Origin of the sequence: Priestia koreensis (genome assembly GCF_001274935.1) — a bacterium.
Lineage (GTDB): Bacteria > Bacillota > Bacilli > Bacillales > Bacillaceae_H > Bacillus_AG > Bacillus_AG koreensis.
In genome coordinates this window covers 115,344-230,686 of sequence record NZ_LILC01000011.1, presented here as the reverse complement: position 1 = coordinate 230,686, position 115,343 = coordinate 115,344, and the positions used below count along the sequence as shown (strand labels likewise).

Sequence of the window (115,343 nt, the reverse complement as noted above, 5' to 3'; positions counted from 1 at the left end):
CCTCGTACTCCTTCAGCATGAAGTATTGAACATTTGCCTTAACTAAAACCAGATCATCTTCCAGCGCTAGTACAGGGCTATCTAAGTCCTGCTCAAACTTATCTTGAATGGATTTTCTTGCACGATCGAGAGACTTTGCTTCAATTAAATGACCAATCTCTCCGTTAATCATTTTAAATGTTACTTCGTATTTCTTTTTCATATGTACGCTCCCTCTATATGTCATGAGTGTCTATTATAGTATGAATGGAATAATTTTCATAATGATAACCTCTTATAGGAATGATAGGGATATACTTTGCTGGGTATCCTATCAAGATTTCACAAAAAATCTTTTACGTTGCGAAGCGTTGTCAAATGTGGGAGCATTCCCTAAAAAGTCCAACGCTCTATCTAGTTTTACGCTATTAAACGCAAAAAAAGCGCTGATGTGATGCGGAATAAACCGTATACTATCAACGCTTTGTATATGTAAGTAAAGTGGCGTCCCAGGAGAGATTCGAACTCCCGACCGACGGCTTAGAAGGCCGTTGCTCTATCCTGCTGAGCTACTGGGACAAATGATTAATTATCTTAACGACAAGGTTTATTATATAGTTCATCATTAGATAAGTCAACATCTTTTTGAGAAGAACTGAAAAAATCAGTTCTCTTTTTATGTAAGGGTAAATTCATTGCGTAGTGATGGCACTTCCGCCCCATCAACTGTGTAGAAATGGACGGTTGCAGTTTGATCATCAAAATCTATTATAGCATACGTACGCTCTTTTCGCATTCGTGGAAGGAATATACTTCCAGGGTTGATGTAGATAATGCCATCAATCATTTCTGAGCCTGCAATGTGCGAGTGACCAAAGCAAGCAATGTGTGCGCCCACTTCTTGTGCTTTGTACGTTAAGTTCATTAACGACATTTTGACGTTGTACAAGTGACCGTGTGTAATGTAAAAAGAGCGATTACCAACAAGCTCGATCCGTTCTTTTACGTATGAGCTGTCATAATCACAGTTTCCACGAACGGTCCAGAAATCCTGCATTTCATCCATATCCGCTGGTAGTTCAGAATCACCACAATGAATCATTCCATCCACTTGGTTCTCATGACGTGTTTTAATTTCGAGTAATTCAGATGTTAGGCCGTGGCTGTCGCTTACAATCAACACTTTCATCTTTGTATCCCCCTTTTGATGTTGGTTAAAACAGCTGCTTCATAACGGGCACTAATTCTTTTAGGGCATTGGCACGATGGCTAATTTTATTTTTTGTCTCTTTGTCTAGTTGAGCCATTGTTTTTTCAAGCTGTGGTACGAAGAAAATTGGATCGTATCCAAAGCCGTTTTCACCATGCTTCTCCGTCGTAATCATTCCTTCACACGTACCTTCTACAACGATTGTTTCCTTGTCTGGGATCGCAACTGCAAGCGCACAGTGGAAACGAGCCGTACGTTTTTCTTTTGGTACGTCCTCTAGGTTAGTGAGTAATTTTTGGATATTTGCTTCGTCATTTTTTTCCATTCCCGCATAGCGAGCTGAATAAACACCTGGTTCTCCTCCTAATGCATCGACAAAAAGCCCAGAATCGTCTGCTACTACGATTTTCCCAAACAGATGAGAAATAGCTTCCGCTTTAATCGTAGCGTTCTGTTCAAACGTTACGCCTGTTTCCTCGACGTCTTCGATCGAAGGGTAATCAAGTAGCGAAGTAACCGTAAATCCTAGCTCACCGAATAAGTCTTCAAATTCTTTTACTTTTCCCGCGTTTTTCGTCGCAATGAGTAGCTCTTTCATCGTGTATCCTCTTTTCTTTGTAAAAATTTATAAAAAGGAGAGATTCTCATCTCTCCTTTATTATTACTTAATTGCGTCGGCAATGTCACCTAATGCGTCTTTTTGAATGCCAACCAAATCTTGAATGCCTTTTTCAGCTAGGTCGAGCATATCATTCAATTGTTGTCTTGAGAATGTTGCTTCTTCTCCTGTTCCTTGCACTTCTACTAATTGACCTTTACCGGTCATGATCACGTTCATATCCACTTCTGCAGATGAATCTTCTACGTAATTTAAATCAAGAATTTGACCATATTCAGCACTTACTCCAACAGAAGTTGCGGCTAAGAAATCTGTAATTGGCAGCGCTTCTAGTTTCTTTTGCTCCACAAGTTTTTGAAACGCTAAAACAAGTGCCACAAACGCACCTGTAATGGAAGCTGTACGCGTACCACCATCCGCTTGAATGACGTCACAGTCAATCCAAATTGTTTTTTCGCCTACTTTTTCTAAGTCCACTACCGCACGAAGCGCTCGACCAATCAAACGCTGAATTTCCATCGTGCGACCTGTTACTTTCCCTTTTGAGGATTCACGAATGTTGCGCTGTTCCGTTGCTCTTGGAAGCATCGAGTATTCTGCTGTAATCCAGCCCTTCCCTTGCCCTCTCATGAACGGTGGAACGCGATCATCAATGCTTGCCGCACAAATAACCTTTGTATCTCCTACCGTAATTAAAACAGAGCCTTCTGGGTGCTTTAGATAGTTTGTCTCAATGGTGATGGGTCTTAACTCATCCTGCTTTCTATTATCAACGCGCATGCGCTCGTCCTCCCTTTTCTAAACCTATGTATTTCATGTAAAAATAAGAAAGAGGTCGCTTAAAAGCTGACCTCTTCGCTTTACGTCTTTATATAGTATATCAAAAATCGCGCTTTAAAAACTACCTGTATTGACCTTTTCTGGTCTTGTCACAGGCTTCGTTAATTCTTTGCCCTTTTCATCTAGGATGTTTGCCTTGCCATTCACCATTACTTGAACACTTTTAACATCCGGCTGCTCAGTTAGAGACAGGACAAGTGCATCTAGTACGTGCTGCGAAATTTTTGTTCCTTTCATGTTACCTAAAATAGACTTATTAAAATCGAGCGTGAGCTTTCCATTCTCCATCGTTGGAACTTTTAACAGCTTCGCATCTGAATTAAAGTCACTCAACAAACCAGATGTCATAGAAGGGCCTTTAATCAGTTCATCAACGACGGCCGTGAATTTATTTTCATCCCCATTTGGAATACGCTTTGTGACAGGTACGTAGTAGAGCTTTTTCCCTTCACCCGCTAAATAGTACACGGTGACTGCATGCGTATTTGTCAGGTCGGCAATATCGGAGTTATCCAAATTAATACCGTCTGCTCGGCTAACGCCTTCTCCAATCGGCGTATGATTAACCGGCATTACCTTCTGATCATAGCCGTTAATACGTATCTTCACATTTTTAATGCCTTCAAACTGTGTGAGGGTATACGTAATGGCTTCCAAAATTTTTCGTTCATCTTCTTTTTTATAGTTTTTGAACTCCGGAGAGAAGTCCGCAATGAGCGTATCTTTCCCTTCCGGCTTCACTCCTAATACTTCTGTATCAGCAGGAAGGACGGCTTGGAAACCGTTTGGAAGCTTATCTGTCACAGGTCCGTCTTTCACTAAGTATTTGAGCGATTGTGCAGCTACAGATTGTGTTTTAGGCAGCTCAAATGTTTTAGGTACAACATACCCATTTTTATCAAGCAAGTATAATTCCTGTTTAATTGTTTCCTTTGATGCTTTTTCGTCTTTCTTTGTTTCTTTCGCTGCATCTGTTTTTAAGGACTGCTCTTTTTCTACATATGAGACTTTTTTCGGCGGATCAATTTGTTCAACGGCTTTATCTCCCCCAAACAATCCGCAACCTGATAATAAAACCGTCGAAACTACCACGGTTGAGACTACTGCTGTTTTTGCCTTTTTGGACATTCTTTTCCCTCCTAAGACAGTTTGTACTAATATGTATACGAGTTGTTTTGAGATTTAGACCGCTGATATTTGTTTTTTTTACCTTCTCCTTCTATTTTTAAAAGGAGCAAAAAAAAAGGGCATAAAAAAAGACTCACAACATCACTCGTTGCAAATCTTTTTTGAAACTCTACAATTCGATATGTTTTACATTTGTCATCGGATGTTCAAACCAGCTAGAAGAAATAGCCTGAAATAGCTCCGTAGATCCCGTCGTTAAAAATAAATGCACCGGCTCTTCTTCGTTTTGATTCAACAAATCACTGTAGGACAGAATCGCACTTATTTCACTTGCCGTCTCTTCCCCAGAACTAATCAGTCTCACCTGACTCCCCAACGCTTCTTGAATGGCTCTTTTTAAAACCGGATAGTGCGTGCATCCCAAAATTAACGTGTCAATATCGGTATGCGTTAATGGTGCTAGGGTTTCTTCGACAATTCGCTGTGCTTCATCGCTTGCAAAATTGCCGCTTTCAACAAGCGGTACGAAAAGCGGACAAGCGAGGCTGTCCACTTCCACCCTGCTATTGAGTTCTTTTAGTGCAAGGGGATAGGCCTGGCTTTTAATCGTTCCATTCGTACCAATAACACCTATTTTATGATTATTCGTTACCTTTAGAGCTGCACGTGCTCCTGGCTGAATTACCCCAAGAACAGGGATATCAAGCTTCTCTTGAATTTCCTCTAAAACAACTGCTGTTGCCGTATTGCAGGCAATGACCAGCATTTTTATGTTTTGCTTCAGTAAATAATGAGTCATTTCCCATGTGAATTGCCTTACTTCCTCACTATGGCGTGGTCCATAAGGACAGCGCGCCGTATCGCCCATGTAAATGATTCTTTCTTTTGGCAGCTGCCGCATAATTTCCTTTGCTACCGTTAATCCACCTACTCCTGAATCAATTACACCTATTGGTCTACTCAAACAATCGCCTCATTCTTCTTTCATTTCTATATAAAGCTTTTCTAAGCCATTTTGAAGATCTGCAACTGCATCAGGAGTCATTTGATCTAAAATACCTTTTAGATAATCCTGACGCTTTTGAACCACTTCTTCAATAATTCGTGTTCCCTCTTCTAGAAGGTGAATACGAACTACTCGTCGATCACTTGCATCTTTTACCCTCATTACAAGATGGTTACGCTCCATTCGATCAACGAGATCTGTTGTCGTACTACACGCAGAGAACATTTTATTTGAAAGGTCACCTATTGTCATATCACCATACTCTAAAAGCCACTGTAATGCTACAAATTGCGGAGGAGTAATCGTATAGTCATTTAAAATTTCTCTCCCCTTTTGCTTTACAATTGTAGAGATATAGCGAAGTGATTTTTCCATCTGAGCTATCGACTGTTCGTTCAACACGTTATTCAATGATATCATGACTCCCTCTCCCATTAAAATTCACTAGCATTACTTATATTTTGGCTCTTTTATACGTAAATTTCAAGAGCGAAATTCTCATATATATCCATTTACTTTATCGTGATATGACTTTAGGCTTGAATTGCGGTTCGATCTACATGCCCACAAAAAAAAGGCGTGAATTTCTTCACACCTCTCGTACTTATTTATTCTGCTTTTTATGAAGTGTCATAAGTGCTTTGCGATACGCTTCATCAGTTGTAATATCTTCTTCTAACGTATCGTTTGGCTCTTCTTCTGCTTCTGTTTCTGTTAATTCTTTGTCCTGCCATTTTTGTAGGGCCTGACGATACATATCGTCACCCATTTTAAAATCAGGCTCAGACTTTTTCAGCTTACTTGCTTTAATTTCTGTTGTTTCAACTGGCGCTTCTTCTGCTTTTAATGGAGTAGGAGCTGATTTTTCCACGCGAGGTGACGGCTCTGTCTTAGGTTGTTCCACCTTAGACTCCTCGATTTTGGGTTCTTCTACCTTCGGCTCTTCAACCTTAGGTTCTGGCTTCACCTCTACAGGTGTTTCTGTAGAAGCAGCTGATGCTTCCTCCACATGCTTTTCTTCAGAAGAAGCTTGCTTGTTAGCAGCTATAGATCGAATGTTCATCGAGATTAGAATCGCAATAACAATTATAGCAACTACCACACTTACGATAATAGCCATTATATGTTCATCTCCCTATTATGCTTTTCGTAATCCTGTTGTTTCTTTCGCAATACCCGCTACACGTGCACCTAACGCACGACCAAGCTGTAAACCATCTTGAGAGATAGGGTCTTTGCTGTCAACGTCACATGTTACGCCTACACCGTAGTATGAACCGTATAAAGCATTTTCAGGGATATTTCCTGGTAATCCAGCGATAATCATTCCTTGATGAAGCATTGGTGTAATAAGGTTAAGCATTGCTGCTTCAACTCCACCATGAACGGTTGCTGTTGTACAGAATACAGCCCCAATTTTGTTAATAAGCTTTCCGTTTGCCCACAGGTAACCAAGCTTATCGATCCATGTTTTTAAATCTGCACTGATGGTACCGAAATGTCCTGGACCACCCCAGATGATCGCATCCATATTTGCTAAGTCACGAACGTCTGCATCATGTACATGATCAATAAATACTTCTGCACCTTCTACACGTCCAGCACCTTCAGCAATTGCTTCTGCAAGTGCTTTTGTATGTCCACCTTCACTATCATACACAACATAAATTCTCATATTTCTACCTCCTAGTAATAACGTTTCCACCTAAAAAGAAAGTAATGTATACCACCGACCTAGAAAGAAAAGTGAAACAATGAAACCTGGATACGCGCACGTTCCAGGTTTCATCACCTCTTATCTTTTATTAAGATGACTTTGCTTCTTTTGGTGATGGTAACATTGGAAGCTCTTCACGTTTTTGTTTCGCTTTGTCTTTTCGAACGTCACGTAAGAATAAGCTTAAGAACGTACCAACGACACATAAAATAGAAGACCAGAAAAAGGCATCATTGATTCCCATAACGTTCGCATCAATTTGCATTTTACCACCTAATAGTTGCATCGCATAGGTTTTTGCTTGTTCCACCGGAATATGCATGGACTGTGCAACAGATTGAACATAAGATTGGAACGAGTGCATGAACTGCGGATTTGCCGTATTCATTTCGTTTGACATGTTCACTGAATGGAAAACCGTACGATTTGTATAAACCGTTGTAACTAAGCTGATCCCTAGTGATCCCATTACTTGGCGAAGCGTATTCGTCATCGCTGTACCATGACTTGTTAGATGCTTCGGTAATTGGTTCATACCTGCTGTCATAACTGGCATCATAAGTAATGACATACCAAATGAACGAGCAATGTAAACACCTAAAATCCAAGAATAAGATGTATCGATTGTTAAACGTGTGAATTCAAATGTTGTGATCGTCGTAATGATCATCCCAACAATCGCCAACGGTCTTGGTCCTACTTTATCGAATAAAACCCCTGAGATTGGTGACATCGCCAGCATAATCAGTGCACCTGGTAATAGTAATAAGCCAGATTGAAGCGGCGTGAACCCTCGAAGATTTTGTAAGAAAATCGGAAGCAAGAACATCCCTGTAAACATCGCAACTGTAATAACAGCATTGATGACATTTGCTAATGAAAAAATACCGTGATTAAACACTCTAAAGTCTAATAGTGGTCGTTCAGAGCGTAATTGTTGCAGAATAAATGCAACGATCCCAATAAGTCCAATAATAATTGTTAGTAGAACGACTGGGTCTCCCCAACCATCGCTACCTGCTTGGCTCACACCATATAATAAAGATGCTACACCAACAATTGATAATAACGAACCAATTACATCAAGTCGAACTTGTTTTGGAGGGAACACATTTTTTAGCTTAAACGCTGCAATAGCGAAAATAATTACTCCGAATGGAACAAGCGCGTAGAACATAAGGCGCCAGTCGTAATTTTGGATAACCCAACCAGATAAAGTTGGACCAACCGCCGGAGCGAACATCATTGCTAAACCAAAGATCCCCATCCCTCTCCCACGCATTTCTGGAGGGAAGATCGAAAAGATGATTGTCATAACTAGTGGTTGTAGTACTCCTCCACCAATTGCTTGGATAATACGTCCAACCAGCATAATTGAAAAGTTAGGCGCGATTCCACATACAAGTGTTCCAATTGTAAAACAGAACATTGCGATTAAGAATAGAATACGTGTACCAAACCGCTCAATTAAAAAGGCTGAAAGTGGAATTAACACACCGTTTACTAGCATGTATCCAGTAGATAACCACTGAATGGTTGTAGCAGATACCCCAAACTCATTCATTAAATGCGGCATTGCCACATTCAAAAGCGTTTGATTTAGAATCGCTAGGAACAACCCTAGCATCAAAATAACCAAAAGTGGTATGTGACGGCGAATTCCATTATCCTGTGTTTCAGCAGCTTGAGAAGTCATCCAAACAACCTCCTTTCTTTTTGTTACCTGTGTTACGAACCATTATTTTGTTGAAATTTTTACTTCAGCGTTCATTCCTGGTAATACTTTATCAGAAGGTGCTTTAATTGAAATTTTAACTGGTACTTTTTGTGTTACTTTTGTGTAGTTACCGCTTGTATTTTGTTGCGGCATTACTGAGAAAGTAGATGTTGTTGCATAACCGATTTCTTCTACTTCACCTTCAAATGTTGTACCTGAGTCTCCATCAACTGTTACGTCTACAGAGTCACCTTTTTCAATATCTTTTAATTTGTCTTCTTTAATGTTAGCTGTAATATACAGATTATTCATGTCTGCAGTTTGTGCAAGAACTTGACCGGCTTGAACCATTTGGTTATCAGAAGCCTCTTTTTTGATTACTTTACCTTCCATGCTAGAAGATAATCCAACTGTTTGTTTACCATCAGATACTTTACCTACTTGAGCATCTTTTGTTACGTCGTCCCCTTCTTCAACTGTCCATCCAGATAATTTACCAGATGTCGGAGCTACGATTTGACCCATAGTTGCTGCTACTTTTGCTTCGTCTGTTTTTACGTAGTTGGCACTTTGATAGTAGTAATAAGAACCTCCTGCGATTAATGCAAGAACTACGATCATACCAATAATATTTGTAAGAATTAAGCGTCCTTTGCTCATTGTCAATCTCCTTTCGTTCACCATGCTAATAATTAATAATGATAAAAATAAAAGCTAACATATAATTTATTTAGTTAAACAAAATAAATTTAAACCAAAAAAAAAGGCACTACAATACTTTAGTGAAATTACTTCACGAATTCAAGTAGTTTTTTCTGGATGTAATTCCTCCATTGTCCCATCTAACTTCTTCATGAAATCCATGAACGTAACAACACCAGACTCCATATCCTCTAGGTTGTACTGTGAAGCGGTTTGGATATAGACATCCATTACTTGAGTGAAAACTTCTTTTCCTTTTTCTGTTAACTCAATCACAACTGCTCGTCGGTCTTCTTTATCATACCCTCGCTGCAAAAGTTCATTTCGGACAAGATGATCCACCATTCTTGTTAACGAACTTGGTAGCACGTCGACCTTATGAGCTAATTGGCTAACACGAATTGCCCCGTACTTGTGAACCTTAAAAATAATGCGAAATTGTAGCGACGTGATTTCGTAAGGGGTCAATACTTTATCTAAAATTAATTCCTGTTTCTTATGAATTAATCGAAGCCCTTCATTTATACGTTCTAACATATCAATATCACATTCCATTTTGCCCACGAATCTCTTTCACTCCTTTCGAAGAAATTCATCTTTAAATATTAATATTTAAGTAATATAAATATTAATTTACAAAAATAAAAATGTCAACTACTAAAACTTAAATTTTTAATCACTAAAACATTAAACAATTTATTATTACGTATATGCAACCTTTTTGCCTTTGTTTCATCATTTTTTTCTTCCTCGTAATTAAGAGGAAAGTGTGCACTCGTAACGCTTTCCTTGCTCCTCTTCTGTTCTCTCTCTATCAATCTGTAATAAAAAGGAAGAAGTTTGACAATTTAATTTAAATTGTTTAACATTTAAGTTAACAAACAATTGAAAAAGGGGATCAGCATGGTAGAAGAAAAAATAGAACTTGCACAAAGTGTCCAAATGTCACTTATTGCCATTAACAAAAAACTCCGACCAATCGTTGATAAAAATTTACAACCATATAAAATTACAGGCCCACAGTTTCACGTTATGCATATGATTGCAAAAGAGGGATTAACAAGAGTTACACAGCTAGCAGACCTAATGAATGTGAAACCGAGCGCAATTACTGTCTTAATGGATCGCTTAATTGATCGCGACTTAGTTGAACGCGTTCATTCCGAACGAGATCGTCGTGTCGTTATGGTGAGTCTCAGTGAACAAGGAAAAGCGCTTCTTGAAGAAATGACTGAATCACACCGCAAACTGATGAATCACTACTTTACACAATTCTCTATAGAAGAACTGAATACATTCTATCGATTATTTGAGAAGCTAGATGACGTAATCTCAAATACAGAGATTGACTAACATAGAATTTTTAATCCATTTTTTTGAAAACGATTGCGTAGAAAAAAAGACGTTCCCCACACGGAACGTCTTTTTTTACATTAGCGATGGGCAGGAAAATGCGGAAGTACTTCTTCACCTAATTCATTAATAACTTCTTCTGCTGGTCGCTGACTATCGAATAGCGCGAAAAACAAATGATTGACACCAATTTCTTTATAAATACTTAAAAGCTCAATTAACACATTTCGTCCAGCACGGAAGCCTAGGCGGATAGGCGTAATGGATTCATTCGGATCTTCTGACAGATCTAAGTGCATTGGCTGCGTGAATGGCTTAAATTGCCCAGGATGATACTGCTCGACTAGCTCTCGCCACTGTCTAATGGACTCTGCCTGTAAATGCGGCGCACGAGGATAGTACATCCAACCGTCTCCATGCTCTGCAAACCAGTCCATCGGTTGTTGGCTATAACCTGTAATCATCGTTGGAATTTGGGTTGTCGGCTTTGGTACTAAATTGGCACCTTGTATTTGTCCAACACCGGCAGCAATTTGAGGATATTCTTCATAGAGCGCTTGCTGTAGGTATTGAAACGACTCGACAAATCTTGCCCCACGATCAGCGTGTGACACGCCTAGTCCTCTAAAATCAGCGCGGCGATCACCTGATGAAACCCCCATAATAAGACGCTCTGGAAACAATTGATCAATCGTTGCGATCTCTTTTGCAATTCGTAAAGGATGACGTAGTGGTAGCACTACCGCTGAAGTTCCAAGCGCGATCTCTTTTGTTTGGCTTGCTAAATAGGTAAGGTAAATCATCATATCATAGATTTGACCTACCGCCGGATCACCAAACATCGGATCTTCTAGTAATACATCGCGGAACCATAACCCTGTAAACCCATATTTCTCTGCTAATTGAGACAGCTCCACTTGCTTTTCCATCGTCGGAGTAGAAAACTGATAATTTTCTAACGGTATATGAAGCCCTAGTGTGAGCTCTTCCTCTTTGTACATACGACTATAAGCATGATGATTAGAAAATGTGTTCATATGTCTTCCTCCTTCTCTTTGGCAGCACGCTGTAGCAAAGCTGCTGTTGAAGGTCATTATGAAGCATATAAGTTAACGTGAGAAGTACGCACTTTTAAGTTCGGTAGGTACTTTTAAGTGCCATTATTTTGCCTTCATAAAATCATAAGTAGTCCAGCATCGATTCATCTCAATGCCTTTTTCTTCTGCGTACTCGTCTCCCCACTCACACATCGCAAATAGCGTAGCCTGAAGCTTTTTCCTTTGAGAAGTAGTCGAATACTCCACTTTTGGAGGTACTTGCTGATAAACCGTTCGTTCAATTAATCCATGATGCTCAAGCTCACGTAGTTGTTGAGTGAGCATTTTTTGTGTAATTCCTGGTAATGAACGTCTCAATTCGTTAAAACGTTTCACCCCTTCATTCAAGTTCCATAAAATAAGAACCTTCCACTTTCCTCCTATAACATCTATTACTAAATCAATCGCGCATTGATATTCTTTTTCAAGATCCTTCACGACTTTCACCTCTTTGTAGTTTCTAAATGGATACTACCTTACGAAATAGTGCCTACTTGTTTTTTGGAACAATGGTATCTATTATAAACCATATCGAAAATACAGCTCAAATTTAAAGGGAGATGACATCAAAATGAAAGCATTACTTTTACATGATAAAGGACAATGGGCGAATATGACGCTAGAAGAAATCGAGACGCCTACTCCAAAAAGCGGAGAAATTTTAGTCGAGGTCCATGCTGTTGGACTAAATCCTGTTGATTACAAAACAGCAACAGGCGGAAATCCAGCTTGGACATACCCACACATTTTGGCAGTAGACGTTGCAGGAACGGTCGCAGCTCTTGGTGAGGGTGTAACACAATGGAACATCGGAGATCGCGTTGTTTACCACGGCGATTTTACTAAAAATGGTGGATATGCTGAATTTGCGATCACGACTGCTCACAGCGTATCACGAATTCCTGAAAGCATTTCTTACGAGGAAGCAGTATCTCTTCCATGCGCAGGATATACAGCGTATCAAGCTTTGTTCCGCAAGCTTCCTCTTAACAACGTTAAAACGATTATGATTCACGGAGGCGCTGGTGGTGTAGGTGGATTTGGTGTTCAACTAGCTAAGCTTGCAGGCCTAGAGGTGTTCTCAACGGCTTCCTCTCACAACCATGAATACGTAAAATCTCTCGGTGCTGATCACGTTTTTGACTACCGAGAAGAAGATGTAACAGCAAAAGTAATGGAGCTTACAAATGGCCGCGGTGTTGATGCGGTAGTTGATGCAGTAAGTCGTCAAAACGCAACAGATTCACTGGATATGCTTGCTTATATGGGACACATGGTCTACATCGCTGGAGCACCTGATTTCACGAAGATTAAAGGCTTCACGAAAGTCGTTTCTTATCACGAAGTTGCCTTAAATGCAGCACATCAGTCCGATGATCAATTAGCACAAGAAGATCTAGCTAAAATGGGCGACGATATGCTGTCTCTATTAGAGCAAAAGAAAATTAAATCGTTACTTGAAGAAGTTATCACGCTTGAAGAAGTCCCAGCAGCACTCGTACGCTTATCAGAGCGTCACGTCCGCGGGAAAATTGTAGCAAAAGTAAAATAAGCTTTGAAAGAAGGCCCCGCTTAGCGGAGATCATTGAAAAAGTCCTTAAAGGATGGCGTTCATAACGGAGTCGGTTGATTTCCACTCCAGGTCGCTCCGCTTTCCGCGGGGCGTGCGGTGAGCCTCCTCGCTCCTCTGCGGGGTCTCACCTGTCACGCTAATCCCGCAGGAGTCTCGCACCTTCCGTTCCAAACAACCTAGAGCGACTATATCAGATGTAATGGCCAAATTCCCATTTTGAAAGGAATTTGGCCGTTTTTTTGCTTTGTAATGAAGAAAAAGCTGGATAAATCCCTAAAAAGGAATTCATCCAGCTTTTTTGTCTTAGGTTCTACTGATCATCTAAAAAATCCGAAGTTTTTCAGTGACCGTGCTGAACGCCTTCTTTTTTTAAAAGCCAAAAGACGTGGTTCCCCCATCAACGAGCAAGTTTTGACCGGTTACATAACTAGATCCCTTTGCTGCGAAAAAAACAACGGGCGTAACAACTTCGTCAATTGTTCCGATACGACGCATTGGATTACGATTTTCAATCGGACGTCGAAACTGATCATCCTCGAGCGCTTTTGCGTTTAGAGACGTTTTTACAAATCCGGGGCTCACAGCATTAACCGTTATATTATAAGGAGCCAGCTCACTTGCTGTTTGCTTCGTAAAGTGAACGACCGCTGCTTTACTAGGTCCATATGCAGTTGAAAAAGAGAGCGTAATTTCACTAGACATAGACGCAATGTTGATAATTCGACCGTAACGTGCTTCCTTCATTTTACGTGCTACTACTTTGGTCGTTAGAAAAACAGACGTGACGTTCGTTTTCATAATATCCTCCCATTCTTCCTGTTCCAAATGGTCTAATGTTTTTCGAACGGTTGCTCCTGCATTATTCACTAAAACATCTATTTTTCCAAATCTCTTCATCACCTCTTCTGCCATCGTTTCGATTTGCTGTTCATCTGTTACATCACAAACAAGACCGAGCGTCTCATTAGCCGTTTCACTTTGAATATCATTAGCTGCTTGTTGAATAGTTGAAGCAGTTCTTCCAAGCAACACAACCTTTGCTCCTAGAGTGGAAAAAGATCGTGCGAGCGTAAACCCTATGCCCCTACTTGCTCCTGTAATTACTACAACTTGATCTTGAAAATCAAATAACTTCATCTCCTGCTCTCCTCCTCTGTTCCTACCGCATTCCGTCAGTTCATGATTATGATTTTTACTTTCCCCATTTCCACTGGTTTTAAGAAAAAAATTTTAGGGTAGCTTGTATCTTACAACATAAGATTGGACGAACTGTGCTCCTGGTTCAGAAATAGCACGGGCTAATAGTCTAAAAAGGGGGAAAAGAGATGGCTGTACATACTCAAAAACAAAAGGTAGGGTGGAAGACTACTCTTGCTTACGGGTCCGGTGACATTTTTGGTGGTGGCTCCATTGCCATTATCGGTCTCTGGCTCATGTTTTTCTACACAAAATTCGGCGGCTTAACCGCTACACAAGCAGGTTCTATCCTAGCAATTTCTCGTTTTATTGACGCCTTTTTTGATCCTTTAATGGGGTATGTCACCGATAACTTTCATCGAAGCAAATTCGGTAAACGATTTGGGCGAAGAGGATTTTTCTTCTTGCTTGGAATTCCGTTTTCGTTAACCTACTCATTGCTTTGGATCAGTGATTTAGGTTACTGGTATTACCTTTTGACGTATATTCTTTTTGGACTAGTTTTTTCGCTAATTACCGTTCCATATGAAACACTTTCAGCAGAAATGACGCGAGATTTTAACGTTCGCTCACGTCTCACAACTGTACGCCTTATTTTCTCTCAGGGCTCTACATTCGTGGCAGCATGGCTTCCTGGTGTATTAATTGGCATCTACGGAGAAAAATCCCCATTTTCTTTCTTCCTAATGGGTGCAGTCTTCTCCATCATTTTTGCCATCATCATGGTTGGCTTGTATCGTTTCACATTTGAAGAACCCGTGGAAGAAAAGGTGAAAGCACCGCTTCACTTTAAGGAAGATATGAAAAAACTTTTTAAAGGCTTGCTCTCAACCTTTAAAATTAGAACATTCAGATTACATACATTGATGTATGCGGGTGCTTATGCAGCACAGGACATCTTTGGCGCTACATTTGCTTACTACGTTGCCTTTGCTTTAGGAGAAAATACGGTTCTTGCTTCCAAACTATTAAGCACGATGGGCATTATCCAAATGATCTTTATTCCCATTTTTGCTTGGGCTTGCGTGAAGCTTGGCAACGGCTCGGCTTATCAAATTGCTTTAGGTACCGTCTTCGTATCCATACTTGCCTATATAAGCGTGTATTATTTTGCTTCTGCGCACGTTGTGGCCATGCTTTATGTGATCGCGATTTTCATGGGAATTGGCAGAAGCGGAACATATTTCGTTCCGTGGAATATTTATAGCTTTATCCCTGATGTTGATCAAATGTTGACACGCGAACGTCGCGAAGGAATTTTTGCTGGAACGATGACATTTATTCGAAAGCTTGTTCAGTCCATCGCTCTGTTCTTAGTCGGTATTGTTCTTGATGGCTTTGGTTTTGCATCTGGGAATGAAGCTCAACCAGCTCAAGCAATTACAGGGATTATGGTTGTATTCGGAATCGGTACTCTCCTGTTCGTAGTATTCGGCTTCATCGTTTCGCTCCGTTTTAAATTGAACAAACATAGACATGAAGTACTGATTACAGAAATTCAACGTCTTGAGAGCGGTGGCTCCATGCAGGACGTCGATGACCAGACAAGAAAAGTAGTAGAAGAACTGACTGGATGGGAATACGAACGCACGTGGGGAAACAATAATATAGGTGATACCCCTCCCCCAAAACAACCAAAGACAACGTTCGTTAACATCTAGCTGAAAAGGATGAATCGCGAAAAGTGATTCATCCTTTTTAAAGTTGTATAAGTTCAACTTTATTTCGCTTTTCTAATACTATTGAATTCATTCTACTAATATAGCTTTTTCTAATATTATTGCTCTAGACCCACATGATTCTGTAATGGTACGATAGAAAAGCTGATTTTTTAGATATCGTATGAGGTGAAGAAATGACTAAAAGCAGAGAGTCCATCGCGAAAAAAGTAGCTTGGATTAGCGTATGGAGTAACATTGTTTTAACAGTAGGAAAAATAATTATTGGCTACTCGAGTAACAGTGATGCCGTATTTGCTGATGGTATTCATTCAGCAGCAGATGTCTTCGCATCAATTATTGTACTTATTGTTATTCGATTAGCTAATAAACCAGCGGATGATGACCATCCTTACGGCCACGGAAAAGCAGAAGTCATCGTATCAGGGATCGTAGGTATTATTCTTTTTCTCGTTGCCATATACATTGTCTTCGAAGGTGTATCAGGATTTTTCCATCCTATTGAATCACCGACACTTATGGCCATGTGGGTAGCATTGTTCTCATATGTAGCCAAAATTCTTCTATACCAGTATTCATTAAAAACGGCGAAAGCCCAACAAAGTAAAGCTATCGAAGCCATTGCGTTTGATCATAAAGCAGATATTATTGCTTCTATTGCCGCAGCAATGGGTGTTATTGTGTCAATCGTTGGCAAACAGGAGAAAATCCATTTCCTTCTATATGGAGATAAAGTAGCCAGTATTTTCGTTGCCTTTTTGATTTTCCGTATTTCTTGGCAAATGATGAACGAGGCATTTCAGATTTTAATGGAGCGAAACGTGGCGCCAGATCTTTTAGAGGAATTCACTTCGACTATTGAATCATTTCCTGAAGTAAAACGCATTGATCTTATTCGCGCACGTGAGCACGGACACTACATATTAGTAGATGTTCGCATCTCAATTGACCACTTCAAAACGATTAAACAGGGACATGACTTAGGACGAGAAATTAAAAAGGTACTGATGGACAAAAATGATCATATTCAGGAAGTACTTATTCACCTAAATCCCTATTTTCCCGAATAAAAAAAGCGACAGGAGCTAATTCCTGTCGCTTTTCGTTTATTTCTGGTCTGTTTCACTCGTTGTTTTCTCTTTTTCATTTTCTTTATCTGAGGTTGTTGTATCCTCATCGTGATTGTAGTTATATTTCGAGCGATCTACAGGCTTAAATCCTTTTGGTTCGTAGAAACGTAATAAATCTCCGTATACTACTTTGTCTGAAAGATTAAGTCGTTTTTGAGCGATTTCTGAGTAACGTTTTGTCTCGTCGTTCGCTTCAATACGCTCACCTGTTTGCATATTGTAATACTTATCGTTAATAGAAGCAGTCGTCGGACTTACGTAGTCTCCGTTACGGAACGGCACGACCGGCGAATGTTCTTTTGACATTAAGTCTGTACCAAATTGAATGTAATCTTCTGTATCAATTCCTAGTAAGTGTAGGAGTGTTGGAAGAACGTCAATTTCACCACCATACTGATGTTGAATACCACCATTCATACCCGGTACACGAATATAAAGAGGTACTTTTTGCAAGTTCGCATTATCCAGTGGCGTAATTTCTTTACCTAAAATTTGAGACATTGCTTTGTTATGGTTCTCTGAAATACCATAGTGATCACCATATAAAACAATGACAGAGTTGTCATATAGACCAGATTTCTTCAGATAATCAAAGAATCCTTTTACTGACTCATCAAGATAACGCGCTGTTTGGAAGTAACGGTCAACTGATCCATCCCCTGTTGTTGCTGGTCCAATGGTAGCTTCGCTATCTTCAATTGGATAAGGGAAATGGTTAGAAAGCGTAATGAACTTCGTATAGAACGGTTGCTTTAATGACTCTAGCATCGGAATAGACTCTTTAAAGAATGGTTTATCTTTTAGTCCGTAGTTCACAACGTCTTTTGAATTCATGTCATAGTAGCTAGCATCAAAGAAGTGATCAAAACCGATAGATTTGTAGATTTCATCACGATTCCAGAATGTTTTATAGTTACCGTGGAAGACTGCTGATGTATACCCGCGCTGACCTAGAATAGCTGGTGCAGCTTGAAGAGTATTCTGTCCCTTCGTAGAGAAAACAGATCCCTGTGGCAATCCAAACATGGAGTTTTCTAACATAAATTCTGCGTCAGACGTTTTACCCTGACCTGTTTGGTGATAGAAGTTATCAAAGTATAACGTGTTTTGGTCTCTTGTTAATGAGTTTAAAAATGGTGTAACTTCTTGTCCGTTTAACTTGTAGTTAATTAAGAAGTTTTGGAAAGACTCAAGATGAACATAAATCACGTTCATTCCTTTTGCTTTTCCGAAATATGCTTTGTTTGGCTCTGCATAAGTAGCTTTTGTAAAATTACTTACCTCTGTTACGTCATTACTGTCTGCTAGTGCACGCTGTGCTGATGACTTTGTGCTCTGAATTGCATCGTAAATCGTGTAGTTATAAGCACCTAAATACTTCACAATGTAGTTACGGTCAAACGTTCTTGTTAATAATTGTGGACGATCTGATTCAGCTAACGCAAGGTTTGTGCTGAAAAACAAAATCCCTAGCAAGAATACGCCCGTAATTTTTCTACCACTCAAGCGAACAGGCTGTGGTTTCGCAACCTTGAACACAACAAGTGCAAGTAGAATGAAAGTATCTAAGAAATAAAGAGGGTCATATCCAGATAAAAGCTCTAGAATACTACCACCTAAATCCCCAAAGTTCTTTGTCTGTGTAAGCGTTGGAATCGTAATAAAATCGTTAAAGAAACGATAGTACACGACATTCGCATAAAGTAGGATCGACATAAGGAGATTTAAAATAATCATCCAGATGTAAGAACGTCTTCCTTTCGCAAATAACGCAAACCCAAAGAAGAGAATTGCTGAACTAATAGGGTTCATAAAAAGTAAAAACTTTTGCATGTCGTTATCGATACCTAAGTTAAACTCCGCACGATAAGCAGCGTAAGTTTTTAGCCAAAATAGTACGACAGCTAAAAAGAAGAAACCAAGATGCTTATTTAATACATGTTGGTCTCTCGATAGCAGGTTTTTCATTTTCACACCTCTTACTAATTATTAAATTTTCAACGTGGCTTGTAGGATTAAAATTGCCTTATCAATCCTTCTAAGCGGCGACAATCTGTTCTTCACTTAACACACTCTACTTCTATTAAGACGAATAGAACGACTAAAAAGTTTCAAAATGTTAGCACATTAGAGGCAAGACGGTAACAGAAGGTTCATAACGTCCCAAATAAACATTGTACACAGAAACGTGTAAAAAACAAATAAAAATCTTATGAATCTATATTTCTACGGACAACTCTCATTAAATAGTAGCAGATTTTCGTCAAAAAAGCGAAGGTTCTTCCTCGATAAAATTCCTACAAAATTTTACTTTTTTCTATCTCTTCCCTTTTTTACAAACAAATAAGCCTCCAACTATATGGAAGGCTTATTTGTATAAAAAATTGTCCTTAACAATTATTTGTTAGATGCTAAATTCATGCTTCTTTTCTTTGGAGAATTTTGATAAAAATAGGATAACGTAATAACGAGATAGATACACATTGTAATAATTGTTTGGATGATTGACGTTGTAAACAAAATTCCGAAGAAAATAGCAATGATACAAATTAGAGCAAACCAAGTTGTATACGGGAACCATTTTACATGGTATTTTTGCAAATCAACTTCACCCTTACTTCGGGAACGAAGGTGAGCCAGTGTGATGAAGAACCAAATAAATAAAACTGTATAGCTTAATGAGCCCATTAAGTAATTAAAAGTTTGGTCCCCCGCTACAAATGAAATCAAAACGCCTAAATATAAAGCGGCCGTGCACGTAATGACCGCAACAAACGGTACTCGTTTCTTAGAAAGCTTTGAAAATATTTTAGGTACTTTTCCATCTTCAGACTGTGTAAATAATACACGTGAAGATGCATATAACCCTGAATTCATAGACGAGAAAATCGCTAACAAAATGATGGCATTCATAATATCACTTGCGTACGGAATACCAATGCTATCAAATACGATGACAAAAGGACTCTGTGACGACTCGTTTACTTTGTCCCAAGGCATTAAGCTGACGATAATAAGGAACGGAAGAACATAAAACCCAACGATACGTACAAACGTATTTCGAATTGCTTTTGGAATCACTTTTTCCGGATTCTGAGCTTCCGCAAGCGTTACTCCGATCATTTCGGTTCCACCATACGAATATACAACTACAAGCATCGCTGCAATCAATCCTTTTGTGCCATTTGGGAAAAATCCGTCGTGAGCCGTTAAGTTAGCAAATCCTGTTGGTTCATGACCTTGAAACGGAACAAATAGCAGCAGTACACCGAAAATAATGAACAACACAATGACTGCTATCTTAACCGATGCCATCCAGTACTCCGCCTCAGCAAACAGCTTTACAGAAAAAACATTTAAAAGAGTGATAAGGATCGCAATTAATAAAACCAGTAGCCAAGTCGGCACGGAAGGGAACCAGTATTGAATGAACATTGCAGCGACAATTCCTTCTGCTGCAATATTTAGTACCCACATTTTCCAGTAAATCCAATCCAAGAAGTGCGCTGAAAAATCTCCTAAAATAGGTTGTACCAAATCACGAAATGTTCGAGCATTCGGGTTTTTCACAGCCATTTCTGCGAGTCCCTGCATAATAAATAAAAGAATAATTCCACCAATTAAATACGCCACGATAACAGCGGGACCTGCAATGTCAATCGCTGCGCTACTTCCTTTAAACAGCCCTGCTCCAATTGCCCCTCCAAGAGCTAGCATCATGATGTGCCTTGCTTGCAATGTTCGTTTTAGCTGTTGATTACCTTTTTCCATAAGCTTCTCCTTTCACTCTTCACTTTTATAGGGTGTCATATGTTACGTAGATCAATTCGAGATCAATAAAAAAAGGCCAATCGTCTCTTTAATGAAAGAGACGATTGGCCTTCAACCGCGGTACCACTCTTTTTGATCTAATGATGATTAGATCCAGCTTGTATGGCCTGTTAACGAAGGCAAACCGTCAAAACTTAAAAGGATAACATTCCGTTCTGCTTTTCCACTTACAAGCGAGTTCAAAGATTTCTTTGACTGCGTTTCACCACCCCGCAGCTCTCTGGTAACAAAGAAAAAACTTTTACTACTCTTGATCGTCGTGTTTGTTTATATGTTGTAAAACTATTTTATTAATAAGTATTTTCAAAATATATATATTTTTTCCGAACTTGTCAACCACTTTTTTAGAATAGTTAAAATTGGCAGGTAACAAAGAAAGCGATTGCATAAAAACGAAAGCGCGTTCATTCTATTTTATTGATTACATCTAGCAATCATCTCCCTTTCCTTACTAATGCATTCCTTCTTTTTATTCCTGCCTAAAACCGAAAAAAGATGTTGAGAAATAGTTTCACAACTTAAGTTGGATGTGAAACTTTCTGAATATATTGTATATTTAACATCAATGACGATTTTTTACAGAGAGGAGATTGAGTATATGAAAAAAGATGAAAATAAGCTACAGACAAGGCATATTTCAATGATTTCAATTGGTGGAATTATTGGCGCTGGTCTATTTGTTGGAAGTGGTAGCGTCATTAACGCAACGGGACCAGGTGCTATTCTTTCTTATGGAATTGCTGGTTTTCTCGTTGTCCTTCTTATGAGAATGCTCGGAGAAATGGCGGTTACAAATCCGGACAGCGGTTCGTTCTCTACCTATGCGAAAGAAGCAATTGGACCTTGGGCAGGGTATACGGTTGGATGGCTTTACTGGTTTTTTTGGGTTATTGTCGTTGCCATTGAAGCTACGGCTGGTGCAGCAATCGTCCATGAATGGGTCCCCGAGCTTCCTATTTGGCTACTGAGTCTTATTTTAACGTTTTTATTAACCCTTTCAAATTTAGTTTCCGTCAAGTCATTTGGTGAATTTGAGTACTGGTTTTCGATGATTAAAATTTTAGCGATCATTGCTTTTATGGGCATTGGGATTGCCATTATTTGTGGGATTTTCCCTAACGTGCCTTCACCAGGAACGTCGAATTTATTTGGGCATGGTGGCTTTACTCCAAACGGTGGTACGTCCGTCTTTATTGGTGTGATAACCGTGGTGTTTTCATACTTCGGAACCGAAATTGCAGCCATTGCAGCCGGCGAAGCCAAATCTCCTCAGAAGTCCCTCTCCATTGCGATTAACAGCGTGATTTGGCGGATTTTACTATTCTATATTGGATCGATTACCGTGCTCGTCACCCTTCTTCCATGGAATCAAGGAAGTTTGCTAAAAAGCCCTTACGTAACGATGCTAAAAATGGCGAACATTCCTGGTGCAGCAGAAATTATGAATGTTGTCATCTTAGTTGCTGTCCTATCCTGTCTAAACTCAGCTCTTTACACCAATTCAAGAATGATTCATTCATTAGCTAAAAAAGGACAAGCTCCTCGTGCTTTCGCAAAAGTAAATAGCCGTGGTGTTCCTATTAGAGCCGTTTGGATTAGCACGATTGCTTCTTACATATGTGCTATTTTTAGCTTCGTGTCACCTGACAAATTGTTTTTATTCTTAATTAATTCTTCCGGTGCAATTGGTTTAATTGTTTATTTAAGCATCGCCATTTCTCACCTACGACTGCGTAAAAACACACCAAAGAAAAACTTGCCAGCCATGAAAATGTGGCTCTTCCCTTACTTAAACTATTTTACGATTGCTGCTATTGCCATCATCTTGATCTCAATGGCTTTCATTGAATCGTTACGTTCTCAAATCTTCTTAACGCTCCTCGTAACAGGACTTGTTATTTTTTCATACTTTTTTGTACGTAGAACGCCTATCAGTACCCAGCACGTTCCCCCATCAACGGTAGGCGAGAAAATAACAGACTAATTGTTTAGGGCAGCTGATGAGCTGCCCTATTAACATGTTTCCACTAGTAAAAACCATTTAGAACAATGCATTCACGTGTTTTCATTCCTCATTGACAACTTTTTTCAATGCCGTTATTATTTTCACTATACCAACCAGACGGTTTAGTTTAGGAGTGAAGCAAGTGTCAAAACGAAATGAGATCTTAAAAGCAGCTTCAGCGGTCATCGCGTCTCAAGGACTATCGAACCTAACGCTTGATGCAGTAGCAAAAGAAGCGGGCGTAAGTAAAGGTGGTCTTCTTTATCATTTTCCAAGCAAGGATGCGCTCATTGAAGGAATGAGTCGTTTTGCTATTGACGAATTTAATCAGGAAGTAGAAAAGGAGCAAGAGCAAACAAAGTCGTTCATTCAAGCGTATGCTCAAGCAACCCTTAACGACCTAGAGCATCCCCAATCGTTAAATTTGGATACGAGCCTGCTAGCTGCCATTGGAAACAATCATGACTTGCTGCATCCGTGGCAGGAGCAATATGAAAAGTGGGATAAGCAAATCCGAAACGGTGGCGAAAACGTGAATTTATCGCTTATTATTCGCTTTGTTTGCGATGGCTTATGGTTTAGCAAAATGTTCGGCCTTCAGCCTATAGAAAAGGAACGCCAAGATCGTATGATGAAATACTTATTTACTTTGCTAGAAAAGGAGTCGAACGTATGATTAGCTATTTTACGCTAGCGCTTGCGATTGTAGCAGAAGTGTTCGGGTCTTCTATGTTAAAAGCATCAAACGGTTTTTCTCGCGTTCTTCCAATCGTAGGCATTGCAGTGGGCTATGCGATTGCTTTTTATTCTCTTTCAATTGCCCTGAAAGGACTGCCACTCGGGATGGTGTATGCCACATGGTCTGGAGTAGGTACGATTTTGACCGTGTTGACGGGGATTTTATTTTTCCAAGAAACGATCAATCGAAAAGGTGCACTTGGCATTTTTATTTTATTAGTTGGTATTACCTTATTAAATTTCACAAAATAAAGGAGCTCACACTATGAAAGGTGCTTTTTATCTTGCACTTGCCATTGTTGCGGAAACATTTGGTTCAACAATGCTAAAGTATTCAAACGGCTTCACCATTCTTTTCCCTTCTATAGGGGTTGCGATCGGATATCTCATCTCATTTATTTCGCTCAGTCTTGCGCTAAAAAGTATTCCTCTTTCGTCTGCCTATGCCACTTGGTCAGGTGTGGGAACAGCGCTTACGGCTATTCTAGGTGTGATTCTGTTTAATGAACATATGAGTCTAATGAAAGTGCTGGCTCTTATGCTTGTGATCGTCGGCATTGTCATTCTGAATACATCGCAGTCAACGGAAAAACAAACATCCATTTAAAACGAAAAAAAACATAGGCATCGCCTATGTTTTTTTAATCGTCGCTATTTAACACACCTAAAATACGAAGCACGTATAAGAATAGGTTAATAAAGTCTAAATATAAGTTAAGTGCTAAAAGTGGAACCGCCTCTTCAGAAATTCCATGTTGTTTCATTTGATTAAAGTCGTATAAGATATATAAACTAAACACTACCGCACCAATCATTGAAAAGATTAGTACACCCGTGCTTGTCATCGGGCTGAACATCGCAATAATACTTCCAACAATTAATGCGAGCACCGCTACTAATAAGAACGAGCCGAGGAATGATAAATCCTTTTTCGTTTTCGTTCCGATAAAACCAAAAACGATAAACGTTCCTGCTGAAATACCAAACGCCGTTAAAACGATGTTAGCACCTGTTTGTGACAAATAATAGCTAATCGTCGGATAAAGCGTAATTCCTGAAATAAACGTAAATACGTAAACAAACGCATAACCAACCATTTTCTTTTTGCGTAGCCAAAAGGCAGCGATTAACATTCCAATTTCTACAACGGCTAACGGTAACATAAGCGCTGGTGGAACGTATTGTCCTACATATAGACCAACTGTTGCAATTAAAAGTGAGATGATAAACGTTACCAACACTTTTTGAAACAGTGAACGACTTTGTACGTGTAAAGCTTCCATAAACATCCTCCTTTTATCAAGTACATCCATGCATAAAAGGTTATCGAAACCTTCTAATCTCTATTATATACATTTATCCCTTAGTTTTACAGAAAGATCATTTCTTCTTAAAAAATCCATTCAATAGCTGTAAGTGCAAGTCCAATCATAAACCCACAAACTGCTCCATTTACACGAATCCACTGAATGTCCTTCCCAATCTTGTTCTCGACCATGTTAATAAGCGTTTCATTATCAAGCTTATCCAAATTTTCTTGGACAAGGGAACCAATTTTTTCATGATTTTCTTCAATGAGGTTCGTAATCTGCTGATGAACCCAGTGCTCCATTTTATTCAGACGTTCTTCGTCCTGCTTAAGCTTTTGTAGCATATTCGCAAGGAATGGAAGAACATACGTGTCTGTATAGGCAGGGTCATGAATGAAACGCAATGCTTTTTCTTTGCCATGATTCAGCATGTCTGTAAGTGCTTGGGTCATATTCATATCCATAACGAATTGGTCCTTCAAAGCGTTTACTTCTGAGATCATAGCATCGTTTGTTTTGGCTTTTTCTAGCTCTTCGCAAACTCGGGTTAAAATAGCGTGACGATTCGGATTATCTTCTTCCTTCATGCTACCAAGAATACTAAGTAATAAGCTTTGTAGAATGCCGCCGAGCTTCTCCTCGTTCAAGAAACTTTGAAAAGATTTTAACGCAAACTGTAAAATACCATCAAGCTTAATATTATCAAGCGCCTCTAACGCAATTCTTCCTAAGCGTAGGCTTGTTTCTTCTTTTCTTCCCCATTCTTCCACACGATCAAGTATATAATCGAGCGCTTTTTGATCATATTCCTTGCGAATGACCTGTTCAATAAGACCTTCAATCACACGCTTCATATCAAACGAGTGAAGCGCTTTTCTCAGTTCTTTTTCAACAAGAGGAACGAGCTTTTCTACCTCAATCTTTTGCACGAACTGCTCACTCACAGAAACAATTCCTTTCCGCAACGACTCGGACGTAATTTGTTTTTCTGCAACGGAGATAAATCGATCAGTAAAACGGATCTTTTGAATTTTATCTTGAATGCTTTCTTTTGATAGCCATTCGTCTTTCACAACGCTCACAATCGCATTGGTCATTTTCTTACGGTTTTTAGGTAGAAGTGCGGTATGTGGAATAGGCAGGCCTAACGGATGACGAAACAAGGCTGTTACCGCAAACCAATCGGCCAAACCACCGACAAGACCTGCTTCAAATCCACCTTGAAGAAGTTGTCCCCACCATGCCCCTTGTAGAGGCATCGTCGCCACAAATCCTGCTCCCATAATGCCTAACGAGATACTAGCAAGATGCTTTGATTCATATTTTTTCTCTGATTTCATTTTGTTCATCCTTTTATTAGGTTAATACGGACCTATTTAAATTTTACCTAAAAAGAGACAACCTCTCAACTTTCGTTGTCTCTTCCATTCTTCTAAAGGGATAGTAGCGGGTGCGGATTATGAACGATAAATTCCCCGTCCACTACATCTACTTTAATATCTTTCATATAACGCCAATCAGCTTGGTTCACTAAAACTGTAATACCACTTATCTCTTCTGTTACATCTCCATCTTGAGGAGAAAGAGCGAGACTAAATGAATACTGATATTGGTTGCAGCATTCGCTCTTAATACGAATACGCAAAAAACCTTCTTCTCCTAGCTCTTGGTGAAGCGCCTGAACATAGTTGGCTGCTCGTTCTGTAACTTTCATCATCTGTCATCTCCCTTACCGTTAAGTATATACAATCACTACCCGATAGAAAAGTATTGTCAATTCAACATTGCTTAGAACTTGTCTCATTTTTTGATTTTTTAGAGAATAACCTATTTACAAATTATGCATATTATAATATAGTGAACTTACTTAATGCTTTTAAAGGAGGAATGTATGATGAAAAACATGTTAACGAATATCTCAACTAATTTCATATCACAGCCCTCTATGGAGAAAAGCATATAAGATCCTTTTAATGACTTGTAATGTTGATGATCCGTAGGCTGTGAGCATAAGCCAACGGTTTTTAATTTATATAGGGGATATTTCCCTATACATGGAGACCGGTGAACCGGTCTCTTTTTTTATCATCTACATTCAATCATTGGAGGAATTAATTTGAATTTAACACAATTAGGCTGGAACGAATCATTTAATCAGGACTTTTTATCGTATCAGAAAGAGGGTTACACAGTAGGTCGTGTAGCGCTTGAACATAAACGAATATACCGCGTGCTTACTGAGCACGGTGAGCTCTTATCTGAAATTACGGGAAAAATGCGTCACGATGCGATCGAACGTGAAGACTTCCCAGCAGTTGGTGACTGGGTTGTGATCAGCCCTCGAGTTACTGAACAAAAAGCATCCATTCACGCGGTTCTACCACGAAAAAGCAAGTTCTCTCGTAAAAGAGCTGGTAACACAACAGAAGAACAAATTGTCGCAGCCAACGTCGATACGATCTTCATCGTAAACGCATTAAACACGGATTTTAATTTACGACGAATTGAGCGGTATTTACTGTTGGCCTGGGAAAGCGGCGCAAACCCTGTCATTATTTTAAGCAAAGCCGATCTTTGCGGTGATGTTATGAGCAAAATTGAAGAAGTCGAAAGTATTGCGATGGGTGTACCCATTCACGCTATTAGCGCTGAATCTGGAACAGGGTTAGACGAACTTGCCACCTACCTTCAAGAAGGTAACACCGTCGCTTTATTAGGCTCATCAGGTGTCGGAAAATCCACTTTAACGAATGCACTTTACGGTGAATACAAACAGGAAGTGAACACGATTCGTGAAGATGATGACAAAGGTCGCCATACGACCACTCATCGAGAATTAGTGCTCTTACCAAGCGGAGGCCTTCTCATTGATACACCAGGAATGAGAGAGCTACAGCTATGGGAAGCAGATGAAGGACTCAGCCATAGTTTTTCAGATATTGAAGAGCTGACGACACAATGTCGTTTTCGGGATTGCAAGCATAAAGGAGAGCCAGGATGTGCCATCAAGCAGCACTTGGACGATGGCTCACTGGACGCTAGTCGTTATCAGAGCTATATGAAGCTTCAAAAAGAACTGGCATTTCTCGCTCGAAAAGAAAATCAGCGTGCTGCTCTTGCTGAAAAAGCGAAATGGAAGAAGCTTGCCGGTGACAGAACAAAATTTAATCGAAAATAAGAAGACCCCCGTGTATTCCCTACACGGGGGCTTTTTTTATATCGTAAGCGGAACCTTCACAATGACCTTAAATAAATCGCCGTCAATTTCAATGTTCATTTCACCACCGTGAAGATCAACAATAGATTGGGCAATCGCTAGACCTAGCCCTGAACCTTCGGTGTTACGCGATGCATCAGCTCGCTTAAAGCGTTCAACGAGCTCTGCGGCATCTTCATTTAATTCATATTTTGCCACATTTTTCACAACAAACTCTGCTACGTCTCCTACCTTTTTCAGTGATACATAGACTCTTGTTCCTTCAAGCGCATACTTACTCGCATTAACAATTAAGTTATCGAGAACCCGCCACCACTTTTGTCCATCAACATACGCAAGTAACGGTTCAGTCGGAGTCGTCACTTTTAGTGACAAGCTTGCCTTCTCCATTTGCTCCTGATGCTCTGCAAGGGCCTGCTGAAGCAATTTTGTTAAATCAATTCGCTGCTTTTGTAATTCCAAATTGCCACTTGCCATTTTAGATACTTCAAATAAATCTTCGATGAGCGTTTTTAAGCGCTGTGATTTTCTGTCCAGAACTTCTACGTAATGATGACGATCTTCTTCCGTAAGATCTGGATTTTTCAATAAATCTGTATACGTAATAATCGACGTCAAAGGTGTGCGCAGATCGTGACTCACATTTGTAATCAGTTCGGTTTTTAAGCGTTCGCTCTTTGCTTGTTCCTTCTTTGATACGTGAATGCCCTCTTTCATCTGATTTAACATTGTTGCCTGCTTCGCAAAAATAGAATTCCCCTTCACTTCTACAGGATCATTTAACGTGCCCGTTGCAATTTGACTTGTTGCAACTATGAGCTTATTTAAATAACGAATGCGGTAAAAAATGATAAATAGTGCAGGGAGACCGATCATGAATACACATATGATGTAGACTAAAGCCATCTCTGGTATCGTGAATACTAGCGATGTTCCGACACCCCACATAAATAGAACAAACAGTATGATCGCCACTTGAAAAGCAATTGGTGAATCTGAAAAAGCTTCACGCAACATTTGAAACGGTTTAACAATTAACAACCTCCATGCGCTCATAAAGGCGCTTGTGTCCCATTCTTCTCTCAGATTCTTTCCTTCTTTTAGTTCCTCTATTAGCCACACCGTTTGCAAGATTCCTAAGTAGATCAGTAACGTCCCTAGTGGTAATAGAAACAGAAGTTCTATAAAAATATTGAAGTTCGTACTCATGCTCACAACTGTGCTACTTGTACCTACCGATACTAGTAGCACTAAAAATATGGTAAAAATCCACAGAGCGAGCTTTATATCAATAGACAACCTACGATATGCCTGATGTAGTATATGATTTTGAAACCACTCTTTGCGAAATTTATAGACAAACAGTAAACATACTAAACTAAGAATTCCGCATGCGATGATCACGTAGAAAGACGTTCGCTGACGTTGAAAATCCTGATAGTTTTGCCATTCAGAAAGCTTCTTTTCTGGAACAATAATGGTTCCTTTGTAAAAAACAGCTGGGTCTATATTCATTTGCTTGAAGCCTTTATCCCATTCGTCACCCATACTACTATTTAAAAGCTGTGTAGTAAGATAGCCTTTATCTTTACTGTACGCTTTCTTATAGGCTGCTTGGTCGTTGATGTTTCCGTACTGAACCGTTTTTCCCGTTTTAATATTGGTCAATTCATAAGAATAAGGATACTCATCATGAAGTCGATTTAGTCGCTGATTTAGATTGCTTATATAGATATCAATTTTCTTTTCTTTTTCCGCGCGGATTTGTGACGCCACGTATTTGTCGTCCATTAAGTCATTTCGAATATCGCCTATTTTGCGTTCCCGCTCACTCATAAGCGCCTGCTTCGTAATCTCGTCTTTGTTTTGAATCGCTCGTTCAATTTCACGATTATACTGTTTCTGAGTTGATTGAATTTCTGCCATAACATCGTGCTGCTCTCGATATTCTTTAATATCTTGAGGCTCAATAACAATGTCTCGTTTTAATTCATCCGCACTCCAATTTGCTAGTTCTACCGGTCCTATTTCACGCGTAAATTCTTCGTAATCAAAATCAAATTGATCACTTTTAAAATAAGACTGTGCATATTCGCTTGGTGAACCATGTAAAACTGAAAAAGATGCAATGATAATACTATTCAAAAGCAAGCACCAGATAAGAGCCCCCCACACCTTATTCTTCATTTTTGATATCCTCCCTAAGTCCATATTTCTATTTTTCCATCTTATATCCGATGCCCCATACCACTTTAATATAGCGCGGCTTTTTTGGGTCCACCTCAATTTTCTCCCGAATTTTCCGAATATGAACAGCTACAATATTATCAGCGTTATACGCCTGCTCTTTCCACACTCGTTCATAAATTTCATCAATGGAAAACACTCTTCCAGGATTGAGCATAAATAGCTCCGTAATCTTGTATTCAATCGGAGTGAAACGAATTGATATACCATCTAGCGCTATTTCCTTTGCTAGTTGATTTAGCGTTAGCCCGTCAATTCGAATTTCTTGCTCATGCTCGTTATATGTACCTAGCTGAATATATCTTCTTAGCTGGGATTTAACCCTTGCCATGAGCTCCATCGGATGAAAAGGCTTTGTCACATAATCATCGGCACCGACGGAAAGACCATGAATTTTATCTGACTCTTCTCCCTTGGCACTAAGCATAATAATGGGCACGTTCCCTTTGGATCGTATTTTAAAGGTTGCGGTAATGCCGTCCATCTTCGGCATCATAATATCCAAAACCATCAGATGAACCTCATGCTGATCGAGCAGTTCAATTGCCTCTAAACCATTGGATGCCTTTAACACATGATAACCTTCGTTTTTTAAGTAAATTTCTATTCCATCCGCTATATCTTGATCATCGTCTGCTACGAGAATAGTAAAGGTCGTCATATCATCACCTCATCTCTTAATAATTGTATTGTATCCATCATTTCTGAATATTTTGGGAGGACAAAAATGAAGAATTTCTTAAGAAATAGTACGTTTTTAGCTTACTAGATGACGATAACAATGCGAAAACGACCACTTTTAAAGCGGTCGTCTTTTATATGTATCGTGTGCATGACCCGTTTAGTTATCGCTCTGTCATGTGGGCAACGGTACCTTTTGCAAAAGGTACCCGTTAAAATAAACGTTCCCAATCTACCAAATTATAACACATGAAAACGAGAGACATCAGGTGAAAATAAAAACCAGTCATCCGAAGAATGACTGGCCTTCATTTTATAATTGAAGCTCTCCCATACGTAGAAGCTCCACAACTGCTTGAGAACGTCCCTTAACGCCAAGCTTTTGCATTGCGTTTGAGATATGATTTCGAACTGTTTTTTCGCTGATAAACAGGTCACTAGCAATTTCCTTCGTTGTTTTATCTTGAACTAGCAGCTCAAATACTTCGCGCTCTCTTTTTGTAAGTAACGGCTTTGGTTGAAAATCTTTCTCCTTCAATGTAACCCTCCTTGCCTGATTCAGAGTTGAACTATTGGATGGGTGTTAATTTAGTCAAGATATAGTATGTAAGAAGGAGTAAAGCGGTTCCTAGAATAATAAAAATCATGCCACTTTCATGACATGATTTTTCCTACTTTCCTAATAATGATTTTTCACCCATAAACAATGTCTTCATTTCCTCTGTCCACGCCACGCCTTTTCCGGTATGACGTGATATTTGGACAACCGTTCCTCTTCCCGTAAAGCCCATACGGCCGTGTTCATCGATTGCCATATAGTGAATATCAACAGAGGAGTTACCGATCGTTTCAGCCTTTACGTATACTTTCAGTTTTTCATCAAAGAAGATTTGCTTCAAGTAGTCGCACTGCAGATCTGCCACAACCGGAATCGTGTCGTGAAGCGGATTCGTCCAGTCACTCATAAACCCTAAATGCTTAAAGTATTCGATGCGCGCTTCCTCAAAATATGCAAATGGTACCGTATTATTTAAGTGGCCAAACATGTCTGTTTCTGAAAAGCGTACCTTCACTTCATGAAAGAAAGTAAAGCCTTTCTTCCACTGTTCTAGATCTGTAATGTATTTTTCTTTTCTCAATACGGTCACTCCTTAAAAATGAATGATTGTTCACTCATTATATTTTAATAGAAAAGCGAAATGCTTTTCCTTTATAGATGGAAGGATGCTCTCTCACAAGAGCATCCTCCTTTCCAAAAAAGAAAATATCTCGCTGTGCTTGGTCCAGTGATACTGAATTAAATTTGGTCACTACCGAAGAAGTTACGGAATGACTGAATGGCTGTATCACGGTTTAATGCTGCAATAGATGTTGTTAATGGAATTCCTTTCGGACATGCTTGCACACAGTTTTGTGAGTTACCACAGTTTGCAAGGCCACCATCATCCATAATAGAGTTTAGGCGCTCATGTTTGTTTAGGGCACCTGTTGGATGCGCGTTGAACAAACGAACTTGTGATAGTGGTGCAGGTCCGATGAAGTTTGATTTACTGTTTACGTTCGGGCATGACTCTAGGCAAACACCGCATGTCATACATTTAGAAAGCTCATATGCCCATTGGCGTTTTTTCTCTGGCATACGTGGTCCAGGGCCTAGATCGTACGTACCGTCAATTGGAATCCATGCTTTTACCTTTTTCAAGGAATCAAACATTCTGCTACGATCTACCTGTAGGTCACGAACGACAGGAAATGTTTTCATTGGCTCTAGACGAATCGGCTGCTCTAGCTGATCGACAAGTGCTGTACAAGACTGACGAGGTCGACCGTTGATAACCATCGAACAAGCACCGCATACTTCCTCTAAGCAGTTCATGTCCCACGTAATAGGCGTCGTGTCTTTACCATCGGCATCAACTGGGTTACGACGAATTTCCATCAGCGCTGAAATAACGTTCATATTCGGACGATACGGAATTTCGAACTTCTCTTCATAAGGAGCAGAAGTTGGAGAATCCTGACGTAAAATCGAAAACTTCACTGTTTTTTGAGCAGTTGCTGTTGTACTCATGGATTAACGAACCCCCTCTTTTTGTCCTTTTGACTCACTTTTTTTTCATCTTTTTTCTTCGTGTAATCACGCTTACGTGGTTTAATCAAGGAAACATCTACTTCTTCATAATGGAAAGCTGGTGCCGTTTTATGACCAGTAAATGTTGCCATTGTTGTTTTTAAGAATTCCTCATCGTTACGATCTGGGAATTCAGGCTTGTAGTGAGCACCGCGGCTTTCATTACGGTTATAAGCTCCAAGCGTCATTACGCGAGCAAGCTGTAGCATGTTTTGAAGCTGTCTTGTAAACGATGCCCCTTGGTTGCTCCATTTTGCCGTATCGTTAATGTTAATACGATCATAGCGCTCGATAAGCTCTTGGATCTTTTCATCTGTTTTTAACAGCTTGTCATTGTAACGAACAACCGTTACGTTATCTGTCATCCACTCGCCAAGCTCTTTATGAAGAACATATGCATTTTCGTTTCCGTTCATAGACATAATGTTGTTCCATTTTTCAAGCTCTTTCTTTTCATGCTGTTCAAATAGGCTACTTGATAACGCATCAGTGCTTGTTTCAAGACCACTAATATATTTTACAGCGTTCGGACCTGCAACCATTCCTCCGTAAATAGCAGAAAGAAGAGAGTTTGCTCCTAAGCGGTTCGCACCGTGCTGAGAATAATCACACTCACCTGCTGCGAATAGTCCTGGGATATTTGTCATTTGATCATAATCAACCCATAATCCACCCATTGAATAGTGAACCGCAGGGAAGATTTTCATTGGTACTTTACGCGGATCATCACCCATGAATTTTTCATAGATTTCAATAATCCCGCCTAGTTTAATATCAAGCTCTTTCGGATCTTTATGAGAAAGATCAAGATATACCATGTTCTCACCGTTAATACCAAGCTTCTGCGCCACACACACGTCAAAGATTTCACGAGTCGCGATGTCACGAGGTACAAGGTTTCCGTAAGCTGGGTATTTTTCTTCTAAGAAGTACCATGGTTTACCGTCTTTGTATGTCCAAATACGTCCACCTTCTCCGCGAGCTGACTCACTCATTAAACGAAGCTTGTCATCTCCTGGAATTGCAGTTGGGTGAATTTGAATGAACTCACCGTTTGCATAATGAACGCCTTGCTGATAAACGATTGCTGCCGCTGAACCTGTGTTAATTACTGAGTTCGTTGATTTTCCGAAGACAATCCCTGGTCCACCTGTTGCCATAATTACAGCATCTGCTGGGAATGATTTCACGTCCATTGTTTTTAAATCTTGTGCGACGATCCCACGACAAACGCGTTCGTCATCAAGAATTGCACCAAGGAACTCCCAGCCTTCGTATTTTGTTACTAATCCGTCTACTTCAAAGCGACGAACCTGCTCATCAAGCGCATATAATAACTGCTGACCAGTCGTTGCACCAGCAAATGCTGTACGGTGATGCTGTGTTCCACCGAAACGACGGAAATCTAGCAGACCTTCTGGCGTACGGTTGAACATAACGCCCATACGGTCTAGTAAGTGAATGATTCCTGGTGCTGCTTCACACATTGCTTTTACAGGAGGTTGGTTTGCTAAGAAATCTCCTCCGTATACCGTGTCATCAAAATGTTCCCAAGGTGAATCGCCTTCACCTTTTGTATTAACCGCTCCGTTAATACCCCCTTGCGCACATACAGAATGTGAGCGTTTTACTGGTACGACTGAAAATAAGTCCACTTGTTGACCAGCTTCTGCTATTTTAATCGTTGCCATTAGACCTGCTAATCCGCCACCGACTACAATAATTTTCCCTTTACCCATGGTAAATCTACTCCTTTACCTGCTAGTTAAAATCACGTGAATGCTAAAATCGCTTGAATTCCTACTACTGCTAACGCTACAAAGATAACCATTGTTACATAAGTAGAGATGCGCTGTGCACGTGGAGTAATTGTAAGACCCCATGTTACACCGAATGACCATAATCCGTTAGCAAAGTGGAATACTGTTGATAAAATTCCGACGATATAAAATGCAACCATTGCTGGATTACTGAAAATGTCAGCCATCATATCAAAGTTAACCTCTGAACCTAACGCTGCTTGCACGCGTGTTTGCCATACGTGCCATGTGACGAAAATTAACGTGATTACACCTGTGATTCGTTGTAGCATAAACATCCAGTTACGGAAGTGACTAAACTTTCCTACATTACTTTTTGCTGTAAAGGCAATGTACAATCCATAAATTGCGTGAAAGTATAAAGGCAAAAAGATAATAACAGTTTCTAAAACATATCGGAATGGTAAATGCTCCATGAATTCTGCTGCTTTGTTAAACGACTCAGCGCCGCCTGTTGCGAAATGGTTTACCACTAAATGTTGTAATAGAAAAAGACCAACCGGAAGAACTCCTAAAAGTGAATGTAATCTGCGTAACTGAAATTCCTTGCTTGTTGCCATAAGTTCAAGCCCCCTTTAGAAAATAGACATAGTTGCAAAGGCACAAAGGCAAAGTAAACGTTTCCCCATCCTTCCTTCTCCTTATGTAAAATACTGTGTTTGTAAACCCTTGCATTTTTTATGAAATTGAAATTAATCTGACAAATTAATTTTACTCCTATAGAAAAAGACCGTCAAGGATTGGAAGGTTAATTGTTATATAAAATATGAATTCTATTACACTAAAAATTTAAATCATTTTCCAAAATCATTATTCTAGCAATACTAATATGTGAATAATTGTGCTAATCTATAATTACGAAAATTTTTTAAGATTTTCCAACCACATAAAAAAAACCTCGTATTAAAACTACTTACAGAAACCTATGGCGAAAGACAATTGTAAATGAAACCAAACGTTAATGTGTCAAATGACGAATCATTGAACTTGCGCTATCACAGCATACCGTTTACGGATTATGATGCTTAGGAAAGAAGGGACAAAACATGAGCAACGTACATACTGAAGAAGAACAGACTATTACTCAACAAAAAGAGCACACCGACACACCACCCATCTCAGATAGTATGAGTGTGCCATACTTTGGTTATCAGCTTATCCGCGATGTACTATTACCTGATCTATTAGGGAAAGATACGGAGCAAATTTTATACTGGGCAGGAAAAAATATTGCTCGTAAGCACCCTATAGAAACACCTGAAGAAATCGTGATGTTTTTTATTCGCACCGGTTGGGGGGCTCTTTCTCTTTTAAAACAAGATAAAAATGAGATGGAGCTTGAAATTTCAGGACCAATGGTCGAAAAACGCTTAAAAGAAAATAAAGGCTGTTCCTTCCATTTAGAAGCAGGCTTCATTGCTCAACAAATTCAGCAGCAAAATCAATGTGTGGCAGAAGCCTATTTGACATTGAAAGAGCGCGCTCATAAAGTAATGATTACAGTAAAATGGGATAAAAAAGATAAGTTATAAAAAAGGAAGTCGCTATGACTTCCTTTTTTCTTCTATTATACTTCCACCGTTTCCTCTACTGATAATTCAAACGCTTCGTGAAGTGCTTCGATCGCTTTAATCATGTCGCCATAGGCTACTACAGTTGACACTTTGATTTCAGATGTACTAACCATTTTTACTTCAATGCTCTGGTTTGCTAATACCTCAAACATCTCTGCTGCAACTCCAGGGTTTGAGAACATTCCAGAACCAACGATTGAAACTTTTGCAAGGTCGTTTTCATGTTCAACGTCCTCATAGCCGATACGATCGGCATAGCGTTCTAATACCTCTAGCGTTTGTTTCACGTCTTCTGTTTTAACTGAGAATGATAGTGCATTTTGCCCAGCAGATGTTATGCTTTGAATAATAATATCAACATTGATGTGATAGTTTGCAAGTGTTGTAAAAATTGTCGAAAGTGTCGTTAAACTATTTTTAACTCCCGCTACCGTAATGCGAGAAATATTGTCTTCAAATGCAATCCCTCTAACAACTAAGTTTTGTTCCATTGATGCTTCCTCCTCAACAATCGTTCCGTTTTCTAATTCTAAGCTTGAACGAACCTCTAATGGCAAATGATAGTTCTTCGCAAATTCTACCGCTCGGGGATGAAGAACCCCAGCTCCAAGATTAGCGAGTTCCAGCATTTCATCATACGAAATAGATTTCAGCTTACGTGCTGCTTTTACATAACGAGGGTCTGTTGTATATACGCCCGTTACGTCTGTGTAAATGTCGCATTTTTGTGCTCCTAAAGCCGCCGCTAGCGCAACAGCCGTTGTGTCCGATCCTCCACGCCCAAGCGTCGTGATGTTTCCTTCCGGTGAAAGCCCTTGAAAGCCTGCCACAACGACAATGTTTCCTTTTTCAAGTTGACTGTGGATATTGGCCGTTTTAATATCTGTGATTCGTGCATTGCCGTGCACGCTTTCTGTTTCAATTCCTGCCTGCCAACCTGTATAGGAAACCGCATCATACCCTTTTTGCTGCAGAGCCATTGTAAGCAGGGAAATCGTAATTTGCTCCCCCGTTGTCAGCAACATATCCATTTCTCGTTTGCTAGGCTTTTCGTTTAGTTCCGTCGCTAAACGTACTAATTCATCGGTGGTTTTCCCCATTGCTGAAACGACCACAACGACCTGATTTCCGTTTTCTACTTCCTGCGTCACTCGATTTGCAACATTCTGAATCCGATCGACTGAACCTACTGATGTTCCACCAAATTTTTGAACGATAATTGCCATTTTCTTTCATCCTCTTCATCTAGATTTACTCTTTCATTCCCTAGCAGTTGCGTGAAGAAAAGCTGTATCTGGAGCTAAAAAACAACAAAAAAAGCAATGAGACTATCTCTCATTGCTTGCTGTGCATCATATAGTAAACATTCGTCATATATGCTCGCTTGCGTGAGATAGCTCTCCAAGACTGCTAAGAATCTTGACAGTCCTACGTTTATTCAACGCAAAACCAGCGAAAATTGATATGAGTTCCTTTTCACTTCGGCGGCCTTTCCTTTCAATCACCTTCCTCGGAGCTCATACTCCTCTAGTGACCTACTGATAAAATCCGCACCTCTATCATCACTTCAACGGATTGAAGTGTTGTATGAAATTAGTTATAAGGCTAACAGAAAAATGAAAAACTTGCAAGATTAATCTTTTAATTTTTCAAAAAGAAGCTCGGCCACATTTCGTGGAAGCTGTGCTTCTTGAAGCTCTTCTATAGTCGCTTCTTTCATTTTTTTTACTGAACCAAAATGCTTTAATAAGGCTTTTTTTCGTTTCTCTCCAACACCAGGAATGTCATCCAAAATAGACTGAAAGGAGCTTTTGGAGCGAACTTGTCGGTGAAACGTAATCGCAAATCGATGAACTTCATCTTGAATACGTTGAAGTAGGTAAAACTCTTGACTATTCCTTTCTAAAGCAATCATCTCAACGGGATCTCCGATAATTAAGTTAGCGGTTCTGTGCTTATCATCTTTTACGAGACCCGCCGTAGGAATAGATAAACCTAGCTCATTTTCTAACACATCTTGAACAACTGCGAGCTGTCCTTTCCCTCCATCAACAATAATTAAATCAGGCAAAGGTAGCCCTTCTCTTAGTACTCTAGAGTAGCGCCTTCTCGCGACCTCTCTCATTGAGCCATAATCATCGGGACCTTCCACCGTTTTAATTTTGTACTTTCTGTATTCCTTCTTTTCTGGCTTTCCATCCACAAACACGATCATTGCTGAGACCGGATCTGTTCCTTGAATATTTGAATTATCGAAGGCTTCAATTCGGTATGGTGCTGCAATATTTAGTTTCTCACCTAATCGATCGACCGCCTTAACCGTACGCTCTTCATCTCGTTCAATCAAAAAGAATTTCTCAGTAAGCGCAATCTTCGCATTTTTACATGCTAGATCGACTAATTGCTTTTTCTTCCCTTTTTGTGGCTGATCTACCTCCACCTCTAACAAACGATGAACAAGCTCCGCATCTATCTGGTTCGGAACATACACTTCTTTAGGCTTAAAGTGATTTGGTTGTTCATAAAATTGGCCAATGAATGTCAAAAAGTCCTCTTCTGGTTCATTATAAAAAGGAAACATGGAAACCTCTCGTTCGATCAACTTCCCTTGTCTAACAAAAAACACCTGGACACACATCCACCCTTTATCATAGGAATAGCCAAATACATCACGATCAACAAAATCATTAAACGTTACTTTCTGTTTTTCAATGGTTGCCTCAATATGTGCAATTTGATCTCGATACTCTTTCGCACGTTCGAAATCTAGCTCTTCGGATGCTTTGAGCATTTTTTCCGTCAGCTCTTCTTTTACCGTTTGATGACCACCATTTAAGAAGCGGGCAATGTCATCGATCATTTGCTTGTTTTGTCCCGCTGTTACCTCAAACTGACAAGGTCCTAAACATTGACCAATATGATAATACAGACACACACGATCCGGCATCGTCGAACATTTACGAAGTGGAAAAATGCGATCTAATAATTTCTTTGTTTCATTTGCCGCTTGGGCATTTGGATAGGGACCAAAGTACTTGGCTTTATCTTTTTTTACCTTCCGCGTAATAAATAAGCGAGGATGGCGCTCGTTTGTGATTTTAATAAATGGATATCCCTTATCATCTTTTAGACGCACGTTGTATTTCGGATCATGCTTTTTAATTAAATTCATTTCCAAAATGAGCGCTTCGAGATCGGAAGAGGTAACGATATATTCAAAATCAACAATTTCACTTACGAGACGCTGGGTTTTTCCATCATGCGACCCGATAAAGTAAGAGCGAACTCGATTTTTCAACACCTTCGCCTTGCCCACATAAATGATCGTTCCATTTCGGTCTTTCATCAAATAGCAGCCCGGCTGATCAGGTAAAATGGCTAACTTCTCCTTCAGCTGATTCGACATTTCCATCACCTCTCTCTGAATATCATGAACTATAATGAATGTTTTTAACAAAACCGTATATATGTTCTATAGACTTTCATCATAGCATAACTACGCGTAAAAAATGAACATTCCGCTTGTTTTGTTGCACACAAAAAAAGACATCCTCCTAAGAGAATGTCTTTTGACATTTGCTTATTAAACGTGTTTAGAAATAACTTCTACAAGCGCTTCTTTTGGTTGGAAACCAACTACTTTGTCTACTACTTCTCCATCTTTGAAAAGAAGTAAAGTTGGGATGCTCATTACGCCGAATTTGCTTGCAGTTTCTTGGTTTTCGTCTACGTCGATTTTCGCGATTTTTACTTTGTCGCTCATTTCTCCGTCGATTTCTTCAAGAACTGGAGCGATCATTTTACAAGGTCCGCACCATGGTGCCCAGAAGTCTACTAGTACTAAGCCGTTTTCAGTTTCTGTATTAAAAGTTTGGTCAGTTGCGTGTACAATTGCCATATGAATTCCTCCTATAAACAGTCATTTATCAAATTATATTCACAGTATAGCATCTTGCTATAGGTAATGCTATTTATTTGATTCGCTTGTAATGTGTGCTGAGAACGCTTATTTTATGCAGAAAAGCGGGCAAATGTTACCTGCCCGCTTTTCCATATAAATCAAGAATGAACGTTCAATTTTTTAAATTCTTCTGTTAGCATTGGAATGACTTCGAATAGATCTCCAACGATCCCATAGTCAGCTACTTTAAAGATGTTTGCTTCTGGGTCTTTGTTGATTGCAACGATTACTTTTGAGTTGGACATACCAGCTAAATGCTGAATAGCTCCTGAAATACCGCAAGCGATGTAAAGGTCTGGTGTTACCACTTTTCCTGTTTGCCCAATTTGTAGTGAGTAGTCACAGTAGTCTGCGTCACATGCACCACGTGATGCTCCAACCGCACCACCAAGTACGTCTGCTAGTTCTTGTAGAGGCTTAAAGCCATCTTCACTCTTCACTCCACGTCCACCGGCAATAATGACTTTTGCTTCTGATAAGTCAACGCCTTGTGTAGCTTTGCGAACAACGTCTTTGACGATCGTACGAAGATCTTTAATTTCGACGCTCACGCTTGTTACATCACCTGAGCGAGACTCGTCTTTTGCAAGTGGTGCAATGTTATTTGGACGAATCGTAGCAAAGATGACGCCGTCTGTTACGATTTTCTTTTCAAACGCTTTACCAGAATAGATTGGGCGAGTGAAAACTAAGTTTCCGCCTGCTTCTTCAAGAGAAGTTGCATCTGAAATTAACCCACTGCCTAAGCGCGCCGCTAATTTTGGTGATAGGTCTTTTCCAAGCGCCGTATGACCAAATACAATTCCTTCTGGTTTTTCTTGCTCAATAACTGCTAATAGCGCCTGTGAATAACCATCTGGTGTGTAAGCTGCTAATTTTGCATCTTCTACCGTTACGACACGATCTGCACCGTAGTGAATAAGCTCTTGCCCAAAGCTTTGAACAGCTTCTCCTGCTAATACCGCTACAACTTCTCCGCCTTCTGCTACTGTTTTACCAGCTGCAATCGCTTCAAATGATACGTTACGTAATGCTCCATCACGAACTTCCCCTAGTACTAATACTTTTCTTGCCATTTTTCATACCCCCGTGTTTAGCGTATTAAGTAAGACTGATTAAATCACTTTTGCTTCTGTATGCAGTAAGTTCACTAACTCTTTTACTTGATCCCCTAGATCTCCTGATAAAACTTTTCCTGCTTCTTTTTTAGCTGGTAAAAAGATTTCAAGCGTCTTTGTTTTTGCTTCTACGTCATCTTCTTCTAAATCAAGATCATCAAGCTCTAGCTCTTCAAGAGGCTTTTTCTTCGCCTTCATAATTCCCGGTAAAGATGGGTAGCGCGGCTCGTTTAACCCTTGTTGTGCTGTAATTAAAAGAGGTAGCGTTGTTTCGATTGTCTCAGAATCACCTTCAACGTCACGTACAACCTTTACATCTTTGCCGTTAATTTCAAGACCTGTGATTGTTGTTACATAAGGAATTTCTAACAGCTCAGCAACGCGTGGACCTACTTGGCCTGATCCTCCGTCGATCGCTACATTCCCTGTTAAGATTAGGTCTAGATTTTTGTCTTTTAAAAATTCTGCGATAATTTTAGCGGAAGTGAATTGATCTCCATCTTCAAGATCATCCTCAGTGTTGATCAAAACGGCTTTGTCACAGCCCATTGCAAGCGCTGTGCGAAGTTCTTTTTCAGACTCTTCGCCGCCGACTGTTACAACCGTAATTTCTCCACCTTCAGCATCGCGGACTTGAATTGCCTCTTCAATTGCATACTCATCGTATGGATTGATGATAAATTCAGCACCGTCTTCAGCAATTCTTCCGTTGCTTAACGCAATTTTTTCTTCTGTATCAAATGTTCTTTTTAATAATACGAAAATATTCATGTATACCCCTCCGTTATTAAATATCACCCATCAAAAATGCTGGTTATTCCCCTGTAAACTTCGGTGCTCGTTTTTCAACGAACGCAGCAATACCTTCTTTTGCATCTTGTGATCCAAACACCTGTCCAAATAGCTCCGCTTCTTTTTCTACCCCTTCGTAATAAGAAGCTGGTTTGCTATGTTGAAGCAATTGTAGCGCATATTTCACAGAGATTGGACTTTTCAGCGCTATTTTCGCAGCCAATTTTGTAGCTTCGTCCATTAAAGATTCGTCTGGATATGCGTAATTCGCAAGTCCAAGCTGTGCAGCCTCTACCCCTGAAATTGGCTCACTTGTCAGCATCATTTGTGCTGCTCTCCCTGTGCCAACGTATCGAGGTAGACGCTGTGTACCCGCGAATCCAGGAATAATTCCTAGCTGTAACTCTGGCAAACCGAGCTTCGCCTTTTCACTTACAAGGCGAATGTGACAACTCATTGCAAGTTCCAATCCTCCACCAAGAGCAGCACCATGAATAGCTGCTATAACAGGTTTCGGATACGTTTCAATGTACTCCATTAATTCTTGGCCAAATTTCGCTAACTGTGCATAATCATCTGCGCTTTCAAGCGTAGTAAATTCTTTAATATCTGCACCAGCACAGAAAAATCTTCCTTCTCCGTGTAGGAGAACAACTCGTGTATTAGAATCGTTTTCCGCCTCACGAAGCACGGATGAAAGCTCTTTCAAAACTGCTTGTGACAAAGCATTAGCAGGCTGATGATTAATCGTAATGACTTTGACAAAATCATTTGTAGCTACCTTTAAAAATTCCACTTTATGCACCTCTTTTCTTGCTATTGTAAGGCACGGCGTCTATGATGAAACGCCGAAGCCTTTAATTAATAAATCGTGTACCCCTGGCACTAGCGCCATTAGATCATACTTGTGCTCATTCATGACCCATGTGGTGACAGTTTCGTCGATCGTGCCGAAGATCATTTGTCTCGCTAGGCGACGATCAAAATTATCTCGAAACTCTCCGCCAGCAATGCCTGTCTCTAAGATTGAATCAAGAACTCTTAAATAACCTTTTAACACATCATTAATTTTTAAGCGTAGTTCTTTATTAGATTGACGAAGCTCTAACTGAGTGACAGCTGCTAAGTGGTGATCATCTGATAATAGCTTAAAATGCTTTTCAATCACCATATATAACTTGTCTACAGCTTTTTCCTTTTCTGTGATGTCTTCCTCAATCTTTTCAATAAACTGTCCCATTTTTTCTTGAAATAATGAGATCAGAATATCTTCCTTGTTCTTAAAATAAAGATAAATGGTTCCGTCTGCGACCCCCGCTTGCTTCGCAATCTTGGAAACCTGCGCATTATGATAGCCGTTCTCTGCAATGATGATTACAGCTGCATCAATAATTTGCTTAAACTTCGGTTTATTTCTTTTCAATGCAAACTCTCCTTCAAATATGAATGATCATTCATTCATATTTTCATAATAAAGAATAAAGCCTTTTCTGTCAACATATAAAACGCATACTTTGACAAAAAAGAGCTAGCATTGAAACCGTTAGTTAATTTTTCTCTCTTGCTGCTTTTGTCGTTCTTCATCGACTAACGAACGTCTCAAAATTTTTCCTACTGCTGTTTTTGGAAGCTCTTCTCTGAATTCGTATATTCTTGGCACTTTATACGCGGCTAAATATTGACGAGAGTATTTGTTTAGCTCATCTTCTGTACATACTTCACCGTCTTTTAGTACTACATAAGCTTTCACTGTTTCTCCGCGGTATGGGTCTGGTACCCCTGCGACAACAGCTTCTTTAATTTTCGGATGTTCATACAATATTTCTTCTACTTCACGTGGATAAATATTGTATCCTCCAGCAATAATCATATCTTTCTTGCGATCAACGATATAAAAATAGCCTCGTTCATCCATATACCCTACATCGCCGGTTAACAACCACCCATCACGGAGGACCGCTTCCGTTTCTGCAGGCTGATTCCAATAGCCTTTCATGATCTGAGGACCTTTTACAGCCAGTTCGCCAATTTCTTTTACGCCCGCTTCTTCCCCAGTTTCCATAGAAAAAATTTTAGCATCCGTGTCAGGCCATGGCAAGCCAATACTACCGCTTACTCGCTCTTCCCACACAAAATTCGCATGTGTCACAGGCGATGATTCCGTTAATCCATATCCTTCTACTAGTTTCCCACCCGTCACTTTTTCGAACTGTTCCTGAACCTCTACAGGTAACGGTGCTGAACCACTTATACAAGCATCAATGGATGATAAATCATATTTTTGCAAATCGAGATGATTTAACAGTGCAATGTAGATTGTTGGTGCACCAGGAAATAACGTAGGACGCTGCTTATGAATCGTTTTTAAAACCGATTTTGCATCAAAGCGCGGCATTAAGATCATTTCATATCCTTGGAGAATAGCTAAAATTAATACGGTGGTTAGCCCATACACATGAAAAAACGGCAAAATTCCTAATACCTTCTCTTCCCCATTTTTGCAACGATAGAGCCAGTGTGAGCACATCGTAGCATTAGAGACGAGATTCTTATGTGTTAGCATGACCCCTTTTGGAAAGCCCGTTGTTCCTCCCGTGTATTGAATAATTGCTAAGTCGTTTTCTGCATCAATCTCATACTTCGTAAACGTTTCATTTGTTCTTTTCATAATTTCCGAGAATAAGTGTGTCGTACCACTATGCTCTAGAGAAACTTGAACACTGCTTTGCTTTTTTTGTACGTACGGATACAATACTTTTTTTACAAGCGGCAAGTAATCTTGAATTCTCGTCATGATCACATGCTCAATTTTTGTTAACGCTTTCACTTTTGAGATGCGTGGATATAACATGTCAATCGAAATGATAAACGTAGCGCCTGAGTCATTCATCTGATATTCCAGTTCTCTCTCCATGTACAATGGATTTGTTTGAACTGCTACCCCTCCAGCTAACATGACTCCGTAAAATGAAATGACGGCCTGTGGACAGTTAGGAAGCATGATGGCTACCCGATCTCCTCTTTTTAACCCTATCTCCTGCAAATAGCTTGCGAGTTTGAAAGCCTGCTCTGAAACGTCTTGAAAGGTTATACTCTTTCCAAGAAAGTGAACGGCCTTTTTATCTCGATATAGTTTTGCAGCGTTTAAAAAGCTATCCACGAGATTCGTTCCGCTGTACGTAATTGCGGCTGGAATTTCCGGTGGATATCGATCAAGCCAAGGCTTCACCGCTCTTTCTTCCATCTGCTCATCCCCTTATAACGAAATTTTGGAAAATTCCACATATTTATTATAGTACAATGAAAGGATGTCCTGCAATCTATATAAATTCTCTTTGTTGATAAAGGCCTAGATACCGTCCTCAAACATGTACTCATTCCGAACAAAATAAAAACGAACAGGAAATTCCTGTCCGTTAAAAAAATGCTAAATAAATAACCCCTATTGTTACAAAAAGACCGCATAAAACGAGTAAAACCTTTGCTAATTTCTCCATTTACTTGTCTCCTTATCCGATTCCCTCGCCAATAACAAATGACATTCCAATTGAGATCACCATTGAAATTAATCCAACGGCGCGATTATCGTTGGCAATTTCATCATCGATTCGAAATTTAGGTGTAAGAAATTCAAAGATAAAATAGCTAAGTAAGAGGAGGACAAATCCATATAACCCCCAAGCAAGCATCGATAACAAACTCGTATGATGGGAAATAGAATAGCGGAAAATATTCGCTAAGCCGAAGATTTTCCCTCCGGTAGCCATTGCTACTGCTACATTCCCTTTTTGTATCTCATCCCAGTTGCGATATTTTGTCACCAGCTCAAAAATAGCAAGGAAGACAATCATACTTAGAACGACGACGCTGTAATTGCCCGCAGATTGCACGTACGTATTTTCCCAAAAGTTTTTCATTGAAGCCCCCACTCCCACTACTTAAATTCTACGACGGTTACTCCTGAACCTCCCTCAGAGGCTTCTCCAAATCGCGCTTTCTTCACTGAACGATGATTTTTGAGGTATTCTTGTACACCCTGTCGCAGTGCTCCCGTTCCTTTACCATGAATAATGGATACGCGCGGGTAACCTGCTAGAAGCGCATCATCGATATATTTTTCGACGCGCATCAGAGCATTTTCAAATCGCTCACCGCGTAAATCCAATTCAAGACTAACGTGATAATCTTTTCCTTTTACAGTCGCTAGTGGCTTTGTTTCAACGGGTGCTGGTGAGCTCACGTATTCAAGGTTGCTCTCTTTTACTTTCATTTTCATGATACCCATTTGAACTTGCCATTCTGAATTACTCACTTTTTCAATAAGCGTCCCTTTTTGTCCAAAGCTTACTACTCGTACTTCATCCCCTGGATTCAACGTATTCTGTTTTTTCACAGGTGCTTTTTTCTTCGCAGACTTCTTCAGTGTTGGCACAGCATCATCTAGACGTTTTCGCGCATCAATAAGCTCGTGTTCTTTAATGGATGCTTGCTGATCTCTGCTCATTTGACGAAGCTGCTTAATAATCTCTTCAGCTTCTTCGCGTGCTTTTTCCACCGTTTGAGCTGCTTTTTGTTCGGCTTTTTCATACAGACGGTCACGCTGTTCATTAAACTGAATAATTTGCTGTTGCAACTCTCGATGAAGCTTTTCAGCTTCCTCACGATAATCTTTTGCATCTTCGCGCTCTTGCTCTGCTTGACGCGTGCTATCTTCTAACGACGCAATCATATTTTCGACTTTGTTTGTTTCAGCCCCAATATAACCTTTTGCGCGATCAATGACTTCAGACTGTAGTCCAAGACGCTTCGAAATTTCAAAGGCGTTGCTTCGTCCCGGAACTCCTATTAATAATTTATATGTCGGACTTAACGTTTCAATATTAAATTCAACGCTCGCGTTCACTACACCTTTTCGATTGTATCCGTAAGCTTTTAGCTCTGGATAATGCGTGGTAGCTACGACGCGGGCTCCTCGTTGATACACTTCATCTAAAATTGAGATGGCAAGAGCTGCTCCTTCTTGAGGATCAGTCCCAGCACCAAGCTCATCGAATAGTGCCAAGCTTTTATCATCAACATTTTTCAAGATATCAACGATGTTTACCATATGAGAAGAGAACGTACTTAAGCTTTGCTCAATTGACTGCTCATCACCAATGTCAGCAAAAATGTTTTGGAATACAGTCATCTCTGAGCCGTCTAAAGCAGGGATTTGTAAACCTGACTGTGCCATTAACGTGAATAACCCAATCGTTTTTAGCGTGACGGTTTTCCCCCCCGTATTTGGTCCGGTGATCACAATTGTTGTGTAGTCTTTTCCAAGTTCAATATCGTTTGCTACAACGTTATCTGCTGCGATAAGCGGATGCTTTGCTTTGGCAATTTTAATGTAGCCCTCATCATTCATTTTTGGTTTCGATGCTTTAATTTTATGACTGTAAGCTGCTTTGGCAAACATAAAATCAAGCTCAGCCATTACGTTCACATTTAAACGTAACTCACCCGCTGCTTCTGCTACTTCTCTTGTTAGTTCAATTAAAATACGCTCGATTTCCTGTTTCTCTTGAACGCGCGCTTCTTGAAGTTCATTGTTCAACGTCACAACAGACTGAGGCTCAATAAATAGCGTCGCTCCAGAAGATGATTGGTCATGAACGATCCCGCCGTAGTTCCCTCTGTACTCCTGCTTAACGGGAATAACAAAGCGATCATTACGAATCGTCACGATCGCATCTGACAGCATTTTCTGTGCAGATGACGAGCGGGTCAAGCTATCAAGCTTTTCGCGAATACGTGATTCTGTTGTGCGCAATCGCTGGCGAATGCCACGAAGCTTATCGCTCGCTCCGTCTAATACCGTTCCATTATCATCGATGCTATGCTTAATCGTTTGTTCTAGGTGTGGAAGTGGTGTTAACTGCTCAATTAAAGTCTCTAAAATGGGAAGCTCCATTTCTTCTGCAGAGACAAATTCCTCGATGAACTTCTTCATTTGTCTAGAAGCGTAAATCGTACTTGAAATATCAAGTAGTTCATTCGGACTTAACGTACCACCAATCTCCGCGCGCTTTACGCTAGGTCGTACATCTACAAGTCCACCTAATGGAACATTTCCGCGCAAGCGTAGAACGGTAACTCCTTCGTCTGTTGCTTCTTGAAACGTTACGACTTCTTCAAAGTTTGTGGATGGAATTAAATTCGCCACTTTTTCTCGTCCTAATGAAGAAGCTACATGGTTTGCAAGCTGCTCTTTCACTTTATCAAATTCAAGCACTCTAAAAATACGTGGTTGCACAATACTGTCCTCCTGTAAGCTCTATTCGCGATCATTTCGCTGTAAAAACGCCAGCAATTCTTCTAGGCTGTACGTATTAATAACGTTCTCTGGTCGTACCCAACCTTTTATTGCGCTCGATACACCGACTTTCATATCTTCTAGCATCTCTAGGTTATGGGCATCCGTATTAATCACAAGCTTCACACCTTTTTCCTGCGCTTTTCGCAAGTGCTCAGCTGCTAAATCTAACCGATTGGGATTCGCATTTAATTCTAGCGCCGTGTTTGTTTCCTTCGCTAAATCAATTAACAAATTAACATCCACATCATACCCATCGCGTCGTCCAATTAAGCGACCTGTTGGATGTGCGATAAAATCAACATGTGCACTTTCAAGTGCTGTTTTTAGACGCTCCATAATGGTTTCTCTAGGCTGTGAAAAACTCGAATGAATGGACGCAATGACTAAATCCATTTCCTGCAACATTTCATCATCATAGTCCAACGTTCCATCTGGTAAAATATCCATTTCTACACCAGCTAGAATTGTAAAATCATCGTATTTTTCATTCAATCGATTGATTTCTTCCCTCTGTGAGCGGAGCCTTTCAGGTGTAAGTCCATTTGCTACTTTTAAATACTGAGAATGATCGGTAATGGCCATGTAGCGATATCCTTTACTACGACAAGCCTCAGCCATCTCCTCAATCGAATATCCACCGTCACTCCACGTTGAGTGCATATGGAGGTCTCCCTTTATATCTTCAAGCGTAATAAAACGCTGTGGCTTCATAAATGCCTCTACCTCAGATCCGTCCTCGCGAATTTCAGGTGGAATAAACGCTAGACCAAAGTGAGCATAAAAATCTTCTTCCGATTGGAACGTTAGTACCTCACCTGTTTCAGCAACCTCGACTCCATACTCACTGATTTTTTCGCCACGCTCTTTCGCTAATTGACGCATGCGAACGTTATGATCTTTAGATCCTGTGAAATGATGTAGGGTTGTAGCAAACTCTTCATCTTTTACAAGTCGAAAATCAACGGAAATATCATATTCATACTCTAAAACAACGGAAACCTTCGTATCCCCATTCGAAATGATGCTCTTCACAAGGGGAAGTGAGGTTAACTGCTCGCGCACACTTTCTGGATTCTTAGTCGCAATAATAAAGTCTAAGTCCTTAATCGTTTCACGCATTCTTCGTACGCTTCCTGCCTGTGAATAACGATCCACGTCGCGCATTGATAGGAGATGCTGCTCAATTTCTTTTGCAATTGGGAGCATAAGGGTTAATGGGAGACGATCAGGTCGCTTTCCAAATTCTTCGATCGCCTCTAGGATTTTTTCTTCCGTCTTCTTTCCAAACCCACTAAGCTCTTGTACTTTATGTTGCTCACAAGCTTCCTTCAACGAATCAATATCTTCTACCTGAAGCTGCTGATAAAGCTTGGCGATCTTTTTCCCACCAAGTCCTGGTAGCTTCAGCAATGGAATTAAACCTGCTGGAACTTCTTCTTGAAGCTCTTCTAAAACCGTCGATTTACCCGTCTCTAAAAATTCGTTGATTACCGCTGCTGTCCCTTTCCCTACACCAGAAAGAGCCGTCACATCTTCAATATCTGAGAGACTTCGTTCGTCGTTTTCAAGTGCAGCTGCTGCTTTTCGAAAAGCTGATATTTTGAAAGGGTTGTCCCCTTTTAACTCCATATAAATCGCAATCGTTTCTAATAACTTAATTACTTCTTTTTTATTCATACTAAAACCACCCTTTCTATCGTCCATTTTCTATACTAAAAATGATACAAATTTTTAGGCTATATGTACATTTCTTTCACTAGTGCGCGTAATCAAAATGACTAAAAAATGGTGAACGAAAAGAGGGCGTAACCCAAACGATAGCGTTCAACCATTTGAGTTACCCCCTTTCTCCATCTTTATAGCTGGCCATATTGAGCTAATAAATCATGAATTGTTGCAGATAAAAAAGGCGTATGCTGAATCATTGCTGTTGCGATACCTGACTGCTGAATCGGCTGTTGAATATTTAATACCGGTAACACCGCGCCGATATAGAGTAAAATAAACAACACAACGTAAATCTCCACAAAACCTAATATACCTCCGCCCCACTTATTCAATTGTTTTAAAATAGGTAGTTGCGCAATCGAGTTTAACGTAAACCCAACAATCCGCAATAAAATTTGTGTGCCAAAAAACAGAATAGCAAAGGCAATAATCCGGTAAAATGCACTCTCTACTTGGTCCGTGCCAAGAATGAGCGAAGCAATACCTTGTTGATCTTGCCAATTTGGTAGAGGAATAATAATCTTTAATCGAGGCGCTAAATCATCACTTAGCAAGTAAGCCACGACAAACGAAACAGCGAAGCTAATTAAATGAACCAACTGCAAAATGAGTCCGCGCTTAATTCCGATTAAGAAACCTAGTACCAATAAGATGATTAATACGATGTCTAGCATTTATTGTCCTTCCTTCATCCTACGAATTTCGTTTTCGAGTCTTTCTATATCTTCTTTAAGCTTTATATGTTCATGAATCACATTAACAGCCGTTAATACAGCTAATTTATTTATATCTAATGACGGATTTTTTGACGCAATCTCCCTCATTTTATCATCAACAATAGATGCAACGAGTCTTATGTGGCTTGTGCTTTCAGAGCCAACAATCCGATATTGTTGCCCATAAATATTGACTTCCGTTTTATTTTTATCTCGTTCTAACACCAGAAAGTCCTCCGTTCCACAAAAATCCTAATCCTTATCATAACACGAATTACAATAGAATGGAAAGATATCCTTATTTCCGTTATGATAATAGCACAAGATGAGTATATACGCGCAACTTTATTGGCACATCACACACAAATTTTGTGTGGAAGGACTACAAATCCTAGCCAAACATGACTTATATTAGCAAGCCAATTCGATTGCTTTTCTACTAGATCGATACTAAATAAAGGAGAGATTTTCATGGCCAATGCCGTTTTAAAAGTTCAAGCACCACAATTACGCAAAATACAGTCTCATTATGCCCCTTTCATCACAGATAAAACACCACCAGGAGGCGTTTTTACCGCTAAGCTTCCAAACTGTACGATCACGGCCTACAAATCTGGGAAAGTTTTATTTCAAGGAAACGGTGCCGAACAAGAAGCACAAAGATGGGGAACGACAGAGCCTTCAGCACCTGCTAAAGGTCCGAGCGCTTCTTCACTTCCTGCCGATTTTCATCTTAAATCCGTGATTGGATCAGATGAAGTTGGAACAGGTGACTTTTTTGGCCCCATTACCGTTGTTGCAGCCTACGTGTCAAAAGAGCAAATTCCTCTTTTAAAAGAATTAGGTGTGAGAGATTCGAAAGATTTAAAAGATCCTAAGATTATTGAAATTGCTAGACAGCTCCTTCATGTTGTTCCTTATAGCCTGATCATCCTGCATAATCCGAAATATAATGATTTACAAAGAAGCGGCATGTCACAAGGAAAAATGAAGGCAATTCTACATAACAAAGCCATTCAAAACGTATTAAATAAAATCGCCCCTGAAGAGCCTGAAGCGATTTTAATTGATCAATTTGTTGAGGGACCGACATATTACAAGCACGTAGCTCAGCAAAAAGAAGTAGTGAAAAAGAACGTCTTTTTTAGTACAAAGGGCGAATCCATTCATTTGTCTGTTGCAGCTGCATCCATTATTGCGCGCTATGCTTTTTTACGCGAAATGGATAAGCTCGGAAAAAAAGCCGGTGTCGAACTTCCAAAAGGAGCAGGAAAACACGTCGATATTGCCGCAGCAAAAATCATTCAATCACAAGGTACGGATGTTTTAAAAGACCTAACGAAGCATCACTTTGCGAATACGGAAAAAGCGATTCGTTTGGCACATAAATAAAAAGAGTTCTAGGCTGCGTGCCTAGAACTCTTTTTGAATTAAGAACGAAGAGTTGCATCAAACTGCGCTTCTACCGCCTCAAGTACTTTTGTATGAGCTTTTGTTACTTCTTCATCTGTTAACGTATGCTCTGGGTTGTAATAACGTAGTGAGAACGCAACAGATTTCTTGCCTTCCTCCATACGCTCACCTTCGTATAAGTCAAATACGTTCACTTCTTTTAGAAGCGTTCCGCCCACTTCTTTAATAACGCGTTGAATTTGACCTGCTTGAACCGTGCTATCTACAACGAGCGCGATGTCACGTGTCATAGATGGGAAACGTGGAATAAGTTCGTATTGAACAGGCGCTACATCGACTGTTAGTGCGCGACGTAAATCTAATTCGAATACGTACGTTTCTTTTAACCCAAGCGCTTTAAGAGTGGCTGGGTGTAATTGCCCTACAAATCCAAGCGCTTCTCCGTCAAGCGTGATCGTTGCTGTACGTCCTGGGTGCATGCCTTCTTTCGCACCAGGTTCGTATGCAATACGTTCTTCTAATCCTAGCGCTGTGAATAAACCTTCTAAAATTCCTTTCACAACGTAGAAGTCTACGACCTTTTTCTCTCCCTGCCATTGGTGAATGTGCCACATTCCTGTTACAGCACCAGCTAAACGCTCCTTCTCTTCTGGAAGTTCTCCTTCACCTTTTGATAAGAACACAGAACCTGTTTCATAAATCGCAACAGAATCCATTTGACGGGCGTTGTTATGCTTCACGACTTCTAATAGCTGTGGAGTTAAGCTTTGACGAAGGACACTTCGATCTTCACTCATCGGCATTGCTAGTCGGATCGTTTCTGTTGTTTCTAAAGCAAACTGAGTTGCTTTTTCTTCCGTTGTTAATGAATACGTTGTTGCTTGGTAAAGTCCAGACCCTTCAAGGTAGCGGCGTACTTGACGACGTTTTGCTTGATATTCTGTTAATTTACCTGGGATCGCTTCTCCAACTGGCAATGTTGTTGGAATGTTATCATAGCCGAATAAACGAGCTACTTCTTCAATTAAATCCTCTTCAATGGTAATATCACCGCGACGTGTCGGAACGGTTACAACAAATGTTCCGTTGTCTTCCTTCGCTTCAAATTGAAGACGTTCAAAAATACTTTTCACTTCATTTGCTTCTAGTGATGTTCCTAATACGCTGTTGATGCGCTCAACAGAAACAGACACAACCGCAGGCTCAGCGTTCATCGTATCTACCTCAACTGTACCAGCCACAACTTCACCTGTTGCATAAAGAGCCATTAGTTGTGCAGCGCGGTCTGCAGCCATACGTGTACGGTTTGGATCAATGCCTTTTTCAAAGCGTGCACTCGCTTCACTGCGAAGTCCATGATCTTTTGATGCTAGACGAACCGTTAAACCGTTGAAGTACGCTGATTCAATTAACACGTTTACCGTATCATGTTGAACTTCAGAGTTTTCTCCGCCCATAACACCAGCAAGTGCAACAGGCTCTGTGCCGTTTGTGATAACAAGCTGATCGTGTGTTAACGTGCGCTCTGTACCGTCTAACGTAACAAGTTTTTCGTCATTGTGTGCACGGCGCACGACAATTTCTTTTGATCCTAAACGATCATAGTCAAATGCGTGAAGAGGCTGACCATACTCAAGCAAAATGTAGTTTGTAATATCAACCACATTGTTATGAGGACGGATACCAGCTGCCATTAGACGTGATTGCATCCAAAGTGGAGATGGACCAATTTTCACATTTTTAACAACACGTGCCACGTATAATGGATTGTCTGCTGCTGCGTCTACTTTTACGCTAATGTAGTCGCTTGCTTGTTCACTTGCTTCTGATACGTTTACTTCGGGATAGCATACGTCACGGCTTAGAATCGCAGCTACTTCATGAGCAACTCCAAGCATGCTTAGGCAATCAGAACGGTTTGGCGTTAAGCCAAGCTCTAGCACTTCATCGTTTAAGCCTAATAGATCTAGCGCATCTGCTCCTACTTCTGCATCATTCGGGAACACGAAAATTCCTTCTTGATATTCTTTTGCCACTAGCTTACCTTCAATTCCTAACTCTTGAAGAGAACAAATCATGCCGTTTGATTCTTCACCACGAAGCTTGGCACGCTTGATTTTAAAGTTACCAGGTAGTACTGCCCCAACAGTTGCTACCGCAACCTTTTGGCCTTTGTCAACGTTTGGTGCACCACAGATAATTTGAACAGGCTCCTCAGCGCCAACGTCCACTAAGCATTTATTGAGCTTATCAGCGTTTGGATGCTGTTCGCGCTCAAGTACGTGACCAACAACTACACCTTTAATGCCTTCGTTGCGTACGTCAACACCTTCTACTTCAATCCCACTACGGGTAATTTTTTCAGCTAGCTCTTTAGCTGATACTCCTGATAAATCTACATAGTCTTGTAACCAGCGATATGATACAAACATTCGAATACCCTCCCTTTATGCTCGTTTGAATTGTTTTAAGAAACGTAAATCATCTGTATAGAAATGACGAATATCGTCTACACCGTACTTCAGCATCGCAATACGCTCAGGTCCCATACCGAAAGCAAACCCTTGATATTTCTTTGAATCGTACCCGGCCATTTCAAGTACGTTTGGATGAACCATTCCCGCACCTAAAATTTCGATCCAGCCTGTTTTTTTACATACGTTACATCCGTTTCCTCCACATTTGAAGCATGATACGTCTACTTCAACGGAAGGCTCTGTGAATGGGAAGAAACTTGGACGAAGGCGAATTTCGCGCTCTTCACCAAACATTTTCTTCGCAAATGCTTCAAGCGTTCCTTTTAAATCACTCATGCTAATATTTTCATCAATAACAAGCCCCTCAATTTGAGTGAACTGATGTGAATGCGTCGCATCATCGTCATCGCGGCGATAAACCTTACCTGGACAAATAATACGGATCGGTCCTTTTTCCGCGTTTTTTTCCATCGTACGCGCTTGTACAGGAGATGTATGTGTACGCATTAAAATTTCATCTGTAATATAAAACGAATCCTGCATGTCTCGCGCTGGGTGACCTTTTGGCAAGTTCAGTGCTTCAAAGTTGTAGTAGTCTTGCTCTACTTCTGGACCTTCTACAATGCTGTAGCCCATCCCTAAAAATAGATCTTCCACTTCTTCAACGACCGCTGTTAACGGATGATGATTTCCTGTTTGCACTGGACGACCAGGAAGCGTTACGTCGATTGATTCTGATGATAATTTACGCTCAACTTCCGCTTGCTCTAAAGCAGTCTGCTTTTCTTCAATTTTTGTTGCAATTGCCTCGCGCACTTCATTCGCAAGGGCACCAATCACCGGGCGCTCTTCAGCAGAAAGTTTCCCCATCCCACGCAGAACTTCTGTAATCGGTCCTTTTTTACCTAAATACGCTACGCGAATATCATTTAACGCTTTTAAATCAGCTGCTTCTTCTACTTTTGCAATAGCTTCCGCCTGCAGTTCCTGTAAACGTTCTTTCACTGTTTGTTCCTCCTTTATTTTAGACAAAATAAAAAACTCGCCCCTAAAAAAGGGACGAGTATTAGTCGCGTTACCACCCTAGTTAGCAATGCACATACTGATTGCATTACTCTCTTCGTTACGATTAACGGCTTTGCCGGAACACCTTTACAATTCATTGGTCCAAGTGTCAACTCAGGAGGTGAATTCACTCGCTTCTTCTATAAAGGTACTTTCAGTCACGGCACCTTCTCCCTAAATAGCGAATTGCTAGCTACTAGTCTCCATCAACGTTTTTTCAATATGTAACTATTGTCTTATTATATTGAAAACGGCGGTCCGTTGCAACTACCTTCCGCCTAAATAATACACGAGAATTCCTGCTGCAACCGCTACGTTTAGCGATTCACTTTTTCCATAGATCGGAATATACAAATTTGCATCCGTTTGCTGAAGAAATTCTTCTCTTACTCCGTTCCCCTCATTTCCAACCATTAGAGCGAAGGAGGAAGCGGTTTGCACTTCCTGATAAGGCTTGCCGTTTTGTAAAGACGTTCCGTAAATGGCTACGTTTTGTTCTTTTAACTGAGCAATCACTTCCCCTAGATTTCCTTTTAAAATAGGGAAGTGAAAAATAGCACCCTGTGTGGAACGAATCACCTTACTATTATAAACGTCTACGCTCCCTTCACCGATCACGACGAGCTCGATACCTGCCGCCTCTGCTGTTCGAATGATGGTTCCAAGATTCCCTGGGTCCTGAATCGCGTCTAATAATAACACCTTTTGTACGCTCGGAAGCTCTGTCATCACACTTTGATAACAAATCGCTGCCGCACCTTGCGGGGTTTCGGTATCTGAGATAGCTTTCATTACGTCTGGCTTCACCCAAACGATAGAGACATCATCAACATTCCACGCGGATGGAATTTCGACTTCATCTGAAATGATCACTTCTTTAATATTCTCTTTATGCTTAAGCGCCTCTTCTACAAGGTGAAAGCCTTCAACGATAAATAAACCGGTTTTGTCGCGCTCTTTTTTTGTATGAAGCTTTTTCCAACCTTTTACTTGAGGATTTTTCACTGAATCGATTCGTTTCAACGTACCTTCTCCTTTTAATTCATAACTTTTTTCAACTATTCTACTACTAATTGTACATAGAAATCGGAAAGAAGACAAAAACTATTCATGAAAAGATTACATATGTTGAGGTGATAAGGATGGATTTAAATTTACGAAATGCAATTTTATCAAACGTTAGCGGTAATTCTCCAGAGGAACTAGAAGCAACTATTATGGATGCGATCCAAAGCGGTGAAGAAAAAATGCTTCCTGGACTTGGCGTATTATTCGAAGTTCTATGGAAAAACTCCGATCAGTCAAACAAGCACGACATGCTTACAACAATCGAAAAAGGTCTTCAATAAAAAAATCCCTCACCTCATCAGGTGGGGGATTTTTTTATTAGTTAAACGTTAAATTTTGAACTGTCTCTGCATCTAAACGTTTAATCACTTCGGTAATCAATTTCACCGCGTTCTCGTAATCATCACGGTGTAGCATCGCTGCGTGTGAATGGATATAACGAGTCGCAATCGTGATTGATAAAGCCGGAACACCGTTTGCTGACAGGTGAATAGAACCAGAATCCGTTCCACCACCAGCAATCGCATCAAATTGATACGGAATGTTTAGTTCATCCGCCGTATTTGTGACCAAATCGCGAAGCCCCTTGTGGGATACCATGGACGCATCGTATAAAATGATTTGCGGACCGTCTCCCATTTTGCTTGCTGCTTCCTTGCTTGAAATACCTGGTGTATCACCAGCAATCCCTACATCAACACCGAATGCGATGTCAGGTTGAATAAGGTTAGCGGATGTTTTCGCACCGCGCAATCCAACTTCTTCTTGAACCGTTCCAACACCGTATACAACGTTCGGATGTGCTTCGTCTTTTAAATTTTTCAACACGTCAATGGCAATTGCACAGCCAATGCGGTTGTCCCATGCTTTAGCTAACAGCATTTTTTCGTTGTTCATTACGGTAAATTCGAAATAAGGCACTACTTGGTCCCCAGGACGCACGCCAAATTCCATTGCTTCTTCACGGCTAGAAGCTCCGATATCAATGAACATATCTTTAATATCGACAGGCTTTTTGCGTGCTTCCGGTGGTAGAATATGAGGTGGTTTTGAACCAATGATCCCTGTTACATCGCCTTTAGCCGTAACAATGGTTACGCGCTGTGCTAGCATTACTTGTGACCACCAGCCACCAACGGTTTGAAAACGTAGGAATCCTTTATCGTCGATTTGCGTAATCATGAAGCCAACTTCATCCAAATGACCAGCCACCATAATTTTAGGACCGTTTTCTTGTCCCACTTTTTTCGCGATTAAGCTACCTAATCCATCTGTCGTAATCTCATCGGCAAATGGCTCTATGTATCGTTTCATGACTTCACGTGGCTCACGTTCGTTCCCTGGAATCCCTTTAGCGTCTGTTAAATCTTTTAGCATCGTTAATGTTGCATCTAGTTTACTCATCTTCATCCTCCTTTTTATGCCAATAATTTCATTATACAGAATAATTGATTAAATCCAAACTATATTTCGTTTTCTTAATATCCTTCTTTTTGGCGCTGATAGTTTACTTCGTTTTTTGACATATACGCGTCCTCTACATCTTCGTTCGTGAACCCAAGCATTTCACCAAGCGCTAAGTAATCACCGAACACTTCAACATAGCTTTGTCGATTCGGCTCCGTGCGCAGACCGAGAACCCCGTCGTATACTTTTAAGAATTGCTCTGTAACATCTTCTCCTCGTTCACTGCTTGTAATAACATCCATATCATGAAGACTAAATTCAATTCCAAGTGATAGTAAGAAGTGAATACCATCCACATATTCTTCTAAAATGGTTTCTTTTGGCGAAGCACCTTTTACACTCCAAAATTTAAAGCAGCGTGTTTCATTGGCAAATTCACCTAGCTCAACAAGCAAGGCCAATACTTTACGCTGAATTAAGTTTTCTTCTTTTAGTTGATGCGTTGTTTCTATATGCATATCTAATTCTTTTTGCATCGCAAATAAACGTACTAATTTCATGTGTTCTACACTCCTTTTCTTTCTGAACAAAAAAAGTATAACAAATATCGACTTCTATGAAACCTTTTATGATTTAAACCGTAAATTACACAAGAATGTTTTATAGGAGGGGCGAAAATGTTTGTCGTTCTCTTTCGTTTACTAATTATCGGTGCTTTCTTTTATCTTTTGTACAAGGGCGTATATTATTTATTCAGCCCGAAAAGAAAATTAGATACGGCACACGAAAAGAAAGAATTTTACATGCTTGATGAAAAAGGCAACGCACGTAAAAATTTTCTCCTAACGTATCAAGGTCGACTATTTGAGGGGGAAAAATACGTAGGCACTACTTCTGAGTCATTTGAAGTGATTTCCATTCACATTTCAATCCAAACATCACACCAGCTAGAGGGTCTTTCTCGAATGGACTTTACGCGAATTGAACAAGAAGTTCAGTATATCTATCCCTATGCCAAGATTCAATGGAAGAGCCCTGTAAAAGAATTTATTGCGAGCAGGGTGTAAAAGAAAACGAAAAAGCACTCAACGTGTTGTGAATGCTTTTTCGTTTTCTATATGTCACTTATTGTGTCCGACTCATCCACTCTACGAGAAGGATCAGATCAACTACAGCTAATAGAGGTAATCCCATCTTAAACTGCACGTGCTTCGTTTTATGGCGACAAACGAACATCCCAATCGTTGTCCCGAAAGCTCCGAAAATAATGCTTACGATCCAAATCGTTTTCTCTGAAATCCGCCATTCATGGCGAACCGCTCTTCGTTTATCCGTCCACATTACAAAAAAACCAACTAGATTAATGACAAGCAGATAGATCCACAAGAGTTCCACGTTTTTTCACCTCATAAAATAAAAGAGCTCCTTCATATGAAGGAGCTCTGACGTATTATTTGTCTAGGTTCTTTTTAGCAGCAGATGCTAATTCTGCGAATGCTTTTTCGTCAGCGATTGCTAAGTCAGCAAGCATTTTACGGTTAACTTCAATTCCTGCTAATTTTAAACCGTGCATTAAACGGCTATAAGAAAGACCATTCATGCGAGCAGCCGCATTGATACGTGTGATCCATAATTTACGGAAATCACGTTTCTTTTGACGACGGTCACGGTAAGCATACATTAATGATTTCATTACTTGTTGGTTAGCTACTTTATATAAAGTATGTTTGGAACCGTAATAACCTTTAGCTAATTTTAAAACTTTTTTACGACGCTTACGCGTCACTGTACCGCCTTTTACACGTGGCATAGTTGTTTCCCTCCTGTATTGTATCTATAATAATCCGAACTTATTTTAAGTTTGTTAATAGGTGACGAATGCGTTTGAAGTCACCAGTGCTCACTACAGAAGCTTTGCGTAATTTACGCTTTTGTTTTGTAGATTTGTTAGCGAATAAATGGCTTGTGTAAGCGTGAGAACGTTTAAGTTTTCCACTTCCAGTTCTTTTGAAACGCTTAGCAGCGCCACGGTGAGTTTTCATTTTTGGCATGGGGAGTTCCTCCTCGTATGATTATTTTTCGTTTTTAGGTGCTAAAACTAAGAACATGCTACGTCCTTCCATTTTAGGAGCTGATTCAATTGTTCCTACTTCTGTGCAAGCAGCTGAGAAACGATCAAGAACTCGTTGACCAATCTCTTTATGAGTAATTGCACGACCTTTGAATCGGATCGATGCTTTTACTTTGTCTCCTTTTTCAAGGAACTTAATTGCATTGCGTAGTTTTGTGTTGAAATCATGCTCATCAATTGTCGGACTTAAACGTACTTCTTTTAAGTTAATGACCTTTTGATTTTTACGAGCTTCTCTGTCTTTACGTTGTTGCTCATAACGGAATTTACCGTAGTCCATAATACGACACACAGGTGGTTTCGCGTTAGCTGCAACCATTACAAGATCAAGATTTACTCGAGAAGCGATTTCTAATGCTTCTTGTTTAGATTTAATGCCCAACTGTTCGCCGTTCTGATCGATCAGACGAACTTCACGAGCACGAATACCTTCGTTAACCATCATGTCCTTGCTAATAAGTAGCCACCTCCAAGGTTTTATAAAGGAATATATGATTCGCATCTGGTACGTCGAGGATTTTTTAATCGTTTCATAAAAAAAGATGCGAGTATGTACCACACACCCACATCTTGAAAGTTCAAGTATAAAAAACGATCTCAAAACCTGCTAACTGCTTAGCGCGTCCATCAGGTGAGAAGCGGGTGCTCCTTCTTTTGCATCAACATATATTCAGTTTCCATTAGAGATTATATCAAGTAACATAACATTTGTCAATAATCATGCCGAAATAACAGCAACGAAATAAATTGTAGCAGAATTACGAAAAGTTGACAATACCTTTTCGCATTTTATTTTTTTATAAAAAAAATAAAACGACCTTCTCCCCCTACAAAAAACAGCGCGGCAACGTCACGCGCAAGCTCCCTACTCATCCAAACAAAACCTTCCTCACTATACCTACTCAAAAAAAACTACTCCAAAAAACAGCACGGCAACGCCACGTGCAATATCCTTACCGATCCAAAAAAGACCTTCCTCACTATACCTACTCAAAAAAAGCTACTCCAAAAACAGCACGGCAACGCACGTGCAAAATCCTACTCTTCCAAACAACCTCCGCACCACAGAACTCCCCTCACAAAGGTCTATCTTTTACATAAGGGGATGAGGGCAGCCCGCAAGGGAGGCGCTCATCCCCTTATGCTTAACGAAAAAGACCCTAACAGCTCTACCGTTAGGGTCTTTTTCGTTAAGTGGATACTAAATTATCGTTTAGCCTCTGACTTTAATAGTTGAACAAACTCTTCAAATGACACTGTCTCTGACTTTTGCTCACCATACTTACGAACGTTAACTGCGTTCTCAGCTACCTCATTATCTCCTACTACAAGCATATAAGGCGTTTTTTGCATTTGAGCCTCACGGATTTTATACCCGATTTTCTCTTCGCGCTCATCCATCTCAACGCGGAATCCTTCTAATTGGAGCTGCTCTTGAATTTTCTTCGCATAATCCAAGTGTACCCCCGGTGATACTGGAATCACTTTCGCTTGAACTGGTGCTAACCATGTAGGGAATGCACCTTTGTACTCTTCAATTAAGAAGGCAATAAAGCGTTCCATTGTGGACACAACGCCGCGGTGAATAACAACCGGACGATGCGGCTTACCATCTTCTCCAACATACGTTAAGTCGAAGCGTTCTGGTAATAAGAAGTCAAGTTGAACTGTTGATAACGTTTCATCTTTTCCAAGCGCTGTACGAACCTGTACGTCTAGCTTCGGACCGTAGAATGCTGCTTCGCCTTCTGCTTCGAAGTACTCAATGCCTAGCTCGTCCATTGCGTCTTTTAACATACTTTGTGCTTTTTCCCACATTGCATCGTCATCAAAATATTTCTCTTTATCTGCTGGATCACGGTAAGACAGACGGAATGAATAATCGTCTAATCCGAAATCTTTATATACATCTAAAATTAGACGTACTGTACGAATGAACTCATCTTTGATTTGATCAGGACGAACAAAGATGTGTGCATCATTTAGCGTCATCCCACGAACACGCTGTAGGCCTGAAAGTGCTCCTGACATTTCGTAACGGTGCATTGTTCCAAGCTCAGCAATACGGATTGGTAATTCACGATAGCTGTGAATATCATTTTTGTATACCATCATATGGTGAGGACAGTTCATTGGACGAAGAACAAGCTGCTCGTTGTCCATTTCCATTGCTGGGAACATGTCATCTTGGTAGTGATCCCAGTGACCAGATGTTTTATAAAGCTCTACGCTACCCAATACTGGTGTATAAACGTGCTGATAGCCTAGACGCTCTTCTTTGTCCACGATATAACGTTCAACAACGCGACGAATTGTAGCACCTTTTGGTAACCATAAAGGTAGACCTTGTCCCACTTTTTGAGAGTTTGTGAAAAGTTTTAGCTCTTTTCCTAGTTTACGGTGATCGCGCTCTTTTGCTTCTTCAAGAAGACGTAAATGTTCGTTTAAGTCTTCTTTTGTGAAAAATGCAGTTCCGTAAATACGTTGTAACATTTGGTTGTTACTATCTCCGCGCCAGTACGCACCTGCAACGCTTAATAGCTTAAATTCTTTGATTTTGCCTGTAGACGGGACATGCACACCACGGCAAAGGTCAAAAAACTCACCTTGTTCATAAATCGAAACTGCTTCTCCTGCTGGAATGGCATCGATTAATTCTAGTTTTAAGTCATCGCCGATTTCCTTAAACAAGCGAATCGCTTCTTCTCGTGGCACTTCTTTACGCACGATATCAAGGTTTTCGTTGATGATTTTTTTCATTTCTTTCTCAATCGCAGGTAAATCTTCTGGCGTAATCGCTTCTTCCATATCGATATCATAGTAGAAACCATTCTCGATAACAGGACCTACTCCTAATTTTACGTCTTTGTATAAACGTTTGATTGCTTGAGCCATTAAATGCGCTGTACTATGACGCATTACCTCTAATGATTCAGACGTACCCTGTGTCACAATCTCAATTGCTCCATCTTCTTGGATAGGTGTACGAAGATCAATTAATTCACCGTTTAGCTTCCCAGCAATCGATTTTTTCTTTAATCCTGGGCTAATTGAAAAGGCAATATCTTCTGTTGTAGTGCCTTTTGGAAATTCCTTTACTGCACCATCTGGAAATGTCATTTTTACTACTTCTGACATGTTTATTCACTCCTTTTATAAAATAAAAAAACTCGTCCCCAAAAAAGGGACGAGTTATAATCGCGGTACCACCCTTGTTTCTATTCAAAGCAAATAAGCTTGAATAGCTCAAGTATTTTTAACGGAAACATCCGTCAACAATTACTAAAGTCGAGACTCGTTCACTGCTGAAGTTTAGAGGTGGTAAATATAACTCTCGTGTTAGGAAGTTTGCAGCCATGACTTCCCTCTCTTCAAAACCGTAAAATTATATTCTTGTCCTCGTCTTAACCTATCTCTTATGAGAAATATAAGTAAAATTACTCCATTATTATATGCCGTTTATCATTAGAAATCAACCTCTTCCTGCGCATAATTTGTACACACAGAGAAAAAGTCAGCGAGCGAATAAAGAACGACTCGTTCTTGAAAAATGGTCCTTAACAGTTGAATAGATCCTTCAGTTGGATCATTTGTATACACATAAACAGCAGATGGCGCCATTCCAACAAGAGGAGCCACAACACGTTGATCTATGTATAAAGTCTTTGGAGTAGTCGATGCATGTGCTGAAAAAAACTCTCGCTGCGTGTCGTTTAGTTCTAACAAACTGTGATCATAGAGTTTAAACCGATCGCTTCCTTCATGAACAACATAGACACAGCTCATATAATGCGTCTGCTGACGAATCGTGTGACGGAGCTGTTCAATATACACCTGATATTCCTGTTCTAGCTTGTATTCATCAATACCTACTCCAACATAATATTGCAGACGTTGACAGTATTCCCGGAGACGGAACTGAATAAACGACTCAAATGTAAAATCTCTCTCTTCTGTCAATAATTCCTCTAAAGCCTCTTCTACTAAGCGTTCACGACTCTTAGAAAATTGCTTTTGTGGTATATCTGTACGCTCACCTTCTAGAATAGATTGAACCATATGAAGAATCTGGATCTGCTCCTCATGATCTTCGTAAAAAAACTTACTTTGAATAATCGAGAGTAAAAATTCTTGCTCTTTAAAGGAGATCAAATAACGAATGAAGACCGGTATAACAACTTCACGAAAAAGAGCAGCTTTTGTTTGTTTTGCATCTATAGTTAATAGTTGATGATCAACTAATCGGAAGCAATTTTCATGTACCGAAAGGGTTTCTTGCTGTAAACGCAGCAACTCATAAATCTGTATAGCATCACTTTGATTTTGAAAATACATCTTAATCAACCCTACCCCCCCTTTTTTGATGGACACGCTCAAGTTATATATATGGGGGAATACGCAAAAAAATGAGCAAGTCATGATGATAAAATCACATAACTTGCTCATTTTTTAATAACGACGGTTTTTACCCGTTACTTCTGTTGGTGTCGTAAGCGCCCGAATACGCTCCATAATCCTTGCCGCCTTCAACGCTTCTTGCTCACCACGCTGTGTATACGTGAAATGATGCTCAAGTTGTTTCCAATCTAGATTGGAAGCAAAAAAGGTTGGTAAGTTTTCAAGCATACGAAATTGTAGAATCGTTCCTAGAATATCGTCTCTCATCCAGCTTGTTACGGATTCAGCTCCCAAGTCATCAAGCATGAGAACAGGTGCTTTTTTAACAAACTCTACTTTTTCATTCACAGACTGATCTTGAAACGAACCTTTTAACTCACGTAAAAACTCTGGTACGTACACGATTAGTGAACGTACCTGCTTGTCAGCAAGCTCGTTCGCAATTGCGCCAAGTAAGTATGTTTTCCCAACACCGAAAGGACCATGAATATACAATCCTTTCACTTGTTTTCCCGGCTCATATTCACGAAGAAACTGATGCGCTAGTTTAATCGCTTCAATACGGCCATGCTCCACTTCAATCTCCGCCATAGACGCGCGCAAAATATCCTTTGGCACGTACAGACTTTGAATAAAGGCCTGCTGCTCTTGCATCTGATCTTCACGTACTTTTTTAGGGCAGCGTTCGTACTGTAAGTCAATGGTTTTTCCTTGAATAATGAGCTGTGGATGATACCCTGCAATCATATTAATGCATTGACCAAGTGAGGGACACTGCTCACATTGTTTGCTTTGAGTAGTATACTCATATAATTTTATTAAGCTTCGATCAATCATTTCAGTTGTTACTCGATCTTCATTTTCACGTAGAAATGCTTGAACCCTTGCATCAGCCATCACTTTTTTCTTCATTTCTTGAAATCGCTTTTGAAAGTCCCCTTTATTGGCAAACTCTCGAAGCGAGTCATTTAACGGACGCATCTTCCTCACCTCTTTTCAACCTATGATTTATCTCTTCGGTACTGCTTTAATTCTTCTTCTAACTTGCGTTTTTCCTCTTCAAAGCTTGAGGAAGCCGTGGTTTCATCATTATTTTGCTGTGGCTGCTCTTCTTTTTGTTCGTTTAACCATTTTGGTACCATTTCTTTTCGAACCACTCGTCGTGATGAGGTAGACTTTGCTTGCTTCGCTTCCGGCCAATTTTGATATTGTTTGTGCTCTTGCTTTGCAAGCTCCATCGCTTCACGCACCGTTTTTAAGTTTTTTCTCGCCCAATGACTTGCGATTTTTTCCATATAGGCTTTGGATAATTTCATATCTGTTCGAAGCATGACGTAATAAATTAAAACGTTCACTACACCCGCAGGCAACTTTTGTTTGAACATAACGTCTTCAATCATCTGAAGCTCTGTTTTTGCCGGCTCTGCTCCCCCTGAAAAGTCGACCAACAGCTGTCTTGGAGAGGTAGTTTCGAGCTGTTTTATGAGCTGTTCTTCCTGTGTCGCTGGCTCTTTCTCTTCCATTGTGCGCAGTGCCGGTGGCTGAATCGTGTCTCCTAGACTCGGTAGCGTATCTCCATTTGAGAATTGATAATAGTCCCGCGCCGATTTCCGAAGCTGTTCAATCTCTACTTGATCATTTTCATTCAAGGCTCCAATCACAATGTTTTTCATTTGAAGAGCATCAATTCCGTACAGAAAAGCAAGTTTCTTAATCGCTTCTTTTACTTTCGTTGTGATTGCTCGCTTTGGAATCATCGTATCTGTTAACCCCGCATAAAACAGATCGAAGTTAAATACGTCATCTTGAACGGCCGGAGCCTTTGAGGTCGTGTGGTCGACATATTCTAAGCCCTCATCAGCCAACAGGTCCTGATTGGTTTGATCAAAATTAGGCGATAGCTCATGCTCATGAAGAGACTGAAACACTTCATTAAACGAGCGAGTCACATCGCTAAATTCACCTTGAGGACGCACTCCGTCAGAGAAAGATCGCTTTATTTTATGAAACAAATTTTTCCCTACGCGATTATATAAATAGACGTTTAATACCCCATCGTTAAAAAAACGGTAAGGTGAAAGTGGGGGCTGTAGCTCATAAATGAAGATTCTACTCTCATTTTCTTCTTTTACGTACGTCCGCAGTAGCCCAATTCCTTCTAACTTCAAACGCTCTTGATGGATCTGTCTTAAATTTAATTGCATCAGCACCATTAGATGATGATGCGTTGACTCTTGTCCCCATAATCGGTCTTTCTCAAGCTCACTCCACAAAGTCATGTATAAGCTAAAGCAAAGTGAACCGATCAACGGCTGATAAAGCGTTGTTAAGACGTTACGATCATATTCATGAATGATGCCACTTGCCCTTACTACGTAACGGTCAACTGGTATCATTTCTTTCCAATGTTGTTGATTCATGACTTACTTCCCTACCTTATAAGGTACTACCTCCGTTAAGAGATAAAAAAAGAGCCGAAGACTTAGTTCTGAGCTCTTTTACATACGTTCTTTTTTGATTAATTCTCTCAGTTCATCAATAAATACATTAATGTCTTTAAACTGGCGATAAACGGAGGCGAATCTTACATATGATACTTCATCGATTTTCGCTAGGCGTTCCATCACCATTTCGCCTACTGTATCTGATTGAATTTCAGATACCCCTTGGCTGCGAAGTTCTTTATCAATATCAATGACCGTGTCTTCCAATTGCTTTAACGGAACAGGTCTCTTTTCACACGCCTTGATGAGGCCGCGTAAGATTTTTTCTTTGCTAAATTCTTCTCTCGCTCCATCCTTTTTAACAACAATTAAAGGAATTTCCTCTACTCGCTCAAACGTTGTAAAACGGTATTGGCACTCCTCACATTCTCGTCTTCTGCGAATGGAACGTCCTTCTTCAATTGGTCTAGAGTCTAAGACTCTAGTTCCATTATGATAACATGACGGACATTTCATGGTCTCAGCTCCATTATGGCAACATTTTTGTATAATTTTATATTCCTTTTTTTACATTAACACACATTGTTTGCATGAAAACTTTTGCATATCTATCATCTTATAAAAGATGCTCTTCTAACACAAGTAAAGGAGCGTAAAATTTTTAATTACGGGCTCCCACTCTTGTAGCTCCTGCACGGACAAATACTAACTTCTTGTTCAGTTGTTCATACATGCTTTTAATCATGGCCTTACTGTACCCAAAATCCATTGGCAAAATTTTCGTATCCGTTGTGACAGAAAAATCAATTGCTGTCTCAAATGGACGTAATGAAATAATGGTAATCACCATAAATGCTTTGCGACCTTTTTTAATATTCACACTAATTTCGCCGCGATCTTCGTATGCCGCTACAATTTCGAAGCCTTCTAATTTCTCCATTAACTCTTTGACTGCTTTAAACCCATTTGGGGCAGTTGTCTTATAGTAATGACTTCTCAAACTCTCATCTGGATGATGATCCCCTGTTTCACATTGAGTTGAGAAAACGCTTTTAATATTATCTAGAACCCCCATGCTGACCGCTCCTTCTTTTACCCTTTCTTCTATCATAACAAAAAAGAGGTGTATAATATACACCTCTTGCTCATTCATTTACAATTGTTCATTATAGTGCTTTTACTTGTGCTGGCTTCACTTGTACAGGGCCCATACCACGTGGTAATTCAACTGTTTCACGTGTTTCAGCTCCTAAGCTTTCAGCAATGTGATTAGCCGCAACATTTGGATCTAAATGCCCGCATGTGTATACATCAATACTTGCATATCCATGTTCAGGGAAGCTATGAATAGTTAAGTGAGATTCAGAAATAATAACGACTCCACTTACACCCTGTGGTGCAAATTTATGAAATGCTACCTCACGAACTTCTGCTCCTGATTTTAAAGCAGCATCTACAAATGTTTTTTCAATGAATTCAATATCGTTTAGCTTGTCAAAGTCGCAACCCCATAATTCTGAGATTACATGACGTCCCATAGTTTCCATTTAAATGTTTCCCCCTTTAAGAAATTGTAATGGATTAGATGAAATCCTTTCCCATATGGAATGACATCTACCACGGGGGAAAGTTAGTCCAAAGAGGTCCTAACCCTTTAAGTAGCACATTACCGTAGGTATATAAGAAGTTCACGAAACATAGTATACTTTGTTTAAAATCATTTTGCAACACATGTTTTTTTATTTTTTGGTACAAACGCCCATTTGAAAAGGATGTTTGTTTCTTCTTTTTTAATCGTTACCTACGGAACATTATTCATGTATTATTATGTGTCTATAATTTTTTTACCCTACCTCTCCACCGGAAAACGTCAAAAATAAAACAGGTTGATTGGTAAGGCTTACAAAAACCTACCAATCAACCTGTAATTTAGTTTCATTTTATCCCACTTTTACTTCTGAGGGTTTCATCATTTGAAGTGCCGTATATTTCACTAAATCAACCACTCGTTTTGAGTATCCCCACTCGTTGTCGTACCAAGCGAGTACTTTTAACTTTCTTGATCCTATCATCATAGTCGATAATCCATCAATAATAGCTGAATTTGAATTCGTATTAAAATCGATGGAAACTAATGGCTCAGTTGTATAATCTAAAATTCCTTTTAAAGGGCCATTTGCTGCCCGATTAAAGGCATTGTTTACTTCTTCTACCGTCACATCTGTTTGTAAATCGACAACTAAATCAACTAGTGACACGTTTGGCGTTGGTACGCGAAGCGCCAGACCGTGTAATTTCCCTTTGAGATGCGGTAAAACCAAGCTTAAAGCCTTCGCAGCACCAGTGGTTGTTGGGATAATCGATTCTCCACAAGCACGGGCACGACGCAGGTCTTTATGTGGGTTGTCTAAATTCTTCTGATCATTTGTAAAGGAGTGGATCGTTGTCATTAATCCATTTTCAATTCCAAAATGCTCATCTAATACTTTTACAACAGGTGCTAAGCAATTAGTCGTACAAGAAGCATTTGAAATAACGTGATGCTGATCTACATCCAACGTGTCTTCGTTTACGCCCATCACAATCGTTGCATCTGCTTCTTTTCCAGGAGCAGTCAGAATAACTTTTTTAGCTCCTGCATGTAAATGAAGGGACGCTTTTTCTTTTGAATTAAATTTCCCTGTTGCTTCGATCACGATATCTACGTTCAAATCATTCCATGGTAATAATTCAGGCTCCCGGCAGCTTAACAATTGAATAACTTTCCCGTCTACTAAAAGGGCATCATCATTCGCTCTTACATCTCCGTCAAATTTACCATGAATCGAATCATATTTTATTAAATGAGCAAGTGTTTCAGCTGGATAACTAGCGTTGATTGCCACTAGCTCAATATTGTCTTCTTTAATAAGATTTCTAAACACCATACGACCTATTCTCCCAAAACCACTAATTGCGACTCGCATCTTCATGATGTTCACCACTCCCCTTAATGTTATACTTTTTAACATATACCCTGTTATTAGTATAACACATTTGGAGTTTTTTGCACTAATTAAAATACACCATTTTACCTTCAAAATTTCATTTTGATAAAAGCGCCTAGTCACCATTAAGACAACAAAAAAAGAAGGAGTGCGTTCTCCTTCTTTTTACGTTTATTTATCTAAAAATGCTAATACGCTAAGCAACTGTTGCTTCGTTTCTTCAACACTTCCATTGTTATTAATTACCGCATCCGCAAGCGATACTTTTTCAATCAGCTTCATTTGGGAAGCAATCCGATTCATTGCTTCTTGTTCCGATAAATCATTTCGCTTCATTAGTCGGTCGAGTTGAACAGATTCATCGACATAGACTAGGAGCACTTTATCTACTAAATGAGTCAAGTTGCTTTCAAATAACAGCGGAATATCTAAGACAACGAGCGGCTCATTCGCTTCGATGAGCTTTTCTTTTTGCGACAGCATGGATTGGCGAACCGCCGGATGAACGATACCGTTTAGAATCGTTCTTTTTTGTTCATCAGCAAAGATAATGGAGCCTAGCTTGACGCGATTAAGCGTTTTATCAACAGCGAGAATTTCTTCGCCAAACGCTTCAACAATTTGCTCGTAAGCTTTTTCTCCTGGCTCTACGACTTCTCTAGCGATGACGTCTGCGTCGATTACAGGTATGTTCATTTCTTTTAACATATTAGATACAGTGCTTTTTCCACTAGCAATTCCGCCAGTTAAACCGATAACAAGAGCCATATTTCTTCTCCTTTTTGAATGAAAGTGGGATTATATTTTTAACTAGTTCGGTCTTTCGTTTCAGATTGCTTCGCTTTCCACGGAGCGGGCGCTGAGCCTCCTCGTCGCTTCGCTTCCTGCGGGGTCTCATCTGTCCCGCTAATCCTGTAGGAGTCGGCGCATCTTCCTCTTCAGACCTCTTTTCATCGAATGGGGACGTTTCAAAGAATTCTACCTTCATGTAATGGGTTGGAATCTTCTTCTTCGACTTCAAACTGGATTATATTTTTAACTAGTTCGGCCTTTCGTTTCAGATTGCTTCCTTTCCACGGGGCGGGCGCTGAGCCTCCTCGTCGCTTCGCTTCCTGCGGGGTCTCATCTGTCCCGCTAATCCCGTAGGAGTCGGCGCATCTTCCTCTTCAGACCTCTTTTCATCGAATGGGGACGTTTTGGAGACTTCTTCCTTCATTGCGATGGATTTTCTACACGTACATGTACGAACTTATAGACGTAAAATCCCAAGGATAATGAGTAGCACCCCGGGGAGGAATGAGAAGGATTTCATCCATTTTAAGTGTGAGAAGGCTTTACCAAAATAAATACCTAGACCTAAAAAACAGAAGCTCATGAGTCCAACAATAATGGATAAGTACAGTGGGGAGTACCCGAGTAAGGCAGCACCTATTCCTGCTCCAAAGGCATCTAAGGAAAGGGCCACACCTAGCATGATCGCTTCAATTCCGTTAATGGAACCAGATTGATCAAAGTCGGCGACGGTCGGTTTTTTTAAGATGTTGATGACCACACCGAGTGTTTTAATTTCAAGTTTTAATAGAACCTTTTCTTCTTTTTTATTTTCCACCTGAGAATCAGAGGGATGGAAAAATTGATACAAAACCCATGCCCCGAGAATTAATAAAATGAATCCTCCGAGTTTTTCCGTAAATGCGGGTGATACAAATGTAGCTAACAGGTTTCCTAATAGCATTGAAACAACTAATGAGAGCGCCGAGCAGCAGGAGATAATGATAATTGATTTTAATGGAATTCGTAATTTTCTTAAGCCATACGTCAATCCAACGCTAAAATTATCAAGGCTGACGGCAAAAGCTAATAAAAGTAGTGAGAATAAAACGGTCATGATAAAGCTCCTTCCATATCGTATCAGAGATAGTATATGAAAGAAGCCTATCCTTTGTTATAGTTGCCTATGAAAGTTGCTGACATTTCGGACAAATGTGAGTTCCGCGTCCTGCTACAACCGTCTTTTCAATAGCGGTTCCGCAATTACGGCACGCTTCACCTTTTTTCCCATACACATACAGCTGAAGCTGAAACTGTCCTACCTTCCCTTGCGTGTTCACATACGAACGAACGGTACTTCCGCCTAATTCAATTGCTTCGGCAAGTGTTTTGATGATTTCTTCATGAAGCTTTGTTATTTCGTCATCCGTTAACTGATTGGAAATTTTCTCTGGATGAATAGACGCTCGGAACAATGCTTCATCTACATAGATGTTTCCTAATCCAACCACAATAGTCTGATCAAGCAGTGCGGCTTTTACTTTACGATTGGTTTTCATAAGGCGTTCTTTTAGGAGTGTTGCAGTAAATGCTTCGTCAAATGGCTCAGGTCCAAGAGTTGCAAGAGGCGCTTCTGTTTCTTCCTGTCCTTTTGTAAATAAATGCATCGTACCAAATTTCCGAACATCACGGTAGCGCAACTCAGTACCATCCGTGAATTCAAACATAACGTGGGTATGCTTATCATAAGGCTCTTCTTTCTTTGCTAACGCATATCGACCTTCCATACGCAGGTGAGAAACAATTACGTAATGGTCCAGAAAGATTTTTAAAAACTTTCCTCTTCTCCCTACGTCTTGGATCGTTTCACCGATCAATGCATCCGCAAACTGCTCGATTTCGGCAGGTTTTTTTATAATGTTTGGCCATAAAACCGTTACTGTTTTGATCGTTTTCCCTTTAACTAATTCAATTAACGTGCGTCTTACCGTTTCAACCTCTGGTAATTCAGGCATTTTAATCCCTTCCTTTTCTAAGCTGTCAGTAAAGCAACAACCTAAAAAAAGATTGCTGCTCCCATTTGTTTAGTATCATTACTTCGCATCAAACCATGTTGGTCCGTATGCATAGTCTACTTTTAGTGGTACATCTAGCTGTAGTGCGTTCTCCATTACGTCTGGAACGATTTCTTGTAGCTTTTCAATCTCTTCTTGTGGTGCTTCAAAAATCAATTCATCGTGTACTTGAAGCAACAGACGTGCTTTCATTCCTTCTTTTTCTAAGCGCTCGCTCATTGCGATCATCGCTTTTTTAATAATATCTGCAGCTGTTCCTTGAATCGGTGTATTCATCGCTGTACGTTCAGCAAAGCTTCGCAAGTTGAAATTACGGCTTGTGATCTCTGGGAGGTAACGACGTCGATTTAATAACGTCGTCACATAGCCCTTACTTTTGGCATCGTGAACGATATCCTCCATGTACTCTTTAACGCCTGTGAAACTCTCTAAGTAGCGATCAATGAATTTGCCCGCTTCTTTTCTTGTAATGCCTAAGTTTTGAGAAAGACCATAATCACTAATTCCATACACAATTCCAAAGTTCACGGCTTTTGCTTGTCTTCTCATATTCGACGTTACGTCTTCCTTTTCAACGTGGAAAACATCCATTGCAGTTTTCGTATGAATATCTAAGTCATGTTGAAATGCATCAATTAATTCTTTATCTTGCGCAATGTGAGCGAGAACACGTAGCTCAATTTGCGAATAGTCTGCTGCGAACATGATCCAATCTGGTTCAGACGGAACAAACGCTTGTCTGATTTTTCGTCCTTCTTCTAATCGAATCGGGATGTTTTGAAGATTTGGATCTGTTGAGCTTAAGCGCCCTGTTTGTGTCAGCGTTTGGTTGAATCTTGTATGAACTTTGTCCGTTTCTTCGTAAATAACTTTCTTTAGGCCTTCAATGTACGTAGATTGAAGCTTTCCTAGCTGACGGTAATCCAAGATATATGGAATAATTTCGTGAGCACCCTGCAGCTGCTCAAGTACATCAGCTGACGTTGAGTAACCTGTCTTCGTCTTTTTTACAACCGGTAGCTGTAGCTGTTCAAATAAGACCACACCAAGTTGCTTCGGTGAATTAATGTTAAACTCTGTTCCAGCTAGCTCGTAAATGCGCTGTTCAATTTCTTCTAATCGCTTTTTAATGTCTACGCCCATGTCATTGAGCTTATTGCGATCAACTCTGACACCTTGAGCCTCCATATCAGCTAATACAAGCGAAAGTGGCAGTTCCAATTCCATGAGTAAGTCGAGCTGCTCGTTTTCTTTTAATCCTTCATAAAAAGCATCCTTGAGATGATAAACGGCTACAGCCTTTCGCACAATGTGCTCTGCAAGATCCCCTTCTTCTGGTACTTTGCGTTTCGCGCCTTTTCCATATACGGCTTCATCGGTTTGAACTTGGGAATATCCTTTTGTTCTTGCAACGGTTGATAGATCTTCGTTCGAATCTGCTGGGTTCAGTAAGTAGGACGCCATTAGAATATCAAAATTGATGCCTTTTATATCAATATTTTTCCATTTTAATGCTACGACTGAACGCTTGGCATCAAACACAACTTTCTCTGCTTGTTGATCTTCTAACCACTGAACGAATACGTCCGATTGTAGACCGACAGATGCTGGAATAAAATATTCGCCGCTTTCATTGGCAAGACCAAAGCCAATAATGTCTGAGTGATGGTAGTTTTCATCAAACAATTCCACAATAAGAGCTGAAGGTGAAACGAGCATGTCCTCTGTGACTTCTTCTACAGTGGTAACATCAAGATTCTCCAGCTCTTCGCTTACTGTTTCTCCCTCATAGCCCAGTTTTTCAAGCAGCGTATTAAAGCCAAGCTCTTTAAATAACGCTGTCAAACGATCAACATCGTATCCTTCATAAGCAAGATCTGTTACCGCCATTTCCATTGGCACTTCGCGGAAAATAGTCGCAAGCTCCTTACTCATTAATGCTTGATCTTTAAATTCTTCGAGCTTTTCTTTTAATTTTTTTCCGCTCACTTGGTCAATAGCCGTTAATAATTTTTCAACCGTTTCGTGCTCTTTTAACAGCTTCAGAGCTGTTTTCTCCCCGACGCCTGGAACACCAGGAATATTATCAGAGCTATCGCCCATTAATCCCTTCATGTCAATAATTTGATCAGGTGTAATTCCGTACTTTTCATCAATTGCAGCTGGATCGTATGAATCGACCTCTGTAATTCCTTTTCGAGTAATATCAACCGTCACACGGTCAGAAACAAGCTGCAGTAAATCTTTATCACCCGAGATAACTTTTACCTCAAAGCCGTCCTTTTCTGCTTGAAGTGACAGCGTACCGATAATATCATCGGCTTCGTAGTTTTCGATCTCATAGCGCTTCACTTGGTAAGCATCTAGAAGCTCACGAATAAACGGAAATTGCTCTGAAAGCTCAGGTGGCGTTTTTTGTCTTCCGCCCTTGTATTCTGTAAAGGTTTTATGACGGAACGTTGTTTTTCCAGCATCAAAAGCAACTAGCATATGAGTAGGCTTTTCCTCCTCAATAATTCGCATAAGCATCATTGTGAAGCCATAAACCGCATTTGTATGTATTCCCTTGTCGTTATTAAGCAAAGGCAATGCGAAGAATGCACGATAGGCAATACTATTCCCATCAATTAAAATTAGTTTTTTTGACATAGAAGGTCCTCCACTTAGTTTCATTTGTTCAAGTAATCGTCTATTTTCTATTTTAACAGAATCGGGAAGAGAAAGAAAAAAGGAGCCTCCAATGGATATTGGAAGCTCTCATTTATTTATATTAGTTGCGAAAAATTAGTTTTTATTCACTATATCCCATTAATATACGTGCGTATGGGGAATCCGATGGCAATACAATTACGCTTTTATCGTTAATCGTTTTTGTATACGATTGAAGCGTACGGTATAGATCATAAAACTTTACGTCTTTTGCATAAGACTGATTATAAATTTGAGCGGCTTTTTGTTCTCCGTTACCCCTAATTCCTTCTGCTTGTGCCTGAGCTTTCGCTAGCATTTCTTTTACTTCTTTATCTGTTTCCGCGGTAATTCGATTTTTACTTGCGTCTCCCATTGATAAATATTCCTGCGCTTTCGTTTCGCGCTCAGAAATCATGCGGCGATACACAGACTTTTCATTCTCCTGTGGAAGATCCGTACGTTTAATACGTACGTCTGTTACCGTGACTCCATAATCATCATCCGCTAATAGGTTATTTACTTGTTCTGTAATTTGATCGTTCAGACTTCCTCGGCTCGATTTTTCATCGTCAATGATTTCATCGTATTCAAGCTTACCCAATTCAGAGCGGACGACTGAGAAAATAAATTCACCCATTTTTGTTTCCGCGTTAACAACAGATCGTGCATTAGAAATCAATTTTTTCGGATTATCCACTCGCCAAATAGCGTAATTGTCTACAAGCATCCGTTTCTTATCCTTTGTATTAATCTCTGCTTCCTTAATGTCATAGGTCATTTGATATTTCGGAATAGACGTGATGGACTGAACAAATGGAATTTTAACATGCAATCCTGGTTTTGAAACAATTTTTACTACTTCCCCAAACTGACGCACAACCTTGTATTCATTCTCTTTCACGATAAAGATATTACTCAGTAAAAAGAGAAGAAAGGCAATGACAATGACAAAGATAACACCCTTTTTTATGAGCTGTGGAGTAAGCTTATTGCCGCGTCTGCTTTCCACATCAATTACGTTTGAATTACTCATTGCCATCACTTCCTTCCGCTTTGCTTTCATCGGCTTGATTTTGGTCTATTTTCGGTGTTGCATCACTTTTTGCTGCTTTATCAATCGGCGCAATCGGTAGATACTTCATCGTATTTCCATCATCTTTCATAATATAAATATCTGCGTTCGGAAATACTTTTTCGATTGTTTCCAGAATGAGACGTTTTTTCGTAATGTCAGGTGATTTTTTATATTCCTCGTAAATCGAGTTGAATACGGCAACATCTCCTTTTGCCGTTTCAATACGTGATACTTCATCACCTTTTGCAGCAGAAATTAAGGCATCACGTTCTCCCTCTGCTTCTTTTGTACGCTTGTTGCGATATTTATTCGCTTCATTAATTTTGGTATTCATCGTTTCTCTTGCATCTGTTACGTTTGTAAAGGCTTTTCGCACTTCTTTATTTGGCAATTCTACATCCTGTAGCTTGACGTTCACCACTGAAATGCCGACATTATATTTCTTCATTAACTCTGTTAAAAGTCCACGTACATCTGTCTCAATTTTTGCTTTTCCTGAAGTTAACGCATCGTCAATCTTTGAACTCCCTACAATACTTCGAAGTGAAGCACTTGTTGCATTGTATAAAATCTGCTTTGGATCTTCTGAATTATATAAGTATTTTTCAGGCTCGGTAATTTTCCATTGAACAACCAAGTCCGCTAATACGATGTTTTCGTCTCCTGTTACCATCTTTGTATCTTTTGGATATTCCTCTACCTGTCCGTCCCCTTCTTTGTAACCGAACTGCAAGCTGAAGGTTTCCTTGGATAGCTTTTGTACTTGTTGAATTGGCCACGGCATTTTAAAGTGTAGTCCTGGATCTACGACTCCCTCATCAACAGAACCGAACGTCGCAATTACCGCTTGCTCTGATTCGTCCACCGTATACCATGAAGAGAATCCGATAATACCTAAAATCACTAGGGCAACTCCGCCCCATATAAATTTAGTTATGGTTTTTATCTGTAACATAGGCCCCCACCTTTCGTTTTTGCTTCTACTTGTTTTACGGATCAAAGTCAAAAAGGTTTCATTTTTATTACATATAAGTATGTTAAAACCTTCAATAACATTATTTGTATGAACGGATTTACAAAAAAGAAGCTCACTACAGTGATGGCCCGCCGGGTACCTTAATATAAAAAAAAGACGAAAACAGATGAACTGTTTTCGTCTATCCAAATTGGCTCCTTGGATGAAGGGGTTTCCACTTAAAAGTGTATCAATCTTTTATTAACGAAGCTTAAACAAATTGTAAAATTCATGTAAACAATTTCTCAAGCGGATTGAAATGACTTCGGTAACGTCACGGTAAAGGTTGTACCCTTTTCAATTTCACTCTCTACGTCAATTGTTCCGTGATGAGCCTCTACAAGGTGCTTTACAATCGCTAGTCCTAGACCAGTTCCACCTGAGTTGCGACTTCTTGCCTTGTCTACACGGTAAAACCGCTCAAAAATCCGTGGAATTTCCTCTTCTTCAATGCCTATTCCTGTGTCCTTTATCTGCACTTGAACATGATGGCGCTTTTCTTTAATAGAAATATCTACCTTTCCATCTGTCAACGTGTAGTTAATGGCATTGCTAATTAAATTAATAAAAATTTGTTTTAATCGCGCACTGTCTCCATCCAGAATTCCCTCTGAAGACGTTTTATGTAAGTGCAGGGCAATACCTTTCTCTTGTGCTCGCGGTGATAAAATCATCACCATCTCTTCTAGCATCTGTTTAATGTTAACCGGCGTTGTGTGAATAACATATCCATGTTGCTCCACTTTGGAAAGATCCAATAAATCTTGAATCAAGTTTTGCATGCGCTGACTTTCTTTTAAAATAATGCCTAGGAATTGTTCAGTCAGCTGAGGATCTTCCATCGCTCCATCTAATAACGTTTCACTGAAACCTGTAATAGACGTAATGGGCGTTTTTAATTCATGTGATACATTGGCCACAAAGTCTTTGCGCATCTGCTCAAGTTTTTTTAATTCCGTAATGTCATGGAAGACGAGCACAATTCCTTTCCATTCATCGTTAAAGCCAATAATCGGTGCACCGTACACGTCAAAGTGCTTTCGTTCGATTTTAATTGGAAGCAGTAGCTGCTTTCGAACTTTAATTTCCGTCATAAATATTTCTTCAACAAGAGAAACAAGCTCTCGGTGCTGAAAACAATTGTAATAGAGCTGATGTAAATACTCTGATGGGTCAATTTGAAACTGTTCCTTAAATGCACGGTTAATAAGATTAATATAGCCGCGACTATCAATTAAGATCATGCCACTTCCCATATTTTCAATGAGCGTGCGTAAGCGGTCTTGTTGCATTTCTTGGTTGCTGACCATATCTTGAAGGTTGCGTGCGAGCATATTGATCGCTTGGCTCAGCATTCCCGTCTCATCAATATTATCTTCATATGTACGAGCCTTGTAATTGCCCTTAGCTAGTTCCATCGCCACATTCGTAGCAGACTCAATTGGCTTCGTATATTGTGACATGATTCGTACACCGAGAAGTAAAATGACGATCATCGCCACACCAAGACTACCGACGAGCAGTCCCCAAATTTGTTGATTTACCTCGTTAAGAGAATCAACGGACGTACTAAGCACCACAAAACCAACAAGCTTATCTTTTATGATTAAAGGCGCACCATAATAATAGAGATTATATTCTTCGTTCATCTTATGAAACGGCTTCTTTTTCGTCAGCTGTTCTTTTAGCACTTTTTTCAATACTTTGCTATCCTCAAGCGTTGAAGAATCTTCTATTCGATTCGAATCCACCAGTACCGATCCATCTGTACTAACAATCGTCGTTCGTGCACTAAGCGTAGAACTAACGCTTTCCATCTTCTCCTGTAGGTAAGGGTTTGTGATCCCTTCCTCCTGAACGAAGATTTCCACAAGGTGAGCTTCTTTTTCCATTCGCTCATGAAATGTTTGCAAATAAAAGCTTTTGAATAGTTGACCAAGTAACAAGCCCAGGCCAATTAAAACAATGATGATTAAAATTAATAGTGCAAACAACAGTCGCGAACGGAATTTATTCATCCGACTTAGGCTCTTCCAGCTTGTAACCCATTCCTCGGATTGTTTTTATATAAACTGGCTTTCTCGTATTATGTTCGATTTTTTCACGGAGATGGCTAATATGAACATCGACTATGCGCGTATCCCCAGCAAAGTCATAGTTCCATACTGCGCTCAACAGCTGATCCCGAGTAAGAACACGTCCTTTGTTTTTGGTTAAATACAGCAACAGCTCAAATTCCTTTGGCGTCAGCTCTAGCTGTTCACCTTCGAAGTAAGCTTCATAATGCTCTGGAAGGACCTTTAATCCGCCAATCACAATTTTGTCTCCTTCATTCATGTCTGAAGAATCATTTGCGCTATACTGTGTGCGACGTAAGATGGCTTTCACACGTGCGACTACTTCTCGTGGGCTAAATGGCTTTGTCATATAGTCATCCGCTCCAAGCTCAAGTCCTAACACCTTATCAAATTCATCATCTTTTGCTGTTAGCATTAAGATTGGCACCATCACCTTTTGCTGACGAAGCTTTTTGCATACTTCAATACCGTCCATTTTAGGCAGCATTAAATCAAGAACGATTAAATCTGGATTTTCATCTAAAGCTTTCTGATATCCTTCTTCACCATCCATTGCCGTCACTACATCAAAACCCGATTGTTGTAAATTGTATTGCAGCAATGTTGAGATTGATTGTTCATCGTCTACTACTAATAGCTTCTTGCTCATATATTCCTCCAAAGACCTCTGTATTAGAACCCCTGTTAATCATCCAAAAATATATCTATTTTTTTATTTTTTATACTTTTATCTTTATCATACAATGATTTTTAGAAGTTCACAAAGAGAAATATATGAAGAAGGTCCTTTTAACTAAAAATTTTCGAGCGTTTGCTCATCAATATCGTGAATCGAATACGGTGGACAAACGATAAATTCCGCATCGATGACAAGATCTTTTTCTTCGTTTACTGCCTTAGCAAATACGGTGATGGTGTGATTTGTGTGGTCAACATCCTTTATTTCAAACAAGTATTCAATAAGCTCATAGTGATACACTTGTTTATGAAACGTAACGGTATGATGTAAAATATGGGACCCTGGTCCAGGGATATATTTTGATATAGCCGACATCATCGTTCCAGTAAGCATAATGGCTGGCACGACCGGCTTTTTTAACGGTGTCTGAGAAGCATAATCATGCTGGATATAAAGAGGATTCGCGTCATTTGTCAATCCTAGATATAGCAATAACTCTCGATCTTCAATACGCTCTGTTAAGGATAGCTTTTCGCCCTTGGATAATTCTCCAATCGTTCTTCCAAGCTTTCGTTTTTTGCCTAGTATCATAAAAAAACCCCTTTCTAATTGAAAACGTTTACAACATTATACCGAATTATCTTCTTAATAAAAAGGATGAAAAAAAGGAATTTAGGGCGTCCCCCAAATTCCTTTTTGATTACACGAGTACGTTCATCACGTTCTTGACAGAATCGGCCGATTTGTCTAACTCGCTCTTTTCTTCATTTGTTAGTTGGAGCTCTATCACTTTCTCAATCCCATTTTTACCCAAAATCGTTGGAACGCCTAGGTAAATTCCTTCATAGCCATATTCACCTTCTAAATAAGCGATGGAAGGAAGAATGCGGCGCTGATCTTTTAAGATGGCAGCCGTCATTTCTACTAAGGAAGCAGCCGGTGCATAATATGCGCTTCCGTTGCCTAGAAGGTTCACGATTTCACCGCCACCTTTTCGAGTTCGCTCCACAATTTCTTGTAAGCGCTCCTTCGAAATAAGCGTTTCTAATGGAATTCCACCTGCATAGGAATAGCGAACGAGCGGTACCATGTCATCACCGTGCCCACCTAAAACGAATCCTGTTACATCCTTTATCGAAACGTTCAGCTCTTGCGCTACAAACGTACGGAAACGAGCGGAATCCAGTACACCAGACTGACCAATGACCCGACTTTTCGGTAAACCTGACTCTTTGAACACGGTGTACGTCATCGCATCAACTGGATTTGTTAACACAATGATCGTACAGTCAGGAGAATGTTTCACAATTTCTCTCGTAACAGATTTCATGATTTTTTGGTTGGTTGTGACTAGGTCATCACGGCTCATGCCAGGCTTGCGTGCAATACCTGCTGTAATAACAACGATGTCTGATCCACTAGTATCTGCATAGTCAGAAGTACCGGTGATGTTAGAATCAAATCCTTCTACAGGGCTCGCTTCAAGCATATCCAGTGCCTTCCCCTGTGTAGGACTTTCCAGTTGCGGAATGTCAACTAACACAACGTCAGCTAATTCCTTTTGCGCGATGAGAAATGCTGTTGTTGCACCGGTAAATCCTGCGCCAATTACCGAGACTTTTTTACGTGTCATGACCACGACCTCCTCTATTCGCTAAGCTACTTACTATTAAACTCTTACTGTATCTTCCATGTTAGTGATTAATGCATCACCAAATTCAGAACATTTCACTTCAGTTGCGCCGTCCATTAGACGAGCGAAATCATATGTTACAACTTTAGAAGCAATTGTTTTTTCGATTGAATCCATTACCAATTTCGCTGCTTCATTCCAACCTAAGTGCTCAAGCATTAATACACCTGATAATAAAACAGAAGATGGATTTACTTTGTCTAATCCAGCATATTTCGGTGCAGTACCATGTGTAGCTTCGAAAATAGCATGTCCTGTTTCGTAGTTAATGTTCGCTCCTGGTGCGATACCGATTCCACCAACTTGTGCTGCTAACGCATCAGAGATGTAGTCACCGTTTAAGTTCATTGTTGCCACTACATCAAACTCACGTGGACGCGTTAAGATTTGTTGTAAGAAGATATCAGCAATAGAATCTTTGATGATGATTTTGCCTGCTGCTTCAGCATCAGCTTGCGCTTTGTTCGCTGCATCTTTACCTTCTGTCTCAACTAGGCGGTCATATTGAGCCCATGTGAATACTTTGTCGCCGAATTCCTCTTCAGCAAGCTCATAACCCCAGTTTTTGAAGGCACCTTCAGTAAATTTCATAATGTTACCTTTATGTACAAGCGTAACAGATTTGCGGCCTTCTTTAATAGCATAGTTAATTGCTGCACGTACTAAACGTTTTGTTCCTTCAGCAGAAACTGGTTTGATTCCAAGACCAGAAGTTTCTGGGAAGCGGATTTTGTTCACGCCTAGTTCTGTTTGTAAGAAGTTAAGAAGTTTTTTCACATCTTCAGAACCTTTTGCATATTCAATACCAGCATAGATATCCTCTGTATTTTCACGGAAGATAACCATATCTGTATCTTCAGGACGTTTTACTGGTGAAGGTACTCCTTCAAAGTAACGAACTGGACGTAAGCAAACGAATAGATCTAACTCTTGACGTAGTGCAACGTTTAGAGAACGAATTCCTCCGCCAACTGGAGTTGTTAAAGGTCCTTTAATCGCAATAAAATACTCACGAATTAAATCTAACGTTTCAGCAGGTAACCACTCTCCTGTTTCGTTGAATGCTTTTTCACCTGCTAATACTTCTTTCCAAACGATTTTCTTTTCGCCTTTGTATGCTTTTTCAACCGCTGCTTCAATTACGCGAGAAGCAGATGCCCAGATATCCGGTCCAATTCCGTCCCCTTCAATGAATGGAATAACTGGATTGTTTGGTACGTTTAATACGCCGTTGCTAACCGTGATTTTTTGTCCTTGTGTCAAGATAATGACCTCCTTAGTAGCTTATCAATCTTTTTTATACAGTTTAATAGATGTACTTACTTGTCCACATTTTCCGGTAAAAAGAGCTTAATTTAAAAAGGAACATAAATTCCTTCGTTAAACAAAGCTCCTACAAAATGATGAGGGATTCTTCACTCTCTTTGTCCGTCCTCTTGTGGCCATGTGCTCTGTTTTAGTCACGTTGACTAATTGGAATATACGTTTGTTTATCGGAACCGATGTAATCAGCGCGAGGGCGGATTAAGCGGTTGTTTGAATACTGCTCAAGAATATGAGCGATCCAACCTGATACACGACTCACTGCAAAAATTGGTGTAAATAAATCATGATCAATGCCTAAGCTATGATAGACAGAAGCGGAATAGAAATCCACGTTTGGTGGAAGATCTTTTTCTTTTGTAAACACTTCTTCAATCTTAATAGACATGTCATACCATTTTGTTTCACCTGTTAAGTTTGTAAGCTTCTCAGACATCTTACGCAAATGCTTCGCACGAGGATCTCCTTGGCGATATACGCGATGACCGAATCCCATAATCTTTTCTTTGTTTGCAAGCTTTTCACGCACATATGCTTCTGCATTTTCAGGAGTTTCTACTTCAGTTAGCATTTTCATTACCGCTTCGTTTGCACCACCGTGTAACGGACCTTTTAATGCCCCGATTGCTGCAGTTACGCCTGAATAAATATCAGAAAGCGTTGCCACACACACACGTGCGGTAAATGTAGATGCGTTTAGTTCATGATCTGCATGCAATACTAGCGCCTTATTGAACGCTTCTACTGCCACTGTACTTGGCTCTTCACCTGTTAGCATATATAAGAAATTCGCTGCTAAGCCGAAATCCTTACGTGGTTCTACAGGTTCTAACCCTTTGCGGATACGTGAAAAAGCTGTAACAACAGCAGGTAACTGCGCCTGTAAGCGAATTGCTTTTCGGTTATTTGCTTCTTCGTCCATCACATCTGCTTCTTCGTCGTACATTCCTAACAACGAAACCGCTGTTCGTAGCGCTGCCATTGGATGAACTTTGTCAATTGGATACGTTTTGAAATGATCTAGTACACCTTGTGGTAAACTAGCATTCTCTGACAATAGCTTTGTAAACTCATCTAACTCGGTTTGGTTTGGAAGCTTACCATACCAAAGCAAGTAGATTACTTCTTCAAAAGAAGCGTACTCTGCCAAATCATCAATGTTGTAACCACGATACGTAAGCGTATCATCAATAATAGAACTGACAGAAGATGTAGTTGCTACAACCCCTTCTAGACCTCTTGTAACTGTCATAAACTTCTCTCCTCCTTGAAAAAAAATCCCCTTAAACCATCTCTCTTAAAACTTTTGAAACATACAGAACATCATTATTGAGCGCATGCTCATTCAACAAGTAAAGTTATGGTTAAGCACATCCATTATCCTGACTCTTTGACCGGTTATTGCCAATTAATAGAAAAGAAAATGCTTACATTTATATTTTCTACGAATGGCACATAAAACTCCAGAATAGATGTGCCATTGAATTATACTAAAAGCGCGACAAAAACCGTCAAGTGTATGTAACTGGATGATGCTTTAACCCTATTATAAACAATTATCAGACTTTTGTGAATGAAAACGCTCAATAATTTTTAAAATTATTATTATTATAAAAAAACTTTTAGTGAAATACTTCGACTACTTTCATGACTAAATATGCAATTCCTGCACCGATTAACGGACCTACTGCCACCCCTCTGAATAGGGACACCGCCAAAATAGTCCCAAATACTAGTGCTGTCGTGATGTGAGGATCTGTAGCTAAAAGCTTTAAACCATACTTTGCAATAATAGCGACCGCAATTCCTGCAGCCAAGGCAATCCATGCGTAGGAAGATTTCAACGCCTCTCCCAATTGCTTAAAGCCAATGTCCCCTGTCGCAATTGGAACAAGTACTGCAATGGTAATAACCGTTACGCCTAAATTGATCCCTTTCGATTGCAAATAGGGGAAAACCTTCGTATCTAAATGAACTAACTTAATAACTAATAAGAATCCTACTGCGAGTAAGAGAGATTGATTTTTGGCAACCAATCCAATGACAAACAAAATGACTAAAAATAACACAGACTGTGAAAACATGATGTCTCCTCCTTTTAAATGATATGTTTCACAATAAAAATGATTGCTAAAAAGCTTTTTTAATGCTTTTCCCATTTCGAGTTCACAAGCGCTTAGGGCTTTTCCAAGTTATCTATTATACAGCAACCATTACAGCCAACCAAATCCTACTTAGCTCAAGTGATCAGCAGATTGTTGCTAATATAAAGGAGGGAATATGTTCTAAATGACAAAGTCTGACCCCTTTCTCCCTATATGTTGAGAACTCGTCATCGTTCGGCGAATAGGTCCCATAGAATAACAGGAATTGTCGAACGTAAGCACTGTTAAAAATTGAATAAGCCCTGTAAACTATAAGAAAAGGTTTTGCAAACTATCTAAAACAATGGTTCCTTACCATTTTCTGCTCCTAGACATGTGCACATATTTTCCCTAATAGGAGGCCTGTTACGTGTATAAGCAATATGCAGACAGAGTACTGCGCTCGTTACTTGTGTTAGCTATTATTATATTCGGGTTTTTTGCATGTTATTATGTATCTACCCTTGCGTACCCGTTCATTATCGCCCTCATCATTGCCCTTTTGATCAATCCTCTTGTGAATATACTTCAACACAAATTACACCTACCGCGTTCATTCGCTGTCATTGGGGCGCTGTTATTAATCTTTGGGACCTTTATTGGACTTATTACACTGCTCGTAGCCGAAATTCTATCTGGTACTGAATACTTAGCCATCGCTTTGCCCCCAACTATTGATAAGCTCATCACGTTTGTCGAAAACTTTCTAACTAGCCAAATCATTCCGCTATATAATCATTTAAACTCACTGTTCAACAACTTAAATTCTGGTCAACAAGAAACCATTATTATCAACATTAAAAACATCGGCTCACAGATCGGTTCTACGCTCGTTGGGTTCATTACGTCCTTTCTTCAATCTATCCCAAACCTGATTGCATGGCTTCCAAATGCAGCAACTGTTATTATTTTTTCGTTACTTGCAACTTTTTTTATAAGCAACGATTGGAACCGCCTCCGCTATCTGAGTGGAAAATTAATCCCAACGAAAGCACAAGCGAGCGGAAGAACGGTGTTTTACGACCTCAGACGAGCTTTGTTCGGCTTTTTGAAAGCACAGCTAACACTTATATCCATCACCACAATCATCGTGCTGATCGGCCTATTAATTCTTAAAGTTGAATACGCCATCACGATTTCATTAATTATTGGACTAGTTGATTTGCTTCCTTATCTAGGAACAGGGTTTGTTTTTGTGCCTTGGATTATCTACATGTTCGCTACTCATCAAACATCCTTCGGCATTGGCCTTTTAGTCTTATACGCTGTTGTCATCGTACAGCGACAATTAATGGAACCAAAAATCCTATCTTCAAGCATTGGCCTCGATCCTCTGGCAACGCTCGTGTCTCTTTTTGTAGGATTCAAATTGTTTGGATTTCTCGGTTTAATTATTGGTCCTGTTATTTTAGTTGTAATTAAAACGCTATACACGGCGAACGTTTTTCATGACATCTGGAGCTTTATCAAAGGAAAGCCAAAATCTATACAATAAAAACCATCGCTCGTTAAAAAATTCTCTTTTTAACAAGCGATGGTTTTTTGTTATCTTCGAATGATCGTAAAACGGTTGTTCATAAACATATGCTGTAGCCATCTCACAAGGAACGGCTTTATTAATCTGCGTGTAACAGGGAGCAATAAAAACAAGCCGATAATGTCGGTTAAAAAGCCTGGTGCTAATAAAAGCGTCGCTCCGATCAGAACACATACTCCGTCCATAATAGAATCTCCAGGAACTTGTCCATATGCTAACTGCTGTTTGGCTTTTTGTAATATGGCAAGACCTTGCTTCTTCGCCAAATATGCACCTGTTCCTGCTGTAAATAACATAATAAGAAGCGTTGGAAATAGTCCAATCGTTTTCCCTGCATAAATGAGAAGTGTTATTTCTGTTGCAGGAATAATAATGAGAAATGGAAGTAGATATTTCATACGAATTCCTCCCACAGGGTATAAGTCGGTAAACAAGCTCTTTCATGGTTTACTGCTATTATACCGTTATTTTTTAATTTCATGACTCCTTTTACAAGAGTGTACTATAGGAAGATAAAAAAAGCGACAAGGAGAACCCCTGTCGCTTTTGTCTATTCGTAATGATTAGATGCTTGCATGACCGTTGTAGATAACACCGCGGTTAGCATCTACTGTAATTTCTTGTCCGTCTTTGAATGTTGTTGTTGCATGATCAACACCTACGATAACAGGAACACCAACACTTAAGCCTACTACAGCAGCATGGCTAGTTAAGCCACCTTCTTCTGTAATAACAGCACTAGCTTTTTCAATAGAAGGCATCATGTCGCGATCTGTTCCGATCGTTACAAGGATATCACCTTTTTCCATTTTAGCTTCTGCTTCTTGAGCGTTTTTTGCTACTACTACTTTGCCAGTAGCTGTGCGACGACCAATTCCTTGGCCTTTCGCTAATACGTCACCAACAACGTGTACTTTCATTAAGTTTGTCGCACCAGATTCACCGATTGGAACACCGGCAGTGATCACAACTAGGTCACCATGTGCAACAAGACCCGTTTTCACACCAGCTTCTACAGAATGATCAAGCATTTCATCGATTGAGTTTACATGCTCACCGATTACAGTATTCACACCCCAAACTAGTGCCAAGCTACGTGCTACACGCTCGTTAGCTGCAACAGCGATGATTGGAGATTGTGGACGATATTTTGAGATCATTTTTGCCGTATAGCCGCTTTCAGTTGGAGCTAAGATTGCACTTACACCTAAGTTCATAGCCGTATGAGCAACTGATTGTCCAATTGCATCTGTAATAGCAGATCCAATTTCCTTGCTGCGTTGATCTAAAATATCACGGTAGTTTAATGCTTGCTCAGCGCGAGAAGCGATTGAGTTCATTGTTTGAACAGCTTCTACAGGGTAAGAACCTGCTGCTGTTTCACCAGATAACATGATTGCATCTGTACCATCAAAAATTGCGTTCGCTACGTCACTTGCTTCTGCGCGAGTTGGACGTGGGTTGCGTTGCATAGAATCTAACATTTGAGTAGCAGTGATAACTGGTTTACCAAGTTCGTTACATTTTTTAATTAGTTCCTTTTGTACTAGAGGTACTTCTTCAGCAGGAATTTCTACCCCTAAGTCTCCACGTGCAACCATTAATCCGTCGACAACTTCTAAGATTCCGTCGATGTTGTCTACGCCTTCTTGGTTTTCAATTTTAGCGATGATTTGAATGTGAGTTGCATTATGCTTTTCTAGTAATGCACGGATTTCTAACACGTCAGATGGACGACGTACGAAAGATGCTGCGATGTAGTCGATGTCTTGTTGGATACCGAATACGATGTCGTTTGCATCTTTTTCAGTAATCCCTGGAAGGTTTACACTTACACCAGGTACGTTTACACCTTTTTTGTTTTTCAGTGTACCTGTGTTTAATATGCTTGTTTCGATTTCATTTTTGGCTTCGTCGATTCCTACTACTTCTAGACCAATTAAGCCGTCATCTAAAAGGATTTTTGAACCAACGTGTACGTCTTTGATTAATCCTGGATAAGAAATAGAGAACTTTTCAGTTGTTCCAATTACTTCTTCCATTGCAACCGTAATGTTTGAGCCTTTTACTAACTCAATTGCTCCGTTTTCCATTGTATGTGTACGGATCTCAGGTCCTTTAGTATCTAATAAAATACCGATTGTTTTACCTGTTTTTTGTGCTGCTTCACGGATGTTTACGATACGCGCACCGTGTTCTTCAAAGTCCCCGTGAGAAAAGTTAAGACGACATACGTTAAGGCCTGCGTCTACCAATTCTACTAACTTGTCCACACTTTCACTAGCTGGTCCAATAGTACCTACGATTTTTGTTTTGCGCATTGATTTATCCTCCTTAATTCTTTGGTGCATCTATTTTATCATTGAATTGATAATTCCATTATTTACGAAGCCAACCGTAATATACAACGTTGACTGAAATAACGATTAACGTGATTGGGTATGTACAAGCAAAAATGAATGAATATGTTTCCCAATCAAATTTTACTCTACTTGCTACCCTACTTGCAAATTCATGTTATTACGATACGTTTTTGCCTTATATAAAATAACATGAAGAATGAGTAATGACAATAGACGAGCATCGTCCGAAAAAAATGAAAACGCACCCTCTTTTTTTACATCGAGGGTACGTTTTCCTATTTAACGCTGATGGTATCGTTTTCAGCTGAAAATTGTCCGATTTTTTTGTATTTCAGGTAGCGTTGTGAAACAAGCTCTTCTTGAGATAAATCTTGAAGTTCACTTAAGGATTTTTTTAACACTTCATCCATATTTTCACATTGTTCCTCTAGATTGCGATGAGCGCCGCCCTTTACTTCAGAGATAATGTCGTCGACAATACCCAGTTCTTTTAGATCAGGGGCTGTAATCTTCATGGATTCTGCTGCTTTTTTAGCCAAAGAAGCATCCTTCCATAGAAGAGCCGCTGCGCCCTCTGGTGAAATAACGGAGTATGTGGAGTTTTCAAGCATATGAATATGATTCCCCACACCAAGTGCTAAGGCACCGCCACTTCCACCTTCACCAATCACGACACAAATGACGGGTACAGTTAAGCCAGCCATCTCAAAAATATTTTTTGCGATGGCTTCACTTTGCCCTCTCTCTTCCGCTGCTTTTCCAGGATAAGCTCCTTTTGTATCAATAAAGCAAATGATTGGACGATTAAACTTTTCTGCCTGTTTCATCAAACGTAACGCCTTACGGTATCCTTCTGGATGAGGCATACCGAAGTTACGACGAATATTCTCTTTTGTATCTTTACCACGCTGATGTCCAATAACAGTTACAGGAACACCATGAAACTTAGCAATGCCACCGATAATTGCCGCATCGTCACCATAGTAACGATCCCCGTGACATTCAAAGAAGCCCGTAAACAGCTTTGAAATATAATCCGATGTAGTGGGACGTTCTGGATGGCGAGCGATTTGGACACGATTCCAAGGAGTCAGATGATCATAAATATCCGTTTCCACCTTGCTAAGGCGATTTTCTAATTTATCAATCTCAGATGTTAAATCAACATCTGTGCTTTTCGAAAAATCTTTCAGTTCTTGGATTTTATTTCGAAGCTCTACTATTGGACGCTCAAATTCTAATTCTCCTACCACTCAGAGTCACCGCCTTCCATATGAATATCTAGAATATTGGTTAGTGTTTCTTTTAATTGATGACGATGGACAACCGCATCAAGCTGCCCGTGTTTTAAGAGGAATTCCGACGTTTGGAAATCTTCCGGTAAGTCTTCACGGATCGTTTGCTCAATAATACGTCTACCAGCGAATCCAATCAGCGCGCCTGGCTCAGCGAAGTTGTAGTCACCTAGTGAAGCAAAACTTGCCGATACTCCGCCAGTTGTTGGGTGTGTCATCATTGAGATAATAAGCCCACCCTTATTGCTTAGCATTTTAAGAGCTGCGCTCGTTTTAGCCATCTGCATAAGACTCAATACGCCTTCTTGCATACGAGCTCCACCAGATGCTGTAAAGATAATGAACGGCAGATTTTGCTCAGCGGCTTTTTCAATTGCTCTTGTAATCTTTTCTCCTACAACTGATCCCATGCTTCCCATTCTAAAACGGGCATCCATAACAGCTAGTACTACGCGGAAACCATTAATTTCACCTTCACCTGTTACAACAGCTTCGTTAATATCCGTCTTCTCACGGTCTTTTTCAAGCTTTTCCAGGTAATCAGGAAACTCAAGTGGATTTTGTGACACCATTTCTTTGTCGTACTCCACAAATGTGCCCTCATCTACTAAGCTTTCAATTCTCTCAAAGGAGCTCATCGGATGATGATGCCCACAGTTCAAGCACACCTTTAAGTTTTTATTCAACTCTTTTGCGTACATAATTTTTTTACATTTTTTACATTTCACCATAATGCCTTCTGGTACATCTTGTCTTAGGTTCTCAGATGAAACAGATGCATATTTTTTCTTTTTGACAAATAAATCCTTTAGCGCCAAAGTACACCCTCCTTTATCCTCTTCTAAAATTAATCGTAACGATTAGAAGAATGAAGCTCTTGAGTCTGTATCTGTATACATAAACCGTTGCTGGGTTTTCTCTTACTTTACAAAAAGACAGCAATAATTGTTGTAGAATGATGACATGTCCTATTCGACAATTTCTACATTTATCAGATCATTATAGACATTTTTGTGTATTTGTAAGACATCATCTTCACTAGAAGTAGCCAAAGCTCGAAGAATTCCTTGGATATTCAACTGATTTCCCTCGGAAGATGCTGGCTCATTAAACGCTCGGAAGTAGCCTTCAACGACTCTCCAAATTCGATACAATAGTCGATTCTCGACACGTTGAAATATCCTATCAAAAGCCTCGCTATATTGCAATCCTTCTGCTTGCATTTTTTGTGCAAATGTTTGAATGTCGGAAGCAGTAAAACGATCAAAAAACGTTTTCAATCCAATTTCTTCAATCCAGTATTTCGTTTCAATTAAATCTTGTTTGGCCTTACTATCTTGCAGAAGAAACGTTGCTAAAATATCGATAAACTGATGCTCACCAATCTCTTTAATAAACGTTCCTTCTCCTCTTCGCGTTTCAATAATTCCAATTAATTCAAGAGCTCGTAACGCTTCCCGTACAGAAGAACGTCCAACGCTCATTTTTTCAGACAGTTCGCGCTCAGAAGGAATTTTATCTCCTGTTTGAAGCTTATCTCGTTCGATCATGTGGCGGATCTCCGTTAAAATCTCCATGTACACTTTCGATTTTTCCGTCGTCACTATTAATATCCACTCACTTTACTCAATAATCGCTAATCGTCGAGTTTTCTCCGCCACTTCTGCTGGATCTACTTTAATTCTTGCCACACCCGTTTCCATTGCTGCCTTCGCTACAGCTGCTGCAACAGCAGGTGCTACACGTGCATCAAACGGAGCCGGAATAACGTAGTCAGCCGTCAATTCTGATTCACCAATTAGATCAGCAATTGCCTCTACAGCCGCCATTTTCATTTTTTCGTTAATGTGCGTCGCACGAACATCTAATGCACCGCGGAAGATACCAGGAAACGCTAGTACGTTGTTTACTTGGTTAGGGAAGTCAGATCGCCCTGTTCCAATGACCATTGCTCCCGCTTCTTTCGCTTCTTCTGGCATAATTTCTGGTACGGGATTTGCCATCGCGAAGATAATTGGATCTTTCTTCATTGATTGAACCATTTCAGACGTTAAAGCACCCTCTACTGAAACACCGATAAAAACATCTGCGTCTTTAATAACGTCAGATAAGGAACCTTCCGTTTTCTCATGATTCGTATATTTTGCAACTTCTTCTTTTACACTATTCATACCGTGTGTACGACCTTCAAAGATAGCACCTTTTGAATCACACATCACGATATTTCGCACGCCGTACGTGTATAGCAATTTAATGATCGCAATACCCGCTGCACCTGCACCGTTAGCCACTACTTTAATATCAGACATTTTTTTGTTTACAAGTTTTAATGCATTTAAAAGACCTGCTACGGTTACAATCGCTGTGCCGTGCTGATCGTCATGGAAAATAGGAATGTTCGTTTCCTTCTTCAGACGCTCTTCAATAACAAAGCAGTTAGGCGCCGCAATGTCTTCTAAGTTCACCCCACCGAAAGTAGGCTCAAGCAGTTTCACCGTCTCTACTATTTTATCGATGTCAGTTGTGTTAAGACAAATTGGAAATGCATCCACACCTGCAAAGCTCTTAAATAGCACTGCTTTTCCTTCCATTACCGGAAGAGCAGCTTCAGGGCCAATATTTCCAAGTCCTAATACAGCTGTTCCATCAGAAACAACGGCAACCATGTTGCCTTTCATCGTGTATTCATACACTTTATTTTTATCCTCATAAATATCTTTACAAGGCTCTGCTACTCCTGGAGAATAAGCGAGGCTCAAGTCTTCAGCATTTCGGACTGGAATCTTCGACTTTGACTCTAATTTTCCTTGGTTGATGCGATGCATATGTAGTGCTTCTTCGCGTAATGACACGCTCGATCACTCCTTACTATATTGGAAAAATACTTTTTTATATTTACTCTATAGTGGTCTGACCACTTTTGACTATTCTACCATATAACAACCTTCGGAAGATGTAAACTATAATTTTTTTATCGCAACGTGATCGCTTCCAAGTTGATTTTTAAGAAGCGTCATTAGCTCGTCATTCACCTCGACCCGATAGTCTCGTGGAAGTTGAACAAGTTTTTTTTCACTTTCGTAATACACCATGACAGGCGTAGAACCTTGTGATGCTACAAGGTGATGTTGAACATCACGCAAAATTCCCTGCTTCTTTTGCTCATCTGTTATTTTCAAATACAAAAGATCTGTCGGTGATAAGGATTCAGCCGCCTCGAGATGCTGAATGACGAGCTGTCGCTTATCATCTCGTTCCTCAATCTTGCCCGCTACGAGTAGCACGCGTCCTTTTTGAATAAGCTCCGCGTATTTTCGGTAAACGCGTGGAAAGACAACGCCTTCTAATTCACCTGTTTCGTCGGTCAGCGTAAGAAAAGCCATCTCTTCACCTTTTTTCGTGCGAATGACTCGGTCATTTGTCAGCATGACTCCTGCGCTTAACGTCGTACCTGAAGGTGCTAGTAGTAATTCATAAATGGGCGTTGTTTCTTGATCTTGGAACACCTCTTTATACAAGGAGACAGGATGACTTGATAAATAAAATCCTAACGTTTCTTTTTCCTGCTCAAGCTTCTGCTGCTGTGTCATCGGTTCTACCGAGACATACTTTGGCTTTAAGTTCAACTCTTCATCAAAGAACAGATCATCACTCACTAATCCCGCATGTTCAATCGCTACATCAATTGAGGCAAGAAGAGTGGCACGCTCTTCGCCAAATTCGTCAAAGCAGCCCGCTAAAATGAGTGATTCAATGACACGTCTGTTAACAATTTTTAGCGATACTCTCATGCAAAAATCGAATAAATCCTGAAACGGTCGTTTTCTTCGCTCTTGAAAAATCTCTTTTAATACCGTTCCCCCGACATGCTTAATAGCGGCTAAACTGTAGCGCAATGATTGGTTTTCAGCATAAAAGTTAAAACGACTTTGATTAATAGAAGGTGGCAAAATCCGAATGTCCCGCTGCTTCGCTTCGTATATATACTGAGATAATTTATCCTCATTCCCAATGGCACTCGTTAAAAGAGCCGAGAAAAAATGCTGAGGGTAGTTCGCTTTTAAATAGGCAAGCTGATAGGCAATCATACTATAGGCCACAGCATGACTTCGGTTGAACCCGTAATCAGCAAAACGAACAATTAAATCATATATATCATTCGCCGTTTGCTCGCTATAACCTTTCTGAAGAGATCCCTCAACAAAATGTGCACGTTGTTCTTGCAAGGTCTGGCGATTTTTTTTACTAACGGCGCGGCGTAACAGATCGGCTTCCCCTAATGTAAAACCTGCCATAAGAGAGGCAATTTGCATAATTTGCTCCTGATACACAATGACTCCATACGTTTTATCAAGTATTCTTTTTAAGTCAGGGTGTGGATATTCCACCGCCTCATTCGAATGCTTTCGCTGTATATAAACTGGAATGTTTTCCATCGGACCCGGACGGTAAAGCGCATTGACCGCCACGATATCTTCTAGACTTGTCGGCTTCAGACGTTTTAGCACGTTACGCATTCCTTCTGATTCGAGCTGAAAAACACCTGTCGTATCGCCTTTTGAAAGGAGACGATATGTTTCAGCATCATCGAGTGCAATATCATCAAGAATGAGATCGTGCCCCGTTTCGTGTTTGACTCCTTTTAAAATATCTTGAATAATCGTAAGGTTCCGCAGACCTAAAAAGTCCATCTTCAGTAGACCGATTGACTCTAGACTTCCCATCGCAAACTGTGTCAAATAAACATCATCGTGCCCATCTTCTACAGGTGTATGATCTGTTAGGGGACGATCGCTTATAATAACTCCCGCCGCATGTGTAGACGTGTGGCGAGGCAGCCCCTCAATGCTTAACGCCGTCTCATACCATTTTTTCCTTGCTTCGGACTGTGCTAAAAACTGTTGAAGCCTGGGAACATCACGGTAAGCGGATTTCAAGGTCGTTCCTACTCGGTTCGGAATAAGCTTTGATAGCTGATTTACTTCTGCTGCCTCTATCCCCAGCGCTTTTCCCACGTCCCGTACTGCGGCCTTTGCTGCTAACGTACCAAACGTAATAATTTGAGCCACGTGATGTTTCCCATATTTCCCTGCCACATATTGAATCATTTCGTCTCGTCGATTGTCAGGAAAATCAATGTCGATATCCGGCATCGTGACACGCTCTGGATTTAAAAATCGTTCAAATAGAAGCTCATGCTCGATCGGATCTACGTTCGTAATATTTAACACATACGCAACTAACGAACCTGCTGCAGATCCACGTCCAGGCCCTGTAATAATTTGCTGACGATGTGCGTAATCCATAAAATCCCACACAATGAGGAAGTAATCGCTAAAACGCATGTTGGTAATAACCGAAAGTTCATACGATAATCGCTCAGAATACGCCTGCGTTACGTTCGCTACTTTCGCTTCAAGCCCTTTTTGACAAAGCATCTCTAAGTAGTCATCTGCACGTTCCCCGTTAGGCGTTGAATATCTAGGTAACAGCATTCGTCCTAAATCCAACGTCACGTTACACTCATTCATAATCCGCACTGTATTATTTATCGCCTCTGGAAGGTCATGAAACAAATCCGCCATTTCCACAGGGCTTTTTAGAAAATGTTCCGTTGTTTCCAGTCGTTTTCGTTCTGGATCATCAATCGTTTTTCCTTCTCCAATTGCTGTTAAACAATCGTAGGCCATATGATCTTCCTGCTCTAAGTAACGAACGTCGTTTGTGGCGACAAGCGGGACATCGTGTTCACTTGCAAAGGAAAGAAGGCGATCATTCAGATCATCCTCTGCACCTCCGTGCCGCTGAACGGAAAGATAAAAATTCTCACGACCAAACGTCTCTATAAAATAAAGCAGCGCCTTTTCGGCTTTCTCTTTTTCTCCACTAAACAAAGACTGCTCAATTTCTCCTCTTTTTCCTGGGGTGATGGCAATTAATCCACTTCGGTAATTGACGAGCCAGCTCTTTTTAACTCCACTAAACTCTGTTGTTTTCGCAGCACTGCTAAGTTTTAATAAATTTCGGTACCCCTGCTCATTTTTAGCAAGAAGCACTAATGGATGTGCCTCTCCTGTAGGATTTTGATCATCCTCTAAAACGGAGGCTGTTAATCCTATAACTGGTTTTAAACCACGCTCTCGACATTTTTGATAAAACGTTATTGCCCCGTACATTACATTTTCGTCTGTAAGGGCTACTGCCTTAAATCCGTTCTTATCCGCTTGATCAACAAGCCTTTCAATTGTCACCGCGCTATTCAATAGACTAAAGGCACTTTGTACCTGAAGATGAACAAACGTCATGTTCATTCCCACCCTTACCACATAAATTTTCTTATTTTCATTATAAATTTTGTGGGACAAACAGACAAATTACATATCTCTTTTAGTTTGTCCATATATATGTAAAGAGACTAGCACATCAATCACCTTCTGCTTATAAAGTAAATCTAGTATGTTAAAAAGAAGGAGTGAACACACGAAGTGAAAGATGACTTTATGTCCTTATTTATTTTAAGTTATTTTATTGCATTAGGCGTTATTATAGGGGGCTCGTTCGTTGGAGCATTTGGAGCTTTTTTAATTAAAAAACCTCCCCTTTATTACATGTACACACTCTCTAGCAATCTACGAATTTGGGCACTCGTTGCTGCTATTGGAGGAACATTTGATACCTTCTACAGTTTTGAACGAGGAATTTTTGAAGGTGCCACAAAAGATGTCGTGAAACAAATTTTATTTATTCTTTCCGCTATGGGAGGCGCCCAGACTGGTGCCCTTATTATTAAATGGTTTACACAGGAGTACATCCATTCATGAGAATGCCAGATGCCAACCAATATAAATCTCCTGGGTGGCAGCGTTTTTTTGCCGGTTTATTTATAGGTGCTCTTATTAGTTGGGGTGTTTTTCTCATGATTTACGGAATTCTCCAAGATCAACAAATTAAAACGATTGTTAAACAAAAAAATCAGATTGAAAATCTTAGTCAAGAAATTGCTCTATGGAAGAACAACATCGAGGAGCTCAATAAAGAAAAAGAACATGATTTAATGGTGCAAGCAATTAAAGTGAAAATTATTAACGGAGAACGTTACAAGCTAGACTCCTACTCTTCTTATTTGATTCAAGAAGGTGTAAAAGAAGAAATTGAACATCTCGTTTCAAAGGATATCTATGATGTATACAAAACGAAAGATTTATTAAAAAAAGCGATTGAAAACAAAAACTATGAAATTAATAAAATGAAGTACACAGTAGAGGTGCATCAGGTTCTGTTTTATACAACGCTTTCCATTGAGCTTAAAATCAAAAGCGCTAAAAATGATATGTAAAAAAGAGCCATTTACACGAATGGCTCTTTTTTACGTTTGTTGCGTTTCCATGCTCTATTCCGCGCACAAAGCTTCCAAATCTTTTAGCATCGGGGTAACCTCATCCCATGAATAGATCGAGGCACCAGCTGCAAGTGGGTGCCCTCCCCCTTTGTATTTGCGTGCAATCTGATTAATAACTGGCCCTTTTGAACGTAGGCGCACACGAATTAAGTTCTCTTCTTCAACGAAGAATACCCACGCTTTCATTCCCTCAATGTTTCCAAGAATACTGACGAGCTGTGATGCTTCACCAGCCGTTACTTCGTAGCGTTTCAGCATATCTTGAGTCACAATCATATGTCCTACTCCTGATGGCTCTAGCACAAAGTGTTGCAAGATGTGCCCCTGTAAATGTGCAAGATTACGCTTTGTTCGGTACAGCTGATCATATAAGTCTTGAATTTTAAAATCATACTCCATTAATTCGCTTGCATATCGCATTGTTTTAGGCTTCGTGCTTGGAAATAAAAAGCGTCCTGTGTCCCCTACCATTCCAGCAAAGATTAGCTGTGCACCTCGATCACTCAAAGTAAGCTGATCTTTATTCTCTAAATAAAATTCGTAGATCATTTCACTCGTTGAGCTAGCCGATGTATCAACTTTCAGCTTATCACCATACGGATCTTCGTTCGGATGATGGTCAATTTTAATTAAATACTTTCCGTTCTTATATCGCTGGTCACAAACGCGCTCTTGATTAGCTGTGTCGCATACAATAACAAGAGCCTCGTCGTATACGTCATCTGGGATTTCATCCATTCGATATAAAAAATGTAACGTAGGTTCTTCTTTTCCTACGGTATAAATATTTTTTTGTGGGAAAGAAGCTTTTAGAATTTCAGCTAATCCACACTGTGAACCGTAAGCGTCCGGATCTGGTCGCACGTGGCGATGAATAATAATCGTATCAAATTCTTTCATAATCGATAATAGTTGATCGTTCATATGTATCTCCCTTAATGTTGAGCTTTTTTCAAACAAGCAATGGCACCAGCCAAATACAAAGCGGCAAGTTTTTCTTTATTTAATCATAAAAAAACCATTTTGTTAAAGAGAAGTTTCTTAAAGTATAGAAGATTCTAGTAATTTTCGCTACAATAAAAGAAAACGCTATTGCTAAAAAATGGAGGAGTGCCATGTTAGTATTTGCGGTCTTAATTATTGCCTCTCTTGGTGTTTATTTGTTTTACAAAGCAAAGTATTTTCAATGTAAAAAACCGATGGAAAAACAGTGGCTGTCAGCCAAATCCAGCATTGCATTAGGTTTCTTTGTTTTTATGTTTGGCGTTAACCAACTTATTACCGCTAGCATGCCTCTTACAATCGGCGTAGGAATTCTCTTTCTCCTTGTCGGCGGTGGAAGCATGTGGGCAGGCATCCGTGCTTATAAATACTATTTGCCACTTGCTCTAAAAGAAGCGGGAAAATGAGAACCACAACCATTTTGCAAGAAAAAAACATAGGAAAAAGCGACCTTAATCAACTAGAGAGGTCGCTTGTTTCTTATGTGCGGTCTAAAAGTTGTGCCATCATCAGCGCCTTTCCGACAAGCACACCCTCATTAAAGACTTCTACATCGATTTTACCTGATTTTCGTCCGAGTTCGAGGAGCTTCGGATGAACTTCAAGCGTACTATCAATTTGCACCGGCTTAATAAAGTAGATCGTCACATTTTCAATGACTAAATCTCCCTTTTTATAAAAACGCAGAACGCGATTTGCTGCTTCCGTTACAACAGTGGTAAAAACCCCATACGAGATCGTCCCCATATAATTCGTCATTTGTGGGGTAACTTCACATTGATAATACGCCTCTCCTTTTGCTTCGGTAATATCAACGAACTGATTGGTCACAATATCATCAATCGTTTCCCCGACCTGCGGCTGACGCTGAATCATTTGCAGTGCCTTTAGTACGTCCTGTCTGCTAATGATCCCCTCTAGTCGGTGGTTGTCATCTACTACAGGTAGTACCTCAATTCCTTCCCATACCATCATATGAGCAGAGGAAGCAACCGACGTCTTTCGGTGAACAACAAGTGGATTTTTTGTCATTACTTTTTCGATTGCGAGTGCAGGGTCAAATCCCATTACGTCTTTTGAAGTTACCATTCCATGTACTTTTAAGTTCTGATCCACAACTGGGAAACGACTGTGCTTTGTTTCCTCATTGCAGTCGTACCATTTACTAATGGTATCTTGCGTATTCAAAAAAACGGTGTCCGATACCGGTGTTAAAATATCTTCAACGAGTACAATCTCCTTCTTAATCAGCTGATCATAAATCGCACGGTTGATCATAGTAGCAACCGTGAACGTATCGTAGGTTGTCGAGATGATTGGAAGCTTATGCTCATCTGCTAATCTCTTCACACGTTCATCTGTATCAAATCCACCTGTAATTAGAACCGCAGCTCCCGTTTCCAATGCAAGCTCATGTGCCTGCGTCCGGTTACCAACAATCAGTAGATTCCCTGCTTCCGTATAGCGCATCATGGCTTCTAGCTTCATTGCCCCAATGACAAATTTATTCAGCGTTTTATGCAAGCCTTCACGTCCACCTAGCACTTGTCCATCCACAATATTGACAACTTCTGCATAAGTTAGCTTTTCAATATTTTCTTTTTTCTTGCGCTCAATTCGTATCGTCCCTACTCGTTCGATCGTTGAGACATATCCTTTGTTCTCCGCATCCTTAATGGCGCGATAAGCCGTACCTTCACTTACTCCAAGCACTTTTGCTACTTGACGAACAGAAATTTTTTCCCCAATCGGTAGCGAGTCAATGTGTTGCAGTATTTGTTCATGCTTTGTAGCCAAAATAGTTCACCCTTTTATTTTCACTTTTGTAGATGTCTTTTCTCTTACGTCCTTCTTTCTCTACTATTACCTATTATAAGGGTGAGAGTAAACCTTTTCAATTTCTGCTGTCCGTACTTTATTGTCCTCGCTGTCTGATTACTCGCTTACCTGTACGTTTCGCTTTCGTTCTAGCAATCTGTGGACGACGGTACAGTAGGGAGGAGACGTTCCCTCCAATCACCAAAAGTGCAAGCAGCATCCATGATAATCCGAAGACTCCTTGTACACTTTCCGTGTTTAGTTGAATTCTCGGTACTGCGTAGTACAGCATAACCCCGCATAAAAGTAGTGACACTTGTTCTTTTTGCTTCACGCCAACTCCTGCCCTTCTCGTAAATTCACCTCTTCTAAAAGCCAATGTTCACAAAGAGATGCTTACTACTATTTATATTCAGCTCTCATACAAAAAAGACACGAGAAGATTCTCCCGTGCCTTTTTACATATGGTATTATAATTCGATTTCTTCTCCTGGAGTAAGAACCCGTCCTTCTGCACTTTTTAAACGTGAGACAAAATCATGTGGATCTTGTTCAATTACTGGGAACGTGTTGTAATGAACAGGAACGACCATTTTCGCTCCGATCCATTCCGCCGCCACAAGTGCGTCGTCTGGTCCCATCGTGAAGTTATCTCCGATTGGTAGAAAAGCTAAATCGATGTTTTCAAATTCCTTTAGTAGCTTCATATCTGAGTAAAGAGACGTATCTGCCGCATGATAAATCGTTTTACCTTCGATTTTTAGTAGAATTCCAGCTGGCATACCCATGTAAATAAGCTGCTGTGACTCTTCATCCGTATAGCTAGAGCTATGGAATGCCTGCGTCAGCTTCACGGTACCAAAATCAAATTTGAATGAACCACCGATATTAAGAGGATGAGTATTTAATCCTTTCCAGCCAAAGTATGTCGCGATTTCAGCTGTTCCAATTACCGTTGCATTACTGCGTTTTGCAATTTCCACCGTGTCACCTACATGATCATTATGACCGTGAGATAAAATGATGTAATCAGCCTCTACCTCGTCAGCCTTTAAATCAGTTGTAGAATTACCGTTAATAAAAGGATCAATTAGAATCGTTTTCCCACCTGTTTGAATTTTGACAACGGAATGACCATGAAACGAAATTTTCATATGTAACGCTCCTTTTTTTAAAAACTTTCATTTTAGGCATATGTACTAAACTACCCATTACGCCTCTTATGTAATCATACAAAAAAGAGGTTAAAATCTCTATTTTTAACCTCTTAGTGATTTCATTAATTCCTGCGCGTAAAAGCTATTGTATCTATGCCTGCTTTAAAAGAGTATGTGCATCTGAATAAACAAGACCGTGCGCATCTGCCACCGCCGCATACGTCACAAATCCCTGAAGCGTGTTAATGCCTTTTAGCAGGGCTTCGTTTTGGACACACGCTTTAACATAACCTTTGTTGGCAATATCAACCGCATACGGAACCGTCACATTCGTCAGCGCCATCGTTGAAGTGCGCGGGACAGCTCCAGGCATATTTGCTACGGCATAATGAAGCACATCATGCTTTGTGTACGTAGGGTTGTCGTGAGTAGTCATACGGTCAGTCGTCTCAAAAATACCACCTTGGTCGATCGCAATATCCACGACAACAGAGCCTGGTTTCATGCTTTTGATCATTTCTTCTGTGACGAGCTTTGGTGCTTTTGCACCTGGAATGAGTACTGCGCCAATGACAAGATCAGATTCTTGAACAGCTTCGGCAATATTCATTGGATTCGACATCAATGTTTTGATCTCTTTTCCAAAAATATCTTCTAATTGACGAAGACGTTCCACATTTAAATCAATAATTGTCACGTCTGCCCCAAGGCCAATCGCAATCTTCGCCGCGTTTGTTCCGGCTACCCCGCCACCAATAATCGTTACCTTTCCTCGCTGTACACCAGAAACTCCGCTTAGCAAAATTCCTTTTCCACCTTTGGGCTTTTCTAAAAACTGTGCGCCAATTTGTGATGACATTCTTCCTGCCACCTCGCTCATCGGTGTTAGGAGTGGCAGTGAGCGGTTAGGAAGCTGAACCGTTTCATAAGCAATGCCTACAACCTTCGCATCCGTGAGCGCTTTTGTAAGAGAAGCTTCCGCTGCTAAATGTAGATATGTAAATAAAATTAACCCTTCTCGGAAATAACCGTATTCTTCAGGAAGCGGCTCTTTTACCTTCATGACCATTTCCTGTCCCCAAGCCTCTTCTGCTCGCTCTACAATCTGAGCCCCTGCCTGTACATATTGGTCATCTAAAAAACCCGATCCAATCCCCGCTCCTTTTTCAACAAATACCTCGTGTCCCTGATTTATAAAGTGAAAAACCCCTGCGGGCGTAATGGCTACACGATTTTCATTGTTTTTGATTTCTTTTGGGACCCCGATCTTCATCAAAATTCCTCCTAAGAAAATGACTTGTATTCGTTCACTTTTATGGAAAGGAAGTGCCTTATACAATAAGTTATTCCCTTTTTGTTCTTATATAACGCTCGCATAAGCTTTTGATGGATAAATTTTCTAAAGGGATTTAACTCAAAACAAAAAGGGCTTTCACAAAAGCCCTCGGTTGCTTCGTTACATTACATTTCTTCTTGCGTATCTTTTGTGCTTTGTGTCGTTTGAGATGGATGTTCTCCACCTACAACACCGCTTGAATAGGCATCCATAATTTGCTGTGACGTTTCTTGGTCACCTTGTTCGTTGTATTCAAATTGATTTTGTGGACGTTTCTTTTCGCTCATGTTCCTCGCTCCTTTATCAAATAATCTTTTGTATGTTCTGCTATTTGTGGATTTTTATACAAAAAAAAGAGAAAGAACGAGCATCGCTCATTCTTTCTCTTTTAAACGAATATAGGTTGCTGAACACAGTCCTTTGCTTTTTGAATCGCTTTTTTGACCTGTTTGAAACCAGTGCCACCTGCGCTATCACGACGACTAACAGCATTGTATGGATCTAATACCTCGTAAATATCTTGTTGGAATAATGAAGACATTTCTTGATATTCTTCAAGAGATAGATCCATTAAATAAATTCCTTTTTGAATACACGTAAGAACCAGCTTCCCTACTACTTCATGAGCCTGTCTAAACGGCATACCTTTTGCTGCTAAATAATCCGCAAGTTCCGTTGCATTGGAGAAGTCTTGCTTTGTTGCTTGAGACATACGTTGTTCCTTAACTGTCATCGTCTCAATCATACCTGCGAAGATAGTGAGGCTGCCTTCTACGGTTGTAACCGTATCAAACATTCCCTCCTTATCTTCTTGCAGGTCTTTGTTATATGCAAGAGGTGTGCCTTTTAATACGGTAAGCAAACCAAACAATTCACCGTACACGCGACCCGTTTTTCCACGAATTAATTCAGCCATATCAGGATTTTTCTTTTGCGGCATGATGCTACTTCCCGTAGCATACGTATCATCCATTTCAATAAACTGAAACTCTTGGCTCGACCAAATAATAAGCTCCTCACAAAAACGTGACAGGTGCATCATTAGCATCGAGCTATTACTTAAAAACTCTAAAATAAAATCACGGTCGCTGACAGCATCCATACTATTTTCGTAAATTCCGGAGAACCCTAACAGTTCAGCCGTGTATTCACGATCGATTGGAAATGTCGTACCTGCTAGTGCACCCGCTCCTAAAGGAGAGAGGTCAATACGCTTTAGTGATTCTTCAAATCGTTCTACGTCACGTTGAAGCATCCAAAAATACGCCAACAAATGATGTGCAAACGAAACAGGTTGGGCACGCTGTAAATGTGTGTATCCTGGGAACACGGTTTCCACGTGCTTTTCCGCTTTGACAATTAGCACATTTTGCAGCTCTTTAATAAGACCTGTAATCGTCTGAACATGCTTCTTCAAATAAAGATGCATGTCTGTCGCCACTTGGTCATTACGGCTACGTCCTGTATGAAGCTTACCGCCTACTGGCCCAATTTCATCAATTAGTAACTTTTCAATGTTAAGATGAATATCTTCATATTGAGCAGAAAACGAAAGTTCTTTTTTCTTCGCTTTATCTAATAAGGTTGTGAGACCTGCTTGAATTTCTCCAGCCTCTTCTTGTGAAAGAATGTTACATTTAGCAAGCATTTTCACGTGAGCTAGGCTTCCCTCAATATCTTCTTCTACTAGCTGTTTATCGAATTCAATGGATGCACCAAATTCGTCGATCCATTGTTCAGGGCGTTTCGTGAAACGCCCTCCCCATAATTTGCTCATAGTGTCACCTTCTCGTTATCCTTCACCGCTTCTGTCTTGTTTACCATGCTGTGAACTTTTGTTGGAAGCCCCCAAAGAGAGATAAAACCAACAGCTGCATTATGATCAAATTCATCATCTTTCGTATACGTCGCAAGTTTTTCATTGTATAACGAGTTTGCTGATTGACGACCTTCTACAATCGCGTGCCCTTTAAATAATTTCACGCGTACAACGCCATTCACATATTGTTGCGTTTCTTCTAAAAATGCAAGTAGTGCTTTTGTTAATGGGGAAAACCATAGACCTTCATAGATAATTTCTGTTAGTTTTTTCTCGATAACCGGTTTGAAATGCGCTACTTCTTTTACAAGCGTTAAGTCTTCTAGTTCCTTGTGAGCTTTAATAAGTGTCATTGCTCCTGGGCATTCGTACACCTCACGTGACTTAATCCCAACTAAACGATTTTCAACGTGATCAATTCTTCCAACGCCGTGTTTCCCAGCCAGTTCGTTTAACGCTAAAATAAGTTGATCCAGAGAATAAAGCTCACCGTTTAACGCAACCGGAATTCCTTTTTCGAATGTGATTTCGACCGTATCAGCCACATCTGGCGCTTTCTCTAATGAAGCTGTTAAATCATAAGCTTCTTCAGGTGGTGCTGCCCATGGATCTTCTAATACCCCACACTCATTGCTTCTTCCCCATAAATTTTGGTCAATTGAGAATGGGCTATCTAAGTTGATTGGAATCGGAATGTTATGCTCTTTTGCATATTCAATTTCCTCTTCACGGGACCATTTCCAGTCACGAACGGGTGCCACTACTTCAAGATCTGGATTTAACGCTTTAATTGATACCTCGAAGCGAACCTGATCGTTCCCTTTCCCTGTGCAGCCGTGCGCCACAGCTACCGCTCCTTCTTTTTCAGCTACTTCTACGAGCTTTTTGGCGATCAGCGGACGTGAAAGTGCAGAAACAAGTGGATATTTCCCTTCATACAACGTGTGTGCTTGAAGAGCTGCTAATGCATAAACATTCGCAAATTCTTCTTTTGCATCAATCACATAAGACTCAATCGCTCCAACTTGCAAAGCCTTTTGTTTTACAAAGTTTAAGTCTTTCCCTTCACCGACATCTAAACAACAAGCAATTACGTCATAACCTTTTTCCTGTAACCACTTCACCGCCACCGATGTATCTAATCCTCCTGAATATGCAAGCACAATCTTAGATTTACTCATTATGCTGTTCCTCCTCTATCTATATAAAAATCTATTTTTATTCATTTAAGTTAATAATAATGTAACAGTAATAACATCTTTTTTCAATACTTATTCATAAAAAAGTATAAATATTTATTTTTTCATACATGTGGATGTTTGAAGCACAGAACCATTTGAACAAAAAAACAATGTAAAGGAGAACTATTTCTACTTCTTCCTCACATACTGCAACATTCGTCTACCTTTTCAACCGCACATCGGACTGGAATGGAAGATGACCGACTCCTACGGGACTAGTGAGTCAGATGAGATCCCGCAGGAACGAAGTGACGAGGAAGCTCAGCGCTCACCCCGTGGAAAGCGAAGCAATCTGAAACGAAGGACCGACCTGCTTTTTCGCATATCTACACATCAGACCGGTATGAGAAGACCAACAACTAGAAGGAGCTTACTCCCATTTGGAACAATAATCCTTATAATAAAACACCTATATAAAAGGCACGATCCTCTTTCACTTTCCTCATTTAACAACAATAGGTCCGAAGTGAAAGATCCGAAGACTCCTACGGGATGAGCGAGTCAGGTGAGATCCCGCAGGAATGGAATGACGAGGAAGCTCAACGCTCGCCCCGTGGAAAGCGAAGCAATCTGAAACGAAGGACCGACCTGCTTTTTCACATACCTGGACCGGAATGGAAGACCAAGCAATTAGAAAGAGCTTACTCCCATTGGAAACAATAGTTCTTATAATAAAACACCCATATAAAAGAAACGATCCTCTTTGACTTTCCTCATTTAACGACACTAGGTCCGAAGTGAAAGATCCGAAGACTCCTACGGGATTAGCGAGTCAGGTGAGATCCCGCAGGAATGGAATGACGAGGAAGCTCAACGCTCGCCCCGTGGAAAGCGAAGCAATCTGAAACGAAGGACCGGACTACTTTTCACATTTCTACACATCAGACCGGAATGAAAGGACGAACAATCAGAAAGAGCTTACTCCCATCGGAAACAATAATCCTTATAATGACACACCAAATAAGAAGAGTAATTCTGTCTTACTTTCCCCATTTAACAACACTAGGTCCGAAGTGAAAGATCCGAAGACTCCTACGGGATTAGCGAGACAGATGAGATCCCGCAGGAATGGAATGACGAGGAAGCTCAACGCTCGCCCCGTGGAAAGCGAAGCAATCTGAAACGAAGGACCGATCTACTTTTCACATAAAAATAGAACTATACTTCCAATTGCGATACACTAAAAGAAAAAATGCAAAAGGATGTGGGAGGATGGGCGATTATTTTACCTATGACAAACGCTTAGGCATTAAAAAACCTGTTTTAACAGTAGAATGGGAGACAATCGACCTTCATACTCAGCAGCAAATCTTGACAGAATGGGAACAAATCCGTGGTCATATTCCGGATCGCATCAAAGAAGTCGAACAGCTCATTAATCAAAAACAAGCACAGCTAGATAACGAAGAAAATTTCGTTCGTTCATGTGAGCTGAATAGCGAAATCGCCGGCCTTGCTTCTATTATCAACGACCTTTGGATTTGGTATCGTACTAACCAAAACATGACCTCATCTAAAAAACATGCATAAAAAAAGCAAAAGTGACGAATCACTTTTGCTTTTGACCATTTTATCGTTGTTTTCGTATTTCTCCTACTACATGTCTAGCCTGAGGTAAAATCAGCTTGTTCATTCCAAGCGTAACCGCTCCTGTTGAACCTGGCAATGAGAACAGCGCCTTCTCACCAATCACACCCGCTACTGCACGACTCATCATCGCAGCTGCACCAATGTCCTCTGTATAACTTAACATACGGAACAATTCCCCAAATCCAACAATCTCCTTTTGAAGAAGGGGCGTGACGCTCTCAATCGTAACGTCTCGAAGTGAAATGCCTGTTCCACCATTTGTAATAATAATATCTACATCTGATCGCAGTGTTGCAGACAGTACCGCCTGCTGAATGTGCTGTTGATCATCAGCCACAATCTCGTATCCTTGAATATGATGACCGGCCTCTTCTAGGAGCGAGATAATTCTCTTACCACTTTTGTCTGTTTCCTCTGTCCTTGTATCACTAATCGTCACAACCCAGCACTGTAATTGCTGTGGGGCCGTTTTGGCATGCTCTTGACTGTTATTCACTGTATGTTTCGTCCTTTCCTTCTAAAAAGCGATATTGATAAAAACGCTTTGCATAATCCGTTGCTTGCTTTGTGAATTGGTAATTCACACCAGCTCCGATAGCCATGCTGATCAGTGGAAGTTTTTGCAAAGATTGACGTTTCGTTAATAAGATTAAGCACGCTTTCCCAATTTGCAGACCAGCCTTTTCAATCCATGTCTTATCAATTACCTGCTCATCACCTTCGTAAAAGAACGGCAGGTCTGTTTCTCTTAATTCTTCTACTAGCATATCCCACCCGCTTCGTTGCCAGCGTTTTGGCAAACTAGCGGCATGGAACACTTTTAGAGAGAGCATTAATTCAAAAGGACTATTCATTTTATAACCGTAAGACATTCCAATGACATGAATAGCATGTAGATTTGTGGCAAGCATGGCGACCAGATCTGTTCCTAACAATACAGGCTTACCCGTTCCGGCTAAAGTACCTTGAATCAGTGATACGAGCCGCTGCTTGCTTACCTGTTGCTCACATATAAAAGATAGCTGATCAATAGACAACGATTGAAGATCTTCTATCTTTTCGATGTCGCTGTTAAATACACGGGCCGTCTCTAAAATGCGCTCTTTTGCATTCGTTTGTAGCTGGGTGCCTTGAATGACCGTCGTCAACTGATAAAGCCATCCATCCATACGCTGTAGATATGTTTGAGCTGTCTCATCAGGAATTTTAGCCAGCATTTTATCTATCCACTCTTCGTATCCTTTTTCCCATTTTGATACTTCGTACCGACTTAACTGCTCCTGCCATTGCATAATGTCCAGCTTTAGTTGTTCTTCACGATTATGTACACTCATTTCTCCACCCCTTCAAATGCTTATTTACTCACATTATAACAAATAACGGACCCAACCATGAAAAGAGTGATAAAATGGCTGTCATAAAAAAAGAACCTAGTCATGTGACTAGGTTCCCCATCTATTTATACTTAGTTGCTTAAACGAACAACGTCGCGTGCAATCATAACTTCTTCGTTTGTTGGGATAACCATAACTTTAACAGGTGAATGAGGATAGCTTAAGAAAGCTTCTTCTCCCATTGTGTTGTTAAGAGATGGATCACAGTATACACCCATGAATTCTAATCCACGAAGGATACGTTCACGCATAACTGCACTATTTTCACCGATACCAGCTGTGAAGATGATCGCATCAACACCACTCATACGAGCTGCATAAGAACCGATGTATTTATGGATACGTCCAGAGAATACTTCTAATGCAACGCGAGCACGGTCATTACCTTCATCTGCTTGCTGAATAAGGTCGCGCAAATCACTTGAAAGACCAGAAATACCTAGAAGACCACTTTCTTTGTTCAATACTTGCAGTACTTCATTTGCGTCTTTTCCTGTTTTTTCCATAATGTAAGGAATTAAAGCAGGGTCAATGTTTCCTGAACGAGTTCCCATTGCAACACCAGCTAATGGTGTGAAGCCCATGGATGTATCAATTGATTTACCGCCTTCAATTGCTGCGATACTTGCACCGTTACCTAAGTGACAAGAAATTAAACGTAATTGCTCAACCGGACGACCTAAAAGCTCTGCTGCACGCTCTGATACATATTTATGAGATGTACCGTGGAAGCCGTATTTACGCATACCGTATTTTTCATAGTACTCATATGGTAGGCTGTATAAGAATGATTGCTCAGGCATCGTTTGATGGAATGCTGTATCAAACACTGCTACTGCTGGGATGCTTGGTAAAATTTCTTGGAATGCTTTGATTCCCACTACGTTCGCAGGGTTGTGAAGTGGTGCTAGATCAGATAGTGCCTCGATCTCTGCTAGCGTTTCATCTGTAACAAGCACAGAATCGTTGAACTTCTCTCCACCGTGAACAACACGATGACCTACACCTGTAATTTCATCATAAGATTTGATAATACCTTCAGAAAGTAGTTTATCTACTAACATTTTTACCGCTACTGCATGATCTGGAATATCTGTAATTTCAGTTTTCTTCTCACCGTTTACGGAAATTGTAAAAATAGAATCCTTTAAACCGATACGCTCAACAAGACCTTTTGTTAGAACATTTTCACTTGGCATTTCAAACAATTGAAATTTAAGTGAAGAACTTCCAGCATTGATGGCCATGATTTTTGACATCTTATGAAACAGCTCCTTTTTTTCGTACGAAAAACTGATTGAATATATTTTTTCACTCTACAATATTCTATGCATTTCGACACATATTCTATCCTCATTCATTTAATCATTCGTACTGTCATATTGCAAGAGCTTCAACGAATTGTAAGCGTTCACGATGAAAATTCATTATTTTCTGAAAGGTTGTTAGCGTTTATTAACGGCAAACCACTGATCAATTTCACCCATCATTTTGCCCATCGCTTCTTTGTTGGTGAACTTCGGAAGATCGACAAGTAGTGCTTGCTTAGGAGCTTCAACATCTGCTCCTTTCTTTTGTAAAATAAAGATGCTTTTAGCGTGACTTTCTTGTTTAAAAATAGAAAGTGGCAATTGAATAAGTCCTTGAATAACCGTTGCTTCTTTCAGAAACTCGTGTAATTTTGGAGCTTCCTCGCTTTCAAATAAGTTATTCGGAACAAGCGCCATCACGTAGCCGCCTTCTTTTACATAGTTTAAGCTTTGCTCAATCAGAAGATGATGTGCGTATGAATGTCCTTCATCTGCTTTCAAGCGATACTCTTTTGCTCCCTCATCATTTGGATAGTATCCAACAGGGAGATCAGCAACAACAAGATCTACAGGATCAATAAACAACGGCTGCAGGCTATCTTGATTGAAGAACTGAATCGGGTGTTTTTGCAGGTTCGCACTGACATAAGCAAGCTTGATTAACAGCTCGTCCACGTCCACACCGTACGCTTGCTCGACTTTATTTTGTCCATTTAGCACCGTTGTTAGAAGGTTCCCGGTTCCGATCACTGGATCTAATACCGTATAAGTGGAGTGATTGTGCATAAACTTACCGACTAAGTAGCTCATGAACATCCCAACTGTATCAGGTGTCATTTGATGATTCGGCTGAATCGCTTCTTTCATCCCTTTTAAAATGGCAAGCTGATATCCTTTACGAATCAATTCAGACTCTGTACGATCTAGGCTAATTTTGTCATATTCTTTTTTAAGTCGTCTTACCGTTACTTCATCTAATTCATCTTGTAGCACATCACCATGAAATAAATTTTCACCTGTTTCTGCGACCGCTTCAAGGTACGAACAATCCAATTCTTTTCTTAAAATGAGCGCTGTTTGATCGATGACTTGAAAGAGAGTCTCGACCTTTGAAAAATCATTCATTTACGTTCCTCCTACTTTTATCTATTTATGCTCGCTCTACCGCGAACTTTATGGTTTATCAGTTAAGTTGTTATCATTTAGTAGTCACTCGTACTCAAGCATATTGTACTTTATCCGAGCACTACATTCTATCACAAAGAAAAGCGTTGCACAAAAAAAGGAGCCTCAAACGTTGTTCAGACCGTTTGAGGCTCCTCGTCAGCAAAAAATGACGCTTATTTTGCAGCTTTTACTGCTTCAATTGCCGCATCATAGTTAGGGTGATTTGTTACTTCATCTAAATACTCTACGTATGTTACTTTGTCGTTTGAATCCACTACGAATACAGAACGAGCTAACAAACGAAGTTCTTGAATAGCTACTCCGTAAGCTTCACCAAATGATAAATCGCGGTGATCAGATACGGTTTGAACGTTCTCAATGCCGTTCGCACCACACCAGCGTTTTTGAGCAAACGGTAAGTCTACGCTCACTGTTAGCACCTTTACGTTATCAAGTTTTGCCGCTTCCTCGTTAAAACGACGAGTTTGTGCATCACAAACCCCTGTGTCAATAGAAGGAACAACGCTGATTAAACGAACAGAACCTTTTGTATCGTCAAGAGTTACCTCAGATAAATCGTTTGCTAATACCGTAAAGTTAGGAGCCGTATCTCCTACTTTTACTTGATTGCCTAATAGTGTTACTGGATTTCCTTTAAATGTAACTGCCATCATTATTTCCTCCCTTAATCGAATATGTACAGTGTAATCTTAATCTATCTTTCAACACCAATGCAATCATTTACCTTCCTAAAGGTCGAATATTTTCTCTTTTTTCCTCCGCACACAAAAAAGCACCAAAAAGGTGCTTTTATAGGTCGTAGCGATGATTTGGATCTACGTGATCACTGTGTGGTTCTGTATGAACGTGATCATTGTGCTTTTTGTCTCGTTTAAATACTTGCTGAATTTTTTCTAATGTTTGAGGAGCCGTATCCAGAATTTTCTCCAAGAGATGTGTACCTTCATTAAGATGAAGCATCTTAATACCAGATGAATTGACGATTAAAAATGCGATTGGCGTGATAGATACTCCACCACCGCTTCCTCCACCGAATGGTAACAGACTTTTATGCTGTTCTCCTTGATGGTTGTGGGATGAACTAGAATCAGATTTGTTCGTTGATCCGTCTGAGAAAAACTCACTTCCACCAGCAGCAAATCCAAAACCAACTTTTGATACGGTTAAGATGACGCTCCCATCAGGTGTTTCAACTGGGTCACCGATAATCGTATTTACGTCAATCATATCTTTTAAGTTTTCCATTGCGGTGGACATAAGTCCTTTAATTGGATGTTCCATTCTATGTACCTCCTAAGATTCAACAGATGACTGTTGTTTGTCCTTGTTGAAAAGCTGAGCGAATAATTCCTTTCGCCCTCCATAAGCACTGCGCCAATACTTGAATACTAGTAAACCTGCTACTATAGCATGCCCGATCCGAAACTTAAATATGCAAGATAAATGCGTTTGCGAACGAAGACGCTGAAAATCTGGTTGAATCGCAATAAAGGGCTGCCCTACTAATCGGAAATATTGGCTCATAAGTGAGATGATACCGCTTTTTGCCGTCCACACGGCTCCGACTAACATGCCTGTATAAGCGGCATCTCCAGCACCGATTGCTGACCGCCAACTAATATCAGTAAGCGTAACTCTCTTCAAAAGCCTTCGAATGATTTTGTGAAATCCAATAATATGACGGAACAGCTCTCGCGTATTGTGAACCGTTTCCTGAATATCATGTATTGAAAACTTTTTCGTTTTGTCGTTTTTTAAATTGCCGTCCGCTGTATCTGTTCCTTTTTTCTCTTCTACTACCAAAGTAGGTGAATCGTCATCCACTTGAATAAGTGGAATTTCGTATTTATATCGTATCAATCCAAACCACGCTGAAAACTTCAGCGTAATACGGTCATCGTCACCTATGTGTTTAATTACAAGAACAATGGTTAGCTTTGTCCAAAATAGAAGGAAAAGAAGCACAACTAGAATTAATAAAACCGACCATATCCATATCAAAACGTTCACCTCTTCTCAACTTTCTATTATTTCCTTAAGAGAAAAAAATAAACAAAAAAAGAAGGAAAAGAATGTTTGTCTTTTCCTTCCCTTCGCTTATGAACGATGAATGACCGTTGTGCCCGCAAAATAATCATGTAGTCCTTGTTTTTGTGGTAAAAACGCAACAAGCAAGTACCCAATTAGCAATATGGTTTTCGCGACATATCGGCCAATCACTTCTCGAAATATAATCGTAGACCATCGCAAGCGATCATCTTTGAGATCAATGACCTGTAGTCCAAAGATCATTTTCCCAAGCGTCTGCCCGAACCACCTCGTCATGAATACAAAATATCCATAAAATACAAGTGCCGATACAAATCCATACAGCGTTAGTAACCCATCATTAGTAGATAAACCCAAGAGATGAAATAGGGGCTTAACGATAATTCTCTCTAAGCTACCAATGACAATTAAATCAACAAGATACGCCCAAAACCTCATCCAAAATCCCGCATATCTGATCATAACCCGCTCCTTTGATACAGTCATGTCAGGTGCTGTGTGAATAGGTTCATTAGTAGAATAATTGTCTGTATAATCCATTTACTCACTCCTATTCTGCATACAGATACATTAAGCGCGGAGAACTTGGATTGCTAAGCAGCTTCAGCATTCCTGTTAGCTCTTGCGTGTTTCCTAGCACTTTTTGTGCGCTCATGGATAAGAAAGAAGATAGACCTAACGAAGAGGACTCATATGAAACAACTTCTGCTCCTTTTAGATGCTCATCTTTTTTCATC

The 115,343-nt window shown here is 40.1% G+C and carries 115 protein-coding genes, 1 tRNA gene, 1 riboswitch and 4 other annotated features (2 of these 121 cut by a window edge); of the genes, 18 read left to right on the top strand and 98 right to left on the bottom strand.

Annotation, left to right across the window (positions count from 1 at the left end; translation table 11 throughout):
• The 13 genes from AMD01_RS08390 to AMD01_RS08330 all read right to left on the bottom strand — a co-directional run.
• Positions 1–202 carry the 5' portion of a hypothetical protein gene (locus AMD01_RS08390; protein ID WP_053400938.1) on the bottom strand. Its footprint begins 20 nt before the window's first position, so only the first 202 of its 222 coding nucleotides appear in the window; it begins with the start codon at positions 200–202; its stop codon lies beyond the left edge, outside the window.
• 279 nt (positions 203–481) lie between these two features.
• A tRNA-Arg gene (locus AMD01_RS08385) sits at positions 482–558 on the bottom strand.
• Between the two features lie 97 nt (positions 559–655).
• On the bottom strand, positions 656–1,168 hold the full coding sequence (locus AMD01_RS08380) for a metallophosphoesterase family protein (protein ID WP_053400937.1): 513 nt from the start codon (positions 1,166–1,168) through the stop codon (positions 656–658).
• A gap of 25 nt (positions 1,169–1,193) precedes the next feature.
• The gene (locus tag AMD01_RS08375; protein ID WP_053400936.1) at positions 1,194–1,787 is read right to left on the bottom strand and encodes an XTP/dITP diphosphatase; all 594 of its coding nucleotides are present in this window, start codon (positions 1,785–1,787) and stop codon (positions 1,194–1,196) included.
• Positions 1,788–1,850: 63 nt separating this feature from the next.
• Positions 1,851–2,588: a ribonuclease PH gene (gene rph / locus AMD01_RS08370; RefSeq protein ID WP_053400935.1), complete on the bottom strand. Its 738-nt coding sequence runs from the start codon at positions 2,586–2,588 to the stop codon at positions 1,851–1,853.
• A 114-nt stretch (positions 2,589–2,702) separates the two neighbouring features.
• Positions 2,703–3,776 carry a GerMN domain-containing protein gene (locus tag AMD01_RS08365; protein ID WP_053400934.1) on the bottom strand — a complete coding sequence of 358 codons (1,074 nt, stop codon included), beginning with the start codon at positions 3,774–3,776 and terminating at the stop codon, positions 2,703–2,705.
• 169 nt (positions 3,777–3,945) lie between these two features.
• Complete coding sequence (racE, locus tag AMD01_RS08360) at positions 3,946–4,740, bottom strand: glutamate racemase (RefSeq protein ID WP_053400933.1); 795 nt, start codon at positions 4,738–4,740, stop codon at positions 3,946–3,948.
• 9 nt (positions 4,741–4,749) lie between these two features.
• Complete coding sequence (locus AMD01_RS08355) at positions 4,750–5,202, bottom strand: MarR family winged helix-turn-helix transcriptional regulator (protein ID WP_157052662.1); 453 nt, start codon at positions 5,200–5,202, stop codon at positions 4,750–4,752.
• 184 nt (positions 5,203–5,386) lie between these two features.
• A complete protein-coding gene (locus tag AMD01_RS08350; RefSeq protein ID WP_053400931.1) occupies positions 5,387–5,902 on the bottom strand; it encodes a hypothetical protein in 516 nt (171 codons plus the stop codon).
• A gap of 18 nt (positions 5,903–5,920) precedes the next feature.
• Positions 5,921–6,457, bottom strand: a complete 537-nt coding sequence (locus AMD01_RS08345) for an NAD(P)H-dependent oxidoreductase (RefSeq protein WP_053400930.1) — start codon at positions 6,455–6,457, stop codon at positions 5,921–5,923.
• A gap of 130 nt (positions 6,458–6,587) precedes the next feature.
• Complete coding sequence (locus tag AMD01_RS08340; RefSeq protein WP_053400929.1) at positions 6,588–8,195, bottom strand: DHA2 family efflux MFS transporter permease subunit; 1,608 nt, start codon at positions 8,193–8,195, stop codon at positions 6,588–6,590.
• A gap of 42 nt (positions 8,196–8,237) precedes the next feature.
• Positions 8,238–8,876: a biotin/lipoyl-containing protein gene (locus AMD01_RS08335; RefSeq protein WP_053400928.1), complete on the bottom strand. Its 639-nt coding sequence runs from the start codon at positions 8,874–8,876 to the stop codon at positions 8,238–8,240.
• A 141-nt stretch (positions 8,877–9,017) separates the two neighbouring features.
• On the bottom strand, positions 9,018–9,473 hold the full coding sequence (locus tag AMD01_RS08330) for a MarR family winged helix-turn-helix transcriptional regulator (protein WP_245638920.1): 456 nt from the start codon (positions 9,471–9,473) through the stop codon (positions 9,018–9,020).
• A gap of 348 nt (positions 9,474–9,821) precedes the next feature.
• Between AMD01_RS08330 and AMD01_RS08325 the strand changes: the two genes are divergently transcribed.
• A complete protein-coding gene (locus AMD01_RS08325) occupies positions 9,822–10,271 on the top strand; it encodes a MarR family winged helix-turn-helix transcriptional regulator (protein ID WP_053400926.1) in 450 nt (149 codons plus the stop codon).
• An 80-nt stretch (positions 10,272–10,351) separates the two neighbouring features.
• On the opposite strand, the gene AMD01_RS08320 is transcribed toward AMD01_RS08325, so the two are convergent.
• Both AMD01_RS08320 and AMD01_RS08315 read right to left on the bottom strand, forming a co-directional pair.
• Positions 10,352–11,308 (bottom strand): LLM class oxidoreductase, encoded by a 957-nt coding sequence (locus tag AMD01_RS08320; protein WP_053400925.1) that lies wholly within the window; start codon positions 11,306–11,308, stop codon positions 10,352–10,354.
• Positions 11,309–11,431: 123 nt separating this feature from the next.
• Positions 11,432–11,806: a winged helix-turn-helix transcriptional regulator gene (locus AMD01_RS08315; protein ID WP_053400924.1), complete on the bottom strand. Its 375-nt coding sequence runs from the start codon at positions 11,804–11,806 to the stop codon at positions 11,432–11,434.
• Between the two features lie 133 nt (positions 11,807–11,939).
• Here AMD01_RS08315 and AMD01_RS08310 point away from each other — a divergent pair, with 133 nt between their 5' ends.
• A complete protein-coding gene (locus AMD01_RS08310) occupies positions 11,940–12,920 on the top strand; it encodes a zinc-binding dehydrogenase (RefSeq protein WP_053400923.1) in 981 nt (326 codons plus the stop codon).
• 45 nt (positions 12,921–12,965) lie between these two features.
• On the opposite strand, the gene AMD01_RS23980 is transcribed toward AMD01_RS08310, so the two are convergent.
• Both AMD01_RS23980 and AMD01_RS08305 read right to left on the bottom strand, forming a co-directional pair.
• Entirely contained in the window at positions 12,966–13,148 is a 183-nt protein-coding gene (locus AMD01_RS23980; RefSeq protein ID WP_157052661.1) for a hypothetical protein, read from the bottom strand.
• 162 nt (positions 13,149–13,310) lie between these two features.
• Positions 13,311–14,078, bottom strand: coding sequence for an SDR family NAD(P)-dependent oxidoreductase (locus AMD01_RS08305; protein WP_053400922.1), 768 nt, complete (start codon positions 14,076–14,078; stop codon positions 13,311–13,313).
• A 188-nt stretch (positions 14,079–14,266) separates the two neighbouring features.
• Between AMD01_RS08305 and AMD01_RS08300 the strand changes: the two genes are divergently transcribed.
• Both AMD01_RS08300 and AMD01_RS08295 read left to right on the top strand, forming a co-directional pair.
• Positions 14,267–15,799, top strand: coding sequence for an MFS transporter (locus tag AMD01_RS08300; protein WP_053400921.1), 1,533 nt, complete (start codon positions 14,267–14,269; stop codon positions 15,797–15,799).
• 194 nt (positions 15,800–15,993) lie between these two features.
• Entirely contained in the window at positions 15,994–16,887 is an 894-nt protein-coding gene (locus AMD01_RS08295; protein ID WP_053400920.1) for a cation diffusion facilitator family transporter, read from the top strand.
• A gap of 36 nt (positions 16,888–16,923) precedes the next feature.
• Here AMD01_RS08295 and ltaS read toward each other — a convergent pair whose 3' ends face one another.
• Together ltaS and AMD01_RS08285 are read right to left on the bottom strand one after the other, a co-directional pair.
• Positions 16,924–18,915, bottom strand: a complete 1,992-nt coding sequence (gene ltaS, locus AMD01_RS08290) for a lipoteichoic acid synthase (RefSeq protein WP_053400919.1) — start codon at positions 18,913–18,915, stop codon at positions 16,924–16,926.
• A 429-nt stretch (positions 18,916–19,344) separates the two neighbouring features.
• Positions 19,345–20,718 (bottom strand): amino acid permease, encoded by a 1,374-nt coding sequence (locus tag AMD01_RS08285; RefSeq protein WP_053400918.1) that lies wholly within the window; start codon positions 20,716–20,718, stop codon positions 19,345–19,347.
• Between the two features lie 93 nt (positions 20,719–20,811).
• Positions 20,812–21,045, bottom strand: a binding site (T-box leader).
• A 331-nt stretch (positions 21,046–21,376) separates the two neighbouring features.
• On the opposite strand from AMD01_RS08285, the gene AMD01_RS08280 reads away from it, so the two are divergent.
• The 4 genes from AMD01_RS08280 to AMD01_RS08265 all read left to right on the top strand — a co-directional run bounded on the left by AMD01_RS08280 (position 21,377) and on the right by AMD01_RS08265 (position 24,128).
• Positions 21,377–22,762 (top strand): amino acid permease, encoded by a 1,386-nt coding sequence (locus AMD01_RS08280; RefSeq protein WP_053400917.1) that lies wholly within the window; start codon positions 21,377–21,379, stop codon positions 22,760–22,762.
• Positions 22,763–22,925: 163 nt separating this feature from the next.
• Positions 22,926–23,459, top strand: coding sequence for a TetR/AcrR family transcriptional regulator (locus AMD01_RS08275; RefSeq protein WP_053400916.1), 534 nt, complete (start codon positions 22,926–22,928; stop codon positions 23,457–23,459).
• Positions 23,456–23,773, top strand: a complete 318-nt coding sequence (locus AMD01_RS08270) for a DMT family transporter (protein ID WP_053400915.1) — start codon at positions 23,456–23,458, stop codon at positions 23,771–23,773. The genes AMD01_RS08275 and AMD01_RS08270 overlap by 4 nt, the downstream gene beginning before the upstream one ends.
• A 13-nt stretch (positions 23,774–23,786) precedes the next feature.
• On the top strand, positions 23,787–24,128 hold the full coding sequence (locus AMD01_RS08265) for a DMT family transporter (RefSeq protein WP_053400914.1): 342 nt from the start codon (positions 23,787–23,789) through the stop codon (positions 24,126–24,128).
• Between the two features lie 34 nt (positions 24,129–24,162).
• Here the strand turns inward: AMD01_RS08265 and AMD01_RS08260 are convergent, their stop codons facing one another.
• The 3 genes from AMD01_RS08260 to AMD01_RS08250 form a co-directional block, all read right to left on the bottom strand.
• Positions 24,163–24,804, bottom strand: a complete 642-nt coding sequence (locus AMD01_RS08260) for a Bax inhibitor-1/YccA family protein (RefSeq protein ID WP_053400913.1) — start codon at positions 24,802–24,804, stop codon at positions 24,163–24,165.
• Positions 24,805–24,911: 107 nt separating this feature from the next.
• Positions 24,912–26,171, bottom strand: coding sequence for a DUF445 domain-containing protein (locus AMD01_RS08255; protein WP_342666971.1), 1,260 nt, complete (start codon positions 26,169–26,171; stop codon positions 24,912–24,914).
• A 92-nt stretch (positions 26,172–26,263) separates the two neighbouring features.
• Positions 26,264–26,548, bottom strand: coding sequence for a HesB/IscA family protein (locus AMD01_RS08250; RefSeq protein WP_053400911.1), 285 nt, complete (start codon positions 26,546–26,548; stop codon positions 26,264–26,266).
• Between the two features lie 399 nt (positions 26,549–26,947).
• Between AMD01_RS08250 and rsgA the strand changes: the two genes are divergently transcribed.
• Positions 26,948–28,009: a ribosome small subunit-dependent GTPase A gene (gene rsgA / locus AMD01_RS08245; protein WP_053400910.1), complete on the top strand. Its 1,062-nt coding sequence runs from the start codon at positions 26,948–26,950 to the stop codon at positions 28,007–28,009.
• A gap of 36 nt (positions 28,010–28,045) precedes the next feature.
• Here the strand turns inward: rsgA and AMD01_RS08240 are convergent, their stop codons facing one another.
• The 7 genes from AMD01_RS08240 to AMD01_RS08210 form a co-directional block, all read right to left on the bottom strand.
• Complete coding sequence (locus AMD01_RS08240; protein WP_053400909.1) at positions 28,046–30,235, bottom strand: sensor histidine kinase; 2,190 nt, start codon at positions 30,233–30,235, stop codon at positions 28,046–28,048.
• Between the two features lie 28 nt (positions 30,236–30,263).
• Entirely contained in the window at positions 30,264–30,956 is a 693-nt protein-coding gene (locus tag AMD01_RS08235) for a response regulator transcription factor (RefSeq protein WP_053400908.1), read from the bottom strand.
• A 333-nt stretch (positions 30,957–31,289) separates the two neighbouring features.
• Positions 31,290–31,514: a spore germination transcription factor GerE gene (gerE, locus tag AMD01_RS08230; protein ID WP_053400907.1), complete on the bottom strand. Its 225-nt coding sequence runs from the start codon at positions 31,512–31,514 to the stop codon at positions 31,290–31,292.
• 133 nt (positions 31,515–31,647) lie between these two features.
• Positions 31,648–32,115 (bottom strand): acyl-CoA thioesterase, encoded by a 468-nt coding sequence (locus AMD01_RS08225; RefSeq protein ID WP_053400906.1) that lies wholly within the window; start codon positions 32,113–32,115, stop codon positions 31,648–31,650.
• A gap of 158 nt (positions 32,116–32,273) precedes the next feature.
• Entirely contained in the window at positions 32,274–33,047 is a 774-nt protein-coding gene (gene sdhB, locus AMD01_RS08220; RefSeq protein WP_053400905.1) for a succinate dehydrogenase iron-sulfur subunit, read from the bottom strand.
• Complete coding sequence (gene sdhA, locus AMD01_RS08215; protein WP_053400904.1) at positions 33,044–34,846, bottom strand: succinate dehydrogenase flavoprotein subunit; 1,803 nt, start codon at positions 34,844–34,846, stop codon at positions 33,044–33,046. The genes sdhB and sdhA overlap by 4 nt, the downstream gene beginning before the upstream one ends.
• A 32-nt stretch (positions 34,847–34,878) precedes the next feature.
• On the bottom strand, positions 34,879–35,487 hold the full coding sequence (locus tag AMD01_RS08210) for a succinate dehydrogenase cytochrome b558 subunit (RefSeq protein WP_053400903.1): 609 nt from the start codon (positions 35,485–35,487) through the stop codon (positions 34,879–34,881).
• A gap of 486 nt (positions 35,488–35,973) precedes the next feature.
• Between AMD01_RS08210 and AMD01_RS08205 the strand changes: the two genes are divergently transcribed.
• Positions 35,974–36,459, top strand: a complete 486-nt coding sequence (locus AMD01_RS08205) for a YslB family protein (RefSeq protein ID WP_053400902.1) — start codon at positions 35,974–35,976, stop codon at positions 36,457–36,459.
• Positions 36,460–36,494: 35 nt separating this feature from the next.
• On the opposite strand, the gene AMD01_RS08200 is transcribed toward AMD01_RS08205, so the two are convergent.
• The 13 genes from AMD01_RS08200 to zapA all read right to left on the bottom strand — a co-directional run bounded on the left by AMD01_RS08200 (position 36,495) and on the right by zapA (position 51,399).
• Positions 36,495–37,727, bottom strand: a complete 1,233-nt coding sequence (locus tag AMD01_RS08200; protein ID WP_053400901.1) for an aspartate kinase — start codon at positions 37,725–37,727, stop codon at positions 36,495–36,497.
• 160 nt (positions 37,728–37,887) lie between these two features.
• A riboswitch (Lysine riboswitch) is annotated at positions 37,888–38,068 on the bottom strand.
• A gap of 66 nt (positions 38,069–38,134) precedes the next feature.
• Positions 38,135–39,907, bottom strand: coding sequence for an excinuclease ABC subunit UvrC (gene uvrC, locus AMD01_RS08195; RefSeq protein WP_053400900.1), 1,773 nt, complete (start codon positions 39,905–39,907; stop codon positions 38,135–38,137).
• Between the two features lie 177 nt (positions 39,908–40,084).
• On the bottom strand, positions 40,085–40,399 hold the full coding sequence (gene trxA, locus AMD01_RS08190; protein WP_053400899.1) for a thioredoxin: 315 nt from the start codon (positions 40,397–40,399) through the stop codon (positions 40,085–40,087).
• Between the two features lie 161 nt (positions 40,400–40,560).
• Positions 40,561–41,538 carry an electron transfer flavoprotein subunit alpha/FixB family protein gene (locus AMD01_RS08185; protein WP_053400898.1) on the bottom strand — a complete coding sequence of 326 codons (978 nt, stop codon included), beginning with the start codon at positions 41,536–41,538 and terminating at the stop codon, positions 40,561–40,563.
• 39 nt (positions 41,539–41,577) lie between these two features.
• A complete protein-coding gene (locus AMD01_RS08180) occupies positions 41,578–42,351 on the bottom strand; it encodes an electron transfer flavoprotein subunit beta/FixA family protein (protein ID WP_053400897.1) in 774 nt (257 codons plus the stop codon).
• Between the two features lie 43 nt (positions 42,352–42,394).
• Positions 42,395–43,168 carry an enoyl-CoA hydratase gene (locus AMD01_RS08175; protein ID WP_053400896.1) on the bottom strand — a complete coding sequence of 258 codons (774 nt, stop codon included), beginning with the start codon at positions 43,166–43,168 and terminating at the stop codon, positions 42,395–42,397.
• A 39-nt stretch (positions 43,169–43,207) separates the two neighbouring features.
• The gene (locus AMD01_RS08170; protein ID WP_053400895.1) at positions 43,208–43,795 is read right to left on the bottom strand and encodes a fatty acid metabolism transcriptional regulator FadR; all 588 of its coding nucleotides are present in this window, start codon (positions 43,793–43,795) and stop codon (positions 43,208–43,210) included.
• Between the two features lie 120 nt (positions 43,796–43,915).
• The gene (locus AMD01_RS08165) at positions 43,916–45,616 is read right to left on the bottom strand and encodes a long-chain-fatty-acid--CoA ligase (RefSeq protein WP_053400894.1); all 1,701 of its coding nucleotides are present in this window, start codon (positions 45,614–45,616) and stop codon (positions 43,916–43,918) included.
• Positions 45,617–45,881: 265 nt separating this feature from the next.
• The gene (locus AMD01_RS08160) at positions 45,882–46,289 is read right to left on the bottom strand and encodes a DUF350 domain-containing protein (protein WP_053400893.1); all 408 of its coding nucleotides are present in this window, start codon (positions 46,287–46,289) and stop codon (positions 45,882–45,884) included.
• A 17-nt stretch (positions 46,290–46,306) separates the two neighbouring features.
• A complete protein-coding gene (locus AMD01_RS08155; RefSeq protein ID WP_053400892.1) occupies positions 46,307–48,667 on the bottom strand; it encodes an endonuclease MutS2 in 2,361 nt (786 codons plus the stop codon).
• A 21-nt stretch (positions 48,668–48,688) separates the two neighbouring features.
• Entirely contained in the window at positions 48,689–50,407 is a 1,719-nt protein-coding gene (gene polX / locus AMD01_RS08150) for a DNA polymerase/3'-5' exonuclease PolX (protein ID WP_053400891.1), read from the bottom strand.
• Positions 50,408–50,586: 179 nt separating this feature from the next.
• Positions 50,587–51,132 carry a CvpA family protein gene (locus tag AMD01_RS08145; RefSeq protein WP_053400890.1) on the bottom strand — a complete coding sequence of 182 codons (546 nt, stop codon included), beginning with the start codon at positions 51,130–51,132 and terminating at the stop codon, positions 50,587–50,589.
• Entirely contained in the window at positions 51,133–51,399 is a 267-nt protein-coding gene (gene zapA, locus AMD01_RS08140) for a cell division protein ZapA (protein ID WP_053400889.1), read from the bottom strand.
• 246 nt (positions 51,400–51,645) lie between these two features.
• On the opposite strand from zapA, the gene rnhC reads away from it, so the two are divergent.
• Positions 51,646–52,566: a ribonuclease HIII gene (rnhC, locus tag AMD01_RS08135; protein ID WP_053400888.1), complete on the top strand. Its 921-nt coding sequence runs from the start codon at positions 51,646–51,648 to the stop codon at positions 52,564–52,566.
• Positions 52,567–52,604: 38 nt separating this feature from the next.
• Here the strand turns inward: rnhC and pheT are convergent, their stop codons facing one another.
• The 3 genes from pheT to AMD01_RS08120 all read right to left on the bottom strand — a co-directional run bounded on the left by pheT (position 52,605) and on the right by AMD01_RS08120 (position 57,152).
• Entirely contained in the window at positions 52,605–55,019 is a 2,415-nt protein-coding gene (gene pheT / locus AMD01_RS08130; protein ID WP_053400887.1) for a phenylalanine--tRNA ligase subunit beta, read from the bottom strand.
• A gap of 15 nt (positions 55,020–55,034) precedes the next feature.
• Positions 55,035–56,069, bottom strand: a complete 1,035-nt coding sequence (pheS, locus tag AMD01_RS08125) for a phenylalanine--tRNA ligase subunit alpha (RefSeq protein WP_053400886.1) — start codon at positions 56,067–56,069, stop codon at positions 55,035–55,037.
• A 47-nt stretch (positions 56,070–56,116) separates the two neighbouring features.
• Positions 56,117–56,348 (bottom strand) — a binding site (T-box leader).
• A 48-nt stretch (positions 56,349–56,396) separates the two neighbouring features.
• The gene (locus tag AMD01_RS08120) at positions 56,397–57,152 is read right to left on the bottom strand and encodes a TrmH family RNA methyltransferase (RefSeq protein ID WP_053400885.1); all 756 of its coding nucleotides are present in this window, start codon (positions 57,150–57,152) and stop codon (positions 56,397–56,399) included.
• A gap of 119 nt (positions 57,153–57,271) precedes the next feature.
• Between AMD01_RS08120 and sspI the strand changes: the two genes are divergently transcribed.
• On the top strand, positions 57,272–57,478 hold the full coding sequence (gene sspI / locus AMD01_RS08115) for a small acid-soluble spore protein SspI (RefSeq protein WP_053400884.1): 207 nt from the start codon (positions 57,272–57,274) through the stop codon (positions 57,476–57,478).
• Between the two features lie 37 nt (positions 57,479–57,515).
• On the opposite strand, the gene AMD01_RS08110 is transcribed toward sspI, so the two are convergent.
• Together AMD01_RS08110 and AMD01_RS08105 are read right to left on the bottom strand one after the other, a co-directional pair.
• Entirely contained in the window at positions 57,516–58,601 is a 1,086-nt protein-coding gene (locus AMD01_RS08110) for a M42 family metallopeptidase (protein WP_053400883.1), read from the bottom strand.
• A 74-nt stretch (positions 58,602–58,675) separates the two neighbouring features.
• Positions 58,676–59,164, bottom strand: a complete 489-nt coding sequence (locus AMD01_RS08105; RefSeq protein WP_053400882.1) for a dUTP diphosphatase — start codon at positions 59,162–59,164, stop codon at positions 58,676–58,678.
• Positions 59,165–59,281: 117 nt separating this feature from the next.
• On the opposite strand from AMD01_RS08105, the gene AMD01_RS08100 reads away from it, so the two are divergent.
• A complete protein-coding gene (locus tag AMD01_RS08100) occupies positions 59,282–59,671 on the top strand; it encodes a hypothetical protein (protein WP_053400881.1) in 390 nt (129 codons plus the stop codon).
• 58 nt (positions 59,672–59,729) lie between these two features.
• On the opposite strand, the gene AMD01_RS08095 is transcribed toward AMD01_RS08100, so the two are convergent.
• From AMD01_RS08095 to AMD01_RS07975, 27 genes are all read right to left on the bottom strand, one after another.
• Positions 59,730–59,999 carry a DUF1294 domain-containing protein gene (locus tag AMD01_RS08095; protein ID WP_281176858.1) on the bottom strand — a complete coding sequence of 90 codons (270 nt, stop codon included), beginning with the start codon at positions 59,997–59,999 and terminating at the stop codon, positions 59,730–59,732.
• Positions 60,000–60,054: 55 nt separating this feature from the next.
• On the bottom strand, positions 60,055–60,414 hold the full coding sequence (gene rplT / locus AMD01_RS08090; RefSeq protein ID WP_053400880.1) for a 50S ribosomal protein L20: 360 nt from the start codon (positions 60,412–60,414) through the stop codon (positions 60,055–60,057).
• Between the two features lie 40 nt (positions 60,415–60,454).
• The gene (gene rpmI, locus AMD01_RS08085; protein WP_053400879.1) at positions 60,455–60,655 is read right to left on the bottom strand and encodes a 50S ribosomal protein L35; all 201 of its coding nucleotides are present in this window, start codon (positions 60,653–60,655) and stop codon (positions 60,455–60,457) included.
• A gap of 21 nt (positions 60,656–60,676) precedes the next feature.
• Positions 60,677–61,237: a translation initiation factor IF-3 gene (gene infC / locus AMD01_RS08080; RefSeq protein ID WP_083446488.1), complete on the bottom strand. Its 561-nt coding sequence runs from the start codon at positions 61,235–61,237 to the stop codon at positions 60,677–60,679.
• Between the two features lie 28 nt (positions 61,238–61,265).
• Positions 61,266–61,395, bottom strand: a sequence feature (ribosomal protein L20 leader region).
• 546 nt (positions 61,396–61,941) lie between these two features.
• Complete coding sequence (thrS, locus tag AMD01_RS08075) at positions 61,942–63,873, bottom strand: threonine--tRNA ligase (protein ID WP_053400877.1); 1,932 nt, start codon at positions 63,871–63,873, stop codon at positions 61,942–61,944.
• A 42-nt stretch (positions 63,874–63,915) separates the two neighbouring features.
• Positions 63,916–64,150, bottom strand: a binding site (T-box leader).
• A gap of 50 nt (positions 64,151–64,200) precedes the next feature.
• The gene (gene ytxC, locus AMD01_RS08070) at positions 64,201–65,070 is read right to left on the bottom strand and encodes a sporulation protein YtxC (RefSeq protein WP_245638919.1); all 870 of its coding nucleotides are present in this window, start codon (positions 65,068–65,070) and stop codon (positions 64,201–64,203) included.
• 114 nt (positions 65,071–65,184) lie between these two features.
• Positions 65,185–66,114 carry a primosomal protein DnaI gene (dnaI, locus tag AMD01_RS08065; RefSeq protein ID WP_053400875.1) on the bottom strand — a complete coding sequence of 310 codons (930 nt, stop codon included), beginning with the start codon at positions 66,112–66,114 and terminating at the stop codon, positions 65,185–65,187.
• Between the two features lie 20 nt (positions 66,115–66,134).
• Complete coding sequence (locus AMD01_RS08060; protein ID WP_053400874.1) at positions 66,135–67,553, bottom strand: replication initiation and membrane attachment family protein; 1,419 nt, start codon at positions 67,551–67,553, stop codon at positions 66,135–66,137.
• Positions 67,554–67,631: 78 nt separating this feature from the next.
• Positions 67,632–68,093: a transcriptional regulator NrdR gene (gene nrdR / locus AMD01_RS08055; RefSeq protein WP_053400873.1), complete on the bottom strand. Its 462-nt coding sequence runs from the start codon at positions 68,091–68,093 to the stop codon at positions 67,632–67,634.
• A gap of 145 nt (positions 68,094–68,238) precedes the next feature.
• Positions 68,239–68,688, bottom strand: coding sequence for a cytosolic protein (locus tag AMD01_RS08050; RefSeq protein ID WP_342666970.1), 450 nt, complete (start codon positions 68,686–68,688; stop codon positions 68,239–68,241).
• Positions 68,689–68,743: 55 nt separating this feature from the next.
• A complete protein-coding gene (gene speD / locus AMD01_RS08045; protein ID WP_053400871.1) occupies positions 68,744–69,124 on the bottom strand; it encodes an adenosylmethionine decarboxylase in 381 nt (126 codons plus the stop codon).
• Positions 69,125–69,517: 393 nt separating this feature from the next.
• A complete protein-coding gene (locus AMD01_RS08040; RefSeq protein WP_053400870.1) occupies positions 69,518–70,549 on the bottom strand; it encodes a glyceraldehyde-3-phosphate dehydrogenase in 1,032 nt (343 codons plus the stop codon).
• 186 nt (positions 70,550–70,735) lie between these two features.
• Positions 70,736–71,332, bottom strand: a complete 597-nt coding sequence (gene coaE / locus AMD01_RS08035) for a dephospho-CoA kinase (RefSeq protein WP_053400869.1) — start codon at positions 71,330–71,332, stop codon at positions 70,736–70,738.
• Positions 71,295–71,552 carry a hypothetical protein gene (locus tag AMD01_RS24450; protein WP_169775942.1) on the bottom strand — a complete coding sequence of 86 codons (258 nt, stop codon included), beginning with the start codon at positions 71,550–71,552 and terminating at the stop codon, positions 71,295–71,297. The genes coaE and AMD01_RS24450 overlap by 38 nt, the downstream gene beginning before the upstream one ends.
• Positions 71,553–71,621: 69 nt before the next feature.
• Entirely contained in the window at positions 71,622–71,780 is a 159-nt protein-coding gene (locus tag AMD01_RS23975) for a hypothetical protein (RefSeq protein WP_157052660.1), read from the bottom strand.
• 33 nt (positions 71,781–71,813) lie between these two features.
• A complete protein-coding gene (ytaF, locus tag AMD01_RS08030) occupies positions 71,814–72,452 on the bottom strand; it encodes a sporulation membrane protein YtaF (protein WP_053400868.1) in 639 nt (212 codons plus the stop codon).
• Between the two features lie 67 nt (positions 72,453–72,519).
• Positions 72,520–73,350, bottom strand: a complete 831-nt coding sequence (gene mutM / locus AMD01_RS08025; protein ID WP_053400867.1) for a DNA-formamidopyrimidine glycosylase — start codon at positions 73,348–73,350, stop codon at positions 72,520–72,522.
• Positions 73,351–73,428: 78 nt separating this feature from the next.
• Positions 73,429–76,059: a DNA polymerase I gene (gene polA / locus AMD01_RS08020; protein WP_053400866.1), complete on the bottom strand. Its 2,631-nt coding sequence runs from the start codon at positions 76,057–76,059 to the stop codon at positions 73,429–73,431.
• Between the two features lie 142 nt (positions 76,060–76,201).
• Positions 76,202–77,134 carry a protease modulator HflC gene (gene hflC, locus AMD01_RS08015; protein WP_053400865.1) on the bottom strand — a complete coding sequence of 311 codons (933 nt, stop codon included), beginning with the start codon at positions 77,132–77,134 and terminating at the stop codon, positions 76,202–76,204.
• The gene (gene hflK, locus AMD01_RS08010) at positions 77,127–78,131 is read right to left on the bottom strand and encodes an FtsH protease activity modulator HflK (protein ID WP_053400864.1); all 1,005 of its coding nucleotides are present in this window, start codon (positions 78,129–78,131) and stop codon (positions 77,127–77,129) included. Before hflK ends, hflC begins: the two co-directional genes overlap by 8 nt.
• A 305-nt stretch (positions 78,132–78,436) precedes the next feature.
• The gene (gene pnpS, locus AMD01_RS08005) at positions 78,437–80,209 is read right to left on the bottom strand and encodes a two-component system histidine kinase PnpS (RefSeq protein ID WP_053400863.1); all 1,773 of its coding nucleotides are present in this window, start codon (positions 80,207–80,209) and stop codon (positions 78,437–78,439) included.
• Positions 80,202–80,918 (bottom strand): response regulator transcription factor, encoded by a 717-nt coding sequence (locus AMD01_RS08000; protein WP_053400862.1) that lies wholly within the window; start codon positions 80,916–80,918, stop codon positions 80,202–80,204. Before AMD01_RS08000 ends, pnpS begins: the two co-directional genes overlap by 8 nt.
• Positions 80,919–81,062: 144 nt before the next feature.
• Positions 81,063–81,539 (bottom strand): hotdog family protein, encoded by a 477-nt coding sequence (locus tag AMD01_RS07995; RefSeq protein ID WP_053400861.1) that lies wholly within the window; start codon positions 81,537–81,539, stop codon positions 81,063–81,065.
• A 109-nt stretch (positions 81,540–81,648) separates the two neighbouring features.
• Positions 81,649–82,587, bottom strand: coding sequence for a malate dehydrogenase (gene mdh / locus AMD01_RS07990; protein ID WP_053400860.1), 939 nt, complete (start codon positions 82,585–82,587; stop codon positions 81,649–81,651).
• A 30-nt stretch (positions 82,588–82,617) separates the two neighbouring features.
• The gene (gene icd / locus AMD01_RS07985; protein WP_281176859.1) at positions 82,618–83,907 is read right to left on the bottom strand and encodes an NADP-dependent isocitrate dehydrogenase; all 1,290 of its coding nucleotides are present in this window, start codon (positions 83,905–83,907) and stop codon (positions 82,618–82,620) included.
• A 190-nt stretch (positions 83,908–84,097) separates the two neighbouring features.
• Complete coding sequence (gene citZ, locus AMD01_RS07980) at positions 84,098–85,216, bottom strand: citrate synthase (protein WP_053400858.1); 1,119 nt, start codon at positions 85,214–85,216, stop codon at positions 84,098–84,100.
• 370 nt (positions 85,217–85,586) lie between these two features.
• Complete coding sequence (locus tag AMD01_RS07975; RefSeq protein WP_053400857.1) at positions 85,587–86,048, bottom strand: DUF441 domain-containing protein; 462 nt, start codon at positions 86,046–86,048, stop codon at positions 85,587–85,589.
• Between the two features lie 430 nt (positions 86,049–86,478).
• On the opposite strand from AMD01_RS07975, the gene ytvI reads away from it, so the two are divergent.
• Positions 86,479–87,603, top strand: a complete 1,125-nt coding sequence (gene ytvI / locus AMD01_RS07970; RefSeq protein WP_053400856.1) for a sporulation integral membrane protein YtvI — start codon at positions 86,479–86,481, stop codon at positions 87,601–87,603.
• A 50-nt stretch (positions 87,604–87,653) separates the two neighbouring features.
• Here ytvI and AMD01_RS07965 read toward each other — a convergent pair whose 3' ends face one another.
• The 7 genes from AMD01_RS07965 to dnaE form a co-directional block, all read right to left on the bottom strand.
• The gene (locus AMD01_RS07965) at positions 87,654–88,043 is read right to left on the bottom strand and encodes an FxsA family protein (protein WP_053400855.1); all 390 of its coding nucleotides are present in this window, start codon (positions 88,041–88,043) and stop codon (positions 87,654–87,656) included.
• Positions 88,044–88,208: 165 nt separating this feature from the next.
• The gene (pyk, locus tag AMD01_RS07960; protein WP_053400854.1) at positions 88,209–89,966 is read right to left on the bottom strand and encodes a pyruvate kinase; all 1,758 of its coding nucleotides are present in this window, start codon (positions 89,964–89,966) and stop codon (positions 88,209–88,211) included.
• A 317-nt stretch (positions 89,967–90,283) separates the two neighbouring features.
• Positions 90,284–91,261 carry an acetyl-CoA carboxylase carboxyl transferase subunit alpha gene (gene accA / locus AMD01_RS07955; RefSeq protein WP_053400853.1) on the bottom strand — a complete coding sequence of 326 codons (978 nt, stop codon included), beginning with the start codon at positions 91,259–91,261 and terminating at the stop codon, positions 90,284–90,286.
• Positions 91,255–92,121, bottom strand: a complete 867-nt coding sequence (accD, locus tag AMD01_RS07950; protein ID WP_053400852.1) for an acetyl-CoA carboxylase, carboxyltransferase subunit beta — start codon at positions 92,119–92,121, stop codon at positions 91,255–91,257. Before accD ends, accA begins: the two co-directional genes overlap by 7 nt.
• A gap of 150 nt (positions 92,122–92,271) precedes the next feature.
• The gene (locus AMD01_RS07945; protein ID WP_053401052.1) at positions 92,272–92,880 is read right to left on the bottom strand and encodes a FadR/GntR family transcriptional regulator; all 609 of its coding nucleotides are present in this window, start codon (positions 92,878–92,880) and stop codon (positions 92,272–92,274) included.
• Between the two features lie 45 nt (positions 92,881–92,925).
• Positions 92,926–94,155 carry an NADP-dependent malic enzyme gene (gene ystJ / locus AMD01_RS07940; protein ID WP_053400851.1) on the bottom strand — a complete coding sequence of 410 codons (1,230 nt, stop codon included), beginning with the start codon at positions 94,153–94,155 and terminating at the stop codon, positions 92,926–92,928.
• 108 nt (positions 94,156–94,263) lie between these two features.
• Positions 94,264–97,608 (bottom strand): DNA polymerase III subunit alpha, encoded by a 3,345-nt coding sequence (gene dnaE / locus AMD01_RS07935; protein WP_053400850.1) that lies wholly within the window; start codon positions 97,606–97,608, stop codon positions 94,264–94,266.
• A 195-nt stretch (positions 97,609–97,803) separates the two neighbouring features.
• On the opposite strand from dnaE, the gene ytrH reads away from it, so the two are divergent.
• Entirely contained in the window at positions 97,804–98,124 is a 321-nt protein-coding gene (gene ytrH / locus AMD01_RS07930; RefSeq protein WP_053401051.1) for a sporulation membrane protein YtrH, read from the top strand.
• Positions 98,121–98,639 (top strand): sporulation membrane protein YtrI, encoded by a 519-nt coding sequence (gene ytrI, locus AMD01_RS07925; RefSeq protein ID WP_053400849.1) that lies wholly within the window; start codon positions 98,121–98,123, stop codon positions 98,637–98,639. Before ytrH ends, ytrI begins: the two co-directional genes overlap by 4 nt.
• Positions 98,640–98,693: 54 nt before the next feature.
• Here ytrI and AMD01_RS07920 read toward each other — a convergent pair whose 3' ends face one another.
• The gene (locus AMD01_RS07920) at positions 98,694–99,626 is read right to left on the bottom strand and encodes a DHH family phosphoesterase (RefSeq protein WP_053400848.1); all 933 of its coding nucleotides are present in this window, start codon (positions 99,624–99,626) and stop codon (positions 98,694–98,696) included.
• A 191-nt stretch (positions 99,627–99,817) separates the two neighbouring features.
• On the opposite strand from AMD01_RS07920, the gene AMD01_RS07915 reads away from it, so the two are divergent.
• On the top strand, positions 99,818–100,111 hold the full coding sequence (locus AMD01_RS07915) for a YtpI family protein (RefSeq protein ID WP_053400847.1): 294 nt from the start codon (positions 99,818–99,820) through the stop codon (positions 100,109–100,111).
• Between the two features lie 73 nt (positions 100,112–100,184).
• On the opposite strand, the gene AMD01_RS07910 is transcribed toward AMD01_RS07915, so the two are convergent.
• From AMD01_RS07910 to AMD01_RS07885, 7 genes are all read right to left on the bottom strand, one after another.
• Positions 100,185–101,501: a CBS domain-containing protein gene (locus AMD01_RS07910; protein WP_053400846.1), complete on the bottom strand. Its 1,317-nt coding sequence runs from the start codon at positions 101,499–101,501 to the stop codon at positions 100,185–100,187.
• Between the two features lie 118 nt (positions 101,502–101,619).
• Positions 101,620–101,856 carry a hypothetical protein gene (locus tag AMD01_RS07905; protein WP_157052658.1) on the bottom strand — a complete coding sequence of 79 codons (237 nt, stop codon included), beginning with the start codon at positions 101,854–101,856 and terminating at the stop codon, positions 101,620–101,622.
• A gap of 136 nt (positions 101,857–101,992) precedes the next feature.
• Positions 101,993–102,676, bottom strand: coding sequence for a metal-dependent hydrolase (locus AMD01_RS07900; RefSeq protein ID WP_053400845.1), 684 nt, complete (start codon positions 102,674–102,676; stop codon positions 101,993–101,995).
• A 154-nt stretch (positions 102,677–102,830) separates the two neighbouring features.
• Positions 102,831–103,952, bottom strand: coding sequence for an alanine dehydrogenase (gene ald, locus AMD01_RS07895; RefSeq protein WP_053400844.1), 1,122 nt, complete (start codon positions 103,950–103,952; stop codon positions 102,831–102,833).
• A gap of 188 nt (positions 103,953–104,140) precedes the next feature.
• Positions 104,141–104,302 (bottom strand): hypothetical protein, encoded by a 162-nt coding sequence (locus AMD01_RS24445; protein ID WP_169775943.1) that lies wholly within the window; start codon positions 104,300–104,302, stop codon positions 104,141–104,143.
• A 101-nt stretch (positions 104,303–104,403) separates the two neighbouring features.
• Positions 104,404–105,792: an argininosuccinate lyase gene (gene argH / locus AMD01_RS07890; RefSeq protein WP_053400843.1), complete on the bottom strand. Its 1,389-nt coding sequence runs from the start codon at positions 105,790–105,792 to the stop codon at positions 104,404–104,406.
• Positions 105,789–107,015 carry an argininosuccinate synthase gene (locus AMD01_RS07885; RefSeq protein ID WP_053400842.1) on the bottom strand — a complete coding sequence of 409 codons (1,227 nt, stop codon included), beginning with the start codon at positions 107,013–107,015 and terminating at the stop codon, positions 105,789–105,791. The genes argH and AMD01_RS07885 overlap by 4 nt, the downstream gene beginning before the upstream one ends.
• A 1,272-nt stretch (positions 107,016–108,287) precedes the next feature.
• Between AMD01_RS07885 and AMD01_RS07880 the strand changes: the two genes are divergently transcribed.
• Positions 108,288–108,605, top strand: coding sequence for a hypothetical protein (locus AMD01_RS07880; RefSeq protein ID WP_053400841.1), 318 nt, complete (start codon positions 108,288–108,290; stop codon positions 108,603–108,605).
• 40 nt (positions 108,606–108,645) lie between these two features.
• Here the strand turns inward: AMD01_RS07880 and AMD01_RS07875 are convergent, their stop codons facing one another.
• From AMD01_RS07875 to sppA, 9 genes are all read right to left on the bottom strand, one after another.
• Complete coding sequence (locus AMD01_RS07875; protein WP_053400840.1) at positions 108,646–109,161, bottom strand: MogA/MoaB family molybdenum cofactor biosynthesis protein; 516 nt, start codon at positions 109,159–109,161, stop codon at positions 108,646–108,648.
• Positions 109,154–109,999: an EcsC family protein gene (locus tag AMD01_RS07870; protein WP_053400839.1), complete on the bottom strand. Its 846-nt coding sequence runs from the start codon at positions 109,997–109,999 to the stop codon at positions 109,154–109,156. The genes AMD01_RS07875 and AMD01_RS07870 overlap by 8 nt, the downstream gene beginning before the upstream one ends.
• Before the next feature lie 131 nt (positions 110,000–110,130).
• On the bottom strand, positions 110,131–111,318 hold the full coding sequence (locus AMD01_RS07865) for an acetate kinase (protein ID WP_053400838.1): 1,188 nt from the start codon (positions 111,316–111,318) through the stop codon (positions 110,131–110,133).
• A 186-nt stretch (positions 111,319–111,504) separates the two neighbouring features.
• Positions 111,505–112,494, bottom strand: coding sequence for a class I SAM-dependent methyltransferase (locus tag AMD01_RS07860; RefSeq protein WP_053400837.1), 990 nt, complete (start codon positions 112,492–112,494; stop codon positions 111,505–111,507).
• A 215-nt stretch (positions 112,495–112,709) separates the two neighbouring features.
• Positions 112,710–113,210 (bottom strand): thiol peroxidase, encoded by a 501-nt coding sequence (gene tpx, locus AMD01_RS07855; RefSeq protein WP_053400836.1) that lies wholly within the window; start codon positions 113,208–113,210, stop codon positions 112,710–112,712.
• A gap of 136 nt (positions 113,211–113,346) precedes the next feature.
• Positions 113,347–113,838, bottom strand: a complete 492-nt coding sequence (ytfJ, locus tag AMD01_RS07850) for a GerW family sporulation protein (RefSeq protein WP_053400835.1) — start codon at positions 113,836–113,838, stop codon at positions 113,347–113,349.
• A gap of 12 nt (positions 113,839–113,850) precedes the next feature.
• Entirely contained in the window at positions 113,851–114,558 is a 708-nt protein-coding gene (locus tag AMD01_RS07845; protein WP_053400834.1) for a DUF2953 domain-containing protein, read from the bottom strand.
• A 96-nt stretch (positions 114,559–114,654) separates the two neighbouring features.
• A complete protein-coding gene (locus AMD01_RS07840; protein ID WP_083446477.1) occupies positions 114,655–115,146 on the bottom strand; it encodes an RDD family protein in 492 nt (163 codons plus the stop codon).
• A gap of 10 nt (positions 115,147–115,156) precedes the next feature.
• Positions 115,157–115,343, bottom strand: partial view of a signal peptide peptidase SppA gene (gene sppA / locus AMD01_RS07835; RefSeq protein WP_053400833.1) — the 3' portion only. It continues 824 nt past the right edge of the window; the window shows 187 of its 1,011 coding nt (coding positions 825–1,011); its start codon lies off the right edge, out of view — the gene reads right to left on this strand; its stop codon occupies positions 115,157–115,159.

Excerpts from the sequence above, each read along its gene's own strand:
- AMD01_RS08380 (WP_053400937.1), bottom strand. The coding sequence starts at position 1,168 with ATGAAAGTGTTGATTGTAAGCGACAGCCACGGCCTAACATCTGAATTA.
- AMD01_RS08375 (WP_053400936.1), bottom strand. The coding sequence starts at position 1,787 with ATGAAAGAGCTACTCATTGCGACGAAAAACGCGGGAAAAGTAAAAGAA.
- rph (WP_053400935.1), bottom strand. The coding sequence starts at position 2,588 with ATGCGCGTTGATAATAGAAAGCAGGATGAGTTAAGACCCATCACCATT.
- AMD01_RS08365 (WP_053400934.1), bottom strand. The coding sequence starts at position 3,776 with ATGTCCAAAAAGGCAAAAACAGCAGTAGTCTCAACCGTGGTAGTTTCG.
- AMD01_RS08355 (WP_157052662.1), bottom strand. The coding sequence starts at position 5,202 with ATGATATCATTGAATAACGTGTTGAACGAACAGTCGATAGCTCAGATG.
- AMD01_RS08350 (WP_053400931.1), bottom strand. The coding sequence starts at position 5,902 with ATGGCTATTATCGTAAGTGTGGTAGTTGCTATAATTGTTATTGCGATT.
- AMD01_RS08345 (WP_053400930.1), bottom strand. The coding sequence starts at position 6,457 with ATGAGAATTTATGTTGTGTATGATAGTGAAGGTGGACATACAAAAGCA.
- AMD01_RS08340 (WP_053400929.1), bottom strand. The coding sequence starts at position 8,195 with ATGACTTCTCAAGCTGCTGAAACACAGGATAATGGAATTCGCCGTCAC.
- AMD01_RS08335 (WP_053400928.1), bottom strand. The coding sequence starts at position 8,876 with ATGAGCAAAGGACGCTTAATTCTTACAAATATTATTGGTATGATCGTA.
- AMD01_RS08330 (WP_245638920.1), bottom strand. The coding sequence starts at position 9,473 with ATGGAATGTGATATTGATATGTTAGAACGTATAAATGAAGGGCTTCGA.
- AMD01_RS08325 (WP_053400926.1), top strand. The coding sequence starts at position 9,822 with ATGGTAGAAGAAAAAATAGAACTTGCACAAAGTGTCCAAATGTCACTT.
- AMD01_RS08320 (WP_053400925.1), bottom strand. The coding sequence starts at position 11,308 with ATGAACACATTTTCTAATCATCATGCTTATAGTCGTATGTACAAAGAG.
- AMD01_RS08310 (WP_053400923.1), top strand. The coding sequence starts at position 11,940 with ATGAAAGCATTACTTTTACATGATAAAGGACAATGGGCGAATATGACG.
- AMD01_RS08305 (WP_053400922.1), bottom strand. The coding sequence starts at position 14,078 with ATGAAGTTATTTGATTTTCAAGATCAAGTTGTAGTAATTACAGGAGCA.
- AMD01_RS08300 (WP_053400921.1), top strand. The coding sequence starts at position 14,267 with ATGGCTGTACATACTCAAAAACAAAAGGTAGGGTGGAAGACTACTCTT.
- AMD01_RS08295 (WP_053400920.1), top strand. The coding sequence starts at position 15,994 with ATGACTAAAAGCAGAGAGTCCATCGCGAAAAAAGTAGCTTGGATTAGC.
- ltaS (WP_053400919.1), bottom strand. The coding sequence starts at position 18,915 with ATGAAAAACCTGCTATCGAGAGACCAACATGTATTAAATAAGCATCTT.
- AMD01_RS08285 (WP_053400918.1), bottom strand. The coding sequence starts at position 20,718 with ATGGAAAAAGGTAATCAACAGCTAAAACGAACATTGCAAGCAAGGCAC.
- AMD01_RS08280 (WP_053400917.1), top strand. The coding sequence starts at position 21,377 with ATGAAAAAAGATGAAAATAAGCTACAGACAAGGCATATTTCAATGATT.
- AMD01_RS08270 (WP_053400915.1), top strand. The coding sequence starts at position 23,456 with ATGATTAGCTATTTTACGCTAGCGCTTGCGATTGTAGCAGAAGTGTTC.
- AMD01_RS08265 (WP_053400914.1), top strand. The coding sequence starts at position 23,787 with ATGAAAGGTGCTTTTTATCTTGCACTTGCCATTGTTGCGGAAACATTT.
- AMD01_RS08260 (WP_053400913.1), bottom strand. The coding sequence starts at position 24,804 with ATGGAAGCTTTACACGTACAAAGTCGTTCACTGTTTCAAAAAGTGTTG.
- AMD01_RS08255 (WP_342666971.1), bottom strand. The coding sequence starts at position 26,171 with ATGAAATCAGAGAAAAAATATGAATCAAAGCATCTTGCTAGTATCTCG.
- AMD01_RS08250 (WP_053400911.1), bottom strand. The coding sequence starts at position 26,548 with ATGATGAAAGTTACAGAACGAGCAGCCAACTATGTTCAGGCGCTTCAC.
- AMD01_RS08240 (WP_053400909.1), bottom strand. The coding sequence starts at position 30,235 with ATGAAGAATAAGGTGTGGGGGGCTCTTATCTGGTGCTTGCTTTTGAAT.
- AMD01_RS08235 (WP_053400908.1), bottom strand. The coding sequence starts at position 30,956 with ATGACGACCTTTACTATTCTCGTAGCAGACGATGATCAAGATATAGCG.
- sdhB (WP_053400905.1), bottom strand. The coding sequence starts at position 33,047 with ATGAGTACAACAGCAACTGCTCAAAAAACAGTGAAGTTTTCGATTTTA.
- sdhA (WP_053400904.1), bottom strand. The coding sequence starts at position 34,846 with ATGGGTAAAGGGAAAATTATTGTAGTCGGTGGCGGATTAGCAGGTCTA.
- AMD01_RS08210 (WP_053400903.1), bottom strand. The coding sequence starts at position 35,487 with ATGGCAACAAGCAAGGAATTTCAGTTACGCAGATTACATTCACTTTTA.
- AMD01_RS08205 (WP_053400902.1), top strand. The coding sequence starts at position 35,974 with ATGAGCAACGTACATACTGAAGAAGAACAGACTATTACTCAACAAAAA.
- AMD01_RS08200 (WP_053400901.1), bottom strand. The coding sequence starts at position 37,727 with ATGGCAATTATCGTTCAAAAATTTGGTGGAACATCAGTAGGTTCAGTC.
- uvrC (WP_053400900.1), bottom strand. The coding sequence starts at position 39,907 with ATGTCGAATCAGCTGAAGGAGAAGTTAGCCATTTTACCTGATCAGCCG.
- trxA (WP_053400899.1), bottom strand. The coding sequence starts at position 40,399 with ATGGCAATTGTACACGCAACTGACCAAACTTTTAATACAGAAACTGAA.
- AMD01_RS08185 (WP_053400898.1), bottom strand. The coding sequence starts at position 41,538 with ATGGCAAGAAAAGTATTAGTACTAGGGGAAGTTCGTGATGGAGCATTA.
- AMD01_RS08180 (WP_053400897.1), bottom strand. The coding sequence starts at position 42,351 with ATGAATATTTTCGTATTATTAAAAAGAACATTTGATACAGAAGAAAAA.
- AMD01_RS08165 (WP_053400894.1), bottom strand. The coding sequence starts at position 45,616 with ATGGAAGAAAGAGCGGTGAAGCCTTGGCTTGATCGATATCCACCGGAA.
- AMD01_RS08160 (WP_053400893.1), bottom strand. The coding sequence starts at position 46,289 with ATGAAAAACTTTTGGGAAAATACGTACGTGCAATCTGCGGGCAATTAC.
- polX (WP_053400891.1), bottom strand. The coding sequence starts at position 50,407 with ATGAATAAAAAAGAAGTAATTAAGTTATTAGAAACGATTGCGATTTAT.
- AMD01_RS08145 (WP_053400890.1), bottom strand. The coding sequence starts at position 51,132 with ATGCTAGACATCGTATTAATCATCTTATTGGTACTAGGTTTCTTAATC.
- rnhC (WP_053400888.1), top strand. The coding sequence starts at position 51,646 with ATGGCCAATGCCGTTTTAAAAGTTCAAGCACCACAATTACGCAAAATA.
- pheT (WP_053400887.1), bottom strand. The coding sequence starts at position 55,019 with ATGTTTGTATCATATCGCTGGTTACAAGACTATGTAGATTTATCAGGA.
- sspI (WP_053400884.1), top strand. The coding sequence starts at position 57,272 with ATGGATTTAAATTTACGAAATGCAATTTTATCAAACGTTAGCGGTAAT.
- AMD01_RS08110 (WP_053400883.1), bottom strand. The coding sequence starts at position 58,601 with ATGAGTAAACTAGATGCAACATTAACGATGCTAAAAGATTTAACAGAC.
- AMD01_RS08105 (WP_053400882.1), bottom strand. The coding sequence starts at position 59,164 with ATGAAATTAGTACGTTTATTTGCGATGCAAAAAGAATTAGATATGCAT.
- AMD01_RS08100 (WP_053400881.1), top strand. The coding sequence starts at position 59,282 with ATGTTTGTCGTTCTCTTTCGTTTACTAATTATCGGTGCTTTCTTTTAT.
- rplT (WP_053400880.1), bottom strand. The coding sequence starts at position 60,414 with ATGCCACGTGTAAAAGGCGGTACAGTGACGCGTAAGCGTCGTAAAAAA.
- rpmI (WP_053400879.1), bottom strand. The coding sequence starts at position 60,655 with ATGCCAAAAATGAAAACTCACCGTGGCGCTGCTAAGCGTTTCAAAAGA.
- infC (WP_083446488.1), bottom strand. The coding sequence starts at position 61,237 with ATGCGAATCATATATTCCTTTATAAAACCTTGGAGGTGGCTACTTATT.
- thrS (WP_053400877.1), bottom strand. The coding sequence starts at position 63,873 with ATGTCAGAAGTAGTAAAAATGACATTTCCAGATGGTGCAGTAAAGGAA.
- ytxC (WP_245638919.1), bottom strand. The coding sequence starts at position 65,070 with ATGTATTTTCAAAATCAAAGTGATGCTATACAGATTTATGAGTTGCTG.
- dnaI (WP_053400875.1), bottom strand. The coding sequence starts at position 66,114 with ATGCGTCCGTTAAATGACTCGCTTCGAGAGTTTGCCAATAAAGGGGAC.
- AMD01_RS08060 (WP_053400874.1), bottom strand. The coding sequence starts at position 67,553 with ATGAATCAACAACATTGGAAAGAAATGATACCAGTTGACCGTTACGTA.
- nrdR (WP_053400873.1), bottom strand. The coding sequence starts at position 68,093 with ATGAAATGTCCGTCATGTTATCATAATGGAACTAGAGTCTTAGACTCT.
- AMD01_RS08050 (WP_342666970.1), bottom strand. The coding sequence starts at position 68,688 with ATGATAGAAGAAAGGGTAAAAGAAGGAGCGGTCAGCATGGGGGTTCTA.
- speD (WP_053400871.1), bottom strand. The coding sequence starts at position 69,124 with ATGGAAACTATGGGACGTCATGTAATCTCAGAATTATGGGGTTGCGAC.
- AMD01_RS08040 (WP_053400870.1), bottom strand. The coding sequence starts at position 70,549 with ATGAAGATGCGAGTCGCAATTAGTGGTTTTGGGAGAATAGGTCGTATG.
- coaE (WP_053400869.1), bottom strand. The coding sequence starts at position 71,332 with ATGGCTCTTGTTATCGGTTTAACTGGCGGAATTGCTAGTGGAAAAAGC.
- AMD01_RS24450 (WP_169775942.1), bottom strand. The coding sequence starts at position 71,552 with ATGAAGGTAGAATTCTTTGAAACGTCCCCATTCGATGAAAAGAGGTCT.
- AMD01_RS23975 (WP_157052660.1), bottom strand. The coding sequence starts at position 71,780 with ATGAAGGAAGAAGTCTCCAAAACGTCCCCATTCGATGAAAAGAGGTCT.
- ytaF (WP_053400868.1), bottom strand. The coding sequence starts at position 72,452 with ATGACCGTTTTATTCTCACTACTTTTATTAGCTTTTGCCGTCAGCCTT.
- mutM (WP_053400867.1), bottom strand. The coding sequence starts at position 73,350 with ATGCCTGAATTACCAGAGGTTGAAACGGTAAGACGCACGTTAATTGAA.
- polA (WP_053400866.1), bottom strand. The coding sequence starts at position 76,059 with ATGTCAAAAAAACTAATTTTAATTGATGGGAATAGTATTGCCTATCGT.
- hflC (WP_053400865.1), bottom strand. The coding sequence starts at position 77,134 with ATGAGTAATTCAAACGTAATTGATGTGGAAAGCAGACGCGGCAATAAG.
- hflK (WP_053400864.1), bottom strand. The coding sequence starts at position 78,131 with ATGTTACAGATAAAAACCATAACTAAATTTATATGGGGCGGAGTTGCC.
- pnpS (WP_053400863.1), bottom strand. The coding sequence starts at position 80,209 with ATGAATAAATTCCGTTCGCGACTGTTGTTTGCACTATTAATTTTAATC.
- AMD01_RS08000 (WP_053400862.1), bottom strand. The coding sequence starts at position 80,918 with ATGAGCAAGAAGCTATTAGTAGTAGACGATGAACAATCAATCTCAACA.
- AMD01_RS07995 (WP_053400861.1), bottom strand. The coding sequence starts at position 81,539 with ATGATACTAGGCAAAAAACGAAAGCTTGGAAGAACGATTGGAGAATTA.
- citZ (WP_053400858.1), bottom strand. The coding sequence starts at position 85,216 with ATGACAGTTACAAGAGGTCTAGAAGGGGTTGTAGCAACTACATCTTCT.
- AMD01_RS07975 (WP_053400857.1), bottom strand. The coding sequence starts at position 86,048 with ATGTTTTCACAGTCTGTGTTATTTTTAGTCATTTTGTTTGTCATTGGA.
- AMD01_RS07965 (WP_053400855.1), bottom strand. The coding sequence starts at position 88,043 with ATGAAATATCTACTTCCATTTCTCATTATTATTCCTGCAACAGAAATA.
- pyk (WP_053400854.1), bottom strand. The coding sequence starts at position 89,966 with ATGCGCAAAACAAAAATCGTAGGTACTATTGGACCAGCTAGTGAAAGT.
- AMD01_RS07945 (WP_053401052.1), bottom strand. The coding sequence starts at position 92,880 with ATGGAGATTTTAACGGAGATCCGCCACATGATCGAACGAGATAAGCTT.
- dnaE (WP_053400850.1), bottom strand. The coding sequence starts at position 97,608 with ATGACGTTTGTTCATCTTCAGGTACAAAGTGCCTTTAGTCTATTGAAT.
- ytrH (WP_053401051.1), top strand. The coding sequence starts at position 97,804 with ATGTCCTTATTTATTTTAAGTTATTTTATTGCATTAGGCGTTATTATA.
- ytrI (WP_053400849.1), top strand. The coding sequence starts at position 98,121 with ATGAGAATGCCAGATGCCAACCAATATAAATCTCCTGGGTGGCAGCGT.
- AMD01_RS07920 (WP_053400848.1), bottom strand. The coding sequence starts at position 99,626 with ATGAACGATCAACTATTATCGATTATGAAAGAATTTGATACGATTATT.
- AMD01_RS07915 (WP_053400847.1), top strand. The coding sequence starts at position 99,818 with ATGTTAGTATTTGCGGTCTTAATTATTGCCTCTCTTGGTGTTTATTTG.
- AMD01_RS07900 (WP_053400845.1), bottom strand. The coding sequence starts at position 102,676 with ATGAAAATTTCGTTTCATGGTCATTCCGTTGTCAAAATTCAAACAGGT.
- ald (WP_053400844.1), bottom strand. The coding sequence starts at position 103,952 with ATGAAGATCGGGGTCCCAAAAGAAATCAAAAACAATGAAAATCGTGTA.
- AMD01_RS24445 (WP_169775943.1), bottom strand. The coding sequence starts at position 104,302 with ATGAGCGAAAAGAAACGTCCACAAAATCAATTTGAATACAACGAACAA.
- argH (WP_053400843.1), bottom strand. The coding sequence starts at position 105,792 with ATGAGCAAATTATGGGGAGGGCGTTTCACGAAACGCCCTGAACAATGG.
- AMD01_RS07885 (WP_053400842.1), bottom strand. The coding sequence starts at position 107,015 with ATGAGTAAATCTAAGATTGTGCTTGCATATTCAGGAGGATTAGATACA.
- AMD01_RS07880 (WP_053400841.1), top strand. The coding sequence starts at position 108,288 with ATGGGCGATTATTTTACCTATGACAAACGCTTAGGCATTAAAAAACCT.
- AMD01_RS07870 (WP_053400839.1), bottom strand. The coding sequence starts at position 109,999 with ATGAGTGTACATAATCGTGAAGAACAACTAAAGCTGGACATTATGCAA.
- AMD01_RS07865 (WP_053400838.1), bottom strand. The coding sequence starts at position 111,318 with ATGTCAAAAATCATGGCCATCAATGCTGGAAGTTCTTCACTTAAATTT.
- AMD01_RS07860 (WP_053400837.1), bottom strand. The coding sequence starts at position 112,494 with ATGAATGATTTTTCAAAGGTCGAGACTCTCTTTCAAGTCATCGATCAA.
- tpx (WP_053400836.1), bottom strand. The coding sequence starts at position 113,210 with ATGATGGCAGTTACATTTAAAGGAAATCCAGTAACACTATTAGGCAAT.
- ytfJ (WP_053400835.1), bottom strand. The coding sequence starts at position 113,838 with ATGGAACATCCAATTAAAGGACTTATGTCCACCGCAATGGAAAACTTA.
- AMD01_RS07840 (WP_083446477.1), bottom strand. The coding sequence starts at position 115,146 with ATGGATTATACAGACAATTATTCTACTAATGAACCTATTCACACAGCA.